Genomic DNA, 115,343 nt, shown 5'->3' with positions numbered 1-115,343 from the left:
GCCGGAGCCTTGGTCGTGGTCGCCGGAGCCTTCGTCGTGGTCGTGACCGGCGCCGTCGGCGTGGTCGTGGACGCGCGGGGCGCCGTCGTCGTCGAGGTGGCCGGACTGGTCGTCGTGGTCTCGCCCGGGTCCGCCGAAGCAACCGGGGCTAGTGCGAAGGACGTCCAGACCAGGGTGAGGGCCATGAAAAGTAACCCCAGCGCCGCCCACCGAGACACCACCCCCTCTTCGGCACGGCGAAGGAAGACACGGTTACGCATGGTTTTACCTTTCGTTACACACACAAATGTTCTTGTGGACATGGCGGAGTTCACCGACCTGGCGCGCAGGGTTCTCGAGATCAGGCCCGCACCACTCCGGTGACCCGTTCGAGGACCGGGAACGGCTCGCAACTACCCCCGGGCGGCGCCACCGGGGTGCGCGCAAGTTCGGATGTCGACGATGTGACCGGCGAGCAGTCTTCGGGCAACGCGCGACGCGGCCGCAAGGCTTGCCATTCGATCCCTTCCACTGAACGGCGCAAGTTGGACAACCATCCATATACACGCTCGGAGGGCACACGCGCTGAGACGAACCAACGTTTGATTTCGGACTTTCGGACCGCAGGCGACCTCAGACATTCTGACAAAAATGTTGCACTACAGAGTGATTGAGCCGAATCGAGCGAGATCGGAGCGAACCGCGAAGCACCCGCGACCAGGCGGAAACTTCACCCCCGAAATCACCCTAACGTACTGGTCGCCCGTCTAACTTCGTCGGCCGTTCGTTTGGACAGGCGCGCACACTTTCACGACAGCAAAGTCGCCGCAGCGGCGGTGTCGTCACTCACTTCAGCATGCCCGAGTGACGTACACCACTGCCCTGCAAGGAATTTGATGTGACGCCGGTACCAGGTCGCGACGAAATGCTCCGAGCATGTCGCCGGCACAGGCGCGGCCCGATCCCCTGCGACGTGCCGACCCTGAACGGTGAATTTTCTGGCACTACCGCAGCAAGCGAGCGATCCCGAATATCTTCCACCGCTGGACGGCGCCGCCGAACACGCGACCTGGCTCACGTCCCGCTACGAAGTGAGGATGTCCCTCAGATGGATCAGCGCGGGCTTCTCCGACAGATCCCGCCGTAGGAGTCCATAGTTGCCGTTCTGCACGGAAGCTTCGGACCCTCGATCTCGCAGGTTGTACCAGTACACGCGATCCACGCGGGGATACTCGTCCTTGACGATTCTCAGTGTCGTGGTCAGATATTCGGCCTGAGCGTCTTCGGTGACCCCTCGAGCCCACGGCTTGGAGGCCGGCGACTCGCCGTGCGTGGACCATCCGAATTCGGTGAACCAGATCGACTTGTCCGAACAACCGTTGGCATCGAGCACGGCTTCCAGAACATCGAGATGCCGCAGAGACCCGACACCGTCATCCGGCCGATCCGGCCCGGCATCCGACGGCAACTGATACGGGTTGACCGTGATCGCATCCGTGGACGAACAGGCACCGCCCCGGAGCAGTGCGTCCCACCATCGGTCGTCCACATACTGCGAGCCACCGGCAACCACAGCCATTTTGTTCCCCACGCGAGAGCCCTCGACAGCCTCGTGGGTGGCCCGCAGCATTTTCACATATTCTTCAGCCTCCCGGCCTTCCTGCTGTGCAACAAAGAAGTCGGGATTATTTGGTTCGTTCCAAACCTCGATTGCGCTCACCTTACCGGAATATCTTTCTGCCATACTCCTGGCGAACTTCGCAAAATCGTTCGGGTCCTTCGGCGAAGACTGCTTCGATCGACCATTATTCGCCCATTCCGGCGAATCCTGAATTGTGAGAAGTACATCCAATCCGACAGAATGCGCCAGATCGATGGATTTGTCGTACTTGGCCAGCGCCCACGCGGCGTATTCGCCCTGAACCGGCTCTACGGTCTTCCAGCCCATGTCGACGCGGACACTCCGCCCACCTGCAGAGCGAAGCGAATACAACGCCTGGCTCGCCGTCTGTTCGTCCTCATAGTTCCAAAAACCGTGATACTGGGCTCCCACCTCCGGAAACCCCGGATCCTTGTCCGCCATCGCGACACTCAGTGCGCCGAGAGCGAGGACCCCACCCAGAGCAAGCACAGAACGATTCCGAATACGTCGCATCTTCTTCATCCGCGCCACCTCGCACACAGCGTCAGTCATCCGGATAACGGATTTTGCAGCGGTGGATCTGTATGCCGCCTGGATTCCCATATTCCAGGGGAATATTCAGGCCGCATAGCGCGATCATACAACTCACCCAACTCCACGGAGAGTAAACGGAGCCCTGGTCGTTTCTCGGCGCGCAAACGGGCCAGTTCACCCACCCGAGCGGATTCTCCGCGATCGGCCAAGCGATGGATCACCCTCGACGCCAGTGCATCCAGGTCCGTGCCGGCCACCTCGTCCACCGGATCGAGAAATCCGGACGCACCTGCTTCCTCGGTCGCCACCACGACACGGCCTGCCGCCTCGGCCTCGAGGGCCACCATCGGTAACCCTTCCCACCTGGAAGCCATCACCACGGCATCGGCCGCCGCGTACCACCGCCTGGGCACCGCTGCACCGACGTGGACAACTCCTTCCGGCAACGGCCGAGGAAGATTCGAATCGCCTTGATCGGGTCCCACCAGGTACAACAGTGCACCCGGAACTGCGGCACGCACCCGGTCCCAGATCGCGACCAGGCGGTCCTGCCCCTTCTGTTCACACAGGCGAGCAACACACACAGCTACCGCAACATCCGTGGGCATGTCGAGCAGACGCCGCGCTTCTCCCCGATCATCGGGACCCCACTCCGCGACGTCGACCCGATTCGACACCAGATGGAACGGACCGGCGATCCCCTGAACTTCGCCGACGCGTCGCTCGTGCCCACCCACGTTCACCGTCAGCGTGGTCCAGCGGTTCGCGGCCCGCTCCCACCGGACGGCGGCGGCCGCGGTGACACCCCGGGCAGCCTGGAACGACCAGGCATGGGGTTGGTACACTGTGGGAATCCGCTCCCGCACGGCCAGCCGTCCCGCGAGTCCGGCCTTTGCGCTGTGCAGGTGGATCACGTCCGGCCTCCAGCGACGTACCGTTCTCGCCAGATCTCGTGATTCACCGAGCACTCCCACACCGGGACTACGGTTCGCAGACCACGGAAGGTGTTCGGCCCCCGCCGTCACGATGTCGGTGTGCAGGTGACCGTCCGTCGGGCAGGCCACCGCAACCGTGAATCGGCGACGAGATTCCCGGGACGAATCCATCAGCGAGGAGACGTACTGGGCGACGACCGCGGCGACGCCGGCGGTCGTGGGCTGGGCGACGTGGAGTACCCGCAGGGACCGTCCGTCCGCCGACGTCACGAGCTCGGCCGCCGTAGTTGCTCGACGCGGACGCGGGAGGTAGGCGACAGATTCAGGGCCGGGAGTTCTTCCACTCGGGACAGACCGAGCGCGCGTGCACACAGCAGATCGGCTAGCTGCGGGTTGTAGGCCAGAACCGGACCGTGGAGAAGGGTGCCGACAACGGAACCCTGCACGGCGCCCTCCCGACCGAGACACGTGTGCTCCGACGCGCGAGGGGCTCCGGGCTCGATCTCGGCGAACGGTGCCGCGTCTTTGCCGAGAATCGTACGGATCCCTGGGTTCTCGAACCCGATCACGGGGTCGGTCAGTCCGTCGACGAGGGGGCGCGCGACCACTTGCCGCAAGGCGGGGAAGTCCGCGGTGCTGGCCGACTCCGTGTGGCAGTCGAGAAGGCCGAGGCCCGTGGACGAGCTGTCGTTCGGCAATGCGAATCGACTGGCCAGGATGTGCAGTCCTCCGCCCGCCGCGAGCACCGGAGCCCCCCGCTCGACAGCAGCGGACATCCCACCGTGCCGGCGCAGAACGCCGCAAGCGAGCACCAATTCCTCTCGGAGCGGCCCCCCGACGACATAGATGTCCAAAGCAGAGGGCGCCGGATCGTCGAGAGTGGTGGGGACGATCACCGCGCTCAGGCCTCGGCGGCGGAGACGATCTCGGAGGACGACGGCGTTCCCGCTGTAGCCGCCGGCTCCGAGGACGGCCGGAAGCACCAGGCCGATTCGCACCGTGGACGCACCGTTCCCGGCGTTCCTGTCACACGGTCTGGATCGAACGACGGGGACGTCCCGGTCGGGCGGTCTGCAGCCCCCGGCGCCCGCGGTCTCGGTGACCGCTGCGGGCTCGGTGTCGAGAACCCCGATCAGCTCTTCCATCACCGTGTAATCGGCCAGAACGTCCACTCGGCCGGCTGGGCACCGCCGAATCGCCGCGGCCACATCACCTTCCAATTCGTGGTCGACCCCGGCATGGAACAGGCGCAGGGACAGATCCGCCGCGCGATCGCCGGAAACGATCACCGTCGGCGGCGGTGCGGAAGCCCCCTGTTCCCCGCTCAGGCTGGAGTAGTCGACATCCCAGAGCCACGACGGATCCCGGCCGTCGGCCGCGCGCCCGTTCACCGCCACGACCACAGCGGCACCGTCCGTCGCCGCCACAGACAGGCATTCCTCCGCACCGACCGGGTTCTTGGCCATCATCGGACGTACGAGGTGCTCACCCCATTCGGCAACTCGATACCGTCCGGCGACGCTGTCCACCGACGACACGCCGCGAACGGCCTCTAGTGGATCCACTCCCAGCGCCACTGCTGCAGCGACCGCCTGGGCGGCGTTGCCGAGATTGGCGCGGCCGGGCAACCTGCTGTCCACCCTCGCATTCACCCCGCCGGGTCCGGAGAGGGTCCGGCCTTCGATCGTCCAGTCGGGTGCGGGCCGGGTAAGCACGCAGTGGGTACACGACCACGTTGCGAGTCCGGCGGTGCCGGTCGTGGCCCACTCGATCAGACCTCCGCAGCGCGGGCAACCGACGGCCCGATCGACGCGGGGAGCACCGCAGGCCACCCAGATCACCTTGTGGGCGTCCCGGGCCGCGGACACGATGTCGACGTCGTCGCAGTTCGCTACCACAGTCGCTTCGGGGAGACGCGAAAATGATTCGCGCAGTGCCTGTTCCACCGATCGAAGCTCGTCGGCTCGATCCAGCTGTTCGTGACTGAGGTTGAGCGCGATGACGACATCGGGCTCGAGTTCCGCGATCGTGGACGGAGCATCACCTTCGGCGATCTCGATCGACGCGAACGGCGCGAGCGGCGCGTCGACGAGTGCGGCGACGATTCCGTGCCGCTTGTTGGACCCCCGCACATTGGCTGCGACCGGCGCGACCGCCGACAGCGCGGCAGTGACGAGAAGGTTCGTGGTGGTCTTGCCGTTCGTCCCGACGATGGCAACCGTCGTCCGCCATCCGCCGAGGCGGCGCAGGGCAGCGGGATCGATGGCGAGGGCGACGCGGCCTCCGACGGTCGACCCACGGCCCCGACCGGTGAGGCGGGAAACGCGTGCGGCCGTTCGCCCCGCGACTCCGGCGAGGCGAGCACGCATCGGCACCGGGTCACCGAATGAGGATCTTCGACCGGGTCGACCGGGTCGCATGACGTCCGAGTTCATTGTTCTCGATCACTTCGTTACGGCTGGAAGGGTTTTCGCACCAAGGCCGGGGGTGATCGGGTCACCGTGAGCGACTGCCCGCCAGAACTCGGCGCCTCGATCCACATCTAGGTAGACCACGCTCCGATCCCCTTCCAGTCCGGTCCCGGACACGGGGGCGGTGAAGAACTCGAAGCTCTCCCGATCGGTCCGTCGCAGTACTTGCGCCAAGCCCAGCAGACTCGAATCATCCAGCCCCGCATCCAGACTGATGTTCCGCGTTACAGCCTGTACGACGTTCTTCACCTGTTGGGGCGAACGATACGTACCGGGACTGGACAGAGTGTCCATCATCGCCCGCAGAAAGTTCTGATGACGCTGGACGCGATCGAGATCGCCGCCCGGTAGATCCATGCGTTGTCGGATGTACCAGAGCGCCCGCTCGCCATCGAGGAAGTTCTTCCCCTCGGTGAACTCGTGCCCCCAGTTCGCGGTGTCACCGGCAACTTCCACGGAGATACCGCCGACAGCATCCGTCAGTGCCGCGAACCCGCGGAAGTCGACCGTGGCGACGTGATCGATCCGCACACCGGTGATCCTTTCGACCGTCTCGACCAGCAACGACGGACCACCGTAGGCGTGCGCGGCATTCAGTTTGTCCATCCCGTGCCGCGGGATCTCGACCCAGCTGTCACGGGGTACGGATACGACCCGCACTCCCGAACCGTCGTCCTGCAGGGCCACGACCATCATTGCGTCGGCGCGACTACCACTGTTCGATTCTGCCGCATCGGATCCGGTGGTGGCGTCGTCTGCCCGGACGTCCAACCCCATGAGCAGGAACGTGGTCTGACCGCCATCGGTCACTGTCGGCGGCCGGGCCGACTCCTGGAGGTCGGCGAAAACCCCCGGAATCCGTTCGATCTCGGCGAGCCAGTGATGGATCAATGCCACCGCGCCCCCGACGAACAGCGTCAGGATCAGTGCTGTCGCGAGCAGGAGTCGCGTCACCGTCTTTCGAAGGCTGCGTCTGCGGCGGCGGTCTCGACGCGAGGACCGGTGCTCGTCCGTCACCGTCGGGGCCGTCTCCACCGACGGCATCACGAGTCCTTCCCCTCGGAGTATCGGACGGCTCGCGAGAACGGTTCGGCCCGCGTCCGGTCGTTCGCCGGGCGGTAGGTACGCGGTATCGCGTCGAAAACGTCTGTGTCACAGTTGTCCACCGAACGCAGCAACGGCGGATAAACCAACGGCGGCTCAGACGGAGGTGCCGGCGAGAAGTCCGCTGCGGAATCGATCTCCTCCGGAACCGGTGACGCAGATCGGCGCCCGCTCACGACGTACCAGAGCGCGGCCGCCAGGGTCACCGTCATGCCCACCAAGAGCAGTAGATAGGTCAGCCGTGGCGGCCCCGTCGCCGCATCGTCGAGTCCGGCGAGCGAGATGATCTGGACACGCACGTCGCTGTCGTCGAAGGACTGTCGCACACCCGACTGCGCAAGATGGTTCGCGATGCCGACCGCTTCGAGTCCGTCCTCGCTTTCGGCGACGGCACGGATCACGGTCGCGTCCGCATCCGTCTTGACCTCGATCATCGAACGTAGCTCGCGTGGATCGATCGCCAGGTCGCGCGCCGTAGCGTTCAGCGACTCCGACGAGGTGATCCGGACGGCGTACTCGTGTGCGATCAGGCGGAGCGCATCGGTGGACACCGGCGTCTCAGGCGCAGCCCGCACCGCGAGCACCGACGTCGCCCGATACGTGGTGGGCATGGCCATGATGACGGCGAGGCCCAGAAGGATCACGGCGACGGCACCCCCGAGACACGACAGGGCCAGCGGGTGGCGTCGCGCCCAGCCCAGAACCCCTTCTCTCGTTCGCTCGGTCATGCGTGCGCCCCGCCTTCGCTGTCCCGGCCGCGATACAGCGATACACCGAGTCCGGCCAACCCGAGAAGGGTCCACCACGTGTAGGCGATCATCGGGTTCGCCAACGGGTTGTCGACCAGGCCGTGGAACAGCATGACCGACAGTCCGACCAGTGGCATGAAGATCACGGCGGCCACGGCTGCTGCCGACGGCCCGCGTCTTGCCGATCTCGCGACTCTCCCCACATTCCCGAGGGCACGACCGATGAACAGCGACAAAGGAATCACTCCGAGTAGTCCGATCTCGTTCAGATACGAGAAGAAAATGTTGTGTGGATGTGGAGGCCGGATGCTCGCCAACGGTCCGTCGCCGCTCTCCGCGTTGCGTCTGAAGCCCTCCGGTCCAGTCCCCAGCACGGGGTGCTCGTCCATCTGACGCAGCGACTCCTCCCAGATCTCCGCGCGATGATCGTCCGGATTCTCGGACACTTGGCCGATGCTCCCCAAGCGCTCCACCACCAGGCCGGTGGTCGACATCTGCCCCGCCGGTCCCGGGCTCAGAGACAGTGCGGACACGTATGCAACCGCGGCGATCCCGGCCAGTACCAGCACCGCCACCGTGCGTCGGGCCGACGGCAGGACGACGATCACCGCGACGCATCCGAACACCGCGGCGACCCATCCCCCCCGGGAGAAGCTCAAGGTGAGTGCCAGTGCCAGCAACAGCATCTCGAATCCCGCGAGCAGTCGACGGTTCCGCGTGTCGGCATGGCAGAACAGCACCAGGGCCATCGGCAGACCGGCAGCGCAGGCGATACCCAGCTCGTTCGGTTGCGAGAACGGGCCGGTGGCGCGCCCGTCGATGGCACCGCCACCGAACCGCACCGCCAGGTCGGGCATGGAGACGATCGCCCACACGGCGCACACGCTGAGCGCCAGCACCAGGTCGCCGCAGAGAATGCGGATCCGGTCGATGGAGTCGACACAGAATGTCAGCGCCACTGTGAAGCCGATGCCGGCGAAGGTGACGAACACCAGCTCCAGGGCCCTGCTCAGATCGTCCGACCCGAAGACGGAGGCGAGCAGGGCCACCCCGAACAGCAGAAGCAGACCTGTTGCGGGCGCCGAGATCACGGGGCGCCCTCCCCGTAGGACGTACAAGACCGTCAACACGACAGGAATCGCGAAGACGATGACGATCGCGTTCAACGGGACGCCCGATACCGGCACACCACCCACCGGGAGAAGTAGAACGGCTGTCCGGCATGCCGCCCACATGGGCGACGGTCTTTCCGGTTCACGCGGAGCGCCCGCCTGCTGCTGTTCCTCGGTAACCTCCCCCAGTTCACTACGCCGCATGTTCGAGCTCCCGACCGTCTGTGTGCCGCCCGCCCCGCAGCACTCGAATACGCTGCGCCATAACGGGATCGAACCGGCGGGTGAGAAGTATCCACACGAGCCCGTAGGCCGCACCCGCGGAGAGCAGCGCAGGAACCAGTGGAAGACCACTCGTCAGCAGCAGCACAGACACGGCCGTGGCCCCGACCGCGACCGCGACTCCCCGAACCACGCCGTGCACGCGCGCCACGGTCACGAGCAGTGCCCACATGACGAACATCTGGACCGCGTAGGCGGTCGTCTTCGCGATCGCGGCCCAGACGAGACCCCCACTGGCCAGCAGCATCCAGTTCATCGCAATGTTGATCACCAGGGCCAACGCCGTAGCGATCGGAACCACAGGCGTCGGACTGCGCGCGAACAGGGCCTTCCTGGCGAGCTGACCGAGCCCGAACACCAACGGTGCAGGCGCCAGGCAGACCAAGAGCGCACCGGCTTGATATCCGCTGCCGAACAGAAGGTCCACCAAGTCCTGACCGCGAGTGGCAAGTACTGCTCCGTACGGCAGATAGACGACGAACATCAGCACGACACCCACACCCACGGTCCTGCCCAACGCGTCGCGGTCCTTGGCCCGGACCAGGTCGGGAGCGAGAGCGTGCCCGACCGACCACGTGATGAACAACGCGGTCTCCATCAGCCGGTAGGCCACGCCGTACACGCCGACGGCTGCATCGCCCAGGATCATCTGGATGAGGATCACATCGATACGAGTGACCGCCTCACCGACGATCTCGTTGACCCCCATCACCGGTGCTGCCCGGAGGATGGTCTTCGTCTTCCCCCAGGTGACCCGGCGGAACTCCGTTCGTGCCCCGTGCCGACGAGCCAGGAGGGTCATGGCCGTACACGCGGCGAGGCCGGCGACGTTGAATGCCACCGCGAGGCTCACGGTGCTCGGGGAAATTGTCAACAGCACCAGCGCCGCCACCAACGTGAGCGCTCGTTGGAAGACGGTCACCGCTGCCGTCGCCTGCTGTTGTTCGAGGACCACACACGCCGACCGCTGGGCGTCGGTCATGACGTCGATCACGGCCGCCGACACCATCAGGACGATCGTGAGACGAGCGCTCGTGGAATCTCTCGCCAGCACGAACGGCACTGCGGCGCCGAACGCCGCGACCGTCAGGACCAGCCGCACAACCATCAGCGGACCGAGGTACTCGTTGAGCAACCGAGGGTCACGTCCGGTCAGTTGGATGAGCCGAGCTTCCAGACCCAACGACGGAATGGTCGCGAGGAGAGTGCCGATGCCGAGGGCGTAGGTGAACAGGCCGAACTCATCGAGCCCGAGCAAGCGGGCGGACCATGCGAAGGTCACCAACGTGGCCACCTTGCCGAGGACCTCCCCGGTCGCCAACGACCCGACGGCGGTCGCCAGGTGGCGCGCGCGCCCGTGCGGGGAACTCGACGACGTGGCCGAGACCTCCACCGGATTCTTCTTCAGCGTCACAACATGTTCCGAATATCTCGCGCCCAGTGTCGAGCCAAGTGCCACCGAGCGTGCGCGGCGTCCACGCGCGAACGGCTCACTCGGCCGGTGACGAGATCGGCCAAGTGCCGCAACGCCAGCCATTCCAGCTGGTCCGCGATTGTGCCGCGGTCATCACGGGTGGCAGCGCGGAGTAGCAGTTCGAGCCCGTACTCTGCGTCGGAGGTCCTGTCGAGCGTGGTGACCAAACGCAGCGCATCGGCATGGCGAGGACCGCGTCCCGCGTGCTCGAAGTCCAGCAGGCACACGACCCCGTCGCCGAGGTTGAGAACGTTGCCGACGTGGAAGTCACCGTGCACGGTCACCTGTGAAGGGATCCGTGCCACCCGTCGCCGTGCCCGGACGAAGACCACCGGATCGACACCGGCCGCACACAGTCGAGCCGCACGGGTGAGAAGCGACGTCCGGGGAGCCCGCCATCCCGAGGCGGAGATTCCGAAGCTGGGTTCCGGTGCAGCCGAGACCATCCCCGCAAGCGCCAACGCCGCCTCGACGTAGTTCGCTCCCGAGGACGACAGCGACGGCACGTACTCGCTCACCAGCAGCGATCCGTCCCCGTCGGAGTCGACGGTCGAGGGCGTGCGGATACCGTGAGCCGTCGCCCAGTCGCGGCCACGCATCTCCAGAAGGTTTCGGCGACGGGAGTCGTCGTCATGACCTGTACGGGTGACCGTTCTCCTAGCCGGTTCCGAATGGACGGTCATGCCCGCTGCCCCACCAGTCCGGCCACAGCTCCGGCCGCTTTGGACAGGTCTCGTCCGGCAGCGACCGCCGGCACCAGCGCCAAAGTCGCGATTCCGCCTCGCTCCCGGAGCACCCGGCGCACGGGCAGGGAGAGGTAGGCTGCGGCAGCAGCCAGCGCCCCGGCCTGAGCGCCGCGATTCCCGGACAGCGCAACTGCGATTCCGGCCGGATACGCGAACGCCCTCAACAGGTCCCGGCCGAGCAGCGAGGCGCGGCGTGACGCCCCGGAACCGAGGCCGTATCTGTAGTACATCCGAAAGTTCTCTCGAAGCGTCGGTCGCTGGTCCCAGCGCACAACGGCATCGCGGACCAGCCGCGGTGTCGCGCCGGACGCCACCGCCTGCTGCCCGAACAGCACGTCCTCGCCGGTCTGCAGGTCCTCCCGGAATCCGCCGACTCTTTCCCAGACATCCCTGGTCATCGCAACCGAACGGCCGGTCGGCCTAGCCGGGTCGAAGACGCGGCCGAGGACCCTGCCGTACAGGTCGGACCACGGCGTCGGTACCGCCAGTTCGTGTGGATCGGGATAACCGACGGCCCGCAACGCACGTTGGAACGCCCCGGTTGCGGACACGTCGTAGACACCGGTCCACAGGCCGTCGCCGGGATGTTGCGCTATGGCAGACCGAAACGCCTCGAGCCAACCCGCGGCCGGCACACAGCCGGCATCGGTACAGACGATGTGCTCGTTGCGTGCGGCAGCGATCCCACGGTTTCTACCAGCGGAGATGCCAGCGCCTTCGGCACGGAGCGGGCGGATCCTCTCGTCTCGGCTCGCCTCGTCGACGAGATACTCCCAGGTGCCGTCGCGAGAACCGCCGTCGACGATGACGAACTCGTCATCCGGACGCATCTGGTTCATCACCTCGTGCAGCAGCACCGCGATGGTGGCAGCCTCGTCGCGCACCGTGACAACGACACTCAGCCGAGCCGTACCGGCAACGCCGATTCCCGGCCGATGGACGACAGACGCCAGGTATTCGACGAACAGGTCCGAGGCGCCGGCCGCGTCGAGACGGTCGGCAGCTGCACGGAAGCCCGCTCGACCGATCCGCGAACGCAATTCCGGGTCTTCGAGGGCACGCAGTGCACGATCGACATCGGACGGATCGGATGCGGCGACCACGAGTCCGCCCTCCCCCACCCAGGCGCCTACGGACTCCACACAGACGACAGGGATGCCCGCCGACATGGCCTCGAGTGCCACCATGCCGAACCATTCCGCGGTGCTGTCGGAGCCCCTGGTGGTCCGGGTGAGAACGGCGAGCGCATCGAATCCGTACACGCGCGAAGGGAAGTCGTCGACCGCGGCATGGATCGAGACACGCTCGTCCACGCCGAGCTCGCGCACCAACGCGTGCAGTCGCGCTCGTTCGTCCGGATGTGCGGGGTCGTCGATGCCGAAAATCACCAGATCCCAGAGTCGTTCGCCTGCTGCCGACAGTGCTATCGCGCGGATCGCGTCCTCGAACCCCTTCTCCGGCACCAACCGGCCACCCATACCCAGTACGAGAGTCGATCTCACCCCGTGCGCGCCGACGGCGGAACCGACGCCCGGCACCGTGTTCGCTGAACCCACCGTGGAGCGAGCGGCCGGGGACGGCCGCGGCGGTTCGACGACGACCCGACGCGCAGATCGGCCGAACACGGACACCCTCTTCGAGGTGGAGATCTCGCCGGTGAGCAGACGCCCCACCAGGCGAGCCCAGGTGTGCGCGAACGAGTCGTCGTGACGCACCCAGACGGCGGGGGTGCCCAACCACAGCCGAGCCGGCACCGCGATCAACCCGGCTTTGACGCCGTGCGCAACGATGACGTCGGGGCGCAACCGTCGGACCGCACCGACCATCCTTGCTGCCGCCCTGGATATTTCGCCGACCCCCGTGCCAGTGGGCAACACGTGGGCGCTACCGCCGGCACTGTTCCATCTGGAAGCCAACCTGCCGGGAGCGAGAATCACCGCGTCCCATTGCACTCGGTCGGTGGCTTCCGCCAACAGCAGTTGGTAGATCTCGGCTCCGCCGACCATTCCGCTCGGGTGGAGCGCCAGCACACGAAGCTGTTGCGGCGCGGGATTCGACTCCATCTCAGGCACCTCGTCCCCTGAACACACTGATGACGGTCTGGAGAATGATCTTTGCGTCGAGCCACAGGGACCAGTTCGCGATGTAGACGTTGTCGAACACAGCGCGATCATGAATCGATGTGTCGCCGCGGAGTCCGTTCACCGCGGCGTAACCCGTCAAGCCCACCGGGACACGGAGTCGGTACCGGTATCCGGGAACGGTCTGGGCGAAGTGCTCGGCGAATTCCGGGCGCTCCGGGCGAGGCCCGACGACGCTCATATCCCCTCGTATCACGTTGACCAACTGAGGGAGTTCGTCGAGCGAGGTGCGCCTGATGAATCGTCCGACCGGACCGATTCGACGATCCTCCGCAATCGACCACAAGGATTCCGAATTCTCCTCGGGGACAGGCAACATCGATGTGAACTTGTAGAGCACGAACTCCCGATTGTTTCGGCCGATACGCACCTGACGGTAGATGACCGTTCGCGTCTCGAACCACACTGCGCACGCCACCACCGCCATGACCGGCGCCAGGAGGACGAGCGCAGCCGACGCGGCCAGGAAATCGAAGAGCCGCTTGAGCACATAGGCTGCGCCATCAGTGCGCCTCGGCGTGATGTCACGAACCGGAATGCCCCACAGCTGGTCACTTCCAGCTGCTCGATGCCACTTGGCCAGCCGGAACCGGTCCGTCTGATACACCTGCACGCCGTAGTCTCCGGCCACTTGAAGTACATCGGTGAGCCTGCCTTCGTCGACCATGCCCACGACGAAGAAGTGAGAAACGCCGTAAAGCTGGACGACCCTGCCCAGTTCGTCGATCGACCCGAGAGTCGCGCTCTCGCGGAGTCGCTCGTCCTCACTGGAGCCGGGCACCGACACCCGCCCGACCGGGACCACGCCAAGAGCGGGGTGGGCGCTCATTGCAGCCGAGAGCTCGCGACCCGTCGGACTGTCACCGATGATCACAGCGCGTCCGACGCAGCGACGACCGGCGGTCCTCGCACGACGCTCGACGGTGTACAGCATCGCTCGTGCGAGGACCGCAACTGCCGCAACGAGTCCTAGAGTGTCCGACACGTCCGGAAGCTCGCCGTCCGTCACCGCCCGCCCACTCACCACCACGGCACCGGCACCGCCGGCCAGCCCGAGCAGCAGTATCGGGAAGTCGTCCAGTACCGACAGTGTGAATCGGACCCGGTACAAGCCTGTCCAGATCCACACGGCCACGCATCCGACAACCAGTGCGAGCAGGCCCGGCCATGCGATGGGTGTGCGCCACACGAGGAGAAGCGGAACCGAAATATCCACCGCCACATAGGCCACGAGCGGCACGACCGGACCGGCAAGTCGGCGCGTGTCCGGAATCCCACCCATCTCGGATTCGCTTGACGGCGTGATTGTCTGACTCACACCTATCCCCCCCTACGCAATGACGAAGAAGCTCTGAGTTGGGGGGCGAGACCCCCGGTACAGCCCCCGCTGTACCCATCGCCCCAGGGGATCGTCACCCAGGGCCGACATCGCGACAGAGTAGCTACTGTCTGCGACCAAATTTCACGAAAGCGCCTCTTCCCGGTCTGGAGCGTTCGGGCCGACCCAGCGCTGACGCACCCCGGCCGCCCGATCGGAAGACGATCAGGCCGGCACGGCAGGGCTCGCGACAGATCAAAGCCAACCTCCCCACAATTCGAGGCCCTTCTCGTGAACACTCGACCGAATCCGGCCACGGCGAAATGAATGATGAATGAACGAACACCCCGACATGGGATATACAAGCACAGACCGCAACGGCCGATATCGCCCGAATCTGCGCGCTGCACCACGACGGAACCAGCTGGTTTTCCGAAACATACTGGTCAGCACGATAGCTCCCTGGCATGCACCTCAGCGGAGTAGCAGAAACGACGACAGCACGCGAAGGGGCAAATCACCCCGAGAATCACCCGTTGAACGTTGAATCAAAGGTCCCGAGTCCGACATCGCCACCCGGATACGGCAGCGGCCGGCCCGATCCACAGATCGGGCCGGCCGCTCGAGCCTTGCAGCTACATGTCAGCGCTGACGCAACATCCGCGCCGCCAGGAGTGCGGTTGCGAACAGGATGATCGCTGTCGCGCCGGCTGCGATGTGCATGCCGTCGACGAACGCCGACTGCGCGGCATCGACGAACACCGCGCCCTGATCGGCCGGCATCGACTTCGACACCTCCACCGCGCCGCCGAGCGTGCCCTGCGCGATGTGCGCCTGATCGGGCTCCAGCGCCGAGACGTCCAGGCCACGACGGAAGATCGCGAGCACCACACTGCCGAGGACGGCGACACCCAGCGCCACACCCAGTTCGTATGCGGTCTCCGAGACCGCCGACGCCGCACCGGCCCGTTCCGGTTCGACCGCGCTGACCACCAGGTCGGAGGTGAGCGTCAACGCCACACCGACGCCGGCGCCAGCCAGGATGAATCCGACGACGAACGCTTCCGGCCCGGTGTCGGTCCCCAGCGTGATCAACGCCGCCGCACCCAGGGCCGCGACCGCGAGACCGACGCTCAGCACCCGACCAGGCGCCCAGCGCCGGACGAGCCACGCCGCCGCGACCGAGGCGACTGCGCTGACGAGCGTGCCCGGCAACATGAGCAGACCGGCATCGAGCGGACTGTAACCGAGCACCAACTGCAGGTACTGCGACCCGAAGAACAGCACGCCCGCAAGCGCGAAGATCGACAGTAGGTTCGTCACGACCGCGGTGGAGAACGCCGGTCGCGCGAACAGCGACAGGTCGATCATCGGATCGTCCAACTGGCGCTGCCGGCGAACGAAAGCCCAGCCCGCAGCGGCACCGACGACACCGATCATGGTGAGCGTCCAACTCGGCCCGTGCACCGCAGTCTCCTTGACCGCGTACACCATCGGCACCATCGCGAGCATCGACAGACCGGCACTGGCTAGATCGAAGCGCCCCGGCGACGGGTCCTTGGACTCCGGAATCACCAGCGGCCCGAGGATGAGCAGCCCGACCATGACCGGGATGTTGATCAGGAACACCGAACCCCACCAGTAGTGCTCGAGCAACCAGCCACCGACCAACGGACCGGCCGCCGCGCCGCCACCGGCCATCGCGCCCCACACACCGATCGCGGTGGTGCGCTGGCGCGGATTGACGAACATCGTCCGGATCAGACCCAGCGTCGCGGGCATCAGCGTCGCACCCGACACGCCCTGCAGGACGCGGGCCGCGATCAGCATCTCGGCGCTGCCCGACCACGCGGCGATCAGCGACGCCAACCCGAACCCGGCCGCACCGATGAGAAGCAGCTTGCGGCGTCCGATCCGGTCACCGAGCGTGCCCATCGTGACCAGCAAACCGGCGAGCACGAACGAGTAGACGTCGATGATCCACAGCAACTGCGTGCCACTCGGCGCCAGGTCCTCGCTGATGAACGGCAGCGCCAGGTCCAGGACCGTTGCGTCGACGGCGATGAGCAGGACCGCGAAGGCCAGCACGACCAGCCCGAGCCAGTCCTTCCGGCTGGCCCGAACCTCGTGCGGATCCCGCACCGCGTCCAATGACATCTCTTCTCCCCACGCGTTCTTCTCGGATGAACGGAAACCGACCAGATGGTGAACCGTCCAGCCGGTATAGCACCTCGACCAGGGTAGCAGTTGACCGTCCAGCCGGTACATTGATTTTCATGGCCTCCGACACACGCGATCGCATCCTCGACGCCCTCGAAAGCCTGCTGCACGACGTCGGCGTCGCCCACGTGACGCTCGAAGCCGTCGCCGCAGCGGCCGGCGTCTCGAAGGGCGGACTGCTGTACCACTTCCCGAGCAAGGAAGCCCTGCTCGCGTCGATGGTCCGCCGCCTGGGCGACCGGTCCGACCGGCAACTCGCCGACGCCGTCGCCGGCGGCCGGACCGTGTCCGAGATCTACCTGCAGTATCCCGGCGCCGAATCGGCGGAGGAGATGGCGCTGTACCGCTCGATGATCGCGGCGATGCGCAGCGCCGACGGGCAGCACGACGAGGTGCAGCAGGCCGTCGCCGACGTGATGCGCTCGTGGGACGACGGACTGATCGCCGAGATCGACGATCCGGTCCAGGCCGAGATCGTGCGCCTGGTCGGTGACGGCATCTACCTCGCGGCCCTGCTCGGCCTCCCCGAGACCGACCCGGAACTCCACCGCCGGGTGGTGGACCGACTGCTCGGCACCACCGCGGCGACGGAGGACGACCCCGCTACGTGAGGTAGCGGTACGCCGGGGAACCGGGCTCGAGCTGCTCCACCTGCAGACGCGACTCACGCATCCGGTCGAGCAGGTCGGTCAGCCCGTCCGCCGAACCGAGTTCGATGCCGACCAGTGCCGCACCCGTCTCCCGGTTGTTGCGCTTGACGTACTCGAACAGGGTGATGTCGTCGTCCGGCCCGAGCACCTCGTCGAGGAAACGTCGCAGCGAACCCGGCTCCTGCGGGAAGTCCACCAGGAAGTAGTGCTTGAGACCGAGGTGGACGAGCGAGCGTTCGAGGATCTCGCCGTACCTGGACACGTCGTTGTTGCCGCCGGAGATCAGGCACACCACCGTGCTCCCCGGTTCGACGTCGAGCTGACCGAGCGCGGTCACCGACAGCGCACCGGCCGGCTCGGCGATGATGCCCTCGTTCTGGTACAGCTCGAGCATCGCGGTGCAGATCGCACCCTCGTCGACCTGCGTCATCACGAACTTTCCCGACCCACTCGTGCGGGTGGTCGCGAGCAGCGGTAGTGACGCATGCGAGACGACGCTCGCGCCGAGCACCGAGACCACCGCGTACGGCAGGTCACCGACCCGCTTGACGGCCGCGCCGTCGACGAACGGGTCCACCTCCGGCAGGGTCACCGGGCACCCGGCGACGAGGGCCGCCGTCATCGACGCCGCCCCCACCGGCTCGACACCGATGATCGTGGTCTGCGGTGCCCGCTCGTGCATGTACGTCGCGATGCCGGCGATGCAGCCGCCGCCACCGACCGGGACGATCACGCTGTCCGGCGCGTGCCCCAGCTGCTCGAGGATCTCCGCCGCGATGGTGCCCTGGCCCGCCGCGGTGCGGGTGTCGTCGAACGGCGGCACCATGGTGGCGCCCGTCCGCTCCACGTCGGCGGCCGCGGCGGCCGCGGCGGCGTCGTAGGTCTCCCCCGTCGGGATCAACTCGACGAAACCGCCACCGTGGACCATGATCCGGTCGCGCTTCTGCTTGGGCGTGTTGGCCGGCACGTAGATGCGGCCGCGGATCTCCATCGACCGGCACGCGAACGCCACGCCCTGCGCGTGGTTGCCGGCACTGGCCGTGACCACGCCCGCGGCACGCTCGGCGTCGTTCAACTGCATGATCAGGTTGTAGGCGCCGCGCAGCTTGTAGGAGCGGACCACCTGGAGATCTTCACGCTTGAGGTACACCCGCGCGCCGGTCAGCGCCGACAGCCGATCACTGAGCTGCAGGGGTGTCGCGTCGATAATGTGCGCAATTCGCTCGGCAGCAGCATCGATCTCGTCCGCGGTGAGCGCGGGCGAGGTGACCTTCAGTTCTGCGAGTTCAGGCGAATTTGACACCCAACCATGTTCCCACTGCGTACCCGGTACCGCGCAACCGCCCCGCCGCCCGCGGGCGGCGTCAGTCCTTCCGCGAGAACTGGGACGGACGCGGCACGTTCCTCAGGTTGGACTTCGCCATCTGAACGGCTTGCCCAACACCACCGTTCATCACCATCCGCGACATCGCCAGCGCGAAACCGCGCACCTGCTCGCCGGTGATGGTCGGCGGCAACGACAACGCATTCGGGTCGGTGACGATGTCGACGAGCACCGGGCCGTCGTGGTCGAGCGCCGACCGCAGTCCCTCCTCGAGATCCGCCGGATCCTCGATCCGCCGTGAGTGGATCCCCAGCGCCGCAGCAACGGCCGCATAGTCGACGGACGGGACATCGACGCCGAAATCGGGCAGACCGTCGACCAGCATCTCGAGCTTGACCATGCCGAGGGTCGAGTTGTCGAACACGACGATCTTGACCGGCAACTTGTACATCGCGACGGTGACGAGATCCCCCAGCAGCATCGACAGCCCGCCGTCACCCGACATCGCCACCACCTGACGGTCCGGCTGCGCGAACTGCGCGCCGATCGCGTGCGGCAGCGCGTTCGCCATCGAACCGTGCAGCGCCGACGACAGGAATCGGCGTCGGCCGTTGGGCGTGAGGTAGCGGGCGGTCCACACATTGCACATTCCGGTGTCCGCGGTGAAGATCGCGTCGTCGGCGGCCAGGTCGTCGAGGATCGACGCCGCGTACTCGGGATGAATCGGGACCCGCTGACCGACCGGCTCGGTGTAGGCCCCGACGACGCGGGCCATGAGCTTGTCGTGCCGGTCCAGGGTTCGGTCGAGGAAGCCGCGGTCGGACTTGCGTTCCACGAGCGGTGCCAGCGCCCGCAGCACCGATCGGGTGTCGCCGTGCACCGCGAGATCGACGCCGGTGCGCCGACCGAGTTTCTCCGCCGCGATGTCGATCTGCGCGGTCCGCACGTCGTCGGGCAGGAACTGGTCGTACGGGAAGTCGGTCCCGACCAGCAGAAGCAGATCGGCCCCGTGGATGCCGTCGTGCGCCGCGCCGTAGCCGAGCAGCCCGGTCATGCCGACGTCGAACGGGTTGTCGTACTGGATCCATTCCTTGCCCCGCAGGGAATGACCGATCGGGGCGCCGATCGTGTCCGCGAGGCCGAGCAACTCGTCGCGGGCGCCGAGGACCCCGGCACCGGCGAAGATCGCGACCGCCGACGCGGCGTTGATCGCGTCGGCGAGCGCTCGGACGTCGTCGTCGGCCGGCACCACCGACGGTGTACCCGTCCGCACCAGTGGGGGCGCCGCACCCTCCGCCCGCTGATCGGCGACATCGCCCGGCAGCGTGATCACCGCGACCCCGGACTGCGCGATCGCGTGCTGCATCGCGCTCTGCACGATCCGCGGCGCCTGCGCGGGGACGCTGATCATCTCGTTGTATCGGGAGCACTCGACGAACAGTCGGTCGGGATGCGTCTCCTGGAAGTACCCGGTCCCGATCTGCGTGCTCGGGATGTGGGAGGCGATCGCGAGTACCGGTGCGCCCGAACGGTTCGCGTCGTACAGGCCGTTGATCAGGTGCAGATTCCCGGGACCGCACGAGCCCGCGCACACCGCGAGCCGCCCGGTGATCTGCGCCTCCGCGGCGGCCGCGAACGCCGCGACCTCCTCGTGCCGGACGTGCACCCAGTCGATGCCACCCGACGCCGCTCCCCCGGTGCGCCGCACCGCGTCCACGACCGGATTGAGACTGTCTCCGACGATGCCGTAGATGCGCTGCACACCCGCATCAAGCAACTGTGAAACGAGTTGATCTGCAACAGTTTTCGGCGCCATTTCAGCCTCCGCCCGAACGGTCCGGAATCGAGAGCTTGCTCCTCGCAGGCTACCCGGGTCCGGGCCGTTCGGCGCGGCGACAGCGATTGTTCCGGCGGATCAGTCCTGCGGCGCCAGCACGAAGACCGGGATCTGACGATCGGTCTTGGTCTGGTAGTCGGCGTACGCCGGCCACGCCTCGACCGCCCGCTTCCACCACTCGGCCTTCTCCTCGCCGGTGACCTCGCGCGCGATCATGTCCCGCTTGACCGGACCGTCCTGGAGTTCGACGTGCGGATCGGCGACCACGTTGTGGTACCAGACGGGATGCTGCGGCGCGCCGCCGAGCGACGCGACCACCGCGTACTGCCCGTCGTGTTCGACGCGCATGAGCGGCGTCTTGCGCAGCTTGCCGGACTTGGCGCCCTTGGTTGTCAGGATGACGACGGGCTTGCCCTCCATCGTCGTCCCCTCGGTCCCGCCGGAGCGCTCGTACAGATCGACCTGGTCCGCGGCCCAGGAACTGGGACTGGGCTCGTATTCACCGATGAGTGGCATGCAACCAGTGAACACCGCGCACATGATCTCGACCACCCGAATGCCCGGACGTCGGGAGTTTCGTCCGCCTCCGTCAATTGTTCGCTGGACCGAACTTCGAAGTATGCGTACTCTGAACTCACCGGGAGAGCCGGCCGAAACCAGGAGACGAGGTGACCACGATGACGACCGCGACACCCCCTCGGCACACCCGTCACCGGGCCGGTCTCACCGTCGACATCGCCGGCACCGCGTGGCCGCTCTACAAGATCGAGGCCGTGGCCACTGCGCTCGGCGTGTTCCTCCTCGTCCTCGCCGTCACGCAGGTCCTGCAGACGGCGGTGCTCACCGCCGCCGCCGTGGCGGTACTCGTGTGGTGGACCCGGCGCGTGATGCTGGCCGACCGCCCGCTCCCGCCGACGGACTGACCCGCCCGCACGACGCTCGCCGGTGAGTTCGACGTCGTAATTGTCCGAACCGCAGTAGCGTTCGGCCGATGACCCCCTCGACCCCCGAGACCCCCGAGGCCACCGAGACCGGCATCCGCGCCGACGGCCTGGCACGCGCGTTCGGCGCCGTCCACGCCGTCCGCTCGATGGACTTCGTCGCACATCCCGGCGAGGTGACCGCCCTCATCGGGCCGAACGGGTCCGGAAAGACCACACTGCTGCTGATGCTCGCGTCGCTGCTGCGTCCCGACGCCGGTTCGATCGACATCTGCGGGCACGATCCTCTCACCGACACCGCGGCCGTGCGCGCACTCCTCGGCTGGATGCCCGACACCCTCGGTGTGTGGGAGTCGCTGACCGCACGGGAGATCCTGACAGCGGTGGCTCGGCTGTACGGCATCAGGCCGGACGCCGCACGCGAGCGGGCCGGCGACCTCCTCGAGACCGTCAAGCTCACCGACCTCGCCGACGCCCCCGCCCGCGCCCTGTCCCGTGGACAGCAGCAGCGACTGTCCCTGGCGCGCGCCCTCGTCAACGATCCCCGCGTGCTGCTCCTGGACGAACCCGCCTCCGGCCTCGACCCGGGTGCCCGGATCGACCTGCGAATCCTGCTGCGCCGCTTGGCAGCCGACGGGCGGACGATCGTCGTGAGCTCGCACGTGCTGTCCGACCTCGACGAGACCGCCGATCGCGCCGTCTTCGTCGCGGACGGCCGGACGGTGCGCATGCAGACGATCGCGGAGGCCGGAGCGCAGGCCCGCCGGTTCGTCGTGCGCGCCCTGGACCCGGACACCCTCGACGCCTCGCTGCTGCGCGCCGGACGCCGACTCGACACGTCCGCGGACCGGCGCCCCGGAGACCGGGTGATCCTGGTGGAGAACGAAGTCGATGCGGCCGCGGCACTGCAGGCACTCGTCGCCGACGGTGTCGCCGTCACCGAGTTCGCCCCTGCAACCGGAACCTGGGAGCAGACATACCTGAGCATGCAGGAGGACGCACGGTGACCACCACACGACCGACCCTCGGATACCTCGACGGCGTCCTGACGGTGTTCGGACTCGAGTTCCGCCAGCGACTGCGCACCCGCGGCTGGTACGTGCTGCTCGTGGTGTGGTTCGCACTGATCTGCGGCGTCACTGCACTCGGGCAGGCGGCGGACAACTCGGCCGACATGGCCGGACAGTTCCTGTTCGAACTGGTCGTCGGGTTCGTCCTGCTGTTCGCGCTGCTGGTGGTGCCGGCGATGTCGGCGAACTCCGTCAGCGGCGATCGCGCGTCGGGCACGCTGGCGATCCTGCAGAGCACCCTGCTGCGTCCCGGACAGTTGCTGTGGGGCAAATGGCTGGCCGCGTGGGCCGCCTCCCTGGTATTCCTCGCGGTCGCGGTGCCGGCCCTGGTGTGGGCCGTGCTCAGCGGCGGCGTCCATGTCGCGAGCCTGCCGGTGTTCATCCTCATGGTGGCGCTCGAACTGGGCCTGATGTGCGCGATCGGAATCGGGATCTCCGCCCGCTCACACCGACCGCTTTTCGCGGTGACCGCCACCTACCTCCTGGTGGCAGCGTTCACGGTCGGAACGCCGATCGCCTTCGGCCTGGGCTCGGCGTTGACGCGCGAGGAGATCCAGGCCCCCGCCGTCGTCGGCTGGGAACCCGACGGCGAGAACGGCAACGGGCACTACAGGTGCAGCGAGACCCGGACGACGTCGTGGACGCTCCTGCACACCGAACGCACCGCCTGGATGCTCGCGGCCAATCCCTTCGTCATCGTCTCCGACGCCGTCCCCAAGGGACCCGACACCTCCCAGGACTTCGGCATCATGGGCTCGATCAGTTCGAGCGTCCGCGACGCGCAGCGCGGCGGCGACGAGGACATCCCCTGCCTGACCGACCGGAACGCGCCGACCGCACCGACCACGGCACGGCCCGGACCGATCTGGCCACTGGGCGTGGGCATCCAGGCCGCGGTAGCTGCCGCCGCACTCGTCGCCGGACACCGACGACTACGCACACCGATCGGCCGACTTCCGGCGGGCATGCGCGTGGCGTGATGCGCGGCAACTCGACAGACCGGTCCGATTGTCGGATTCGCTCGGTACTGTTTCGGCGAATTCGTCTCGACTCGTGCAGAGGATGACCCCATGACTGAGGTTTCGTCGGACCAGCTCGCTGATGACCTGCGGCTGAGCCCGGATCAGATGCTGGCCCTACGTGCCCTCCAAGTCCGGATGCTCGGCATCGATTGGAAGGAGGAGCGCAAGGACCGCACCGAACTCAGGAAGCGAATCCGATTGCGGAGTTTCGTTTCGGATGTACTCGAAGAGATGCTGTCGGCCGAGGCGCAACCGGAGTCGATGTCGGAACAACTGACTGCCCTCGTAGGCAGGCCGCTTCCCGAGCAGCTGGACGGCCTGACCGAGCTTGCACCGCTTCTCGCCAAGGCGATTCCCAGTCGGTCTGCGTGCCTGGTGATCCTCGCCGAACTCATGACGTTCAGTCCCTGGACCGACGATACGAAGTGGGGACCTGCAGCACGAACGTCCGCGCTCGCGCTGGCCGCCGGAAATCTCGCGGGGCTGCGCGAGAACGATCTCGCCACGATGACAAACGAATTCGAAGGCCTGGTCAAAGCGCTCCGGCGCAAGTCGATCAAGTGGGGACGGGTCGCCGCGGTGTCCGTCATCGGAATCGGCGCCGGCGCGCTGACCGCAGGTTGGGCGGCAGCACCCATCGGTGCCGCGATCGGCGGCACCATGGGCCTCACCGGTGCCGCGGCGACTTCCGCCGGCCTGGCCATGTTGGGCGGCGGGTCCCTTGCTGCAGGCGGATTCGGCGTCGCCGGCGGGACGCTGCTCCTGACCGGTGTAGGTGGACTCGCCGGTGGCGGCGTGGCCGCGGCTGGAGTCCGCTACAGCCCGTTGGGCTCTCAAGCCATCGCAGCAGAAGCCGTCAAACTCGACCTCGTCGCACGGATGGTTCTCGCGGACGCACCCGACCGCGACGAGAAGATCCGTCGCGTCGTCGAGAGCTTGCAGGACAGGCTCAACGAAGTCACCGACCGCGTCGGTCTGCTGGTCGAGAAGATCGAGTCGCTCAAACAGGAGAAGGCTGCGACGTCTGCCGAGAACACGGCGCTGCGCGAACGCATCAAGGATCTCGAGGCAGAACTGGAGGACACCAAGCAAGCACAGACCACACTCGAACTGGTTCGCGAGCGCCTACCCACGGAGATGACCGCGTGAGCGACCACGTCGAACGCAACCTCGACACCCAATCTCGCCGGCTCGCCGATCTCGATGCTCTGATCAGCGCAACTCTCGAGGATCGGGAAACTGACATCCAGCTTGCACAGGGCCCTCGTCACCAGAGTTATGCCGAACTGACGGCACACAACGACGAGATTCGTGCCCAGCGGGAGTGGACGGAGGTCGACCTCGATGCGTGCCTGACGGACACACAGCGTGAAGCGTGGGATCTCTGGCAGCAGAAACACCGGCTGGCGTGGTCGAAGGCCGACCTTGTCGCTGTCGGGGCTGTCGGTGTCGTCGGACTGCTGTGCACCTGGTTCGACGCATCGATCGACACCGCGGTGAGGGATCGTCTCGGGAAGCTGATGCCGTCAGACCTCGTGAAGAGCTGGGAGACTGCGGGCAAGCGACTGCCGATCGATTACATGGGCCCCGGATTCGGCGGACGCGCACACCGAGTGAAGTCGGCCGGCCATGATCTCGCGCGTCCCGTCGAGGCCATTCGGCAGATCATGAAGGGCGAGTTCCGCGGCGCGGCCTGGCTCGGCGACGACGTCACCCAGGTCGTCGTCGGCGACAGGTTCAGAGCGGTCGATTCTGCACCCGAGGCGGCCCTGCGGCTGGCCCAGCACCTACTCGCCGACGTGATCACACCCATGAGTCTGCCGATCCCCGGCATGTCGTTCCTGTACGAGAGCGACAGCAAGGCGTTGCGCGACTTCGCACTCCACGCCTACAGCGGCCTCGGTCGAGGCGGTACCGGGTGGAACGTGCGAAGCGGCATCGCGATTCCCGGGATGTGTGTCATGGCCACCGAGATTCTCATACGTACGTACGTGCACCTCGATGTCTACCAGGAGACCGGATCTGCCCGCTTGGACCTTCCTCAGCGGAGGCGGCGAAACGAACTGCTCCTGGCGGCGCACAGCCTCGTGTCCGCGGTGTCGATCGGCAAGGTATCGGCGCAGGTGATCGCCCACAGTTCGGCCGGCAACTACCTACGCGCGGCACATCCATCGCACCTGCGACATGCGAACATCCCGGCTCTTCTGCGTGCCGGCGCACTCGCCGGGACAGTGGTTGCCGATGCCCGCCGCGCGGCCAAGATCCCGTCCGCCCGCTCCTGGGACGAACTGGTGGCCGCTACCGCCGGGCCGTGGCAGTTGGATCTTGTGGACGGAGTGGAAAGCCTGAGCAGCACAGCGGTACTGACCGAACTGGATCTGCTCGCGTAGCCCGGGCCCTACCGACGCATCGGTCGCCGAGGGGTGAGTTCCGCGGCGCCGCCGCCTTCCTGTGAGTCTCCTAGGAGTCTCGAACAACCGGACAAAACCGGCAATATCATGGGTGTTGCAGCAACAGCACCGGTGCGCCCCGGACGCACACCCGTCCGGGTGCCGTACGGAAGGGAGCGTCATGGAACAACAGACACAGACCGCGGACACCGCACGCAGCGTGCGGCGGGTGGTCGTGAAGATCCTTGTCACGCTGTCACTGGCCGCCATCCCCCTGGGGCTGGCCGCGTCCCCGGCACTCGCCGAGACCGCTACACCGGCCGCCGCTCCGAGCGTGGTCGCCGCGACACCGGCGCACCACCACCATCACCACCATCACGGCGGCTGTTGGCGCTGGGAACAGAATCAACAGGGGCAGTGGAACTGGATGTGGCACGAACACCACCGATGACACGCGCCGGTGACGACTAACCCACCCCGACGTCCGGGTCCGATCGGACCCGGACGGCCGCGTACCGGGTCAGCCCGCCAGGCAGCTCGGACCGAGCAGCGCCTTGAGGTCACCCATCAGCGCCGACGACGGCTCCACCCGCAGGACCTCGTCCACCTTCCACAGCGACGTGCCGCGGCTGCCGATCAACCGCACATGCACGTCGGAGGTGCCGGGGTGCCGGGTGAGCACCTGCTTGAGGGCACCGAGCTTCTCCTTGGTGCACTGCCGCACCGGCAGGCTCACCGCGACCGGCTTCGCGACACCGATCGCCGAAAGATCCGGCACCGCAAGGTCGTTCGCGATCAGTGAGACGCGGTCGTCGCGGATCGACACACGCGCCTTGACGAGCACCACCGAGTCCTCGACCACGTCCATCCCGTACACCGAGTAGGCCTGCGGGAAGAACAGCACCTCGATGCCACCGGAGAGGTCCTCGAGTTGGGCGGACGCCCACGTCAGGCCGTTCTTGTTGATCCGACGGTTCACCGACGCGAGGATGCCACCGACGGTCACCTGGGTGCCGTCCTTGATGTCACCCTCGAGGATCGTCGGGATCGCGGTGTCCGACTGCGACGCCAGGACGTGCTCGATGCCGTTGAGCGGATGCCCGGACACGTACAGGCCCAGCATCTCCCGCTCGAGCGCGAGCTTGTGCTTGGTGTCCCACTCCTCGTCGGGGACCTTGACGTTGAACACGGACGCGATCGACTCGTCGGCGTCGTCACCGCCGAACAGGTCGAACTGGCCCATCGCCTCGGCCTTCTTGGTGCCCATCACCGCGTCGATCGCGTCGGCGTGCACCAGCATCAGGCCCTTGCGCGGATGCCCGAGGGAATCGAATCCGCCTGCCTTGATGAGAGATTCGGTGACCTTCTTCGAACACGCCAACGCATCGATCTTGTTGAGGTAGTCGGAGAAGTCGGTGAAACTCCCCTTCTCCTCGCGCCCCGCGATGATCGACGCCACGACGTTGGCGCCGACGTTGCGGACGGCACCGAGACCGAACCGGATGTCCTCGCCGACCGACGCGAAGTCGACGCGGGACGCGTTGACGTCCGGCGGCAGCACCGTGATGCCCATCTTCCGACAGTCCGACAGGTAGACCGCGGCCTTGTCCTTGTCGTCACCGACCGAGGTGAGCAGGCCCGCCATGTACTCGGACGGGTAGTTCGCCTTGAGGTACGCGGTCCAGAACGACACCAGGCCGTAGCCGGCGGCGTGCGACTTGTTGAACGCGTAGCCGGCGAACGGCAGGACCGTGTCCCACAGTGCGGTGATCGCGGCCTGCGAGAAGCCGTTGGCCTTCATGCCGTCGGCGAAGCCGTCGTAGGCCTCGTCGAGGATCTCCTTCTTCTTCTTGCCCATCGCGCGGCGCAGCAAGTCTGCCTGTCCGAGCGAGTAGCCGGCCACCTTTTGAGCGATCTGCATGATCTGCTCCTGGTAGACGATCAGACCGAAGGTGTCCTTGAGGATCTCCTTCAGCGGCTCCTCGAGTTCCGGGTGGATCGGCTTGACGTCCTGCCGCCCGTTCTTGCGGTCGGCGTAGTCGTTGTGCGCATTCATGCCCATCGGACCCGGGCGGTACAGGGCGAGGACGGCGACGATGTCCTCGAAGCCGGTGGGCTGCATGCGCCGCAGCAGATCTCGCATCGCACTGCCGTCGAGCTGGAACACGCCGAGCGTGTCGCCGCGGGCGAGCAGTTCGTACGTGGCCGGATCCTCGATCGGCAACGTGTCGAGGTCGATGTCGACGCCGCGGTTGGCCTTGATGTTCTCGATCGCGTCACCGATCACGGTGAGGTTGCGCAGACCGAGGAAGTCCATCTTCAGCAGGCCGATGGCCTCACACGACGGGTAGTCCCAACCGGTGATGATCGCGCCGTCCTGCGCGCGCTTCCACACCGGGATCGCGTCGGTGAGCGGCTCGGACGACATGATGACCGCGCAGGCGTGCACGCCGGCATTGCGGATCAGGCCCTCGAGCCCGAGCGCGGTCTGGTAGATCTTCGCGACGTCCGGGTTGGAGTCGATGAGCGCGCGGACCTCGACCGCTTCCTTGTACCGCTCGTGCTCGGGGTCGGTGATGCCCGACACCGAGATGTCCTTGGCCATGATCGGCGGCGGCAACGCCTTGGTGATCTGGTCCGCGATCGCGAAACCGGGCTGCCCGAACTGGACTCGCGCCGAGTCCTTGATGGCGGCCTTGGTCTTGATGGTGCCGAACGTGATGACCTGGGCGACCTTGTCGCTGCCCCACTTGTCGGTGGCGTAGCGGACCATCTCACCGCGGCGGCGATCATCGAAGTCGATATCGATATCGGGCATCGACACGCGCTCGGGATTGAGGAACCGCTCGAACAGCAGGCCGTGCGGGATCGGGTCGATGTTGGTGATGCCCATCGCGTATGCGACGAGCGACCCGGCCGCCGAACCACGACCCGGGCCGACGCGGATGCCGACCTCGCGGGCGTGGTTGATGAGGTCACCGACGACGAGGAAGTAGGCCGGGAAGCCCATCTCGTTGATGACCTTGATCTCGTACTCGGCGCGCTCGATGTACTCCTCCGGCACCGGATCGTGCGGGAACCGGTGCTCGCGCAGACCCCGCATCACCTCGTGGTGCAGGAACGACTGCTGGGTGTAACCCTCGGGCACCGGGAAGATCGGCATCCGGTCCCGGTGCTGCCACACGTCCTCGTACGGCTGCACCCGCTCGCCGATGAGCATCGTGTTGTTGCACGCGTCCGGGACCTCGGCGTCCCAGATGGCCCGCATCTCCTCGGCGGACTTGAGGTAGTAGCCGTCACCGTCGAACTTGAAGCGCGTCGGGTCCGACAGCGTCTTGCCGGTCTGGATGCACAGCAGCGCCTCGTGGTTCTCGGCCGCATCCTTGGTGACGTAGTGGCAGTCGTTGGTCGCGATCGGCGGGATGCCCAACTGCTTGCCGATGTCGAGCAGGCCCTCCCGGACCCGCCGCTCGATCGACAGACCGTGGTCCATCAGCTCGAGGAAGAAGTTGTCCTTGCCCCAGATCTCCTGCCACTTCGCGGCGGCTTCGAGGGCCTCCCGGTCGTGGCCGAGGCGCAGCCGGGTCTGGATCTCGCCGGACGGGCAACCGGTGGTCGCGATGATGCCCTCGGCGTGATGGGCGATGAGATCCTCGTCCATGCGCGGCCACTTGCCGAGCTGGCCCTCGATCGATGCGAGGGACGACAGCTTGAACAGGTTCCGCAGGCCCGTCGAATTCTCGGCGACCATCGTCATGTGCGTGTAGGCGCCGCTACCGGAGACGTCGTCGGACTTCTGGCTGCGATCACCCCACAGCACACGCTTGGTGTTGAACCGCGACTCCGGCGCGATGTACGCCTCGATACCGATGATCGGCTTGATGCCGTGCTTCTTGGCGACGTTGTAGAACTCACTGGCGCCGTACATGTTGCCGTGGTCGGTCATGCCGACGGCGGTCATGCCGAGGCGTTCGGCTTCCTTGAACAGCGGGCCGACCTTTGCCGCACCGTCGAGCATCGAGTACTCGGTGTGATTGTGCAGGTGAACGAACGAGTCAGCCACGCGCGCCTCTCCATCTACGGCCGGTGCACGAACACCGGCGGGTCCAGCAGCCCCTGAGTCTAGGCCCTGGTACCGACGGCCCCGAACCGTCGCCACCGGCGACACTCACGGCGCCTCGACGCGCTCCCGCACCGCCTGGGCCGATCGGCGGGTCCGGCGGGCACGGGCCAGGGCGTCGGTGGTGAACACCACCAGCGCCGCCCAGATCAGGGCGAACCCGATCCACCGCGACGGTGGCATCACCTCGTGCATGACGACCACACCCCACACCATCTGCATGACCGGCGTGAGGTACTGCAGGATGCCCAGTGTCGTCAGCGGAATGCGTTGCGCCGCCGCCCCGAACAGCAGGAGTGGCACCGCGGTGACGGGGCCGGCCACCATCAGCAGCAGACTGTGGCCGGCGCCGTTGTCGAAGAACGAACCGGTGCCCGTGACCGCGAGCACGGTCAGGTACACCACCGCGAACGGCGCCGCCACCACGCCCTCCGCAGTCAGGCTCGTGCGCGGATCGAGCGGGATGACCTTCTTGATCACGCCGTACAGCGCGAACGACAACGCCAGTGTGAGGGCGACGACGGGTGGCCGCCCGTAGTCGACGGTGATGATCACCACCGCGACCGCCGCCAGCGTCAGCGCCGCGATCTGCGCGCGGGACAGCCGCTCCCGGAAGATCAGCACGCCCAGGAGCACGCTGACCAAAGGATTGACGAAGTACCCGAGCGCCGCCTCCACGACGTGCCCCGACACGACGGCGTAGATGTAGGTACCCCAGTTGATCGCGATCGCGACGGTGGCCGCCGCCACCAGCCCCCAGGTCCGCGCACCCATCCCCCGCAGCGAACCCAACCGGCCGAGGACGAGCAGCACACCGAGCATCAGCAGCACCGTCCACACCATCCGGTGGGCCAGCACCTCGAGCGACCCGGCGGGCGCGAGGAGACCGAAGAAGATCGGGAACATGCCCCAGATCAGATAGGCCCCGACGCCCGACAGTAATCCGGTGGAATCGTCGCTGCGGGCCCGCTGTGTCACGTGGTCCGACGATAGCCTTCGCGCTACTGTGACCCGTCACGCACCGGTGCGGATCCGGGGCCACCCCAGACGCAGGAGGACGCCCCGGTGACGACGCCCACAGAGCCCGAGAACACGAATGCCGGGCGGACGGAGGATCATCCGTGGCGGCGACGCTTCGCATCGTCGCTCGGTCTGCTGCTCGCGCGCGTCCTGATCTTCGCCCTCACCTTCGCAACCACCCCGCGGCCCGGCGCGATCCTCGTACGTTTCGTCTTCGACAAGGGTGCGCAGAAGACGACGGAGGCGCTCGGGAAGCACGCCCCCGACGGCATCGCATCGATCACGGACCTGCAGTACCGGGACGGCGACGGCGACGCCTACCTCGATGTCTACTTCCCCGAGGACCTGGCGGGCACGACACGGGTGCTGCCGACGGTGATCTGGACGCACGGCGGCGCCTGGATCTCCGGGCACCGCACCAACTACGCCCCGTACTTCCAGCTGATCGCCGACGCCGGATTCACCGTCGTCTCGCTCGACTACTCTCTCGGGCCCGGCCGCAAGTACCCGACGGCCGTCGAGCAACTGCGCGACGCGCACGCATATGTTCTCGCGAATGCCGAACGCCTGCACGTCGATTCGAATCGAATCGTGCTGGCCGGGGATTCGGCCGGCGCGCAGTTGTCGAGCCAGCTCGCGACGATCGCGACCAATCCCGAGTATGCGCGGGCGATCGGGATCGAGTCGGCGCTGCAGCCCGAGCAACTGCGCGGTGTCGTACTCGACTGCGGCATCTACGACGTCCCCAACATGGTCGGTGGGCCCGGCATCATCGGATGGGGCACCGCCGAGTCCATCTGGGCGTACACCGGCACCAAGGACTTCGCGAACTCGGCGGCGGTGGCGCAGATGTCCACGCTCCACCACGTAACCGACCGGTTCCCGCCCGCGTACATCTCCGGCGGCAACGCGGACGCACTGACCGAGAAACAGTCCAAGGCCCTCGCCACGAAACTGACGGACCTCGGCGTGGACGTGACCACACTGTTCTACCCGGACGACCACGAACCGGCCCTGGCGCACGAGTACCAGTTCAACCTCGACAACGCCGACGGCATCAACGCACTGGCCCGGACCGTCGAGTTCCTCCGCAAGCACACCGCAGACGCTCCCGTGGACCGACACCCCAAGGCTCGATGATCGCGACTACCGAACGTCCGGCCGAGGATCACGCCGGCAGCGGCGGCACCGGCCCGTCGTCGGACCCCGGCACCACGGCGATCGTCTGGGACGGCAGCAGCGGGCTGACCGCGAAGGCCCCGGCGACGGCGTCCGACGGCAATGCCTCGACCGCCCGCACGGTCGGTGCCGCCGCCAGCGCCCGCAGATCCGCGAGCGAACCGCGGACCACCGCACCCACCACGCACGGGCACCCCGTCGACAATCGCGCCGCCGAATAGGCCATGACCTGCGACTGCCGGTCCGCGCCCGTTGCCGCCATCGACAGACGTGCCGACGCCACCGTCGCCGCGCGTTCGACGGACTCCCGGTTCGCCGCGACCGGGATCGTGACGATCGGAGTCTGCACCCGCTCGACCGGAACCTGGAACAACACCTGGGACACCCGCAGGGCGCCCACGGTGTCGAGCAACGCCGACGCCGTCACCGGCGCCGCCAACGACACCAGCGCCCAGTGCTCGGCATCGGCACCGACCTGCTGATCGGCGTCGGGCACCGGATCCGCGACCAGGGACGCGGTCGCGCGGTCGAGATACTCCGCGACCTGCTCCCCCGCGTCCGGGCCCAACCTGTCGGTCGACACCCGCGCGGGCGGCACCGGATTCGCCACCCCGAGCGCGACGACGGTTCCGGTGAGCACGACCGCCGCAAAGACGGTCGCCCACCTCCGCGAACTCATCTCACGTGCCCCGCAGAACTCCGAGCGCGTGCTGCAGATCCTTCGGGTAGTCGCTGGTGATCTCGATCCAGCGTCCATCCGCCGGATGCGCGAAGCCCAGCGCCCGGGCGTGCAGCCACTGCCGCTCCAGCCCCAGGCGCTCGGCCAGACGCGGATCCGCACCGTAGGTGAGGTCGCCACAGCACGGGTGCCGCAACGCCGAGAAGTGGACGCGGATCTGATGAGTCCGGCCCGTCTCCAGATGGATGTCGAGCAGACTGGCCGCCTGGAACGCCTCGACGGTGTCGTAGTGCGTGATGCTCGGCTTGCCGTCCGGGGTGACCGTGAACTTCCAGTCGTTGCTGCGATGCCGGCCGATCGGCGCGTCGATCGTGCCACTGCTCGGATCGGGATGCCCCTGCACGAGCGCGTGGTAGCGCTTGTCGATCGTGCGCTGCTTGAACGCGCGCTTGAGCACCGTGTACGCACGCTCGGACGTCGCGACCACCATGACGCCCGACGTACCGACATCGAGACGGTGCACGATGCCCTGACGCTCGTGCGCCCCCGACGTCGAGATCCGGAAGCCCGCCGCGGCGAGACCACCGATCACCGTCGGACCGGTCCAGCCGACGGACGCGTGCGCCGCGACACCGACCGGCTTGTCGACCGCGACGATGTCGTCGTCGGCGTAGAGGATCTCCATCCCCTCGACCGGTTCGGCCTCGATCGTCAGCGGCCGCGGCGGCTCGGGCAACTCCACCTCGAGCCACGTGCCGGCGGAGAGCCGATCGGACTTCCCGACGGCGGCACCGTCGATGCGGACCGCGCTTTCCTCCGTGAGCACGGCCACCGCGGTGCGCGAGAGGCCCAGCAGTCGCGCCAGTCCGGCGTCGACCCGCATGCCCTCGAGCCCGTCGGGAACCGGCATCGAACGTGTTTCTCTCATGCCACATCCCCCTTGTCCGAGGTCTCGGTCGTCGTGTCGGACTTCTTCGGGTCGTGCTTCGTGCCGTTCGGTTCGATACCGAACAGGGTGAGCGCCACCAGCAGGATCGCACCGCACACGATGGCCGAATCGGCGACGTTGAACACCGGCCACCAGCCCACCGACACGAAGTCCACGACGTGGCCCTGCAGCGGTCCCGGTGACCGGAAGAGCCGGTCGATCAGGTTTCCGAGCGCACCGCCGAGCACGAGTCCCAGACCGAGCGCCCACCACCGCGAGCCGAGGGTGCGACCGATCTTGATCACACCGATCACGACACCGACCGCCACCAGCGTCAGCAGCCACGTCATCCCGGTCGCCATCGAGAAGGCGGCACCCGGGTTGCGGATCAGCGTCAGGGTGACCGTGTCGCCGATGATCCGGACCGGGTCCTTGGGGTCGATCAGCGCGACGGCGAGAATCTTCGTCACCAGATCGAACGCGAGGATCCCGACCGCGACGCCGATCAGCAGGCGCATCAGACGCGCGCCGCGCGGCGCGGCCTCGACGGGATGGTCGGGGTCCGGTACGGGCTGATCGGGAATCGGTTTACCTTTCACGGCGTGGTCGTCGCTGTCGGTGCGGTCGTCACTCACCCCGCCATCATCCCCTACCCGGGAGACAGACCGGTCATCCCACCCGCGCCGACTAACCTGTTGGCGTGCCACTGCCGTCGAAACTCTTTCGTCCCGGGACCGCGCTGATCGCGGCCACTCTCTCCTTCACCGTCCTCGTCACCGGGTGCGGAAGCGGCGGCGATGCCGCCCCGGCCAGCCCCGATGCGGTCGGTGCCGCATCCGACGAGGTGACAGTCCCGGTGACGGCCGCCACCACGGAGATCGTCGACGCCGGAGCCGAACCGCGCGCGGTGGTGCAGATCCGGCCGGCGCAGGGGACGCGGCAGGAGGCCCGGCTCGTCACCACCGGCACCGTGCAGCAGCAGATCGACGACCAGCCCGTGCAGGACTTCTCCACGCCGGAGCTGACGATGCCGCTCACCGCGCTCGTGACGCAGGGCGTGTCCGACAGCACGCCGGCCACGACCATCGATCTCACCCTGGGCGACCTCCGCACCGCGGACGAGGGGTTGAACGAACTCCTCTCGCCCGCAACCGATTCGCACGCCGGGTTCACGATGAACCCGTCCGGCGCGATCACCGCGCTGCGGCTGCGCCCGGACCCCGACGCCCAGAACAAGGCGCGCTCGATGATCGAGCAGGCGTTCTACCAGGCCGTCTACCGCACCGTCGTGTTCCCCGAGCAGCCGATCGGCGTCGGCGCAGTGTGGACGATCCACCAGCAGGTGATGAGCGCCGTGGCGCTGAACCAGGTGACCACCGCGACCCTGACCGCCCGCGACGGCGATCGGCTCACGATCGAGATCCGCGTGGAGCAGATGCCCCAGTCGCCGGTGTTCGAACTCCCCAACGGCGCGGGAACGCTGGACGTGGACTCGTATTCGCTGCAGGGGGCGGGCCGGATCGTCGTCGACCTCGGGCTGCCGCTGCCCGTCGACGGATCGGTCAGTGTGGAGGGCACCCAGTCGTTCAGCGACCCCGCCGACGAGATGCGCCTGAAGCAGAACACCGGGGAGCGGGTCGAGTGGTCCTCGTGACGCGGCGCCGACTCTCCGGCACCGCCGCGACGATCGCGGCGGTCGCGACCGTCGGGGCCACGCTGTCCGCGTGCGGATCGGCGGACGAGCCCACCCCGCCGCCCGTCGAACTGGGTCCCGCGGTCACCGTCCCGGCCTCCGCGCCACCGTCGGGACCGATCACGGACTCCACCGTGCTGCAGGCAGCTCTGCTCACGGCCGCGGATCTGCCGCCGGGCTACGCACCGCTACCCGATCCCGTCGACGACCTCGGGCTCGCACCGGACACCGGCGACACCACCGAGCACTCGCGGACCGACCCCACCGCGTGCGCGAACGTGCTCGACACCGTGGCCCGTCAGGTTCCCGGCGCGACCGCCTCCGCCGAGCAGAACCTGGCCGGACCGGGATTCACCAGCATCGACGTCGACATGGCCGGCTACGCGGGCACCGGCGCGGCCGACGCCTTCGCGACCGTCCAGAGCACGCTCCGCGGCTGCACCGCCTACACCGGCACCGACTTCGACGGCACACCAGTGCAGTACCGGCTCGAGCCCCTGCAGCGGTCGACCGTCGGCGACGCGTCGACGGCTTTCCGGCTCACCACCACCAGTGAGGGATTCACGCTGGTGTCCGACGCGATCGTCGCGGTGGTCGGCTCCACCGTCGTCCAGGTGGCCGAGACCGGACCGGACGCCGCGGACGGCGACCTGCTCACCCGGATCGCAGCCACGACGACCGACCGCATACGGGCGGCCTCGCAGCCCGGGTAGATCGCCGCCCGGCACACGAACGCCGATGCCGGCGTCACCCGTGCGGGTGACGCCGGCATCGGCGTGAACGAGGCGACTACTACGCGGGGCAGGCCGGCGAGGTCAGGTTGGCCATCGTGACCAGCTGGCACGCGTACTGCTGCGACATCTTCCAGACACCGTTCTCGGCGACGAAATCGACGGTGGCCGGGTTGGCCTGGCCGTTGACCGTCAACGTGACACCGGCGGTGATGGTCTCGTCACCGGTGGGCGTGACGTCGACGACCTCGATGGCCGCATTGGCGTCCTTGGCGGCCTTCGCGACCTGGTTGATCAGCTCGGGATCGGCCTCGGCGCCCTGCACCAGCTCGACCTTCTGGTCCAGCGGGACGCTCTCGTCGAACGCCTTCGCCAGAGCCGCATTGAGCTCGGCCGGCGTCGGCGGAGCCAGGGCCGGCGTCGCGGGCGCGGTGGTCGTGGTGGCCTGAGCGGTGGTGCGCTCGCTGCTGCCGCCGTCGTCCGAGCACGCAGTCATGGTCAGGGCGGCCGCGATCGCCACACCCGCGATGGTCATCTTCCGAAGCTTCAAGTCTTCGTCCTTTTCTTCTCGGTCGAACATCGTTCACGGCTCAGCGCCAGGATGCGCTCCACTGTCCCAGCTATGACGCCGGTTCACAGCAAGAGTACCGGGGTGAGGCGGACCTCACCCCAGGCTGTCGAGCGGATCGGCAGCAACCAAGTCCCCCGTGGTGTCCTCGAAGGTACGCGACAGACCGGGGCCGCTGCCACGGGTCTCGAACCGGACCGTCACCACGCCGTGTCCCGCGCCCTGCACCCAGCCGTGGCCGTACTCCGGGTGCGACACGTCCAGCCCGGGATGCCAGCGCGGCCGCGCGTCGGACACCGGACGCTCCGACGAATCATCTTCGGGCGCATCGACTTCCGGCCCACCCTCCCCCTGATCCAGCTCGGGGAACAACGACCCCTGGACCACCGCGGACAGGCCACCGAACCCGACCCCCACCAGGCGCACCGGACCCAGCTCGAGCGGGTCGATCACCTGGCGCTGCGCGGTCGCGGTGAGCGTCTGGAGGTCGGTCGTCGCGTACGGCAACGTCAACGATCGCGTCACGATGCTCATGTCCGACTTCCGGAGCTTGAGGACCACGGTGCGCGCCGCACGACCGTCCCGCGCCAGCCGCCGGTGCGCCGACGCGGCACTCGACTCGACGGCCCGTCGCAGCTCGGCGAGCGTGACGATGTCCTGCGCGAATGTCGTTTCGGCACTGACCTGTTTGGCGTCGGCGCGTTCCGCGACGGGACGGTCGTCGATGCCCCGGGCCAGCCGCTGCAGACTCGGCCCGATCGTCGTCCCGAGGATCGACGCCACCTCGGCCTCCGGCAGCGCCGCGAGCGCACCGACGGTCTCGATCCCGAGCCGCTTGAGCTTCTCCTCCGCGACCGGGCCGATCCCCCACAACTTCCGGACCGGCAGCGCCCCCAGCAACGCCTGCTGGACGTCCGGGGACACCACCGTGACCCCGTCCGGCTTGGCCAGGCCGGACGCGATCTTCGCGATCTGCTTCCCCGCACCGGCGCCGATCGACGCCACCAGCCCCGTCTCGGCGAGGACCAACGCCCGAAGCTCCTCGCAGTAGCGCTCCACCTCCGCCTTACCGGCACCGGCGAGCTCGGCGGGTTCCCCGAACGCCTCGTCGAGCGAAAGCTGTTCCAGCACAGGCATCCGGACCCGCAGCGCCTCGAACACCTCCCGGCTCACGTGCCCGTACAGCCCGCCGCGCGGTGGCAGCACGACGGCCGACGCCCCCACCAGACGTCGTGCCTGGTGCATCGGCATCGCCGACCGCGCGCCGAACGCCCGCGCCTCGTAGCTCGCCCCCGCGACCACTCCCCGACCACCGAGCCCGCCGACCAGCACGGGACGACCCCGCAAAGTCGGACGAGTCAACTGCTCCACGGACGCGAAGAATGCGTCCATGTCTAGGTGCAGGACCCACCGACGGCTGCGTGTGGGGTCGGCGGAGTCCATGCCTGAAAACTACGCGGCACGGACGACATCCCCACCGGGACCTCCGGCTATGCGGTGTTCGTCGCCGGCTCCGCCCCGGCAGGCGGAACGCTGTCGTCTCCGGCAGGACCGCGCGGCACGGTGAACGTGGCGGCCACACAGGCGATCGCGACCGCGAAACACGCGATCGTGTACCAGAGGTTGCCGATGGGATCGCCGTTCGCGGTGACACCGTCGACCGCCCCGAAGAAGTCCGGCAACGCGCTCGCCCACAGCACGCCCATCACCACCAGGTACACGATCGCGTAGGCCCGGACGAAGTCGTTGGAGTAGGCGGGGGCGTCGGATGTCCCCGCACGCAGCCGCGACCACTGCTTGACCAGGAGCGGAATCGCAACGACCGTCAGCGCGACGAGTTCGGCCGCGTACAGGATGCCGCGGACGGTGTCGCTGCCCATCCCGAGGACCGTCGCCGGGAGCGGCAGGACGAACACGCCGACCGACGCGGTGAGCCCGATGACGACGGTGCGCCACACCAGCTCGAGGCCCCGGAAGTGCCGACCGGAGTCGACGTGACGACCCACGAAGAACTGGACACACAGCGCCAGCGACATCGGCCACAGCGCCGCGAACACCACGACGCTCGGCAGCGGAACCGAATCGAAGAACGGCAGGTTGACCTTGTTGTCGAGGGTCCACTCCCACCAGCGCAACTGCGGTCCGAGCTGGTCGAAGATCTCGTAGAACGCGTGGTGGACGAACCCGACACACACCGCGCCGAGGAACACCCCGTACCGCCGGAACACGCCGAGCATCCGGACGATCTCGAACGCCAACGTCGCCATCAGCGGATAGATCGCGACGATGTACAGCGGGAGCCGACCCCACAGGAAATCCACCGTGAACACGTTGTGCGCGAACATCGTGCCCAGGTATTCCTCGGTGCCGAACGTGGCCGGGAAGTAGATCGGCGGTTCGATCACGAACAGGAACGCGGTGGCACCGAACCACAGCACCAGGTTCGTGGGATCACCGTGCCGCCGCAGCCGCACGATCGCGTACACGAGGGCCAGCACCGCGCCGAGGACGATCATCCATTCGAGGACCGGCAGCGTCCAGTTCTCCAGTGCCGCGGGGTTGCGGAACTCGACCAGCCCGCCGGCCTCCTCGCACGAGAAGCCGAGGCGGATGGCCAGGTCCTCGAAGGTGGGTGAACACAGATCGGACATCAGTTCACCTCCGACGGCACCGATGCGGCGGAGTACCAGCGCGTGCAGTCGGCGCCGCCGTCGTACCGGCCGAACCACTCGTCGGCCAGCACGGGCAGATTCTCGTGCGTCGGATCGTGACCGGGCAGCTGACTGCGGACAGCGCCGCGCAGAGCGACGAGCTGCTCGCCGATCGGCAGGCCGTCGAACGCGCGCGGCATCGGCCCCTTCGTCAGATACGGCGCGAAGGCGGTGAGCACCCGCTGCTTGGCACGGTGGCGGGCGAACATCGACATCGAGTCGACCTTCCGCTCGGACAGCGGAACGTGCTGATTGAAGCCGGCACACGCGATCCGGATCGACTTCATCACGTGCGCGAAGACCGACGGCGCCATCCGCATCCGGTACAGCTCGTTGCCGACCACCGAGTTGTAGATGATCAGCGCGGAACTGCGGTGCTCGACCTCTTCGACGAAGTGCCACAGGAACAGTGACGCGACCCGGTCGTCACCGGGCGCGAACAGTGTCGCCTCGTTGTCGAGCATCAGCTTGAACACCGGGGTGAAGGTCGCCTCGAGGTCCGCGGTGTACGCGAGCCGATAGTCGATCGAGGTGCGATCAGTGAGCAGATCGAACTCGCCGATCACCGCATCGAGCGTGTTCTGCAGGCCCGGGTAGCTCCGGATCAGCCCGTTCACGTGCTGGCGGTGCGCGGTCGAGTGGTGCCCCTCCTGGCGCATGAACGCGACAGCCTCCTCCGCGACCGCGGGATCGGTGATGAGCGGCTTGGCCTGCAGGATCAGCTTCACGATCATCTTCTCGAAGCCGATGGCCAGGAACGACACCGCGTTCGACATGCTCGACCAGGCCGGGTTGTCGGGATTCCACAGGAACGGCACGTCCCCGTCGTCGAACCCGAAATCCATCTTCCGGGGCTTGAGATCCGTCATGCGCACTACCTCGTTCGTCGTCGGTGCGGGCCCGTCCGCGCAGGCCGGGGCCACGATCGCGGTCATCATACGATTGACTTCACGGATGTATGATTGGTTTCGGCGAAATCGCCGCCACCTGCGTGGGTACCCGCACGCTGCTGGTACCGTCCGCCCGTGGCACGCAGACGCGGATGGGGCGGCAGACCGCCGGCCGACGACGACGAGGCCGCGCGGCGCATCGTCGCCGCCGCGGTCGAGACCATCTCCCGCACCGGATCGGCGGTGAGCATCGCCGACGTCGCCGAATCGCTGGGCGTCATCCGGCAGACCGTGTACCGCTACTTCCCCAGTGCCGACGCCCTCATGCGGGCATCCGCGATCGCGTCCGTCGGCGGCTTCCTCGATCGCCTCACCGAACACGTCCAGGGCCGCGACGATCCCGCCGACGCACTGGTCGAGGCCGTCGTCTACACCCTCGACGCACTGCCCCGCACCCCGCACCTGGGAATCATGCTGTCCGGCACGCATTCCCACGCGGAGGGAATCACCTCCGACGAGGCACTCGCCTTCGGGATGACGATGATCAGACGGTTCGACGTCGACTGGGATCGGCACGGGTACGACGAACCGGCCCTGCGCGAACTCGTCGAGTACCTACTGCGGACGATGCAGTCGTTCTTCGTCTCCCCCGGAAACCCCCCGCGCAGCGAGGACGAACTGCGGCAGTACCTCCGCCGCTGGATGGGCGCCGCGATCAGCGCGCGGACCACCCCGGACACGACGAAGCCCTGAGAGACCGGAGGTCCCCCAGGGCTTCGCTCGCGAGTACCGCTACCCGATCACGCCTTGGCGACCGTGGCGCGCACACCCTCACCGAGATCGACGACGGCGTCGCCGGCCACCTCACCGAGCTCGAGCGTCGTCGCCAGGACCTCCCCGGCGATCAGCTCGCGGTGCCGCTGCGCCCAGTCGAGACGCTCGGCCGGAACCTGCATCGTCACCGAGATGCGGTCGGAGACATCGAGACCCGCAGCGCGACGCGCGTCCTGCAACTCACGGATCCGGTCCTTGGCCCAACCCTCGGCCTCGAGCTCCTCGGTGACCTGCGAATCGAGCACCACCAGGCCCGCGCCACCGGGCAGAGCCGCCGTGGACTCGGGCTCGGCGGCCACGAGGCGCTGGGTGTACTCCGACGGCAGCAACTCGATGCCCGCCTCGGGAGCGGAGCCGGCGGAGCGACCCGGCCAGACTGTGACCACACCGTCGACCTCGGTCCAGTCGCCGGCCTTGACCGCCTTGATGACGGTCTGCACGTTCTTACCCAGACGCGGACCCGCCGCCCGCGCGTTGACGACCAACTCGAACCGGCCGTGCACGTCGACGTCCTCGGTGATGTCGACCTTCTTGACGTTCACCTCGTCGGCGATCAGCCCCAGGAACGGGCGCAGCCGCTCGGCGTCGGGTGCCGCGACGGTCACCTCGGGCAGCGGCAGCCGCACCCGCAGGTTCTGCGCCTTACGCAGGCCCAGCACCGTCGAGCAGACGCCACGGACATCGTCCATCGCGGCGACCAGACCGGCATCGGCGGGCAGCTCGGACGCCGCCGGCCAATCCGTCAGGTGCACCGACCGGCCACCGGTCAGACCCCGCCAGATCACCTCGGTCGCCATCGGCAGCATCGGCGCCGCAAGACGACTGACGACCTCGAGCACGGTGTGCAGGGTGTCGATCGCGTCGCGGTCCTCGTCCCAGAACCGGCTGCGCGAACGACGCACGTACCAGTTGGTGAGCGCATCGCAGAACGTCCGCAACTCGTCGCACGCGCCGGCGATGTCGGTCACCTCGAGCGCATCGGTGATCGCATCCCGCGTCGCCGCGAGCTTGGCGAGGATGTAGCGGTCGAGCACGTTCGGCGAGTCGGTCCGCCACTGGCCGGGCTTCGACGCATACAACTGCAGGAAGCTCCACGCGTTCCACATCGGCAGCAGCGCCTGCCGGACACCCTCACGGATGCCCTGCTCGGTCACCACCAGGTTGCCGCCGCGCAGGATCGGCGACGACATCAAGAACCACCGCATGGCGTCGGAGCCGTCGCGGTCGAACACCTCCTTGACGTCCGGGTAGTTGCCCTTGGACTTGCTCATCTTCAGGCCGTCGTCACCGAGCACGATGCCATGCGCCGCAACGCATTTGAACGCCGGACGGTCGAACAGCGCGGTCGCCAGCACGTGCAGCGTGTAGAACCAGCCGCGGGTCTGACCGTTGTACTCGACGATGAAATCGCCCGGGTAGTGCGAGTCGAACCAGTCGCGGTTCTCGAAGGGGTAGTGCACCTGCGCGTACGGCATCGAACCGGACTCGAACCAGCAGTCCAAGACCTCGGGGACCCGGCGCATCATCGACTTGCCCGTCGGGTCGTCCGGGTTGGGACGAACCAAGTCGTCGATCATCGGCCGGTGCAGATCCGTCGGGCGCACCCCGAAGTCCGCCTCGAGCTGATCGAGCGAACCGTAGACATCGATCCGCGGGTACGACGGATCGTCCGACACCCACACCGGGATCGGGCTGCCCCAGTAGCGGTTTCGGCTGATGTTCCAGTCGCGTGCACCCTCGAGCCACTTACCGAACTGGCCGTCCTTGATGTGCTCGGGCACCCAGGTGATCTCCTGGTTGAGCTCCACCATGCGGTCGCGGAACTTGGTGACCGCGACGAACCACGACGGCACCGCCATGTAGATCAGCGGCTGACCCGAACGCCAGCTGTGCGGATACGAGTGCTCGATCGTCTCGTGCCGCAACAACTTTCCGGCGGCCTTGAGGTCTTTGATGATGACCGGGTTGGCATCGAAGACCTGCAGACCCTCGTACGGCGGCACCATCGAGGTGAACTTGCCACCCGGATCCAGCGGCTGCACGATCTCGATGCCGTTGGCGCTGGCGCACTCCATGTCCTCCTCACCGAAAGCCGGTGCGAGGTGGACGATTCCGGTACCGGAGTCGGTGGTGACGTAGTCGGCCGACAGCACGCGGTGCGCGTTCTCGTGGCCCTTGCCCGGACCGTGGAAGAAGTCGAACGGAGGCGTGTAGGACAGGCCGACGAGGTCGGCACCCTTGTACTCGCCGAGCACCTCGGGCGATTCACCGAGCTCGCGCGCGTAGTGCCCGACGCGGGCCGCGGCGAGCACGTACCGCTTGTCGTCGGCGCCGCGAACCTGCACGTAGTCGACGTCCGGGTGGACCGCGATCGCCAGGTTGGACGGCAGTGTCCACGGCGTCGTGGTCCAGATCAGCGCGTTGGCGCCGTCCAGGTCACTGCCCGGAGCCTGCAGCACCATGTCGACGGTGACCGCCGGATCCTGACGCATCTTGTAGGCGTCGTCGAGCCGGGTCTCCTGGTTCGACAGCGGCGTCTGCTCGTACCAGGAGTACGGCAGCACCCGGAAGCCCTGGTAGATCAGGCCCTTGTCGTAGAGCTCCTTGAACGCCCACATCACGGACTCCATGAAGTCCAGATCCAGGGTCTTGTAGTCGTTGTCGAAGTCGACCCAGCGGGCCTGACGGGTCACGTAGTCACGCCACTCGTCGGTGTAGCGCAGCACCGACTGCTTGCAGTACGCGTTGAACTCGGCGAGACCCATCGCGTCGATCTGCGACTTGTCCTTGATGCCCAGCTGCTTCTCGGCCTCGAGCTCCGCGGGCAGACCGTGGCAGTCCCAGCCGAAGCGGCGGTCGACCTTCCTGCCGCGCATCGTCTGGAAGCGCGGGACCAGGTCCTTGACGTAGCCGGTGAGGAGATGACCGTAGTGCGGCAGACCGTTCGCGAAGGGCGGGCCGTCGTAGAAGACGAAGTCCTCGGCGCCCTCACGGTTCTCGATGCTCGCCCGGAAGGTGTCGTCCGCGTCCCACGCGGCAAGCACCTTCTGCTCGAGCTCCGGGAAGGAGACGGCCCCGGTGGCGCGGCCGCCGACGAGATCGACGCGGGGATACCCGTCGTTCGTCTGGGGAGAGGTGGATTCGTTACTGGTCACCGCGTGGCTCCTCGTGCCCGATTTACCGGCACGGGGACGACGGCGACGCCCTGTGCGCCGCAACCGCGGTACCACCCCGCTTGCTCGCCGCCACCTACGCGCGACGAGCCACTCGATCAAGGCTGTGACGGGCCCACCCGTTCGGTTCTACTGGGCCGGATCCCCGCTACGCGACCGATGCGCAGCCGAATCTCGACCGTTCTTCCGAAGGCTCCCCGGTGATCGCCGGATCTGCGCCGTGTGTGCGCTCATTCTAACCCTGAGCCGAACTTCCGCCGGCATCACCGTGGTCGGACCCGACGTCGCCGTCCCGCGTCCCACCCGAACCGACGGCTGGTGCCGCCTTCCTGCTCGCCAGCGCACTGACGAGCAGGAGGACGGCACCCGCGACACAGACTGCGATGCATCCCCAGGCCCAGAGGACGGAACCCGTCATCAGGGCGATCACCAGCAGGGCGAAACCTACTGCGGCGAGGACCAGCGTCATGACCAGCACGATTCACCCTCTACTCGAGAGCCGGCCGGGCGTCGGCTCAGTCAGTTGTTTCCCTTGGCGAACGACTGGTTGAAGCCGGACTGGTTGAACGCATCCTGGCCACCGTCGACCGGCACGGCCGAACCACGCTGCTCCAGCTCCTCGAGCTGCGACTCCAGGTACGACTTGAGCCGCACCCGGTACTCGCGCTCGAACGTCTTCAACTGCTCGATCCGGCCCTCGAGGACCGAACGCTGCTGGTTGATCGTCGCCATGATCTCGGTGTGCTTCTTCTCGGCATCCGCCTGCAGCGCGTCGGCCTTCTCCTTGGCCTGACGCAGCTGGGTCTCCGAACGCGTCTGCGCGTCCGAGAGAAGCGACTCCGACTTCTGCTTGGCGTCGGAGAGCATGGTCTCCGACTTCCGCTTCGCGTCCGAGACCATCGTCTCCGACTTGGTGCGCGCATCGGTGACCAGGCGCTCGGAGTTGGTGCGGGCATCGCCGAGCAGCTGCTCAGCCTCGACCTTGGCGTCGCCGGTCAGACGGTCGGCCATCTCCTGCGCGAGGCCCAGGACCTTCGCCGCCTGCATGTTGGCGTCCTCGGACGGACGCGGAGCGGCAGCGGGAACCGGAGCAGGCTTGGGCTGCTCGACGACGCGAACGGGCTCCGGCGCGGGCGCCGGGACCGGGGCAGCGGCCGCACGCGGGGCCTTCTTCGCCTCGGCCAGCTCCTGGTCCAGTTCGCCTACTCGCTGACGAAGATCGGCGTTCTCCTCGATGAGCCGGGACAGTTCCTGCTCGACGAGGTCGAGGAAGGCGTCCACCTCGTCCTCGTTGTAGCCACGCTTCCCGATCGGAGGCTTGCTGAACGCAACGTTGTGAACATCAGCTGGAGTCAGCGGCATGGAAGGATCCCTTCACGCATCAATTGGCGGTCTAGCACGCATTGAGTTCTAGGGCATTGCGCGTACTCGTTAACCATTTCGTTACCCCACACTGTAACTGCGGGTCATTCTTTCACACCAAACCCGCCGGTGCCGCTAGTCCCGAGACCACCTGCATGAGGATGAACAGCAGGAACAGCAGGACCATGATCGACAGATCCAGCCGGACCCCGCCGAGTGAGATCGGCGGGATGAGCCGGCGAAGAAACTTCACCGGTGGGTCCGTGACCGTGAAGATCGTCTCGAGCACGATCACGACGAAGCCCGTCGGGCGCCAGTCACGTGCGAACACCCGGATGAACTCGACGATGATCCGCCCGATGAGCAACAACCAGAAGATGAACAGGATCACGTAGATCACCGAGAACACGGCCACACCTTCACTCTGCCTGACGACGTCCGGTCTATCAAAACGATCTCGCTCCCCGAGTCACGCATCACACTCGCGCACAATCGGCGACGCGGTCCCATCGACAGACCGTTCAGTCCGGACGACGGACTACTTCTGGTTGTAGAACCCGGTCTCCGCGATGCGGCGACGCTCCTCCGCGGAGACGTCGATGTCGGCGGGTGAGAGCAGGAACACCTTGGTCGCGACCTTGTCGAACGACCCACGCAGCGCGAAGGCGAGCCCGGCAGCGAAGTCGACGAGCCGCTTGGCGTCCGCGTTGCTCATCTCGACGAGATCCATGATCACCGGCGTTCCGTCACGGAAGCGCTCACCGATGGTGCGGGCCTCGCCGTAGTCCCGGGGTCGCAGCGTCGTGATCTTCGACAGCGGTCCACCCTCGTCGACCACCGACCGGCGGCTCTCGTGCCGCTCCATCCGCGGGTCCACGGCGAGCGCGCCGCGGGTGGCACCGCGCGGTGCGGCGCCCCGAGGAGCGATCGGCTCGACCCGCCCCGACGCGCGGGGTGCCGGCTCGTAGCGGTCGAAATCACTCTCGACCTCGTCACGGCGTGACGCCGCGTAACCGGGCTCGGCGTACTCGCGGCGACCCTGACCGGGCTCGTCGATGTAGTCGTCCTCGAAATCCTCGAGGGGAACCATGCCGAAGTAAGCCTTGAACTTGTGCAGGCTGCTCATTGATCGACCTTCCTGGGCGCGGTGGACTGGTGTGGGCGAATCCTGCGGTCGACCGCAGAGCTCTTCTTTTTGTGACTGGTGTGACTGGTGATCATTTCGAGACTATCGGTCGACGGCCGAGGAGGGCGGTTCCGACACGCACGCACGTCGACCCGTGGCGCACCGCGGCCTCGAGATCGCCCGTCATCCCGGCCGACAACGTCGACGCCTCCGGATACGTGCGCTGGAGGTTCTCGTGGACGTCCGCGAGTCGCGCGAAGGCCGTGTCGGGATCGGTCCCCAGCGGCGGCACACCCATGATGCCGCCGAGCGTGAGATTCGACGACGCCGCGACCCGCTCGGCCAACTCGGCGACGTCCGCGACCGCCACCCCGCCGCGCTCCGGGTCGTCGTCGAGACTCACCTGGAGGAGAACCTCGAGCGGAGCGGACCGGGAGCCGTCGTCGAGCGCACCTGCCGCCGCGCGGTCGAGCGCATCCGCGAGCCGGACGCTGTCGAGCGAGTGGACCGTGTCGGCCCAGCGCACCACCGACTTCACCTTGTTTCGCTGGAGCCGCCCGATCATGTGCCACCGCACCGACTCGGTCACGCCCGGCATCGATCGGAAGTCGGCCACCTTGGTGCCGGCCTCCGGCTCCCGTGACTCCCCGAACGCCCGGCAGCCCAGATCGTAGAGAATCCGCACATCCGTCACCGGATAGAACTTCGTCACCGGGAGCAACGCCACCTCGGTGAGCTCACGCCCGGCGTCCCGGCACGCCACGTCGAGGCGGGCACGGACCCCCGCCAGCGCCGATGCGATTTCATCATGCCTGCTCATCGGCCCTCGACTCGATCCCGTCACTCTTCTCCGAGTGGGTCCATCCAGATCACCGCGGCCAGGCGGCCCGTGGGCGCTCCCCGCCGGTGGCTGAACAACGTGGTGTCCTCGATCGTGCACCGCGGATCCTCGGCCACACCCGAGATCCCCGCGGCCAGCAACTGCCGCCGCAGACCGGCCCGCAGATCCAGCCCCGGCCGGCCCTTGACGGTGCGCGTGGCGCTACCGGGCAGGAACTTCTCGACGTCGGCCTGCATCGCAGCCGGCACCTCGTACTGCCGACCACTCGCCGCCGGACCGAGGAAAGCACCGATCCGCTCCGGCCGCGCACCCTGCTCGATCATCGCGCCGATCACCTTCGGCACGATGCCGATCCGGGCACCGATCCGCCCCGCGTGCACGGCAGCGATGACACCGGCCTCGTCGTCCGACAGCAGGATCGGCACGCAGTCCGCGCTCAACGTCACCAGCGCAAGCCCGGGAACCTTGGTGACCAACGCGTCCGTGGCCGGCACCGGGCCGTCGGCCAGGTCCCTCGGGCCGTCGACGACAGTCACGTTGCGGCTGTGGATCTGCTCCATCCACACCAGACGCTCGAACGGCAACCCGATGCCGTCGGCGAGCCGGCGACGGTTCGACTCCACCGCCGCCGGGTCGTCACCGACATGATCGCCGAGATTGAAGGAGTCGTAGGGGGCCGCGGACACACCGCCGGAACGGGACGTCACGACCCGCCGAACCCGGACACCCGTCACGGAAACCCCGCTCAACGGCGCATGAAGGAAGGCACGTCGACGTCGTCGTCCTCGGCTTCCTCGTTGCTGACCGGAACCGCGCGGGAGACACTGCCTCCCAGCGGCGGCAGCGTCGAACCCGTCGGCGCCGCAACGGGCTCGCGAGGAGGCACCGGCGCCGCGGGAGCGGCCGGAGCCGCGTGCGCCGCCGGAGCGGGCTCGCCGGCCACGGGGCGCTCGGACTGCCCGACCTCGCCGGCCCGTCCTGCACCGATGTTGCCGCGACCGATGGCCGACTGGACCTCGAGCGGCCGCTTGGCCGGAGCCCCGCCGTCGAAGCCCGCCGCGATCACCGTGACGCGCACCTCGTCGCCCAGCGAATCGTCGATGACCGTTCCGAAGATGATGTTCGCGTCGATGTGCGCGGCCTCCTGGACCAGCGACGCGGCCTCGTTGATCTCGAACAGGCCCAGATCCGAGCCACCCGCGATCGAGAGCAGCACGCCGCGCGCACCCTCCATCGACGCCTCGAGCAGCGGCGAGTTGATCGCCGTCTCGGCGGCCTTGATCGAGCGGCCCTCCCCGCGGGACGAGCCGATGCCCATGAGGGCGCTGCCGGCGCCGGACATGACGCTCTTGACGTCCGCGAAGTCGACGTTGATCAGGCCGGGGGTGGTGATCAGATCGGTGATGCCCTGGACACCGTTGAGGAGCACCTCGTCGGCGCTGCGGAACGCATCCATGAGGCTGACGGCCGCGTCACCGAGCTGCAGCAGGCGATCGTTGGGGATCACGATCAGGGTGTCGCAGGACTCGCGCAGCGCGGAGATCCCGGACTCTGCCTGCGCGCCACGGCGCTTGCCCTCGAAGGAGAACGGCCGGGTGACGACACCGATGGTGAGGGCGCCGAGCTTGCGGGCGATGCTCGCGACGACGGGCGCGCCGCCGGTGCCGGTACCGCCACCCTCGCCTGCGGTGACGAAGACCATGTCGGCCCCCTTGAGGACCTCCTCGATCTCGTCCTTGTGATCCTCGGCGGCCTTGCGGCCGACCTCCGGGTCGGCGCCGGCGCCGAGACCGCGGGTCAGTTCACGGCCCACGTCGAGCTTGACGTCGGCGTCGGACATCAGCAGCGCCTGCGCGTCGGTGTTGACCGCGATGAACTCGACTCCCTTGAGTCCCTGCTCGATCATGCGGTTGACCGCGTTGACGCCGCCGCCGCCGATACCGACGACCTTGATTACGGCGAGGTAGTTGTGCGGGGGCGTCATGGGCTCTCGCCTTCCGTGAGTGGATATCGCGCTGGTACTGGGGGTGAGTTCGGAAAACCCTCAACCTCAACCACAGGGTCAAGGTTATGTCAAGTAGTTCCTTGGAGCGAAACGCTATGCAGTGCCACAGCGATCCGCCAGCAGGCGCGCCGACGCGCGCCAAGTTTTTGCGGGGCACGAAGCCCCCGATCCGCTCGGGTCGTGAGCCTCGAATCACCCATCACTTTACTGTGGGCAGTTCGGGACTCGACACATCGAAGACCCGACCGGGCTGAGTCAACAGCGCGGAAACCACTGCCGACTTCCTCTCGGAATCGTCGACACCGCCCCACACCACGACACGGCCGTCCACCAGAGTAGCCGAGACACTCGAAATCGTCGGTGCGGCAACCTCGGCCACCTGGACCCGGAGCGCCTCGGGAAGCGACCCGAGCACCTCCAGCGCCGCCTGCGTGGCATGGTCGCCCTCCGCCGGCGTCGGCGTGACGAGCCGGACCACACCGAACGGCGGCGGCTCGATCGCGTAGTCCACCCCGGTCTCGTCCATCAGATGCGTTCCGTCCGGGGAATCGAAGAACACCACCGGAATCCGCTCGCGCACAGTCACCCGGACCGTCGACGGATACTCCCGCTGCACCCGCGCTTCCGCGACCCTCGGGATCCCCGCCACGCGCCGGGCCGCGGCCGCCGTGTCGACGCGCAGCAGCGGAGTCCCGTCCTCGATCCCCGCGACCGGCAGGACCTCCTCCGCCGTGAGGAATCCGTCACCGACGTACTCGACCTGACGGACCGACATCAGCGGGCTGAACCACAGCGCGGCGCCGAGGCCGCCGAACACCACCACCACCGCGGTCGCGATCAGGAAAACCTTGCGCCGCAACGAGCGGACACGGGCCCGATCCTCCGAGCCACGATCGGCGACCGTCGTCTCCGAATCCCGATCGGCGACCGCCGCACCCGTCGGCCTCCCAGCCGCGCCCGCCGACGCACGGCGCCCGGACGTCGGCTCGCGGCGCGTGGACGCCCGGCGCGCACGCTCGTCTCGCGACCGGCGCGCGTCGGGCCGGCCACCGCGGGATCGACCCCGACGATCCGCCGTCACCGAGGCTCCGAATCCGATCCCGCCGAACGGCCACCGTGGTTGGGCCGCGACCGCAGCGCGTCGAGCAACTGGCCGCCGAGCATCGTCACGTCGCCCGCACCCATGGTGATCAGGACGTCGCCGGGCTCGACGAGCGCGGCAACCTGACGCGGCACCTGCGACCGATCGGGCTGATAGTGAACAGGTTTCGTGAGCGCCTGCGCCACCAGTGCACCGCTGACACCCGGGATCGGCTCCTCACGAGCGCCGTACACGTCGAGCACGACCACCTCGTCCGCCAGGTCCAACGCCTCGCCGAACTCCTGCGCGAACGTCACGGTCCGCGAGTACAGGTGCGGCTGGAACACCACCACCACACGACCCTTCCGGCCGTCGTTGTCGACGAGCTCGCGCGCGGCGTCGAGCACCGCCCGGACCTCCGTCGGATGATGCGCGTAGTCGTCGAACACCCGCACTCCGCGCTCACGACCGGTGAGCTGGAACCGGCGGTGGACCCCACCGAAACCGGCCAGCCCCTCGAGCAGTTCGTCCACCGACGCGCCCGCGTCCATACCCGCGAGCATCGCAGCAAGCGCGTTGAGCGCCATGTGCTTTCCGGGCACACCCAACCGCAGCGTGCGGGTCACGGACTCACCGGCGAAGCGGACGTGCGCCACTCCCCCGACGTCCCGCGCCTCCCAGTCCGACAGCTCCACACCCACCGGAACCGGCCCGGCGGCAGCGGCCGCCTCCGAAGTGCCGTAGCCGACGACCCGCACCGCCCTGCCGGACTCCACCGTTCGCCGGGCGAGCGCCGCCGAACCGGGATCGTCGAGGCACGCCACGAGCAGGCCGTCCGGCGCGATCCGGGCGACGAAGTCGTCGAAGACCTGGACGTAGGCCTCGGTGGTACCGAAGAAGTCGAGATGGTCCGCCTCGATGTTGGTGACCACCACGACATCCGGGTCGTATTGGAGCAGCGACCCGTCACTCTCGTCGGCCTCGGCGACGAAGACCTCACCAGAGCCGTGATGGGCGTTGGTGCCGGACTCGTTGAGTTCACCGCCGACCGCGAAGGACGGATCGAATCCACAGTGCTGCAACGCCACCACGAGCATCGACGTCGTCGAAGTCTTGCCGTGCGTGCCCGACACCAGCAGAGTGCGATGTCCGTGCATCAGCGACGCCAGGACGGCGGGACGCAGGATCACCGGAATGCCCCGCCTCGCCGCCTCGACGAGTTCCGGGTTGTCCTTCGGGATCGCGGCGTGCGTCGTGACGACGACCGTCGGGCCACCCGGCAGCAGGTCGAGAGCGCCGGCATCGTGTCCGATCCGGACCACCGCCCCGCGGGCCCGCAACGCGAGCACCCCGCGGCTCTCCTTCGCATCCGAGCCGGACACCTGACCACCCCGGGAGAGCAGGATGCGCGCGATGCCGGACATGCCGGCACCGCCGATGCCGACCATGTGTACCCGCTCGAGACCCGCGGGCAGCTGCTCGCTCATCGGTTTCCCCTTGCTACTTCGACAACGATCTGTGCGACGGCCGCCGCCGCACTGCGGTGGCCTGCACCGGCCGCAGCACGGCCCATCTCGTCGAGCCGCGCGCGGTCGGCGAGCAACGGCACCACGGTCTCCGACACGTAGTGCGGCGTCAGTTCCGCATCCGGAACGATCATCCCACCTCCGGCGGCGACGACCGGCCGGGCATTGAGTTCCTGCTCCCCGTTTCCATGTGGCAACGGCACGTAGACGGCGGGAAGACCCACAGCCGACACCTCGGCGACGGTCATCGCGCCCGAGCGGCAGATCACCGCGTCCGCCGCCGAGTACGCCAGGTCCATCCGCGTCAGGTACGGCACGGCCACATACGGAGCGTCGGGGCCCGACTCGACGTCCACGGAGTTCTTGGGCCCGTACGCGTGCAGCACGGAGATCCCGGCCGCCGCCAACTGTGGGGCGGCGCCGACAACTGCCTCGTTGAGTGACCGGGCGCCCTGCGAGCCGCCGAACACCAACAGCACGGGGCCGTCCGCGGGCAGACCGAAATGCTCACGGGCCTGCGCGCGCAACGCCGCGCGGTCGAGTCCGGTGATCGACGACCGGACCGGGATGCCCACCACCTCGGCATCCGCGGCGCCGCGCGCGGCCACCCCCGAACCCGCGACCGCCGCCAGCACCCGGCGGGCACGTCGGGCACCGATCTTGTTCGCGATGCCCGCGCTCGCGTTGGCCTCGTGGACCACGATCGGGATCCGCCGCCGCCGTCGCAACAGGCCCGGGCCGGCCGCGAGATACGCGGGCAGCGCGACATAGCCGCCGAAACCCACGATCACGTCCGCCTCGGTCCGATCGAGCACCGCGCGCGTGGCCGCGACGGACCGCCGGATGCGGGCCGGCAGACGCAGCAGATCCATCGTGGGCTTGCGGGGCAACGGAACCGGCGGGATCAGCTCGAGTGGGTATCCGCGCTCGGGCACCAGCGTGGTCTCGAGGCCGCGTTCGGTTCCGAGTGCGGTCACCACCGCCGACGGGTCGAGCGCCCGGATCGCGTCCGCAACAGCCAACGCCGGCTCGATGTGCCCGGCCGTTCCACCACCGGCCACCACCACGGACAGGCCTGTCTTGTTGCCGCTCACCTACGCGTTCCTCGCTCTCCTGGACGGGGATCGCGCGGACTGCCCGCACGCCCCCGATTCCTCAGGGGGCTGCTGTGCCCCCGCTTCTCGTTGTTTCGTCGACTGTCCTCGGACGGCCGGCGTCGGGGTTGGTCGTGCCGCACGGCCGAGGCGCCCGAGGCGCTGCCGCGGCCGACCCGGACGGGCTGGACCTTGCGGGTCTCCGTCCGGCGCACCACCGCCGCACCACGCGGCCGCGGCGGGATGTACACCGCCGGTGTCGGAAGTCTCAGCAGACGCGACATCCGTCCGTCCCGCCCGCTGTGCAAGGCGGCGACGGCCTCCGGTTCGTGCCGCGCCGCGTTCGCGACCAGACCGAACATCAACAGCGTGGTCGCCGTCGAGGTGCCACCCGCCGACACCAGCGGCAACTGCAGACCGGTGACCGGCAGGATGCCCACCACGTAACCGATGTTGATGAACGCCTGACCGGTGATCCACGCGGTCGCGGTCGCGGTCAGCAACTGCAGGAACGGATCCGCCGAGCGTCGCGCGATACGCAGACCCGTGTACACGAACAGCGCGAACAGTCCGATGACCGCGCCGGCGCCGATGAAACCCAGCTCCTCACCGATGATCGCGAAGATGAAATCGTTGTGGGCGTTGGGCAGATAACTCCACTTGGCGCGACTCTGGCCGAGCCCCCCACCGAACAGGCCACCGTCGGCGAGCGCGTACTTCGCCTGCCGCGCCTGATAGCCCGCGCCCTGAGCGTCGTCGTCCGGGTTGAGGAAGGACTGCACACGCGCCGACCGGTATCCGGCAGTCAACGCGAGCGTCACCGCCGCCGTACCACCCGCCACGAGCAGCGCGACGAAGATCTTCAGCGGCAGACCCGCGAACCACAGCAGGGCCAGCAGGATGATCGCGAGCGAGATCGTGGTCCCGAGGTCGGGCTGCAGCACGATCAGCACAAAGACCACCAGCGCCGCCGGCACCAACGGGATCAGCATCTCCTTGAGCGAGGCGCCCTCCCGACGCCGCGTCGCGAGCAGATGCGCACCCCAGACCGCGAACGCGATCTTCGCGAGCTCGGAGGGCTGCAGCGAGATCGGACCGATCACGAACCAACCGCGGGTGCCCTGCGACAGCGTGCCGATACCCGGAATGAGCACCAGCACGAGCATCACGACGGTAGCCCCGAACGCCGGCAACGACCACGTACGCAGCACCCGGATCGGGATCAGCAGCGCGACGTAGAAGATCACCAGACCCAGCGTCGAGAAGATCAACTGCGAGACGAATTTCCCGTACGCCGAACCGTCCCGCGCCACCGACTCGACACTCGACGACGACAGCACCATCACCAACCCGAGCACCGTCAACAGGACCGCGATGGTGACGACCAGATGGAACGACGTCAGCGGACGTGCCAGCCACGCACCGATTCGGGTGCGCGGCGCGCGCTCGGGGGCTCGCGTCATCCGCAGGTCCCGGACCCCGGCTCGATCTCAGGAAGTTCCGTGACCGCTGCGGCGAAACTGCGGCCGCGGTGACCGTACGAATCGAACATGTCGAGCGATGCGGCGGCGGGCGCGAGCAGCACGGTGTCGCCGGGGGCCGCCAGAGCCGCAGCGGCACGCACGGCCTCCGCCATCACGGTGTCCGCATCGGCGGCGGGCAGATCGAGATGGAGTACGTCCGTTTCGGCGATCGGTTCGACCACCGGCCCATCGTCCCCCGCGCGCACGTGAACGACCGGGACGTCGGGGGCGTGTCGCGCGAGCGCGTCCGCGATCTGGTCGGCGTCACGGCCGATGAGCACCGCACCGGCCAGGCGGTCCGCGACGTCGGCGACCAGGTCGTCGACCCGGGCACCCTTGAGCAGGCCACCCGCGATCCACACCACCGAGTCGTGCGCAACGATCGACGACAGCGCCGCATGCGGATTGGTGGCCTTGGAATCGTCGACGAACGTGACGTCACCGACCCGGCGGACGACCTCCGCACGGTGCGGACCCACCCGATGCGCCCGCAAGCCGGCGTCCACCGCCGCCGGGGAGACCCCGATCGCACGGGCCAGCGCCGACGCCGCCAACGCGTCACACAGTCCCGCCGGTCCCGCCGGACTGATCTCGTCGGCCGGGACGAGCGGAACCGAATCCGCGAAGGCCCGGTCGATCAGCATCCCGCCGCGCACACCCAGTTCGCCGACGTCCGGCGCGGCGAGCCGGAAGCCGACGGTACGCCCGTCCCGCGGCCGCCCCACCAGCGTCGCCGCGATCGGATCGTCGAGGCCGACGACCGCGACACCGCCGGACAGTGCGTGCGCCTTGGCGTCCGTGTAGCCCGCCATGCCGCCGTGCCAGTCGAGATGGTCCTCGGCGATGTTGAGCACGACACCCGCCGTCGGACGCACCGACGGCGCCCAGTGCAGCTGGAACGACGACAACTCGACGGCGAGGACGTCGGCGCGCGGCTCCTGTGTGCGCAGCGCGTCGAGCACCGGCAGGCCGATGTTGCCGCAGGCCGCCGACGGCATGTCCGCGGCCTCGAGGATCGACTGCAGCATCGACGTCGTCGTGGTCTTGCCGTTGGTGCCGGTCACGACCAGCCACTGCCGCGGCGGGCCGTACATGCCGGCCCGGTCGACACGCCACGAGAACTCGATGTCGCCCCAGACGGGGACGCCCGCGCCCGAAGCGGCCGCCAGCACGGGTGCGTCGGGCCGGAAACCCGGGCTCGTGATCACCAGCGCGAACTCGGCCACCCGCTGCGGGTCCGCGACCAGGTCGTCGAGCGGAACCGTCGCGGCCCCGAGCTCGCCGCAGCGTGCCAGGGCGTCCGCGTTGGTGTCGGTCACCGTCACCCGGGCGCCGAGGTCGTGCAACGGCGCGATCACCGCCCGACCGGAGATGCCGGCACCGGCCACGAGAACATTCCCGCCCCGCAGTCGGTCCAGGTCACCCATGTTCACTGCCTCGCCGTGCCCCGTCCCGTCGAGCGACATCGTCAACCCCCGATCGCCGCGAGGTACTCGCTGTAGAACAAGGCCAGACCGATCGCGGACGCGATCGCGGCGAGCAACCAGAATCTGATGATCACCTGGGTTTCCGCCCAGCCACCCAACTCGAAGTGGTGGTGGAACGGCGCCATCCGGAACACCCGCCGTCGACTCGACCGGAACACCGCCACCTGAACGACCACCGACGTGGCCTCCGCGACGAACAGCGCGCCGATGACGACCATCAGCAGCTCGGTGCGGGTGGTGATCGACAGACCGGCGAGCATGCCGCCGAGCGCGAGCGAACCGGTGTCGCCCATGAAGATCTTGGCGGGGTTGGCATTCCACCAGAGAAAGCCGATACACGCCGCGGCGCCGGCCGCGCACAGCAGCGCCAGGTCCAGCGGATCGCGGACGTCGTAGCAGCCCTTCGACGGGCCGAGGCTGCCCGGGCCGCCGCTGCACGCGTTGCGGTACTGCCAGAACGTGATGATGACGTAGGCGCCGAGCACGAGGCTCATCGAGCCGGCCGCCAGCCCGTCCAGGCCGTCGGTGAGGTTCACCGCGTTCGACCACGCGCTCACCAGCAGGTAGACGAAGAAGATGAAGACGACCGAGTTCATGCCCACAGTCGCGATGTCGCGCACGTAGGAAATCTGCAGGCTCGCCGGTGTCAGGCCGTTCTCGTCGCGGAACTGCAGGGCGAGGACGCCGAACGCGACCGCCGCCACCAACTGTCCGACGAGCTTGGCGGTCTTGTTCAGACCGAGATTGCGTTGCTTGCGCAGCTTGATGAAATCGTCGAGGAATCCGACACCGCCGAGCGCCGTCGTCAACCCCAGCACCAGCAGACCCGACGCCGTCGGACCCTCCGCGTCGTAGCCGATACCGATGAGATGCGAGCCCCAGTAACCGGCCCAGATTCCCGCGAGGATCGCGACGCCACCCATCGTGGGAGTGCCGCGCTTGGCCTGATGGCTCGCCGGGCCCTCGACCCGGATCTCCTGCCCGAAACCCTGCCGAGAGAAGACCTTGATCAGGATCGGAGTCAGCAGGATCGAGACCGCGAGCGCGATACCCGCGGCGAACAGAATCTGCCTCACTGCGGCGCCCCCGAATCGGAGATCCGTGCGTCACCGGAGACCTCGCCGGCGGCGGTGACCGGGGCCGCGAGCACCGCGTCCGCCACCTCCCACAGGCCGATGGACTGCGAAGCCTTCACCAGCACGAGATCACCGGCCTGCAGTTCCCGCTCCAACAGCGCGATCGCGCTCGCACCGTCGGGCACGTGCACCGCCTCGTCACCCCAAGAACCTTCCATCACCGCTCCCTGGTACATCGCGCGGACGGGACGGCCCGGTCCGACGAGGATCAGCTTGGTCACGTCCAGGCGCACCGCGAACCGTCCGATCGCGTCGTGCTCGACCACTGATTCTGGTCCGAGTTCCGCCATTTCGCCGAGGACTGCCCAACTCCGGCGCGCCGGACCACGCCCGGACCGGGCCATCGACACCAGAGCCTTGATGGCCGCCCGCATCGAATCCGGATTCGCGTTGTACGAGTCGTTGACGACAGTGACGCCGTCGGCCCGGTCGCGGACCTCCATCCGGCGCGCCGAGACCGGTGTCGCGGAACCGAGCGCCGCGGCGACCTGGTCCAGCGTCGCACCGCACTCGAGGGCGACGGCGGCCGCCGCGAGCGCGTTGCCGACCTGGTGCTCGCCGTGCACCGCGAGCGTCACCGGGATGCTGCCGGCCGCAGCGGTCAGGGTGAAGCTGGCGCGGGCCTGATCATCGAGCCGCACGTCGGTCGCCCGGACACCGGCGGTACCGGCCTGACCCACCAGGACCACACGAGCCCGCGTCCGCTGCGCCATCGCGGCGACCAGCGGATCGTCGGCGTTGAGCACCGCGACACCACCCTCGGCAGCCGACGGCAACGACGCCGGCAGCTCACCCTTGGTATCGGCGATCGCCTCACGGGAGCCGAACTCGCCGAGATGCGCCGTGCCCACATTGAGGACCACCCCGATGCGCGGCGGGGCAGACTTCGCGAGGGCCGCGATGTGCCCACGCCCACGGGCGGACATCTCCAGAACGAGGAAGCGGGTGTCGGCGTCGGCCCGCAAGGCCGTCCACGGGTGCCCGAGCTCGTTGTTGAAGGAACCGGGCGGCGCCACGACCGAACCGAGCGGCGCCAGCACCGCCGCCAGCAGATCCTTCGTCGACGTCTTGCCCGACGACCCCGTCACCCCCACGACCGTCAGATCCGAGTCGGCGGTGAGCCGGTCGACGCTCGCGCGCGCCAGCTTCGCCAGCGCCTCGAGCACCGCGGCGCCCGATCCGTCGGTGTCGTGCTCGAGCGCCAGCGCACCGGTGTCCGACCCGCCCAGCGGCTCGACCACGATCGCCGGGACACCGACCGGACGGGCCGCCAGCACGGCCGCCGCACCGGCCGCCACCGCGGCAGCCGCATGGTCGTGACCGTCGGTCGTCGCACCCGGCAAAGCCAGGAACAACCCGCCGGGGGTGACCTTGCGGGAATCGAACTCCACCGTTCCCGAAACGGTCGCCGACGGATCGTCGACATCGTGGAGCGTCCCGCCGACCGCCTGGGCGATCTGAGCGAGCGTCATCGGGATCATGCGTTTCCTCCGTGTGCAGGGTCCTCGGAGACGATCCGATCGATCGCCTCTCCCAGAACCTCGCGGTCGTCGAATGGGTACTTCACCCCATGGATTTCCTGGCCGGTCTCGTGGCCCTTGCCGGCCACGAGGACCACGTCGCCGGAGCGGGCCCAACGGACCGCGGCGGCGATGGCCTCACCGCGGTCTCCGATCTCGAGCACCTCACCGCGCTCGGCCACCGGAACCGACAACGCACCCTCCGTCAGCGCCGCCCGGATGGTGGCCGGGTCTTCGGTGCGCGGATTGTCGTCGGTGATCACCAACAGGTCCGCGCCGCGGGCCCCGGCCTCACCCATCAGGGCTCGTTTCCCGGTGTCACGGTCGCCGCCGGCGCCGACGACGACCGCGATCCGACCGTCCGTCTGCCCCCGCAGCGTCGCGATCACAGCCTCGACCGCGGCCGGCTTGTGCGCGTAGTCGACAACGGCCAGGAAGTCCTGCCCGCGCTCGACCCGCTGCACACGGCCCGGCACGTCCACACCGCCGATTCCCTCGATCGCCGCGTCCACGTCCGCGCCCGCCGCGGCGCAGACCGCCACGGCCAGCACCGCATTCGCGACGTTGTACTGACCGGGCAGCCGCAACGACACGGCGCGCGCCGCCCCGTCCGGCCCGGTGAGCATGAATTCCTGGCTGCCCGACGGCACCGCGCGCGCCTGCCCCGCCGTCCAGTCACCCGGCCCGCGGGTCGCGACGGTGGTGACGGCGTCGGGCCGGCCGGGGTGCGCGCGACGGGCGATGTCCGCCATCCGGCCGCCCCACTGGTCGTCGGTGCAGATCACCGCGCGCTCCGCACGAACCGTCGAATCCTGTGCGAACAGCCGACTCTTCGCGGTGAAGTAGTCGTCGAAGTCGCGATGGAAGTCGAGATGGTCCTGCGACAGGTTGGTGAACGCACCGATCGAGAACCGGACGCCGTCGACCCGGCCCAGCGCCAGCGCATGACTCGACACCTCCATCACGACGGTGTCGATCCCCCGCTCGAGCATCGCCGCGAACAACGCGTGCAACTGCGGCGCCTCCGGCGTGGTGAGCGCGCTCGGCACCCGATCCCCCGCCACGCGGGTCTCGATCGTGCCGACCAACCCGATGCTGCGACCGGCGGCCGCGAGACCCGCCTCCACCAGATACGCCGTCGTCGTCTTGCCGGAGGTTCCCGTGATGCCGACAACCTGCATCCGCTCCGAGGGCCGACCGTAGATCGACGCCGAGATCTCGCCGAGCACCCGCCTCGGTTCGGGGTGCACCAGCACCGGCACCGCACGGCCAACTCCGGATTCACGCAGCCGTTCGGTGACCAGCGCCAGACCCTCGTCGTCGGTGAACACCGCCGCCGCGCCGGCGTCGACCGCCGCGCCCACGAACTCGCCGCCGTGATTGCGGGCCCCCGGGAGCGCCGCGAACAGATCGCCCGCCAGCACCGACTGCGCCCGCAACTCGACGCCGGTGACCGTGACCGACCCGCTGCGGTCCGCCCCATCGGAAACGACCCATTCGAGCCGGGCGCCGACCCTGTCGGCGAGTTCCGTCAGGTCGGTGCGGGGCGGGTTCGTCGGGCGAAGACCGCTCCCCGACGCCGCACCCGGCATGGATGGCTGCGGACTCGGATGCACAGGCAGTGGGTCCTCTCGGGATCGAGTATCGGTTCGGTGTTTCGTTCGGTCGTATCCATCCTCGTGGACGGAGACCGACGTGTCAGATTACCGGCGGCGTCACCCCGGGCACGACCCACCACGTCCGGTACACACCGGTTGCGTGGGAATCGTCACCCCGACAGGCGGGACGCGGCCCGGACGAAGTCAATCGGCCTGCAACACCAACCGCCGACCGGGGTCCGGAGACATCGGAACACTGTCCCGCTGCAGAAGCCACGACGCGATGTTGTGGAACAGCGGTGCCGCCGACTGTCCGCCGCCACCGTCGATACCGCGGACCGGGGCATCGAGCATGATCCCGATGACGTAACGCGGATCGTCCGACGGCGCGATGCCCGCGAAGGTGATCCAGTAATCGGAGTTCGAGTAGCACCCACAGGACGGATCGACCTGCTGCGCGGTGCCGGTCTTGCCACTGATCTGGTAGCCCTCGACACCCGCCTGCGGCCCGGTGCCCTGCTGGTAGCCCATCGGATCCTTCTGGGTCACCGAGCGGAACATGTCCCGCGTGGTGCGGGCGGTCTCCTCGCTCACGACCCGCACGGGTTCCGGGCGTTCGGTCTCGGTCCGGGAACCGTCCGGCGCGACGGTCGACTTGACGATCCGGGGCGCGATCCGCTCGCCGTCGTTGGCGATGGCCTGGTACATGCCGGTCATCTGCAGCAGCGTCATCGACAGACCCTGTCCGATCGGCAGGTTCGCGAACGTACCGCCCGACCAGTCCTCGAGGGCCGGGACGCTACCGGCGCTCTCGCCGGGCAACCCGACGTCGGTGCGCTGGCCCAGACCGAACCTGTGCAGCATCTCCGCGAAACGCTCCTCGCCGACCCGTTCGGCGAGCATCAGTGTGCCCACGTTCGACGACTTACCGAAGACACCGGTCGAGGTGTACGGCGCGACGCCGTGCGCCCACGCATCCTTGACCGACACACCGGCCATCTGGATCGACCCCGGGACCTGGAGCACCTCGTCCGGAGTGGTCAGCCCGTACTCGAGCGCCGCGGCCGCCGTCACGATCTTGTTGACCGATCCCGGTTCGAACGGCGAACTCACGGGCAGGTTGCCCATCTGCGCGGTCCGCGGGTTGTTCCCGACCCCGATCGCCGGGTTGAACGTGCCGTCGTTGGACATCGCGAGCACCTCACCGGTCCGCGTGTCCTGCACGACGACCGACGCGTTCTTCGCGCCCGACAGGTCCTTGGCCTGCTGCGTCTGCTGCTGCACGAAGTACTGCAGGTCGGAGTCGATGGTCAACTCGACGCTGGATCCGTCCACGGCGGGCTGCAGATCCCGACGACTACCGGGGATGACCGCGCCGTCCGACCCCCGGTCGTGAGTCTCGGAACCATCGGTGCCGGCGAGCGTCGAATCCATCGATTCCTCGAGCCCGAGCAGGCCGTGTCCGTCCCACCCGGTCGCACCGACGATGTTCGCCGCGAGCGAGCCGCCGGGATACTCGCGAATGTCCTGCCGTTCGAGTCCCACTTCCTTGAACTCGTCGACGATGTCCGCGGCCACCGCGGGATCGACACTGCGAGCCAGGTAGACGAAGGTCTCGTCGCTGCGCAGCTTCTCGAGGAGGGCACTCTCGGAAACCGTGTCGCCCAACCGCGCATGGATTCCCTTCGCGATCTCCTGCACCCGGGTGTCCGGATCGGGCGCCTCGCCGGTCTCGTCCTTGGCGCGCTCCTCCTCCATCCGCTTGCGCTCACGCACCGGCTGGAACGTCAGCGCCTTCGCATCGAGGGTGTAGGCCAGCTTGTTCCCGTTCCGGTCCAGGATCGCGCCCCGGACGGCGGGGAGGGTGACAGTCGTGGTGCGCTGATTCGCGGCCTCCGCCGACAACCTGGGTGCATCGATCCCCTGGACCCACAGCAACTGCACGGCAGCGACGCCGAGCGCGACCAGCATCGTCGCGCGACCGTACTTGAGTCGGAACCCGAACGAATCCGAGCGCCTCGCGGCGGGCTTGCGGCCCCGCGATCGCCGCGGCGGCGCGGGCCGACGCGGCCGTGAGGCAGGATCGCGTCCACCCACCGGAGTCACTGCCGCGCACCAGCCGGGGGCTGAGTGATGACCGTCACGGGAGTCAATTGTTCACCGCGGGCCTGGATCCGACCGTCATTGACCGGAGGCGGCGTGGCGGCCGGAGGGACCGTCACCGGAGCCTGGGGCGTCGCCCGAGACGGAGCCGGCTCGGCCACCGGCGGCGGCGTCCGGTCCAGCGGAGCGACAGGCTTGCCCTCGGCGGGCTTCGGGGTACCGACGACCTCGACACTGCCGTCGGTGGCCACCACCAGCCGTGCGGGATCCTTGACCGGAATCAGTCCCAGTTCGGCAGCCTTCTCCGCGAGAACCGGTGCCGAGTTACCCGCCGCGACATCGCGCTGCAGCGCAGCCGTCCGCTCGCGCAGGCTCTGGTTGTGAGCGCGCGCATCCGCGAGCTGGTACGAATCCTCCGCTGCCCGCGTCGTCAGCAGCAGCGTCGTCGCGAGACCGAGGCAGAGCAGACCGATAATGGTGGCCACGAAGGGAATCCGAGCCACGATCGCCCGCGGCGACGACGGAGTCGACGACGACGGAACAGGACGGGCTCCGCCCACGTGCGTCGCCCGCTGCTGCCGGCGCTCGTATGCCTTCTGTGCCGCACCGGACCGCCGGACACGCGCGGACCCCACACCGGTGGACGTCATCCGAACTGTCATGTCAGTCACGCTCCAGCCCTCCTGGCGATTCGTTCGGCAGCTCGCAGACGCACGGGCGCCGCTCTCGGGTTCTCTTCGATCTCCTGTTCGGACGCACGTTCGGCACCCCGCGTGAGGATCCGGAGCTCCGGCCCCATACCCGGCAGTTCCACCGGCAGGCCCTCGGGCGTCTTCGACTTCGACAGTGGTGTCAGTTCCTGCTTGACCACTCGGTCTTCGAGGGACTGGTACGACATGAACACGACCCGCCCGCCGACCGCCAATGCGTCGAGGGCAGCGGGAATCGCAGCCCGCAGCGAGTCGAGTTCACCGTTGACTTCGACCCGAAGAGCCTGGAACGTGCGCTTCGCGGGATGCCCTCCGGTGCGGCGCGTGGCCGCCGGGATGGCGTCGTAGATGAGCTCGACGAGTGCGGCGCTGGTGGTGAACGGCTGCTTCGCCCGACGGCGCACCACCTCCGAGGCGATCCGCCCCGCGAAGCGCTCCTCGCCGTAGGTACTCAGGATGCGCGCAAGGTCACCGTGGCTGTAGGTGTTGAGCACCTCGGCCGCAGTGATTCCGGTCGTCGGATTCATCCGCATGTCCAACGGTGCGTCGATCGAGTACGCGAAGCCCCGCTCGGCCTCGTCCAACTGCATCGACGACACACCCAGATCGAACAGGATGCCGTGCACGGTGCCGACCGAGTCCAGGCCGGCCTCTTCGAGCGCGTGGACGATGCCGTCGTACCGCGTGTGCACGAAGGTGGTGCGGTCGGAGTAGGCCGACAGTCGCTCGGAGGCGATGCGCAGCGCCTCAGGGTCACGGTCCAGACCGATGAGATGCAGACCGGGATAGGTCCGCAGGAAGTGCTCCGAGTGGCCACCCAGACCGAGCGTCGCGTCGATCATGACCGCGCCCTCGCCTGTGGGGTTGCCGGCGGTGAGCGCCGGGCCGAGAAGGTCGTCCGCGCGGTGCAGCAGCACCGGGACATGACCGAACTCGCCGGGGACCGACCGGGTGTCGTCCTCGCCGTCGACCATGATTCCTCCGGCTCCTGCTGGATGCTGTGGGGCTTGCACGTGCTTGGTTGTTCCGAAGAGGTGGTTCGGCGGGTTGTCGTCGACCGATCTGCGCTGCAACGAAACTCGCGAACGTCACTCTCCGGGAAGTGCGAATGCCTCGAGGTCCCTGTCCGATCGAGGAACCTGGCGCTGGGGAAGTGCGTCAGGGTCCCGGTAGTGAACCTGGCGCTGGGGAAGTGCGTCAGGGTCACACTCGGGCAGAGGCCTCGCGGCACTCGCCTGTGGCGTCGGTGGGCTAGAAGATCCCCTCGAGCGCCTCGTCTCTGGCTTGTGAGTAGCTTTCCTCGTGCTCCGCGACGTAGGACTCCCATGTCCGGGCGTCCCAAATCTCGAGGAAGTCGACCGATCCGATCACCACGCACTCCTTCGACAACCCCGCATAACGGCGATGGTCGGAGGACAACGTGATCCGTCCCTGGGCATCGGGATGCTGTTCGTCGGCTCCCGACGCAAGCGCACGCACGAAAGCGCGAGCCTGCGGATTACTTCGGGATGCCGCCGCCGCACGACGCGCAAGCGCGGTGAACTCCTCACGGGGGTACACCGCAAGGCTGTGGTCCTGCCCTTTCGTGACCATCAACCCTCCCGCCAACGCGTCCCGGAACTTCGCAGGCAACGTGAGTCGCCCTTTGTCGTCGAGCTTCGGCGTATAGGTACCGAGAAACATCTCGACACCTCCCACCGGGGCCCTGTGGCGAACGTGTGGGCTCTACCGGCCGGTACAGCCCTGCATTCTGGCGGGTCACGCACCGTGATCCGCTGTGCACCACATTACCCCACTTTCCCCCACTTCGAATCCTATCGGGGGGCGGATTTGACAAGTGGGCGCGAATAACCGCAGATCACCGGGCATGGCTGGAAGTGGGGCATTTCCGTCCACGTGACTGCAAACACGAGGCACTCCCCCAGCAGGACCACGCGCCCGCTCCACCCGGGCCACGAAAGCGCCAGTTCAACGCGTCGTCGCTGCGCGCCGACAACACCCCCGATCGCACCCCACCCGCCGCCGTCGCCGCGGTGGGGACCTGTGGGGACAACCGGTGGGGAAACGTGGGGAACAGGACGGCGGCGCGCCGACACGAAAACGGCGATGGCGCGACCATTGTGGTCGCGCCATCGCCGTTCGGAGAGCGTGAGCGTTGCGAACGCCGAGAACTACTCCTGTTCGAATCTCCTGCGGAAACGATCTTCCATCCGGGACGAGAATCCGCCGCCGGACTTCTTGCCTCCATGGGGCTTGCGTGGATGAGACCCACGCGCGCCCGACCCTTGACCGGACGGGGCGTCCCCGTCGGGTACCGCTGCCAGATGACCCTTCCCTCCACCGAAGAGGAAGAGCACGCCGGCACCGAACATTACGACGAATCCGATCACACTGACGATCGGGAATCCGCCCAACCACAACACATCCAGAGCGACGCCCGCGACGAGAAGGACGAGACCCAACGCGAAGAGGGCCACCGCCTGCAACCGACGCTTTCCGGCGGGGGCGCGCATTCGCCCGCCCCTCACCGTGGACGCGAACTTGGGATCCTCGGCGTAGAGAGCGCTCTCGATCTGATCGAGCATGCGCTGCTCGTGCTCGGAGAGTGGCACGGTACCTCCCCCGGCACTAAGAGTTGGCACCTCGCCGCGGTGCGGAGAGGTGGGTAACTGACTGACGGTTACCTGAATTCAATAATACGAGGAGAGTCCTCCCCTGACCACCTACTCCGCCGACGAGTTCCCACCGAATCGGCGACAATCCGGTACGCCCCACCAGAAGGGGCCGTGAACGTGTCCGGAATCACCGCTTCAGCGCTACGCCGACAGGCCCGGGACAGCCCCCGCGCCTCCGCGGGCGAGGTGCTCCTCGACCGCGGTGAGAAACCGTCCCACCTCGAAGTAGAACGCGTCCGCATCCCCATCCGTCACGGTCCGGGTGACACCGGCCTCGATCGAGGCGCGCAGGGCGGAATGCTCGGCGAAGTAGTCGGCCCACTCCACGAAATCCGGTGCCGCCCGAGCCAGGAGGACCCACGCGTTCCGCGACTGGGATCGCCGCGGCCGACCGGAACTTGCGCCCGCCGCAGCGGCGAGGACGGCAGCGGCGCCACGCAACGCGCCGAGGTATGCGCAGCGGAATCGCTCGGCCGGCTCGGCCGCGCCGGCCGCCTCCGACAGCAGGCCGTCCGCGCGCCGGAGCAGCGCGACCGCCGACATCGGCGACGACGACGGCCCCGACGATCCGCCCCCGGGCGCAGCGATCGGCACCCGCCCCGACCTCCGGGGCTTCGACACCTTCGGTACTGCCCCTCGCTCAATTTCCGGTACGACCTTCGACATGACTCCGAGCACCTCCCAACGCTCCGAAGTTCGGGACCGCCGATCCGGCGATGTTCGCTTCCCTCGAACATCACCGGATCGGCCATATCGAACATGCGTTCGACCTATTCAATATAACTGGCCCCACCGACATGTCGTCAAGAAAGAAGGGTGAGCCCGCGCATGGATGCGAGCACCGGCGAGTGCCCCGACCCGAATCCGGAGTCCGCTCCGGCCGTCGTGGACCTGTCGGTATCCGACATGCGGGCCCGGCTCCCCGAGGCACTGTCGATCTATGTGGCGGCGATGGGATATCCCCGCGGCACCGAGTACCACCGCGCCCCGATGTGGACCGAACACATGCAGCGAGCGGGCTGGCGCGCGGTCGGCGCGGTACGGGTCGATCCCGAATTCCCCGACCGCCCGGCGCCGCTGGTCGCGATCGCGTACGGCTACCGCGGCGCCCCCGACCAGTGGTGGCAGCAGCAGGTGCGGCACGGGATGCAGGCGACCGGCTGGAGCCGGGACCAGATCGCGTACGTCCTCGGCAGCTACTTCGAACTGACCGAATTGCACGTCCACCCGGACGCACAGGGACATCGCCTGGGCGAGCAACTGCTCCGACGCCTGCTGGCCGACCGCCCGGAGCGCGGCGTGATGCTGTCCACCCCCGAGGTGGACGGCGAGGACAACCGGGCATGGCGCCTGTACCGGCGCACCGGATTCCGGGACGTCGTCCGACACTTCACCTTCGCGGGCGATCGCCGACCGTTCGCTGTTCTGGGACGGGGGTTGCCGCTGTGATGCCAGATTCCACACGAGCCGCCGACGCTCGACTCGATGCAGTCGTGGTCGGTTCGGGCCACAACGCGTTGGTCTCGGCCTGCTACCTCGCCCGTGCGGGATGGTCGGTGGAGGTTCTCGAGCGCGACACCGTCGTCGGTGGCGCGGTCTCGACGGTCGAACGGTTCCCGGGTCACAAGGTGGACCGGGGGTCGTCGGCGCACATCATGATCCGGCACACCGGGATCATCGAAGAACTCGATCTCGCCGCGCACGGGCTGCGCTACATCGACTGCGATCCCTGGGCGTTCGCGCCCGCGCCGGCGGGATCGGACCGGCCGGGAATCGTCTTCCACCGCAGCCTCGATCGGACGTGCCGGTCGATCGAGGAGTCGTGCGGTGCGGCCGACGCGGACGCCTACCGCCGGTTCGTCGGGACATGGGGGCCACGGACGGAACGTGTGATGCGCGCGTTCTCGGCGCCCCCCACCGGCGGACACCTGGCGCGGTCGTTCTGGGGCCTCGACACGTCCGGCGGTGCCGCCGGGCTCTCCCGGGAGTTCCTGACGACGGGCGACGCCCTGCTCGACGAGTACTTCGACAGCGAACCCCTCAAGGCGGCCCTCGCGTGGTTCGGTGCGCAGTCGGGTCCGCCGATGTCGGAGCCGGGAACCGCGCCGATGGTGGGGTTCGCGGCGTTGATGCACACGCTGCCCCCCGGTCGGGCGGTCGGCGGCAGCGGCGCGCTGACGGCCGCGCTCTCGGCCCGGCTCACCGCGGACGGTGGAGCGGTCACCCTCGGCGACGGTGTCACCGAGTTGCGCAAGGATTCCGACGGCTGGACCGTCGTGACGGAGTCCGGGCGCCAGGTGCGCGCCCGCCGCGTCGTCGCCGGTTGCCACGTGCTGACGACCCTCGACCTGCTCGAGCGCGGCGGCTACGACCGCCCCACCCTGGAGGGCTGGCGGCGTCGGATCCGCGTCGGGCCCGGCATCGGCATGGTCTTGCGTCTCGGGACCGACGCGCTGCCGTCGTATCCGAGCGCGCCCCGGGACGGGACGGATGCGACGGCGACGTCGGGCCTGCAACTGCTCGTCTCCGACCGCGCCCAACTGCGGACCGCGCACGGCGCCGCCCTCGCCGGCGAGTTGCCGCCCGAACCGGCGGTGCTCGCGATGAGCTTCAGCGGTATCGACCCGACGATCGCCCCCGCCGGTGAACACCAGGTGACACTGTGGTCGCAGTGGCATCCGTACGCGCTGTCCGGCGGCCGCAACTGGGCTGATCTCGGGGCGCGCGAAGCCGATCGCATCGTCGCGAGCGTCGACGCCCTCGCCCCGGGCTTCGCGGACAGTGTGCTTCACCGGCACATCCAGACGCCCGCCGACATCGAACGCGAGATGGGCCTGATCGGTGGCAACGTGATGCACGTGGAGATGTCGCTGGACCAGATGTTCATGTGGCGGCCCATCCCGGAACTGTCCGCGCATCGGGTGCCGGGCGCCGACGACCTGTACCTCACCGGCGCGTCGACCCATCCGGGTGGTGGCGTGTCCGGGTCGAGTGGGCGCAGCGCGGCGCGGGTCGCACTGTCCGACGCGCGCGGCGGTCCGATGCGGCGAGTCCTGCGCAAGCCCTTCCGATGACCGCGCCGACGCCGCCGAGAACGGTCCTGCTGCGCGCCTCGGCGGCACTCGCGGTGGCCGCGGTCGCCGCGCAGATCGTCTATCCGCTGGTACACGGCGAATCCCGGGACACGGTGACGGTCGCGGTGGTCGCGCTGCTGGCCGCCGCCTCCATCACGCACGCCGGGGCCGTGCGGGGTGGCCGGTGGGCTGCCGGGATGGTCGCGGTGACGGCCGGGATCGGCCTGGCGTCCGAGGTGGTCGGCACCGCGACGGGCATCCCGTACGGCTGCTACGAGTACGCAGTCGGGCGGCTCGGCTGGGCCGTCGCCGACGTGCCGCTGGTGGTGCCGTTCGCGTGGACTGCGGGCTTCTACCCGGTGTGGTGCGTCGCGTCGCGGCTGACCCGGTCCCGGCCGTTCCGCGTCGTCCTCACGACGATCGGCGTCGTCGGCTGGGACCTGTACCTCGATCCGCAGATGGTCGCCGACGGCCAATGGCGCTGGTGCGTCACCGATGCCGGACTTCCCGGCGTCGAACACATTCCGCTCACCAACTACGCGGGCTGGGTCGTCGTCGCCCTCACGATGGCGGTGCTCGTCACCCTCATGGACAGACTCATGGACCGTCGTGGTCCGCGATCGCCGTCGCCCCGCGACGACGCGGTCCCCACCGCGCTCTTCCTGTGGACGTGGCTCGGATCGGCGCTGGCCCACGCGGTGTTCCTCGACGCGCCCGAATTGCGGTATTCGGCTGTCTACGGTGCCGTCGCGATGGGGGTACTGGGTGTGCCGCTGCTCGCCCGCCTGGTACGCACACGCCGGGCCGAACTGCACAACACCCCTACCGCCTGACACGACTACCCGTGCCTGGCACGATGTCCCCTGTGCATTCGCCCACACCCTTACCGTCACGTACCCGGTTCCGTCGTCTGTTCTCGACCGTGGCGCTGGCGCTGATCACCGTGCCGCTGCTGGCGGGATGCCTGCGCGTGCAGGTCTCGATGGGCGTGTCCGCCGACGACAAGGTGTCGGGGCAGATCGTGGCGGCCACCGTCCCCCGGGACGAGAACGACAAGGGCCCCCAGCTGACCCCGCCCCCGTCGCTCACCAACCGGGTCCGGGTGCAGGAGTACCAGAAGGACGGATACGTCGGGACCGAGGCGTTCTTCAGCGGGCTCTCGTTCGGCGACGTCCAGGATCTCGGCGGGATGTCGGGGCAGACCGGCGGGGCACTGCAGTTGTCCCTGCAGCGGGCCGGTGACCTGGTGAGCCTCAGCGGCCGGATCGATCTCGAGAACGTTCCCGCCCAGGGCACCGACGTACAGTTCACGATCGCGTTCCCGGCCCGCGTCGGCACCACCAACGGCACGCGTGAGGGCGATTCGACCATCACCTGGAAACTCCCGGCCGGCGAGGTCAGCACGCTGCGCGCCGAGGTCCGCTACGCCGACCCCAAGACCCGCAGTTTCGCCGGATGGGCCGGCATGGCGGCGGGTGTCACGATCGCCGTCGCGGCGATCGTGGGCGGGATGGCGTGGGCCACCCGCAACCGCAACACCCCGTCCGGGCCGCGCCGTGAGGACCAGCTCGAGACGACGAGCCGGTGAACCCTCGCTAGTGGGAACACCCGCCGTCGCGACCCGTGTGGGCGCCGGACTCGCGCTCGCCGCGGCCGCGGTCAGCGCCGCGAATGTGGCCGGGCTGCCCCGCATGCACGCCGAACCGGTGGACGAATCGGTGACGGTCGTGGTGCCGGCCCGCAACGAGGCGGACCGGATCGCCGGACTCGTCACGGATCTGCGCGGCCAGATCCTCCTCGGCACCCTGCGGGTGATCGTCCTCGACGACGACTCCACCGATGCGACGGCCCGGATCGCCGAACACGCGTTCGACGGGGACAGCCGATTCGCGCTGATCCGCTCCACGACGCCACCGGCCGCCGGGTGGCTGGGCAAGACCGCCGCCTGCCGGACGGCCGCCGAACACGCGGCCCGACTGGTCGATCCCACCCGACCGGGTGTGCTGGTCTTTCTCGACGCCGACGTGCGACTGGCCCCGGACGCCGTCGCGGCCGCCGTGACCGCGTTGCGCCGCACCGGCACCGATCTCGTCTGCCCGTGGCCCCGGCAGGACGCCGTGACCGCGACCGAACGCCTCATCCAGCCGCTGCTGTGCTGGTCGTGGTTCTCGATGCTGCCGGTCCGGCTCGCCAACGGCAGCCGCCGGCCGTCGACGGCGGTGGCGTGCGGGCAGTTCCTCGTGTTCGACGCCGCCGCCTACTTCCGGATGGGCGGGCACGCCGTCGTCGCCGACAGCCTCACCGAGGATCTCGACATCGCCCGGGCGGTGCGACGCCACGGCGGACGGACCGCGGTGGTCGCCGCGCAGGACAGGGCCAGTTGCCGGATGTACACCGATTCCGGCGCGCTGCGCGCCGGACACACCCGCTGGCTGTGGACGGCATACGGTTCCGCCGCCGGATCGACGGCCGTCGCCGCCGCGGCCGCACTGACCTATCTGGTGCCGCCGGCGGCAATGCTGTTCGGTCGAGGCAGCACTCGCCGGTGGGGGGCTGCGGGCTATCTCGCAGCGGCCGCCTCACGGCTGGCCGCGCGAGCAGTCGAGACGGGTCGTCGACCCGACCGGGGCGACCTGCTGGACGCGGCCGCCCACCCGGTGTCGATCGTCGGACTGATCGGCCTCACCGCGGCCTCCCACCGCGGCCTCCGCCGCGGCGGGCTGCGGTGGAAGGACCGGCCGATCGGCTGATGCCGGGGGACGTCAGAGGACGTCAGAGGACGTCGTCACACCGTGGTCGACGCCGACATTCCCAGGTTCGCCAGCACCTCGCCGGTGGCCCGCGCGAAGTTGAGGGTGATGAAGTGCAGGCACGGCGCTCCCTCGGCGATCAGCCGCTCGCTCATCTCGGTCGCGACCTCGATGCCGATCTCGCGCACCGCCGCACGGTTCTCCTCCGGACCGTCGCCCGCTGCTCGGGTGAGCCGCTCCTCCAGTGCCGGAGGCAGACTCGAGCCGGACAGTTCCAGACTGCGCCGGGCCGAGCGCAACGACGTGATCGGCATGATCTCGGGGATGATCGGCTTCTCACCCTGCTCGCGGTCGAAGGCCACTACGCGGTCGCGCAGTCGCAGATAGTCGTCGACGTCGAAGAACATCTGGGTGATCGAGTACTCGGCGCCGGCCCGCAGCTTGGACACGAGGTACTTCGTGTCGTGCTCGAGGTCGGGCGCCCGGTAGTGGCCCTCCGGGAACGAGGCCACACCCACGTGGAAGTCGCCCATGTCCCGAACGAGACGGACCAGGTCCTCGGCGTACTCGACGCCGTCGGGATGCTTGACCCATTCGCCCAGCGGATCGCCGGGCGGGTCCCCTCGGAGCACGAGGATGTTGCTGATGCCGCGATCGGCGTATGCACCGCACATCGCCCGCAGTTCGTCGATGCTGTGCCCCACGGCGGTCAGGTGCGCCACCGGGAGCAGCGTGGTGTCCTCCGCGAGCTGGCCGGTGACCCGGACCGTGCGGTCCCGCGTCGAGCCGCCCGCGCCGTAGGTCATGGACACGAACGCCGGACCGAGCCGCTCGAACTCGCGGACCGCGCGCCACAGACGCGCCTCGGCGGCCTCGTCACGAGGCGGCGAGAACTCGACGGAGAAGGGTATCCGGCCACGCTGGGAAGATTCCGACGAGCTGATCCGGTCCACGATCGATGGGGTCTGGGTCTCCCAACCCGCGCTGTTGCGCCCCCGAACGGCATCGAATGTCACCGATCCAGCATAGGTTGGCCACCCGGTTTCCCCCGCATCGCGCTGCGTCCGCACCGGCGGCCCCCACTTCCGTGCGACCACTATGGTGGTGTCGAGCCGTACCCGCGTCGGTCATCGCCGCGCGCCGGTTCCGTACTCAACTTGGAGGCTGCCCTGTCCGCTGGAGCCGGCGAGTCCGCTCGCCCTTCCCGGTCCATCCCACCGCTCACCGACCTCGTCGAAGGTGCCCTCCGCGAGTTCTTCGCGTCGCGGTCCGACACGATCCGGGCGGTCGGCGGCGGCTACGAGACCGCCGTCGCGACCCTCGAGAGCTTCGTCCTGCGTGGCGGCAAGCGGGTGCGTCCGGCCTTCGCGTGGATGGGCTGGCTCGGTGCCGGTGGGGACCCCGACGGCCCGCAGGCGGACGCGGCGCTGCGGAGCGCGTCCGCGCTCGAACTGGTGCAGGCGTGCGCCCTGGTGCACGACGACATCATCGACGCGTCGACCACGCGCCGGGGATTCCCCACCGTGCACATCGAGTTCGCCGACAAGCACAGCGCGCAGCAGTGGAGCGGCGGCAGCGCGGAGTACGGCCGGGCCGTCGCGATCCTGCTCGGCGACCTCGCCCTGGCTTGGGCCGACGACATGGTCCGTGAGTCGGGGCTCGCGCCGGAGGCCCTCGCGCGGGTCTCCCCCGTGTGGTCGGCGATGCGGACCGAGGTCCTCGGCGGCCAGTTCCTGGACATCAGCGGCGAGGTGAGCGCCGACGAGTCCATCGAGGCCGCGCTGCGCGTCAATCGGTTCAAGACGGCCGCGTACACGATCGAACGCCCGCTCCACCTGGGTGCGGCGCTGGCCGGGGCCGACGACGCCCTGATCGAGGCCTACCGCCGGTTCGGCACCGACATCGGCATCGCGTTCCAGCTCCGCGACGATCTGCTCGGGGTCTTCGGTGACCCCGAGGTCACCGGCAAGCCGTCCGGCGACGACCTGCGCGCGGGCAAGCGCACCGTGTTGTTCGCGGAGGCGTTGCAGCGCGCCGATCGGTCCGACCCGTCGATCGCGGCGCTGCTGCGGGAGTCGATCGGCACCGACCTGTCGGACGCGCAGGTCGCGCGTCTGCGCACCGTGATCACCGATCTCGGCGCCGTCGACGACGCTGAACGCCGCATCTCCGAACTGACGGCCAGCGCATTCGCGGCGCTCGACGGCAGCACCGCGACCGACGAGGGCAAGCGGCAGCTGCGGGAGATGGCGATCGCCGTCACCCGCCGGGACGCCTGACCGTCGTGGCTGTACGCACCGTTCCGGGCCGCACCGACCGGGTCGTGGTCGTCGGCGCCGGGCTCGCGGGACTGTCGGCGGCGTTGCATCTGCGGGGGCGCGGCCGGGACGTGACGCTCCTCGAACGCGCCGACCACCCCGGTGGGCGCGTCGGGGTGTACCGCGGTCCCGGGTACGTGATCGACAACGGCGCGACGGTGTTGACGATGCCCGAACTGGTGCGCGATGCGCTGGCCGCGGTCGGCGCGGACTTCGACACGACGACGCCGCCACTGCGGTTGCGCCGGTTGACGCCCGCCTACCACGCGCGGTTCGCGGACGGCTCGGCGATCGACGTGCACTCCGATCCGGAGCGGATGGTCGCCGAGGTCACCCGGGCGTGCGGGCCGGAGGAGGCCCGGCGCTACCTGGACCTGCGGCGGTGGCTGGCACGGGTGTTCGACGCGGAGTTCGACACGTTCATCGACGCGAACTTCGACTCGCCGCTGGATCTGTTCTCGACCCGGAAGTCGGCGACCGACCTGGCGCGGCTGGTCGCGGCGGGCGGCTTCGGCCGGCTCGGCGGTCAGGTCGCCCGGCGGGTCACCGACCCGCGGCTGCGGCGGATCTTCACGTTCCAGGCCCTGTACGCGGGGGTGGCGCCCGCGAAGGCGCTCGCGGTGTACGGCGCCATCGCGCACATGGACACCTCGCTCGGGGTGTCGTTCCCCGAGGGTGGGATGCGCACGATCTCCGAATCGATGGCCGACGCGTTCACCTCGGCCGGCGGCACCCTGCATCTGGGCGCCGATGTGACCGGTGTCGAGCGGACCGGCGACCGGGTGCGGGCCGTGCGCACCGCCGACGGCCGGTCGTTCCCGTGCGATGCCCTGGTCCTGACCCCGGACCTGCCGATCGTCGACGACCTGCTCGCGACCCGCCGCGTCCGGCGTCAGCGGATCTCGCCGTCGGCGGTCGTGCTGCACGGCACCGTCCCCCGCGCCGTCGCCGCCGGGTGGGGCGCCGCGCACCACCACACGATCGACTTCGGCGCGCAGTGGGAGCGCACGTTCGCCGAGATCGCGGCCCGGCCCGGCCGCGGCCGCCTGATGAGCGACCCGTCGCTGCTGATCACCCGACCGGCGGTGACCGATCCAGGGTTGGTCGTCACCCGCGACGGCGTCGAACACGAACCGCTGTCGGTGCTGGCGCCGTGTCCCAACCTCGACAGCGCCCCACTCGACTGGTCAGCGCTGGCCGGGCCGTACACCCGCGAACTGTTGCAGGTGCTCGAGGCGCGCGGATACGACGGCGTCTCGACGGCCTATGTCATTGATCACACGGACACGCCGGTGACGTGGGCCGCACAGGGCATGGCCGCGGGCAGCCCGTTCGCGCCGGCCCACGTCTTCCGTCAGACCGGGCCCTTTCGGCGGCGTAACCTGCTGCGACGCCCGGCCAACGTCGTTCTGGCGGGATCCGGCACGACGCCCGGCGTCGGCGTCCCGACGGTTCTGATCTCCGGAAAACTCGCCGCCGACCGAATCTGTGGGCCGTCGAATCCTGAGCTTGCCGGATAATCGCCGGCGACACACTAAACTGACTACCCGTCCCATGCTGTCCGACCGTCACGACGCGGCCGGATGCCACCGAACGATCCTTCCGGGGGAGGAACCTGCACCGATGTCGGCCTCTTCCGGAATCCACACCACTGCCGTATCCGAGACCGCCGTATCCGAGCGGTCCTGGCTGCGTTCGAGCGCCGACTATCTGCGCACCCCCGAGGGACATGCGACCGTTCTCGGGTTCGCCGGCGCCGTGATGATCACGTTCGGCGGCTTCGGCGCCGGAAGCGTGCGTCGCCACGATCCGCTCCTCGAGGACATGAGCCTGTCGTGGCTGCGGTTCGGCCACGGCTACGCCCTGTCGACAATGGTCATCTGGGGCGGCGTCCTGGCGATGATCGCCGCGTGGGTGCGCCTCGGCCGAGCCACGATCAAGGGGCGTGTCGGCCTCCGCGCGCTGCTCTGGACGGTCCCGATGTGGACCGCCCCGATGCTGCTCGCGGTCCCGATGTTCAGCCGCGACGCATACTCCTACCTCGCGCAGGGGGCGCTGCTGCGCGACGGCTTCGATCCGTACGCGGTCGGTCCGGTGGTCAATCCGGGTCTGTTGCTCGACAACGTCAGCAACGTCTGGACCACCACCACCGCGCCGTACGGCCCGGTGTCGTTGCTGATCGGCCAGGGCATCACGTCCATCACCGGCGACAACGTCGTCGCGGGCACGATGATGCTGCGACTGGCGTTCCTGCCGGGGCTCGCGATGCTGATGTGGGCGCTGCCGCGACTGGCGCGCCAGCTCGGCGGCAACCCGGCGATCGCCCTGTGGCTGGCCGTGCTCAATCCCCTGGTCCTGATCCACCTCATCGGTGGTGTGCACAACGAACTGCTGATGGTCGGCCTCATGGTCGTCGGCATCACGCTGGCCCTCGACCGCCGGCACGTCGCGGCGGTCGCGATCATCGCTGTCGGTGTCGCGGTGAAGGCGATGGCGGGCATCGCGTTGCCGTTCATCGTGTGGATCTGGATGATCCACGAACGCGACAAAGCGCTCGCCGAGGGCCGCGAACCCGCCACCCCGCTGTCGTCGTTCTTCAAGACCGCGGGTACCGGTGTCGCGGTGTTCTTGGCGGTCTTCGCCGCGGCGTCCGCGGCCGCCGGTGTCGGGCTCGGCTGGCTCACCGCGCTGTCGGGCTCCGCGAAGATCATCAACTGGTTGTCGCTGCCGACGATCATGGCCCACATCGTCACCGTCGGCACCGGATGGTTCACGGGTGCACGCCTGGGCCCGGTCCTCGACGTCACCCGCATGATCTGCATGGTCGCTCTCGTGGCGATCCTCGTCTGGGTTTGGTGGCGGTTCCGGAAGACCGAGCGCGACGCGGTGATGGGCATGCTCGTCGCCCTGGTCGCGATCGTCGTCCTCTCCCCCGCCGCCCTGCCCTGGTACTACTCGTGGCCGCTGTCGATCGGTGCCGGCTTCGCGATGTCGACCCGGACCCTGCAGATTCTCGTGGGCCTGTCGACGTGGCTGATGCTGGTGTTCCAGCCGGACGGCGGCCTCGGCATGTACTCCTTCTTCCACGTCGTGCTCGCCACGTTCGTCGCGGTCGTGGCCGCGGTCGCGCTGAAAACGGTGGATCCGCTGCGGTTGCGGTCGGTGTCGGAGAAGGTGATGCCCGAGGCGACCGCGCACGTCGTGGATCAGCTGGCGCAGACGACGCCCAAGCGGCATTCGTCGCCGCTGTGATATCCCCAGCGCCCCTTCCACTGCCGTGACCCCCACCGTTCCAGTCCACGACCTGCCTTCGGCGTACCGCCGTTGCCGACGACTGGCGGCCGAGCACGGCCGCACGTACTACCTGGCCACCCGACTCCTGCCGGTCGAGCGACGCCCGGCCGTGTACGCCGTCGTCGATGTGGACTGTGCCGGGCGGGCACCGGCGGAGCGGGCGGCCGCGGTCGACCTCGTCGAGTCGCACCTCGACGACGCACTCGCCGGACGCCCGGTGACCGATCCGCGCACCGGCGCGGTCGTCGCCGCCCTCGCCGACACGATCCGCCGCTACGACATCCCGGTCGCCCACTTCCGGGCGTTCCTCGACTCGATGCGCATGGACATCCCGGGCACGCCGACCTTCTGTGCGAGCTACCCCGACATGGACGCGCTGCGCCGGTACATGCACGGGTCGGCCGCGGTGATCGGCCTGCAGATGCTGCCCGTCCTGGGCACCACGACGTCCCTCGCGGAGGCCTCACCTCCGGCGGCGGCGCTCGGCGAGGCCTTCCAGATGACCAATTTCATCCGCGATGTCGGCGAGGACCTCGACCGTGGCCGGGTGTATCTGCCGGCCGACACGTGGACCGCGTTCGGGGTGGACGAGGACCTGCTGCGCCACTGTCGGCGCACCGGGACGGTCGACCCGCGGCTGCGGCGGGCGCTCGCCCACTTCGCGGCCGTCACGCGGGCGCTCTACCGGCGGGCGGAGCCGGGACTGGACATGCTCGAACCCCACGTCCGTCCGGGGATGCGCGCCGCGTTCGTGCTGTATGCCGAGATCCTCGACGAGGTCGAGACCAGCGGATTCCGGGTCCTCGACCGGCGCGCGACAGTTCCTCGGCACCGACGACTGGCGGTGGCGTTGCCGCTGCTCGCGCGAACCCTGACGGTGCGGGACCGCTGACGGCACACACCACACCGTCAGGTCGCGTCGCGAGTCGGCCCCGCGACGCGACCAGCGAAGCTCAGAAGGCCATCGACTGTGCCCGGCGGACAACCTCGCGGGCCAGGTCGCCGTGCAGCGCGTCGACGGGGGTACCGGGCAACGAATCGTCCTCGGTGAACAGCCACTGCAGGATTTCCTCGTCCTCGTAGCCGCCGTCCTTCAGCACCCGGATCAGCCCGGCCAGGAAACGGACGGGCTGTCCGTCGTCGCCGAAGAACGCCTCCGGAACGCCGAGGACGCTGTCCCGTCGAACGGCGATCATCTCCCGGTCACGCAGCAACTGATGCACCTGGGTGACGACCAGACCCATCTGCTTCGACACGTCTGCCAACTGCAGCAGAGAGATCGATCGGTCCAACACGTCATCGCAGTAAGGGATAGCACTCACTCCCGTAACGTTATCGGGTCCGCACCGCCGCTTCGACCACGGTCCCGTCGTGGGAGCGGGACGGCGGCGCGGGCTGACTACGATCGAACTGAATCTGTGGAAGGAACGAGGGGGCGCAAGCTTGAATCCCGGAGGTCGACGACTGATCGGCGTGGTGCTCGATCGGCGCTACCGCATCGATGCACCCATCGCGCGCGGCGGCATGTCCACCGTGTATCGCGGCATGGACCTGCGTCTGGACCGACCGGTCGCGATCAAGGTGATGGATCCGCAGTTCGCGGCCGATCCTCAGTTCCTCGCCCGCTTCGAGTTCGAGGCCCGCGCGGTAGCCCGGCTCAACCATCCCGGACTGGTCGGCGTCCACGACCAGGGCAGCGACGGCGAGCACGCCTTCCTGGTCATGGAGCTCGTCGAGGGCGGCACGCTGCGGGAGCTCCTGCGCGAACGCGGCCCGATGCCCCCGCACGCCGCCGCGGCCGTCGCCCGGCCCGTGCTCGAGGCACTCGCCGTCGCGCATCGCGCCGGCCTGGTCCACCGGGACGTCAAGCCCGAGAACGTGCTCATCTCGCACGCGGGGGACGTCAAGATCGCCGACTTCGGTCTGGTCCGGGCGATCGCCGCGTCGAACACGACGTCGCGCAGCGTCATCCTCGGCACCGCCGCCTACCTGTCTCCCGAGCAGGTCACCACCGGGACCGCGGACGCCCGCAGCGACGTCTACGCGGCCGGGATCCTGCTGTTCGAGATGCTGACCGGTACCACGCCCTTCGCCGGCGACACGTCGCTGTCGATCGCCTACCAGCGCATCGACAACGACGTCCCCGAGCCCAGCAGCGTCATCGACGGTGTCCCGGCGGAGTTCGACGAACTCGTTGTCCGCGCCACCGAACGCAACCCGGACGAGCGTTTCGCGGATGCCGCCGCGATGGCGGCCGAGTTGCGTTCGGTGAGCGCGCAGTTGCAGTTGCCGTCGTACCGGGTTCCGGCCCCACGTCGGGCGCCGCAACAGGTCGGCGTCGCCTCCGCCGCGACCACCCGCACGCCGCACGAGAACCCGGAGAACCCGGCGAACCCCGCTGCCGGGGCGGTCGGGCCGCCCGAGAACGCGACGACGGTGATGCCGGCGGCACCGGCGGACGGACGGCCGTCGGGTGTCCAGCACACCAAGGTCGTCACCACCGCGACGCCGCGCCTGCCCGAGACCCCGTCCGGCCACGAACCACCCGCCGAGCCCGGCCACGGGAGCCTCGACGCTCAGCGCCTCCGATCCCGGCGCACCGTCCTGGTGTGGCTGCTGGTAATCCTGCTGGTCGCCGCCGGACTCGGATTCGGCGGCTGGTGGCTGGGCTCGGGGCGGTACGCGGCGATCCCGGCGATCGACGGCCTCGACACCGCCGGCGCCACCACCGCGATCGAGGCGGCGGGACTCTCCGCGCAGACCCGGGGCGAGTACTCGAACGTCGTGGCCGTCGACGCCCTGGTCGGCACCGATCCGGCCGCGGGTGCGAAGGTGCCGCGCGGATCGGACGTGACACTGCTGGTGTCGCTGGGCCGTCCCACCGTCCCCGAGGTCAGCGGCCGCGGCGACGTCGCCGCGGTCGAGGCCTCGCTGCGCGAGCGCACGTTCACCCCCGTCGACGGTGGCGAGGCATTCAGTGCGCGGGTCCCGGTCGGCGGCATCGCCGCACTCGAACCGGCCCCCGGCACGATGCTCGACGTCGGAGCCGAGGTGCGGATGATCCGCAGCAAGGGCGCACCGCCGGTGGACGTCCCGAACGTCTCCGGGATGTCGGAGGACGCCGCCCGTCAGGCACTGGACTCGGTCGGCATCACCGTCCGCGACGCCCGGCAGGTGTTCGACGCGAACGTCGACGCCGGCGACGCCGTCGGCACCGACCCCGCGGTGGGGACCAGCGTCAAGGCCGGGTCGAGCGTCACCCTGATGGTCTCCAACGCGGTGAAGGTTCCGTCGATGCTCGGACGCACCGTCGGCTCCGCGAAATCGGAGTTGGACCGACTGGGCCTGCAGTACGAGGTCCGTCAGGTGGCCGGATCGGACCGGTCCCTGGTGATCTCGCAGAATCCGGGTACCGGTGACCGGGTGGCCCCCGGCGGCACCGTCACGCTGATCTCCTTCCCCTGACCGCGGCGCCCGCGCATCGCCCCCTGGTAACAGCTGAAGGGTCCCTTCGTGCGCTGTGCGCGTACGAAGGGACCCTTCAGCTGTTACGGGGTGGAGGTCAGCCGCGCAGCATCTCCGCCACGAGGAAGGCCAGTTCCAGCGACTGCTGGGTGTTCAGGCGGGGGTCGCAGGCGGTCTCGTAGCGACCGGACAGGTCCAGGTCGGAGATGTCCTGCGCACCGCCGAGGCACTCGGTGACGTTCTCGCCGGTGAGTTCGACGTGGATGCCGCCGGGGTGGGTGCCGAGTCCGTTGTGGACCTCGAAGAAGCCCTGTACTTCGTCGACGATGCGGTCGAAGTGGCGGGTCTTGTAGCCGGTGGACGCCTCGTGGGTGTTGCCGTGCATGGGATCGCACTGCCAGATCACCTGGTGGCCGGTGGCCTGCACCTTCTCGATGATCGCCGGCAGCAGATCGCGCACCTTGCCGTTGCCCATCCGGGAGATCAGGGTGAGCCGGCCGGGCTTGTTCGTCGGGTCGAGTCGCTCGACGTATTCGACGGCCATCTCGGGGGTGGTGCTCGGGCCGATCTTGAGGCCGATCGGGTTGGCGAGCAGTTCGGCGAACGCGATGTGCGCGCCGTCGAGCTGACGGGTCCGGTCGCCGATCCACAGGAAGTGCGCCGACAGGTCGTACAGCTTGGGGTGGTCGTCGTCGTTGTCGAGGCGCAGCATCGCACGCTCGTAGTCGAGGACGAGTGCCTCGTGGCTGGCGAAGATCTGGGCGTGGTGCAGGCTCGGGTCGGTGACGCCGCACGCGTTCATGAACTGCAGGCCGCGGTCGATCTCGGCGGCGAGGGCCTCGTAGCGGGCACCGGCCGGCGACGACGTCACGAACTCGCGGTTCCAGTCGTGCACCTTGTGCAGGTCGGCCATGCCGGCGCCGGTGAGCGCGCGGACGAGGTTCATCGCGGCGCTGGCATTCGCGTAGGCGCGGACCAGGCGGGACGGGTCGTGGACCCGGACGGCCTCGTCGGCGACGATCGAGTTGACCATGTCACCGCGGTACGACTGCAGTCCCAGCGCGTCGGTGTTCGACGAGCGCGGCTTGGCGTACTGGCCGGCGATGCGCGCGACCTTGACGACGGGCAGGCTCGCGCCGTAGGTGAGCACGACGGCCATCTGCAGCAGCGTGCGGATGTTGCCCTTGATGTGCGGTTCGGTGTTGTCCGCGAAGGTCTCCGCGCAGTCACCGCCCTGCAGCAGGAAGGCCTCGCCGCGTGCCACCTCGGCGAGCTTCGCCGACAGTGCCTCGACCTCGCTGGCCACCGTGATCGGCGGCACGCTCTCGAGGACGGTGCGCATGGCCGCCGCCTGGTCGGCGGGCCACTGCGGCTGCTGCGCGGCCGGCTTGGCGAGCGCGGCGTCGAGTTGCTCGCGCATACCCGCGGGCAGCGGCGGCAGTTCGGGCAAGCGGTCGATCGGAACGTCCACAGTCCAGTTCACCACTACAGGATATTCGCCTCGCCCGGTGCGAGTCAGCCAAGGCCCCATTCACGGGGATTCGCCGCAGCGGACCGGCGAGCGATTCGCATCACCTGACGGCGCGGAATGCCTCGATCGCGTCGAACTTCGCGAGGTTGTGCCGGGCGTCGGCGAGCGCGTCGTGCGCGTCGTCGGGGACCGGCGGCAGCGGCGGGCAGCCGTGGAACTCCCAGTGCTGGCGCAGTTCACGGGTGTAGCGCGGCATGTTCGACGGCAGCTCGGTCATCGCACCCCACAGCTGGCAGAGCGCGACGTGGTCGTACGCCGCGACCCACGCCCACAGTTCCGGTTCGATACCCGGACGCGGGACGAGGAACTTCATCAGGTCGTCGCGGATCCGGGACCGGCTCTTCCACAGCGGCGACGACGGCGGCGGCAGCTTGGGCAGCACGTTCCGGCGGACCCATTTGCCGGCCCGGTCGGGATCGAACTCGGTGGACACCGCGTAGAACTCGCGGCCGTCCTCGCAAACCACACCGATCGAGACGAGCTCGATTGTGCGACCATCCTCGATGAACTCGCAGTCGTAGAAGTAGCGCACCGGGAGAGCTTATGCCCCACGCGCCGGGTCACTCGACACCACGTCCCCTGTTCGTAGCAGGATAGCGAGGTGCGCACCCCCACCCCCGATTCCGCCGACCGGTCCTCCCCTGCCGCGGCGGACTCGCCACCGGCGACGCCGCGACCGCGCTCGACGGGCATCGTCGCCGCCCGGATCGCGATCGTGATCGCGTGTGTGGCCGGCGCGGCATACCACCTGGTCGGGATCCCCGGCCTGCGCGACATCGGCTCCTACTATCGGATTGACCTCGACGTGTACCGGCTCGGCGGTTCGGTGTTCGCCGACGGTGGTCCGCTGTACGGCGCGATGCCGCCGACGCAGTCGGGGATCGGGCTGCCGTTCACCTATCCGCCGCTCGCGGCGGTGGTGTTCAGTCCGATGTCGGCGATCTCGCTGGAAGCGGCGGGTGGGGTGCTGACGGTCCTGTCGTTGGTGGCGTTGTTCGCGACGCTGGTGCTGACGCTCGCGTCGATCGGGATCTCGCCGCGCTCCACGCTGGTCTGGACGGCGCTGGCCGCCGCGGCCGCCGCCCTGACGCTCGAGCCGGTGTACTCGACGCTGGACTACGGCCAGGTGAACATCCTGCTGATGGCGTGCGTCGCCGCCGACACTCTGATGAAGAAGACGCCGTGGCCGCGGGGCATGCTGATCGGGTTCGTGGCAGCCGTCAAGCTGACTCCCGCCGTCTTCGTCCTGTTCTTCCTGCTCCGCAAGGACTTCCGGGCGACGGTGACGACGGGGCTGAGTTTCGTCGGGTTCGGCGCGATCGGGTTCGTGCTGGCGCGCGCCGACTCGTGGACGTACTGGACCGACACCCTGCGCGATTCGGGCCGGATCGGTACGCCCGCGTATCCCGCGAACCAGAGCATCACCGGTGTCCTCGCCCGGCTCGGTCTCGACCCGTCCGTCCGCAGCGTGCTGTGGCTGCTGCTAAGTGCCGCCGCGCTGGTGCTCGCCGGGTTCGCGATGTGGCGGGCGTTCGCGGCGGGTGCGACGGCGCTGGCGTTGTGCGTCAACGCACTGCTCGGGCTGCTGGTCTCGCCGGTGTCGTGGTCACACCACTGGGTCTGGGTGGCTCCGCTGCTCCTGCTCGTCGGCGTCGAGGCCTACCGACGCCGCAGCCTCGTCCTCGGTGCCGGCGTGCTCGCCAGCTGGGCGATGTTCGTGATCGCCCCGCACTGGCGCCTCGGTCACGGACGTTGGGAGGGAACCGACTGGCCCCCGGTCGATCAGGTCCTCGCGTCGGCGTACGTGTGGTGGGCGGTCGCCGTCATCGCCGCTGTCGTCGTGTACTTCGGACGCCGCCGGGTCGACGACGCCGCGGTGGCCGGCACTCCGCAACTGGCCGCTGCCCCCTGACGGCCCGTCCGAGCACTCCCCGGCGGTGTCACGCCACCAGCACAGGACGTACACCGTGAGGGACCCGACGAGCGTCACCACCACCCACATGGTCAGCGCGATGTCGACCCACGAGCCGATCGGTGGATTGCCCGGCAGGATGCCGCGCAACGGGACGACCGCGAACAGCATCGCGGCCATCCAACTCAGCATGTCGGTGTGCACCTTGCGGCGCCGTCGGGCCGTCTGCACGGCCACGAACGCGGCCAGCGCCGCGAGCGTTGCCATCATCAGCAGCAGGATCGCCGAGTACACCAGGGTGCCTACGCCCCTGGCGAGATACACCGCCGCCCCGATACCGCTGGACGCGTACTCCTCGTCGACGGACACCGACTCCGCCCGGACCGTCCACCCTTCGACGTTGTCCGCGAGGAGGACGCGGCTGCGATGGATCTCGACGGCACCCCCGGCCACCGTGTACGCGTCGGCCACCATGGGGGTCACGTCGAACCGGTCGAGCGGCCACCGCCCGGCCCGGCCCCGCGCCATCAGCTGAGCGTCGAACGTCGTCGGCACCGAGCCGACCGGGAACAGCAACTCGGTGCGCGACGCGCTGGGCGCCAGATGCAGGTTGATCGGTACGGCGAGCGTGTCCCCGTCCGGTCCGGTGAAGTCGGTCCCGGGCACGATGGTGACCTCGACGTCGAGTCGACCGGAGGCGGGGTGCAGCCCCGTCGGGGTGACGATCACGGCCACCTCGTCGGCGTCGGCCTGAACGACGACGACCTCGTCCTCGTCTTCGGTGCTCGACGCGTACACGGCGAGGGAACCGGCGTACAGGCCGGCTGTCACGACGGCGACGAGGATCCAGAACAGCCGGGGCCGGGTTCGCCGGAACGATGCGAGGGGCACGACTGGGAAGATACCGCGATCGGAACCCGGAACCGGCCTACCGCGCGAGCGCCGCGGCCACCGAATCCGTGGGCGGAGAGCATACTTTCGGCGCACGGCCGCTGAGGACGTCTCGTGCGGCCTTCGGGTAGGCGAGGAACTCCCGGACGGTGTTCTTCAGCAGCGTCGATCGGCGGCCCCCGGCCCGGCCCGCCCGGACACCGTCGACATCGACGCCGGCGGCGCGTCCCAGCGCGACTGTGCGCGGCAGGTGGAAACGCTGGGTGACGACGAGGGCACGGCGGACGCCGAACGTGCGGGCGGCGCGGACGCAGGTGTCGTAGGTGTCCAGCCCGTACGGGTCCTCGACGATCCGTGCGGGGTCGACGCCCGCCGCCACGAGATAGCCGGTCATCGCGGCGATCTCGTCACCGGACTTCCCGTGGGCGTCACCGGAGACCAGCACGACGGACGCCCTGCCGTCCGCGAGCAGTCCCGCCGCCGCGTCCAACCGGCCCTGGAGGAACTTCATCGGCCGCCCGGCCCGCACCCGCGCGCCGAGGACGATCGCGACCGGCGCGTGCGGCGCATCGGACGGATCGTGCATCCGGCCGGCCGCGGCGATGCGGATCCACATCACGGGCAGACTCATGACGGCCGTGGCAGCGGCCACGGCGCACGTGGCCGCGCGCATCCGCACTCGGCTGGTCGGAATCGTGGAGGCTTCGGGTTCGCCTATCCGGCGCGGGTGTCGGGCACGCGGGCGGCGTCGGCCGCGGACTCGACCGCGGCCGGACCGGGGTCCTTCAGGGTGGCCGCGTAGATGTCGACGTACTCCTGCCCCGACAGGCGCATCAGCTTGTACATGACCTCGTCGGTGACGGCCCGCTCGACGAAGCGGTTGCCGCCCATGCCCTCGAAGCGGGAGAAGTCGATCGGCTCCCCGATGCGGACGGTGACCTTCGCCGGCTTCCACATGCGCGAGCCGATCGGGTTGACCTTCGCGGTGTCGATCATCGCGACCGGGATGACTTTGACCCCGGATTCGAGCGCGAGGCGGGCCATACCGGTCTTGCCCTTGTAGAGGCGGCCGTCGGGCGAGCGGGTGCCTTCGGGGTAGATCCCGAGCAGCTTGCCCTCACCGAGCACCCGCAGGCCCGCGTTGAGCGCGTCCTGTGCGGCGGAGGCGCCGGTCCGGTCGATCGGCACCTGACCGACGGCCGAGAAGAACCACCGCTGGAAGCGGCCCTTTAGTCCGGTGCCGGTGAAGTACTCGCTCTTCGCGAGGAACGTGATGCGGCGGTTGACCCGCAGCGGAAGGAAGAAGGAGTCGAGCACCGCCTGGTGGTTGCTGGCGAGGATAGCCGGGCCGTCGGTCGGGATGTTCTCGGCGCCTTCGAGTTTCGGACGCCCGAGGAGCAACAGCATCGGACCCAACAACACGTACTTAAACAGCCAGTACCACATGGCGTCCTTCCGTCCGAGCTCGATTTCCCCAGGTCTACCCAGGCCTCCACCTTGGGAATGACTGTACTCAGCAGTCCGGACCGCTGCCACACGCCGCCCGGGCCAGGTCCGCCGCTCCGATCATCCCGGCCGCCTCACCGAGCAGGGTGTGCCGGATCCGCGCCAGCGGCCGGTGCCCCGCACCGGTCGTCAGGCGCGCGTAGTGCTCGCGGGCCTCGTCCAGGTACAACGGAGCCGACATCCCGACCCCGCCGCAGATCACGATGAGGTCGGGGTCGAAGACGTCCGAGACCGTCGCCAGCCCCACCCCGAGCCACCGCGCGAACTCCGCGAACGTCGCGAGCGCCAGCGGATCCCCCTCCGCGGCCGCCGCCGCGATGCGACGCCCGGTGAGCGACCCCGGATCGACCGCGACGGCGCGGGCCAGCACCGTCGACGACGACGGATCCGCAGCGAGCAGTTCGAGCGCGGTGTCGACCAGCGCGGTGCCGCTGCAGTAGCGCTCCCAGCATCCTCGCTTGCCGCACGCGCACGCGCGCCCCTCGGGGACGACCTGCATGTGCCCCAGTTCGGGGGCGACGCCGAAGCTGCCCCGGTAGAGCCGGCCGTCGATCAGCAGCGCGGCGCCGATGCCGGTGCCGATCGCCACGATGACGACGTTCCGTCCACCGGCGGCGGCACCGAACCGGCATTCCGCCCACGCGGCCGCGTTCGCGTCGTGTTCGAGCACGACGGGCAGACCCAGCCGGCCTCCCAGCGTCCGGGCCACCGGGGCGTCGACCCACGGCAGGTGTGGGGCGAACCGGACCGTGGTGCGGTCGGAATCGACGAAACCGGCGACGGCGAGCCCCACCGCCGCGATGCGGTGCCGATCGGCCAGCTCGCGGACGGCCCGCTCGATCCCCCGCTCGAGCGCGTCCGCCGCCTGCGGTGTCGGTGCGTGGGCGGTGTCGAGCACGTCACCGCTCGCATCGACGACCGACGCCCGGATGCTGGTACCCCCGACGTCGACTCCGACGGTGAGAAGTTGGGTGCTGTGCACCCTGCTGATTGTGCCGACCGCGCACCGCGACCGGAACGGCGGGCCTAGTCCTTGATCGTGACGTCGATCGGCACGAAGGACGACGTCGGCGCCGGCGGCGACGATTCGGCCGGGGGCGCGGTCCCCGCCGCGGCGGACCCGGCGGCGGCATCGGTGGCCGCTCGGTCGTGGTCGTCCAGGATCTGGCGGAGGATGGCGAGTACCACGGACCCCTGACCGGCCAGTCGGGTGACGAGGTCGTGTTGTTCACCGCGGATCAGCGCGGCCAGCGCGCAGAGCGGACACCACGAGCACGTGCTGCAGGCCGGCTGGAGACCGGTGTCCGCGCCGTCGGTCCCGGCTCCGCGTTCCCCGGTGCGGTCCGCCGCGATCTCGAGCAGGATCGGCTCGAGCCGGTCGAGAACGGTCTCGGCGAGCGCCCTGAGTTCGGCCGCCAACTCGGCGTGCTCGCCGGTCACCGGGGCCACACCGCGGGGTCGGGTACGAACCGCACGACCAGGTCGGAGCCGTCGAAGTCGGCGTCCCGCACGATGCAGCGACGCAGCACCGACGCCAGGCGCACGCGACGACGTCGGCCGTCAGCCCCCACCAGCAAGTCGTCCTCCACTCGTCCCAGCGTCAACGTCCCGGGATCGGCGAGCGGCAGGTACATGCGCATCGCGTACACCGATTCGACGTCGCCCGAACCCGATTCGAGGGCGACGCGTATCGGGGCACGGTCGGTCCCGGGTGCCTCTGACACCTCGGACGGATCGGTCACGTCCGCGTAGACCGCGCGTGCCACACCTCCGAGGGCATCCCACCCTATCGGTTCGTTCGCGACGTGGGCGGCGGACAGCACGGTCGCCCCGTCCGCCGCCGACGTCAACGCGGCCAGCGCATTCCGCTCCGCCGCGCGGCGCGCGGCCCACCAGCTGTCGAGCTCCTCCGCCTGCTCGTCCGAACCCGACCGGGGTGCAGTCTTGTTCACGACGATCGCATCGACGCGCAGGCCCGCGAGCGCCAACGCCGACAGGATCCGGCGGGTCTCCGCGACCACGACCCGCTCGGCGGTGGTCACCACCCGCACCGACGTCCGGTCGCGGTCTTCCAGCAGGGCCCCCACGGCGGCGGTCGCGTCGAGCATCCGGTCGAGCATCGCGACGACGAAGGCCAGCCTGACGTCCGTCGACGTCGCAGCGGCGACCCGCCGATGCTGCGGCCACACCCGCTCGACGTATCCCGCGAGCGAACCGGGAATCGCCAACGTGCGCAACGCGTCCGCGGTCGGTGGACAGTCCACGACGATCACGTCCCACCGGGCCTGTTCGGCCAGGCGCACCACCTCGTCGAGCCCGAGCGCCTCCTCGACGCCGGGCAGTCCCGTCAGTTCCTCGGGTGCCAGATCGGCGAACTGGGCCCCGTGGTCGTGGGAGCCGCCCAGGGCCAGCAGCGCGACCAGTCCGCGGTAGCGGTCTTCGAGCAACGCCCGGGTGTCGATCTCGCGGGCATGCAGACCGGGCCCGACGAGCACCTCGTCGCTCCGCCCCACCGGCCGGTCGAGGACGTCGGACAGCGAGTGCGCCTGGTCGAGGGACAGCAGCAGGACCCGTCGTCCCGCCTCGGCGAGCGCGACGGCCGTGGCCGCCGCCAGCGTCGTCCTGCCGACACCGCCCTTGCCGACGAACAGTCGGATCCGGGTGGTCCGGGTGGCACCGGCGGCGCTCAGCCCTCCACCCGCTTCTTCAGTTCCTTGAGCGCGGTGTCGGTGATGACCTTCTCCGCCTTGCGCTTGAACAGGCCGATCATCGGGATCGTCAGGTCCACCGTCAGTTCGTAGGTGACCCGGGTGGCGCCGTCGGCGTCGTGTTCGAGCGTGTACGAGCCGAACTGCGCCTTCTGAATCTCACCGGAGACCAACTCCCAGCTCACCGACATCCCGTCGGGAGCCCAGCGGTACCGGAGCACGTAGGTGTCCTTGACCATCCCGGCGTCCAGCACGAATCGGACCTGCTCGGCGCGACCGTCGGGGCCCGTCGAGAGCACCTCGACGGACTTCGCGGCCTCCACCCATGCCGGATACGCACCGAAGTCGGCGATCACCCCCATCACCCGCTCGGCGGGCGCGTCGACGGTGATCGACCTCTTGGTCTTCTCAGCCATGCCTCGGACGCTTCCTTTCAGGACGGCGCGACGTACGCGTCACCGCACGTCCATCACACACGATTTCCGGCGGGACTCACAATCCCATGCGGCCGCTCACGGCTGCGGGGGTTCCCCCGCGGCGCGTCCCGCCTCGAGCTGCTGCTTGAGCTCGAAGGTCATCGCCTTGCCCGCGAGTCGCCGGGCGTGGTTCATTCCGGCCAGATCGAGCGATCCCAGCGCCGGCGCGGCCACGCCGGTGGGCTCCGCATGCAGGAAGTAGTGGACGATGGTGCCGTCCATCACGGGCTCGAGCCAGACCTCCATCGTGCCGGTCAGCGGACCCGCCACCGTCCAGCGAATCCCCTTCTCCGCGCGATCCTCACGGACGTCGAGAACGAGGTCGGGCCACCACGCACGCCAGCGCGCGGGCACGGATACGCGGACAGCCACCTTCTCCGGGGCTGCGGCGACGAAAGTCTGGTCGGCGACCTGAATGCTGCTCACTCCCACAGCTTCACACACCGCCCCCGCGGCCCGTGATCTGGACTACACCTGGGTGGGAGCGGACCCGGCAAGCCGCAGGTAGGTAGCCTTGCCGCGTGCTGGCCTCGGCGGTCTATCGTGAGGACCAGCAAACCTACTCGCCAGTATCTGCAGTGTCGGAGGTCGTCGTGCCCGAGTTCAGTGTCCCAGCCACGTTCACGATCCCGGAGGACGCCTCTGCGGTCGACTCCGTCTTCGAGTACTCGACGACCAGGCCCGAGCACGTGGTCTACCGGCGTCTGGTCGGCGGGTCCTGGGTGGACGTCACCGCGCGTGAGTTCGCCGACCAGGTGACGGCCACCGCGAAGGGCCTGATCGCCCGCGGTGTGCAGCCCGGCGACCGGGTGGCGCTGATGTCCGCGACCCGCTACGAGTGGTCGCTGTTCGACTACGCGATCTGGAGCGCAGGCGGCGTCACGGTGCCGATCTACGAGACGTCCTCCGCGGAGCAGGTCAAGTGGATCCTCGAGGACTCCGGTGCGATCGGCCTCATCGTCGAGACCGCCGAGCACTCCGCCGACGTCGCCGAGGTCGCCGCCGCCGCACCCGACCTGCGGGCGGTCCTCCAGATCGAGCCGTCCGGCACCGACAAGGGCGCGGTCGCGGTCCTCGCGGAGCAGGGCGCCGGCATCCCCGACGCCGACGTGCACGCCCGCGCGAAGGCACTGAAGGCGAGCGATCCGGCGACCCTCATCTACACCTCCGGCACCACCGGACGCCCCAAGGGCTGCCAGCTCACCCACTCGAACCTCATCGCCGAGTCCAAGGGCATCGTCGATTCGAGCCTCGGCAAGCTGCTGACGTCGCCCGGCGTGAGCACCCTGATGTTCCTGCCGCTGGCGCACGTCCTGGCCCGCGCGGTCAGCATCGCAGCCTTCGACGCCGGCGCCGCCCTCGGCCACACCAGCGACATCCCGAACCTGGTCCCGACGTTCGCGACCTTCAAGCCCGACTTCATCCTGTCGGTTCCGCGGGTGTTCGAGAAGGTCTACAACACCGCCCGGCAGAAGGCGCATTCGGAGGGCAAGGGCAAGATCTTCGACGCGGCGGCCACCACCGCGGTCGAGTGGAGCCAGGCCCAGGACAACGGCGGCCCGGGCCTGCTCCTGCGCATCAAGCACACGGTGTTCGACAAGCTGGTCTACTCCAAGCTGCGGGCCGCGCTCGGCGGCAAGTGCCAGCTCGCGATCTCCGGAGGCGCCCCCCTGGGTGCGCGCCTCGGCCACTTCTTCCGCGGCATCGGCGTGACGATCTACGAGGGCTACGGCCTCACCGAGACCACCGCCGCGTTCGCCGTCAACACGATCGGCCACCAGAAGGTCGGCTCGGTCGGAAAGCCGTTGTCCGGCAATGCCGTCCGGATCGCCGAGGACGGCGAGATCCTGCTGTCGGGCCCGGTGGTGTTCTCCGGCTACTGGCGCAACGAGGAGGCGACGAAGGAGGCCATCGAGGACGGCTGGTTCCACACCGGCGACCTGGGCACCGTCGACTCGGACGGCTACATCACCATCACCGGCCGCAAGAAGGAGATCATCGTCACCGCCGGCGGCAAGAACGTCGCCCCCGCGCAGCTCGAGGATCACCTGCGGGCCCACCCGCTGATCAGCCAGGCGATCGTCGTCGGTGACCAGAAGCCGTTCATCGGCGCACTGATCACGATCGACGCCGAGGCGCTGCCAGGCTGGAACGAGCGCAACGGGAAGACCGCCGGAACCACGGTCGCCGAGCTACTCGGCGACCCCGATCTGACCGCCGAGATCGACGAGGCCATAGCGGAGGCCAACAAGCTCGTCTCGCATGCCGAGGCCATCAAGAAGTACCGCATCCTGCCCGTCGACTTCACCGAGGAGAGCGGCGAGCTCACCCCGACGATGAAGCTCAAGCGCAACGTCGTGCACGAGAGCTTCGCGGACGACATCGAGGGGATCTACAAGTAGTTCCACCACGACGAGAAGACCGGCGCCCACCGTCCACCAGGACGGTGGGCGCCGGTCTCGTCGGGCCCCGATCTCCCGGCGGTTCAGGCCAGCAGACGACGCAGCTTGTCCCCCAGCACATCCCAACGCCAGTTCGCCTTCACCCAGTCACGCCCTGCCGCACCCATCGCGGCGGCCCGATCCCGGTCCTCGAGCACCGAGATCACCGACTGCGCGACGTCGTCCACGGAGGTGCCGTCGACGACCAGTCCGGTCTCGTGTTCGACGACCGTCTCGGGCGCGCCGCCGGACCGGCCTGCGATCACCGGGACACCCGTCGCCGACGCCTCGAGGTAGACGATGCCCAGTCCCTCGACGTCCAGTCCGCCGCCGCGAGTCCGACACGGCATCGCGAATACGTCCGCGATCGTGTGGTGCGCGGCCAGTTCCGCCGCCGGCACGCCACCGGTGAGCACGACGTGCTCGGCGACCCCGCACTCGTGCGCCAGCGCCTGCAACCGCTCGGCGTAGGGCCCGCCGCCGACGATCACCAGCACGGCACCGTCGATCCGCCGCCGGATCGCGGGCAACGCCCGGATCAGCTGGTCCTGGCCCTTGCGCGGGACCAGCCGCGACAGGCACAGGATCGTCGGCCGATCTCCCAGTCCGTAGCGTTCACGCAGTTCGGCCCGCGCCGCCGGATCCGGGCGGAACACGTCGGTGTCGACGCCGGACGGCAGGTGCTCGAGCGCGGCGTGCGCCCCGAACGCCGCCGCGAACCGGCCCCGCGTGTACTTGCTGACGTAGGTGACGGCGTCGGTGTGATCACCGATGCGACGCAGGGACTGTCGGGCACCGGGCAGCATCGACCAGCCCACCTCGTGACCGTGGGTGGACGCGATCACCCGCTGTGCACCGGCACGCCGGACCGTCGGCGCCAGCAGGGCCAGCGGGGCCGCGGCCCCGAACCACACGCTCGTGCACTCGTACTTCTCGACGAGATCGGCGGCACGACGGGCGACGAACGGTGTGGGCACCATCAGCGTCGTCGGATGCCGCACCACCTCGTAGGGCTGCGCGGCATCGAAACGGAGGTGGCTGTCCCCACGCCACCTCGGGGCGTAGACGACGAGTTCGTCTGCGGGCAGTTGGGCCGCAAAGGCGTGCAGGTACGACTGGATCCCACCCGGACGCGGCGGAAAGTCATTCGTCACCAACAGGGTTCGACGCATGTGTCCACCGTAGGTGCCGACGGGCGGGGGTCCGGCGTCAGGGTCGGGCCATCTGGGCCTTGATCCACGCGGACCACGCGTCGACCAACCCGTCGGTCCCGGTACCCAGCACCGCACGGATCCGGCCGTCGAGTTCGGCCTCGGTGAGGGGCCCCTTCGCCAACTGCCGATACAGCTCGTCCAGGCGCGGCTCGCCGTACTCGGCTGCGATGAACGTCGCAAGGGCCCACGACGACTCGTACGCCGCCCGAGCGGTGTCACCGCCGGCACGGAAGTCCTCGTTCGCCGGCAGCGCCGTCGGCGGGCCGGTCCGCGCGATCTCCGCCACCATGGTGGGGGCGAGTTCGACGAAGCGTGCCTCGATCCCGCGGTAGCCCACGTAGTCCGCGTACCCCTCGAGCATCCACATCGGGGATCCGTCCTCGGTGGCGGCGCGGGCCGCGACGTGGGTGAGCTCGTGCCGCAGGACCGAGACCCGGGTCAGGTCGGTCAGCCGTCCCGCCGATTCCGGGCTGAACACGATCCGCTGCCCGGACGCCGTCCCCGATCGTCGATCCACCGCGTCGGACACCGCCACTGCCGCGATGTCGGCGCCACTGTGGTCCGAGCCGACGAGCGAGGCGAACTCCTCCTGGGAGCCGGCCACCACGACCACCGCCCGCCGCGACCAGTCGTCACCCCACACCTCGGTCACGTGGGCGACGGCCTCGCCCAGGTCCCGCGCGATCAAGTCGATCATCTCCGACTGCTCGGGGTGCCCGAGCACGATCGACGGACGCCCCTCCTCGCCTGCCACCGTCCGCGTCAGAACGGGGCCGAAATCCCAAGGTCCTCGCCACGTTTCACGATCCGAGCCGGGAAGCGGAGCATCGTCGACGAGCTTCCACTCGTCGCCGCGCCGAGCCAGCAGCAACGACACCGGCTTGCGGGTCGACTGGGCGTCGGCGCCCTCGATGCCGTAGCGCAGGTACACCGCGGGAGCCCACACGTCGGAGGCACCGAGTGCTTCCGCCAATCCCGCCGGCACCGGGGTCTCCGGATCCAGGCCGATGTCGTAGGCGAATTCGCCGAAGGGCACCTGCGCGGCGTTGTTCGCCCGGCGGACCTCCGAGTCCAGAAACCCCGGAGTCGCCTGCGGATCGAACAGTGCCGGCAGCGCCGCGGTGTCGCCGGCCCGCACCGCACGCGCCCACTCGTCGAGCACGGTCTGGGCGCCCGCGCGGCGTCCCTCGTCATACGGGTTCCCGATCGGTACCGCGGCGTCGCGCACCGCGGGTTCGCCACCATCGTCGTCGAGGGTCGTCAGCGACAGAACCAGTGCCACCGCGACTCCCAGCCCGGCGAGCCCCACCCACTCCCACCGACGCACCCGACGCCGCGGCGTGGGACTCGGCGAGTGATCATCAGCGGGCACGTCCGAGAGTCTAGGAGCCGCAGAGACGGATGGACCCGATACCCCCTGGGTATCGGGTCCATCCAGGGTCGGTGTATCTGCCGCCCGGCCGCGTCCGTCAGTAGCGGCGGGCCCCGTAGAACGGCATCGTCGCCATGGAGTCGACCTTCACCGGGGTGCCGTAGGTGGAGGCGTGCAGGACGTTTCCGTCACCGGCGTAGAGGCCCACGTGCGAGATGTCGTCGTAGAACAGCACCACGTCGCCCGGCTGCAGCTGACTCTTGTCGATCGGTGTGCCGCCTCCGGCCTGCGCCTGGCTCGACCGCGGCAGCGTCTTGCCGGCCTGCTGGTATGCCCAGACGACGAGCCCCGAGCAGTCGTACGAGTCGGGACCGGTCGCACCCCAGCTGTACGGCTTCCCGATCTGCGTCAGGCCGGCCTGCAACGCGGCCGATCCGGAGCCGGGCCCGAGGTTCGCCAGGATGCTCCCGGCGTCGACGCCGGCCGGGAACGGCGTGCCGGCCAACTGTGCACGCTCGGTGCCGGTGAGCCGGCCGAACGCCGCGGTGACCGAGTCGATCTGCTTCTGCAGTTCGCTCTGCTTGTTCTGGAGGTCGTCACTGACCAGCTTGGCCTGCTCGGTCGCGGCGCGGGCCGCGACGGCCGACGCCTGCGAGGACTCCGCCGCGGCCTTCGCGTCGGCGGACGCCTGCTTGAATCCGGCGACGGCCCTCGAGGTCTCGTTCGAGATCGCGTCGAGCGCCGACATCTGGTCGAGCAACTGCTGCGGCGAATCGCTGACCATCACCGCGAACAGGCGGTTGGTGCGGGCGCCCTGGTAGCTGGCGGCGGCAAGCTTGCCGACCGTGGGACGGAACTGGTCGATCCGGGACTCGGCCGCGGCCAGCAATTCGCGGTCCGCGGCCAGTCGTGCTTCCGCGTCCCCCTGGGCTGCCCGCTTGCCGTCGAGGTCGATCTGAGCGTTGTGCAACGCCTCGGTGGTCTGCTCGGACTCGCGGGACAGGTCCGCGAGCCGCTCGAGCGCCTCGGTCGGATTGTTCATCACCGGATCCGCACCGGCCGGGCCGGCGGGAAGTCCCACGAGCGTCAGCGAGAGCACTCCCGCCGCGAGCGCGGCACGCATCGAACGATTCTTCTTCTGGGAGGGCACAGCGGCGCGACTCTCCGTTTCTGGATTCGTCTCCACCGCACGGCGGTGGGGCCTGCAAGGAGTCCGTTAAGTCTCGAACAGGTTACGGAATGGTATATGTCCGTGTCTACCCGAGAGTAGGACAATTCGCACATGGCCGGAGGCCACGAGCGCCGACGACGGGATCGGAAACGAATACAGGGTGGGCCCGACCGGAGTCGAACCCACCCTGCACGCGTCTTGCGTCCTACATCGAGTGCGTCACGCGTAGCGGCGCGCACCGTCGAACGGCATCGACGACACGGGCGCCAGCTTGACCGGCTGGCCCGCAGTCGAGGCGTGGATGACGTTGCCGTCGCCGGCGTAGATGCCGGAGTGGCTTCCGCCGTAGAACGAGATCACGTCACCGACCCGCAGATCCGACTGCGCCACTGCGAAGCCCGCGGCGGCCTGGTCGTAGCTGGTGCGGGGAAGGTTCAGTCCGGCCTGCTTGTAGGCCCACTGGACCAGACCCGAGCAATCGAAGGCGTCCGGGCCCGCGGCGCCATACACGTACGGGGCTCCGAGCTTGGCCCGGGCGGCCTCGACGGCCTTCTCACCTGCGGTGACGACGGGCGCGAGGGGGGCGGGAACCGCGGCGGCACTACCCGTCGCCACGCCGGGCAGAACGCCCGCGGGGATGCTCGGGGTGATGTGCGCGATCACATCGTCGACCTGCTGCTGCGTCACACCGGGCACCTCGACGGTGCCGAGACCGGGGATCTCCACCGGGGCAGCGAGCGCGGGGGCGGCGGAAACCGTGACGGCTCCGACTGCGAGTGCGCCGGCAACGGCGGCGCGACGCGCGGAACGCGTGAAAGTAGATGACGCCACGAGAAAGGGAACTCCGTTTCTTCCGTTCATCCGCCGACCGAGTTAGCTGACGGGTTCGGGCTGGGAAGATCAGCCCTACCCGTCGACACCGCAACGCGGCTTCGACGGGATTCACCCCATAAGAAACTTGGGTTCCCGGCTCGTCCCCTCCGGAGAGGTTCCGATTAGGCGGTCCCAGCGATGCCGTCCCGGGTGGGGCGGCAAGACTCCGCTAGGTCTCGAGAAGATTACGAAAGCGCATCCCCCGTGTCGACTTGGACGCGCGGAAATCGCCGCGATTCGCCGATTTGCCGCGTTTGGACACGCTTCGGTCGACGCGCGGTCACAGCCAGATAACGAGCGGTCCATTTCGGGGTCGCCGATGTTCGGCTTCCGGCGACACGCCCGGGAGGGGCGACACCCAGACCGAACACGCGGATCCGGCGTCGCCACTGGTCAACGCCGATCCGCACGACGCGCCGCGGCACGACGCGGCGCGGGAGGCGGCGCCACCGCACGAACCGAGGACCACCACCGAATCCGCAGTCCCGCAACGGAGATCACGCCCCGCCCTCGCGACGGCACCGCGCGGGCGGTGTGATCCTCGTCTCGCCGGGCCGAAATGCCCGCCGATCCACCGCCTTCCGGCCCACCCCGAGCACGCTCCCGGCTCTGTCGGTGGCGGTCTCTACTGTCCGAAGCGTGAGTGCGCCGCGATCCGCCCGTTCGACCGACGGAACCCAACTGACGTTCGACGAACTGGACACGCCGCTGCGCGAGACGACCTTCGTCGTCGTCGACCTCGAAACCACCGGCGGCAGCGCGGATAAGGACGCCATCACCGAGATCGGCGCCGTGAAGGTGCGGGGCGGCGAGATCGTCGGCGAACTCGGGACACTGATCGACCCGGGGCGCGCCATTCCGCCGTACATCGTCGAGATCACCGGCATCACCAGCGCAATGGTGCGCGGCGCACCCCGCATCGACGCGGTCCTGCCCGGCTTCCTCGAGTTCGCACGCGGGTCGGTCCTAGTCGCCCACAACGCGGGCTTCGACGTCGGGTTCCTCAAGGCCGCAGCGGCCCGCCAGGACATTCCCTGGCCCAAGTTCCAGGTGCTGTGCACCGTCAAACTCGCCCGGCGGGTCCTCAGCCGCGACGAGGCACCGTCGGTGAAGCTGTCGGCACTCGCGCTGCTGTTCGGGGCCGAGACCACCCCGACGCACCGCGCGCTCGACGACGCGAAGGCCACCGTCGACGTCCTGCACGCCCTCATCGGCAGAGTCGGCAACCAGGGGGTGCACAGTCTCCCCGAACTTCTCGACTACCTGCCGCGAGTCTCGTCCGAACAGCGCGCCAAGCGCACCCTCGCCAACCACCTCCCTCGCTCCCCCGGCGTCTACCTGTTCCGCGGGCCGTCCGACGAGGTCCTCTACGTCGGCACCGCGACCGACCTCCTCCGGCGCGTCCGCACTTACTTCACCGCGTCGGAGAGCCGGGGGCGGATGAAGGAGATGGTCGCGCTCGCCACGCGGATCGACCACGTCGAGTGCGCGCACCCACTCGAGGCCGGGGTTCGCGAGCTGCGACTGCTCAGCGCCCACGTACCGCCGTACAACCGCCGATCCAAGTTCCCGATGCGCGGCTGGTGGGTCACCGTCACCGACGAGGCCTTCCCGCGCCTCTCGGTGGTCCGTACACCGACGATCGACGCGTTGGGGCCGTTCCGGTCCCGAACCGATGCCGCGGACGCCGCACAGACCGTCGCCGAGTTCTGCGGCCTGCGGACGTGCACGACGCGCATCCGCCGGGGACAGGCGCACGGACCCAAGTGCCCGCCGCGCGACATCGGCGGATGTCCCGCGGTCTCCGACGACGAGGACGGCTACGCCGTCGCACCGGCGCTCGCGCGGGCACTGTTCCGCGGCACCGACGACGCGCCACTGCGCCGCATGCGCGACCGCATCGAGGAACTGGCGACCGCCGAGTTGTTCGAGAGCGCCGCACGGCTGCGTGACCGCACCGCGGCCCTGGCCCTGGCCCTGCGGCGCATGCAGCGGCTCGGGTCGCTCACCGCCGTCGACGAACTCGTCGCAGCCCGGCGCGCAACCGACGGCGGATGGGAGTTCGCGGTGGTGCGTTCGGGGCGCCTCGCGGCCGCCGGCACCTCGGGACGCGGGGTACCGCCGATGCCGGTGGTCGAGGCGCTGGTCGCGTCCGCGGAAACCGTCCTGCCCGATCCGACTCCGCTTCGCGGCGCCTCACCCGAGGAGGTGGGGCTCGTCGCACGGTGGCTGCACGCCGACGGCACCCGCATCGTCCGGACCAGCGCGGGATACGGCGAACCCGTCCGGGGCGCGGGTTCGTGGGAGGACTGGTGCGCGCTGGCGCGGAGCGCGGCACCGCCTACTGTGTTGGACGAACCACAGCACCGTGCCGCACCGGAGCACTGAAGGAGCACCATGATCAACGCCATCGTCATGATCCACGCCGAGGCCGACCGGATCCCCGAGACGGCGCAGGCGGTGGCCGATCTCCCCGGAGTGTCGGAGGTCTATTCGTGTGCGGGCGACATCGACCTGATCGCGATCGTGAAGGTCCGCGACCACGCGCAGATCGCCGAGGTCGTGACCGAACGGATCAACAAGGTGCCGGGCGTGCTCAAGACCGCCACCCACATCGCGTTCCAGTCGTACTCGAGCGCCGACGTCGAGGCCGCCTTCTCGATCGGCGAGTAGCGCACCCGCGTCCCGGGGCCGTCGAGCCCCGGGACCATCGGGCACGCCCGACTCTGCCGCTCAGCCCCGAGCGGCCAGCTCCACGGTCAACGCCGCCCACCGGTCCAACAGCGTCGCCGCCGCACCGGAATCGATCGCCGCAGCCGCCTTCTGCATGCCCGCCGCCAGGGACTCCTCGAGGCTGCCGGACAGCCCTTCGTACGCGGCGATCGCGCCCGCGGCGTTCACCAGCACCGCGTCCCGTACGGCCCCCTCGTCGCCGGCGAAGATTCCCCGCGCCACCCGCGCATTGTCGTCGGCGTCCCCACCGCGCAGCGCCTCGAGCGGAACGCGGGCGATGCCGAGGTCCCTCGGATCCAGTTTCTGCGTCCGCACGGTGCCGCCGGACACGACGTGGACCTCCGACGTCGTCGACGTCGTGATCTCGTCGAGGCCGTCGTCGCCGCGGACCACCAGCGCCGAGTTCCCGCGTTCGGCGAGCACACCCGCCACCACCGGGATGAGGTCACCGAACGCGCACCCGATCAGGCCGGCCCGTGGCCGCGCCGGATTGGTGAGCGGACCGAGGACGTTGAAGACGGTGGGAATTCCGATCTCCTTGCGCGGCGCGCCGGCGAATCGCAGCGCCGGGTGGAACACCGGAGCGAAGCAGAACCCGATGCCGACCTCCTCGACACACCGAGCCACCTCCTGGGCGCCGAGATTGATGTGCACGCCCAGCGCCTCGAGAACGTCCGCGCCGCCGCTCTTCGACGACGCCGCCCGGTTGCCGTGCTTGACCACGCGGACACCGGCCGCGGCGACGACGACCGACGCCATCGTCGAGATGTTGACAGTGTGGGAACGGTCCCCGCCGGTACCGACGATGTCGACGACGTCCGGCGACACCGGCACCATGCGGGCGTGGCCCAGCATCGCGTCGGCCAGCCCCCGGAGCTCGTCGGGGGTCGCCCCCTTCATCTTCAGCGCGACGCCGAAGGCCGCGATCTGCGCCGAGGTGGCCGCGTCCGACATGATCTCGTCCATCGCCCAGGCCGTGTCGTCCGCCGTGAGGTCGCGGCCGTCGGTGAGTGCTCCCAGAACGGCGGGCCAGTTCCGGTCAGTCGCGCCTGCCACTCGTTCCGTGCCTTGCGCTACTGCCTGCCGCACCATCACGACCCTTTCTGCCGGGCGCCCACCAACCACCGGGTGGGCATGTCGATCCGCAGCTTAGTGCGCGTGCCGTGGGTCACGACGCGGACGGCGGCTGCAGACCCTCCCAGCCGAGCGCGACGCCGCCCCTCCGCTGCGCCAGCCCCGCCATCCGGGACCGTTCCTGCGAGCAGTGCAGGGCATCGAGAATCTGGACCCGTTCGAGAACGACCGTCGTGGTTCCGTCGTCCGCCGGCTCCGGATCGCGTGCCGGCGCGTAGCCGTCCTGCGCCGCGACGGCGATGGCATCCTGGACCTCGGCGTCGGGCAGCCGCAGATGGTGGCGCAGCACCGCCTCCGCCTCCGGGATCCACGCGGGGTCGCCGCCGGCGCCGCGTTCGAGGACCGCCGAGGACGCCTCCGCGTCGTCGAACCCCGACACCACCACGACGAGATCCGGGCGGGTTCGATCCAGGGGTGCCGGCGAGCGCCGAGACAGAAGACCGCTCATCCAACGTGCGACGCCGCGCCTGAGTTCCATGCGCCTACCTTGCCACGTTCGCCGGAACCCACCGACACCCACCGACACCCACGGAGAACATGCCCTGACGTGGGACGACGCGCCGAGACCGGACCCGGGTACCCGTCTGTTACGACAAGGCGTCATACTTCTCAGCGTGACGAGCGCAGTAGGGACTTCAGGATCGGCAATCACCCAGCGCGTGCACTCGCTGAACCGGCCAAACATGGTCAGCGTCGGCACCATCGTGTGGTTGTCAAGCGAGCTCATGTTTTTCGCAGGGCTCTTTGCTATGTATTTCGTTGCGCGGGCGCAGGCGGGCGACAACTGGCCGCCGGAACCCGTGCATCTCAACCTGGCATTGGCCGTGCCGATCACCACGGTGCTGATCGCTTCGTCCTTCACGTGTCAGATGGGCGTTTTCGCCGCTGAGAAGGGTGACGTCTTCGGACTGCGGCGGTGGTACCTGTTGACCCTCGCCATGGGCACCGTCTTCGTGCTCGGCCAGGGCTACGAGTACTTCGTGCTCGTCAATGACGGCGTGACGATCTCGAGCAGCGTGTACGGCTCGGTCTTCTTCATGACCACCGGCTTCCACGGTCTGCACGTCATCGGCGGCCTCATCGCCTTCGTCTTCTTGATCGTCCGCACCAAGGTCAGCAAGTTCACGCCTGCACAGGCCACTGCGGCGATCGTCGTCTCCTATTACTGGCACTTCGTCGACATTGTGTGGATCGGCCTGTTCGCCACGATTTATTTCATCCGTTAGCCAGCTGGACGCCCAGGCAGCCCCCTGACGCTTCAGTCGTCCCGACATACCAAAGGGATACAGATGAGTTCATCCCCCCCTCCCGCAATCGAGGGTGACATGCCCCACCGCCCCGCAGCAGCTTCTGCCGCCAAGACGCGACGCCAGCGCAAGATGCGCCGTCGCGTCACCGGCGCGCTGATCCTCATGATGGGCCTGGTCAGCGCCGGCTTCCTCGCCTCCGCCTTGACGCCTGCACCGCAGGTCGCCACCGCGAGCGACGATTCCGCAGCGCTGATCCGAGAAGGCAAGCAGCTCTACGACACCTCCTGCATCACGTGCCACGGCGCGAACCTGCAGGGTGTCCAGGACCGCGGCCCCAGCCTGATCGGTGTCGGTGAGGCAGCCGTGTACTTCCAGGTGTCGTCCGGTCGTATGCCGGCCGCCCGCAACGAGGCTCAGGCAGCTCGCAAGACGCCCAAGTTCGACGCGCGGCAGACCGACGCCATCGGCGCCTACGTCCAGTCGCAGGGTGGCGGCCCCACCCTCATCCGCGACTCGAACGGCGAGATCGCGCAGTCGTCGCTGCGCGGCGGCGACGTCGCACGTGGTAGCGAGCTGTTCCGCATGAACTGCGCCTCGTGCCACAACTTCACCGGACGTGGCGGCGCGCTGTCCTCCGGCAAGTACGCCCCCGTTCTGGATCCGGCCAACGAGCAGCAGATCTACACCGCGATGCTCACCGGCCCCCAGAACATGCCCAAGTTCTCCGACCGTCAGCTGACGCTGGAGGAGAAGAAGGACATCATCGCCTACGTCAAGCAGTCCGCGGAGGTCGCGAACCCCGGTGGCTACGGTCTCGGTGGTCTCGGGCCGGCATCCGAGGGTCCCGCGATGTGGGTCGTCGGCATTGTCGCTGTCGTCGGTGCAGCACTGTGGATCGGAGCAAGGTCATGAGCGACGCCGGCAGCGGCGATACGCCGAAGAAGTACACGGACGACGAACTCGACCGTATGAGCAGGGACGAGCTCGTCGAGCTCGGTACCAAGCTCGACGGTGTCGATGTCGCGTTCCGTCGGGATCGCTGGACCGTCGAGGGCACCAAGGCGGAGAAGCGCGCCGAGCGCTCGGTCGCCTTCTGGTTCATCCTCGCGGGCCTGTCCGCGATCGCCTTCATCGGCATCTTCCTGTTCTGGCCGTGGGAGTACGCGGGCCCCGGCGAGGACACCTACTGGGCGTACAACCTCTACACGCCGCTGATCGGCTTCACCATGGGTCTCGCGATCCTCGGTGTCGGCGTCGGCGCGGTGAAGTTCACCAAGAAGTTCGTCCCCGAAGAGATCTCGATCCAGGATCGCCACGACGGCGGTTCGTCGGAGGTCGACAAGCGCACCCTCGTCGCTCAGCTGAGCGACACCCTTGACACGTCGACGATCGGGCGCCGCAAGATCATCAAGCGCAGCCTGATCTTCGGTGGTGGCGCGATCGGCATCATGTCGGTCATGCCCCTCGGCGGCATGATCAAGAACCCGTGGGCCAAGGGCGACAACTCCCCGCTGTGGGTGTCGGGCTGGACCCCGCGCTACCAGGGCGAGACCATCTACCTGCGTCGCGACACCGGTCGTCCCTATGACGTCGTGCTGGTGCGTCCCGAGGACCTCGATGCCGGCGGCATGGAGACCGTGTTCCCGTTCCGCGAGTCCGATCGCGGCAACGAGCACGCTCTGCTCGACAGCCTGCGTGGCATCCGCAACTCGGTCATGCTGATCCGTCTGCGCACCGAGGACACCGAGAAGGCCGTCAAGCGTAAGGGCCAGGAGAGCTTCAACTACGGCGACTACTTCGCCTACTCGAAGATCTGCACCCACCTCGGCTGCCCCACCTCGCTGTACGAGCAGCAGACCAACCGAATCCTGTGCCCCTGCCACCAGTCGCAGTTCGACGCCCTGCAGTACGGCAAGCCGATTTTCGGTCCCGCCGCTCGTGCTCTTCCGCAGCTGCCTATTACTGTGAACGAAGAGGGCTACCTCGTCGCCAACGGTGACTTCATCGAAGCCCTCGGCCCGGCATTTTGGGAGCGTCGACCGTGACCACTACCACTCCATCCAGAGTTGCCGCCCAAGCCGAGGCGGTCGACTCCCGGTACCACCTCGCTGCCGGAATGAAGCGACAGATCAACAAGGTCTTCCCGACCCATTGGTCTTTCATGCTCGGCGAGATCGCGCTGTACAGCTTCATCATCCTGCTGATCTCGGGTGTCTACCTGACGCTGTTCTTCGACCCGTCGCTGGCGCACGTCACCTACGACGGTGCGTACGAGCCGCTCCGCGGCGTCACGATGTCCCGCGCCTACGAGACGGCACTGGAAATCTCGTTCGAGGTCCGCGGCGGTCTGTTCGTCCGACAGATCCACCACTGGGCCGCGCTGATGTTCGCCGCGTCGATCATCGTGCACCTGATGCGCATCTTCTTCACCGGCGCGTTCCGTCGCCCGCGTGAGGCGAACTGGGTCATCGGCTCGCTGCTGCTGATCCTGGCCATGTTCGAGGGCTTCTTCGGTTACTCGCTGCCCGACGACCTGCTGTCCGGCACGGGCCTGCGCGCCGCACTGTCCGGCATCACGCTCAGCGTCCCGGTCGCCGGCACCTGGCTGCACTGGCTGATCTTCGGTGGCGACTTCCCCGGCATGCTGATCATCCCGCGTCTGTACGTCGCGCACGTGCTCCTGCTGCCGGGCATCATCCTGGCCCTCATCGCCGCGCACCTCGCGCTGGTGTGGTATCAGAAGCACACGCAGTTCCCCGGCCCCGGCCGTACGGAGCAGAACGTCGTCGGTGTCCGCATCCTCCCGGTGTTCGCTCTGAAGGGTGGCGCGTTCTTCGCGTTCACGTTCGGCATCCTCGCCCTCATGGGTGGTCTGCTGCAGATCAACCCGATCTGGAACATCGGCCCGTACAACCCGTCTCAGGTGTCGGCTGGTTCGCAGCCCGACTTCTACATGATGTGGACCGACGGCATGGCGCGTCTGTGGCCGGCGTGGGAGATCTACCTGTTCGATCGCTACACGATCCCCGCGGTGTTCGCTGTCGCGCTGATCATGGGTCTCGTGTTCGCGCTGATCATCGCGTACCCGTGGATCGAGCGACGCTTCACCAAGGACGACGCACACCACAACCTGCTGCAGCGTCCGCGCGACGTTCCGGTCCGTACCGGTATCGGTGCGATGTCCATCGCGTTCTACCTGGTGCTGACGATCTCGTGCATCAACGACGTCATCGCCTACCACCTGGACATCTCGCTCAACGCGATGACCTGGATCGGTCGTATCGGCATGGTTGTCCTGCCTCCGATCGCCTACTACGTCACGTACCGGTTCTGCCTGGGTCTGCAGCGCAGCGACCGCGCAGTGCTCGAGCACGGCATCGAGACGGGCATCATCAAGCGCCTGCCGCACGGTGAGTACGTCGAGATCCACCAGCCGCTCGGCCCGGTCGACGATCACGGCCACCCGATTCCGCTGGAGTACCAGGGTGCTGCGATCCCGAAGAAGATGAACAAGCTCGGATCCGCCGGCAAGCCCGGTTCGGGAAGCTGGACCACCCCGGACCCGGTCGAGCAGAGCCAGGCTCTCGAGGCCGCCGAGCACGCCGGCGAGCACGAGCAGCTCACGATGCTCACGGAGTACCAGGACCGCGTCCGCGGAAACGGCTCCGGCGACGGCGAAGCGCACTAGTTCGCCGAGACTGACGAGGAAGGCCCCGAACCGATATCGGTTCGGGGCCTTCCTCGTTGGCGTCCGGGCACGCGGTCGGGTCGGCCGCCTGGCTGGACTGCCGGGTCGAGGATGACGGAAAGTGCCCGAAGCTGCCCGGCGGACCTCTACTGTCCTGGACAACGACGAGGTTCCGGGGGTCCGATGGTGGCGAGCTATGTCGACGAACGGTATGCCCCGGTGCGTGCCGAGGTCACCGAGTTCGACCTGCCGGTGCAGGGCGCGATTCCGGAATGGCTCGACGGCCGCTATCTGCGCAACGGCCCCAACCCGATCGCGGACGTGCGTCCGGACGAGTACAACTGGTTCACCGGCGACGGCATGGTGCACGGAATCCGGCTGAGCGGTGGACGCGCGCTGTGGTACCGCAACAGGTGGGTCGACTCGGAGGTCACGTCGAAGGCACTGCACCGATCCGCTCCCCCGGAGCAGGGCCGCTCACCGCTGCACGGACCGTCCGCGAACACCAACGTCATCGGCTTCGCGGGCCGCACACTCGCGCTGGTCGAAGCCGGCGTCGCATGCGCCGAACTCTCCTACGATCTGGACACGGTCGACGTGTGCGATTTCGACGGCACGGTGCGTGGCGGCTACACCGCGCATCCGATCGAGGAACCGGAAACCGGCGAGCTCCACGCAGTCTCGTACCACTTCGGCCGAGGCGACACCGTTCTCTACACCGTCGTCGGACCGGACGGCCGACTTCGCAGGAAGGTCCCGATCCGGGTCGGCGGCAGCCCGATGATGCACGCGTTCTCACTGACCCGCGACTACGTGGTGATCTACGATCTGCCGGTCACGTTCGACGTCCGCAGCGCCGTCACCGCGAACGTCGCGCGACCGCTCCGCCCCTTCGCCGCGCTCGCGCTCAGTGCCACGATCGGACGCGTCCGCGTGCCGGGCCCCGTCCTGAACCGTCTGCCTCCCACCCGCGCCGGGAGCTTTCCGTACCGCTGGGACAGCCGTTATCCGCCCCGCGTCGGGCTTGTCCCCCGCCGCGGTGATCCGACACCGCTGTGGCTGGAAGTCGAGCCGTGCTACGTCTTTCATCCGGTCAACGCCACCAGTGACGACGGAAAGGTGGTCGTGGATCTCGTCGTGCACGAGCGGGTGTTCGACGCCGACCGCACCGGACCATCCGAGGGGCATCCACGACTGGAGCGCTGGCATCTCGAGCCGCGGGTCAGCAACCGGGTCCGTCGGACCCGGCTCGGCGACGAGCACGTGGAGTTTCCGCGGTTCGACGAGCGCTTCACGACCTCACTCCATCACGATTGCTGGCTCGTCGTCGGCTCCGACGACCTGTCCGGCGAACACCGGCTCATCCGGTCCGATCGCACCCGTGGTGTCCAGGCCATGCGCGACTTCGGTCCCCGATCCGCGGTGGGCGAGTTCGTGTTCCACCCGGAGGCTCCGGACGCCCCGGAGGGCCACGGCGTAGTGATGGGACTGGTGTCGGATCTCGGGTTGAAGTCGACGGAGCTGCGAATCCTCGACGCCCGGACGCTCGAGGATCAGGCGTCGATCGCGCTGCCGCAACGGGTGCCCGCCGGCTTCCACGGGAACTGGATACCGGACACCGCATCGGCCCTCTGACAGCCCGCCCCGCCACCGGTGGGAGTCAGGCTCGGTCGACACAGTGGTGCACAGCTCCCCGATCGCGCAGATCACTCGGTCGCGGTGCGGGTCCATCCAGACAGGTGCGCCGTCGGAGTCGCCACCGGGCGTGCTCAGGGAACCGGGAAGGCCCCGAACCCCGCCTGAATCGGCACCTGCGGCCAGAGGCTGGACTCGCCCGGGAGGACGGAGCGGGAGACGTCGGCGACCGCGACGACGGTGCCGCTGCCGGTGACCGCGGTGGCCGGCGCGTACCGGCACCACTCGTCGGGCGCGGGACGTCGTCGACTGAAGTCGCTGTACGGCAGCGCATCGAGCACTGCCTCGCCGACCGCGCCGGTGGTCAGGTTCCGCCAGGAGATCGCCACGTCGATGCAGTCGAGGAGGGTGGCGGTCGCGACCGTTGCGGACGGCACGGCCGAAAAGGTCACCACACCCGGCTCTCCCGTCGCCGCCGACGGCGTGACGGCGGCTATCTGGTTCGGCACCCAGCACCGGAACCCGACCGTGCTGCATGCCGACACGAACGTCGCCGGAACCTGGAACAACGTCGTCTGCGGGGGCGGCGAGTTCGGCTGCGCCCCGGCGGCCGAGCCGAGGGACAGCGCCAGGGACACCACGGCCAGTGCGGCGGGAACGATCGAACGAACAAGTGTTATGCGGCGCATGGCATGACCTCCAGCGCGTGGGACTCCCGACCCTGTGGCATGTCAGCGTACGCGCCGGCGTCGGGCCGGTGCGCCGCAACGACCCGACGCCGTACGCTTCGCCCGGAAACGACTGAAGGCGCCGAAACCCTTTCGGGTTCGGCGCCTTCAGCGTCGTTCTGAGGTGAGAGCTAGTGCTTCTCGGGTCCGAGGTGGTACTCGAAGACCAGGCCGGCCGAAGCGGTGATCACGAGGACCACGGCGATGACGATCATCCAAGCCTGGAAGAAGGCCAGGGAGAGCGCGGCGATGGCTGCGGCACCGGCCAGCAGGATGGGCCAGAAGCTACCGGGGCTGAAGAAGCCCAGATCGCCGGAGCCGTCGGAGATCTCCGCCTCCTCGTAGTCCTCGGGACGGGTGTCCAAACGACGGGCGACGAACCGGAAGTACGTGCCGACGATCAGGCTCAGTCCGGCCGAGAGAACGATTGCGGTCAGGCCGGCCCACTCGATTCCGGTCCGCGACATCGCGGTGAAGACACCGTAGACGATCGCGACGAGAATGAAGAACACCGTCAGGATCTCGAAGAGCTTGGCTTCGATCTTCATATCAGTTCTTGTCCTTGGTCAGAGATTCTCGGGATTCGCGGGTCAGTTGCCGGTCGATGCTTCACGCACCGTGCGGTCGGTGTCGAACGGTGCCGTCGACGTCGCGGTGGGCGACTCGCCGATCGAGGCCAGCGCCTCGGCGGTGCTCAGACCCTTGCCGCCTTCCTCCACAGACTTCCGAGCCTCGATGTAGTCCTCGAACTTGTCCGGCGATACCGCGCGGACCTCGAAGTTCATCATCGCGTGGAAGGTGCCGCACATCTCGGCGCAGCGGCCCACGAACGCGCCTTCCTTCTCGATCTCACTGATCTGGAAGACGTTGTCCGAGTTGTTCTCCTTCGGGTTCGGGTTCACGTCACGCTTGAACAGGAACTCCGGAACCCAGAACGAGTGGATGACGTCAGACGATGCGAGCACGAACTCGATGCGCTTGCCGGTCGGCAGGACGAGGATCGGAACCTCGTTGCTGGTGCCGACGGTCTCGATCTTGTCGTAGGCCAGGTAAGAGAGGTCCTGAGTGTTCTTACCGTGGATCGGGCCGGTCTTCTCGCGGCCCTCCTCGTCGAGGCCCTCGGGCTTCGAGGCGGCCAGCGCAGCAGCGGTGGCTTCCTCGTCGATGCCCTCGTACTTCGCCGTGCCGTCACCGAGATCGATCGTGCGGTAACCGAACTTCCAGTTCCACTGGTACGCGGTCACATCGACCACGACGTTCGGGTTGTCCTTCTTCTCCGTGACGTAGTTCTGCACGACCACGGTGAAGTAGAAGAGCACAGCGATGATCACGAACGGAACTGCCGTGTAGAACAGCTCCAACGGCACGTTGTATGCCGTCTGACGGGGGAACTCGGGAGAGTCCTTCTTCTTACGGTGGAAGATGACCACCCAGAAGGTGAGACCCCACACGATGACACCCATGACGAGGGCGGCGACGACCGACCACGTCCACAATTCGCGCATACGCTCGGCCTGCGGGGTAATTCCCGATGGCCACCCGAAGCGGAGCACCGGATTGTCGATTGAACAACCCGACAGCAGCATGGCAGCTATGCCCAAAGATGCTGCCAGCCCGGCTCGCCGAAGGATCCGACCTTGCGCCACGTTCACGCCTTCCTGATCGCCGCAATTCCACTAGGGCACTTCCCGATGGGAAGGCCCAATTACTACGCAGCGTAGACCAAAGGCGCCGATCCTCCACTGTCGGGTCGGCACCCGTGTTGCAGTCAGGACCAATGGCACTCCACCTTACGCGCCCGACCTGGGATTCAGCTGAGTCTCGAGGACCCACGAACAGTCCGGGCACGATCCGGGCACGGGAACTGCGGCATACTTCCCTGGGGAATTCGGACCGTCCCCGGAAGGCCGACTCCTCACCGACAATCGACTCTGAAGCGAGGTACTGGACGCCGTGTGCGGACTGCTCGGACTACTCACCACCGACGGCACCAGCGACGACGCCGTCGCGCGCGTCGATGCGGCCATGCACTGTCTACGTCATCGCGGGCCCGACGAACACGGCACCTGGCACGACGACGACCTGGTCTTCGGCTTCAACCGGCTGTCGATCATCGACATCGAGCACTCGCACCAGCCGCTGCGGTGGGGGCCTCCGGAAAGTCCGGAACGCTACGCGTTGACGTTCAACGGCGAGATCTACAACTACCTGGAGATTCGGGCGGAGCTCGCGAAGGACCACGACGCCCGGTTCCTCACCGAGGGCGACAGTGAAGCCATCGCCGCGGCTTTCCACTACTGGGGCGCCGACGCCGTCCGCCGGCTGCGGGGCATGTTCGCGTTCGCGGTGTGGGACACCGAGACCCGCGAGCTGTTCGTCGCCCGCGACCCGTTCGGCATCAAGCCGCTGTTCATCGCCACCGGGACGGGCGGCACCGCATTCGGCAGCGAGAAGAAGAGCCTGCTCGAACTGGCGGACGTCATCGGTATCGACACCGACCTGGATCCGCGGGCGATCGAGCACTACACGGTGCTGCAGTACGTTCCCGAGCCGGAGACGCTGCACGCGCAGATCCGTCGGCTCGAATCCGGCTGCTATGCCCGGCTGACCCCGGGCGAGGCACCCGAGGTGACCCGCTACTTCACCCCGAAGTTCCCGGCCGTGCCGTTCGCGGCCGGCAGCGAAGCGTCCCGCTACCGCGAGATCGCGGAGGCGCTCGAGGATTCGGTCGCCAAGCACATGCGCGCCGACGTCACCGTCGGCTCGTTCCTGTCCGGCGGCATCGACTCCACGGCCATCGCCGCGCTCGCGATGCGGCACAACCCGAACCTGATCACCTTCACCACCGGCTTCGAGCGGGAGGGCTACTCCGAGGTCGACGTCGCGGCGGAGTCCGCGGCCGCGATCGGCGCCCGGCACGTGGTCAAGGTGGTCTCCCCCGCCGAGTTCGCGGCGGCGATCCCCGAGATCATCTGGTATCTGGACGATCCGGTCGCCGACCCGGCCCTGGTGCCGCTGTGGTTCGTCGCGAAGGAGGCCCGCAAGCACGTCAAGGTGGTGCTCTCCGGTGAGGGCGCGGACGAGCTGTTCGGCGGCTACACCATCTACCGCGAGCCGCTGTCGCTCAAGCCGTTCGAGATGCTCCCCGGGGCGTTGCGGCGGGCGGCGGGCAAGCTGTCCGAGCGGATTCCGGAGGGCACCCGCGGCAAGAGCCTGCTGCACCGGGGCTCGATGACGCTGGAGGAGCGCTACTACGGCAACGCCCGCAGCTTCAGCGACGCCCAGCTGCGGGCTGTGCTGCGCGACTTCCGCCCGGAGTGGACGCACCAGGACGTGACGGCGCCCATCTACGCGCAGTCCCGCGACTGGGATCCGGTGGCGCGCATGCAGCATCTCGACCTGTTCACGTGGCTGCGCGGCGACATCCTGGTCAAGGCCGACAAGATGACGATGGCGAACTCGCTCGAACTGCGCGTGCCGTTCCTCGACCCCGAGGTGTTCGACGTCGCGTCGCGGGTCCCGCTGGATCAGAAGATCACGAAGACGACGACGAAGTACGCGCTGCGCCAGGCGCTCGAGGGCATCGTCCCGCCGCACGTGCTGCACCGCGCGAAGCTGGGCTTCCCGGTGCCGCTGCGGCACTGGCTCGCCGGCACCGAACTGTTCGACTGGGCACACCAGCAGATCGCCGAGTCGGGCACCGACCACATCTTCGACAAGGCCGCGGTCACCCGGATGCTGAACGAGCACCGCGCGGGAGCGTCCGACCACAGCCGCCGGCTGTGGACGGTCCTGTGCTTCATGGTGTGGCACGGCATCTTCGTCGAGAAGCGCATCGTGCCGCAGATCCAGGAGCCGGTGTACCCGGTCAACCTGTAGCGGCTCGCCACCCGGAACGCACTCCGCCCGGGTTCCTCTCTCGAGGAACCCGGGCGGATTCGTGTCCGGCGCCTTACGGCAGCAGCGTGGCGATCTCGTCGGCGGCGTCCTTGCCGTACGCCTCGGTGAGCCGCTTGATCGCGTCGTCGCGCTGGAACGTCCATTCCTGGGTGCCGACGGTCTCGAGGACGTAGACGGCGACCAGGGAGCCCAGCTGAGCGGAACGCTCCAGGCTCAGTCCGGCGGAGTGCGCGAGCAGGAATCCGGCGCGGAACGCGTCGCCGACGCCGGTGGGGTCGACCTTGCTGCGCTCGGGCACGACGCCGACGCGGATCCAGTTGCCCTCACCGTCGACGATCTCGACACCCTTGGAGCCGAGGGTGGTGACCCGCAGTCCGACCTGGGCGCGGATCTCCTCCTCCGACAGCCCGGTCTTCTGCTGCAGCAGGCCCCACTCGTACTCGTTGGTGAACAGGTACTTGGCGCCGGCGATGAGCTTCTTGGCCTCGTCGCCGGACAGGCGCGCGAGCTGCTGCGACGGGTCGGCCGCGAACGGGATGTCGAGCAGTCGGCACTCGTCGGTGTGGCGGACCATGGCTTCGGGGTCGTTGGCACCGATCAGCACCAAGTCCAGGCCCCCGCGTGCCGCCACGAGTGCCGCCAACTCGATGTCGCGGGCCTCGCTCATCGCGCCCGGGTAGAACGACGCGATCTGCGCCATGTCCTCGTCGGTGGTGCACACGAAGCGCGCGGTGTACGCCGTCTCGGACACGCGGACGCCGCCGCAGTCGACGCCGTTGGACTCGAGCCAGGTGCGGTACTCGGCGAAGTCGGCACCGGCCGCACCGACCAGCAGCGGCGATCCCCCGAGCACGCCCATCGCGTAGGCGATGTTGCCGCCGACGCCGCCCCGACGGATCACGAGGTCGTCGACGAGGAAGCTCAGCGAGATGTGCGCGAGCTGGTCGGCGAGCAACTGCTCGGCGAACCGGCCCGGGAACCGCATCAGGTGGTCGGTGGCGATGGAACCGGTAACCGCAATAGTCACGCGCGGATGCCTTTCAGCTCGGGTGGCCTCGAACGGCCGAGTTGGGGCGGTAACGCAGTCTGACGCGGAGCCCGCCGATGAAAGGCAGGCTCCGCGTCAGAATGCGTCGTGAAGGTTGTACGGGACTCAGTTGAAGGAGTCGCCGCAGGCGCACGACCCCGTGGCCTGGGGGTTGTCGATCGTGAAGCCCTGCTTCTCGATGGTGTCGACGAAGTCGATCGAAGCGCCCTCGACGTACGGTGCGCTCATCCGGTCGACAGCGAGGTTGACGCCGCCGAAATCGACGATCAGGTCACCGTCGAGGTTCCGATCGTCGAAGAACAGCTGGTAGCGCAGTCCCGCACAGCCACCCGGCTGCACGGCGATGCGCAGCGCGAGGTCGTCGCGCCCCTCCTGATCGAGCAGTGCCTTCGCCTTGGCGGATGCAGCCTCGGTCATCTTGACGCCGTGGGTGGCGGTCTCGTTCTGCACAGTCATGGGCTCTCCCTGTCGCTCGTGCCAAACCCGTGATCGCTTCAACGGTACTCTGCGGCCCTCTATTCCTCATGTATCGGGCCGATATGAGTGAAGCCCGACGCCTCCCGCCACCCGCCCGCAACGGACGACGTCAGCGACTCGATCAGGGGACCGGCCTCACGCATGGCGCGTTCGACGGATCCCGCGAACTCGGTGACCGAGAACGCAGCGGCGATCCCGGCGCCCCGGACGGTGTCCCGGTCCACCGTCACCTGGCCGGCGATCACGACGGTCGGCACCCCGGCCCGGTTGGCGGCGTCGGCGAGCGCGGTGACGAGCTTGCCGCGCAGCGACTGGTGGTCGAATCTGCCTTCCCCGGTGAGCACCAGGTCCGCCGACGCCAGTTGCCGCGCCTGCCCGGTGCACTGAGCGACGATCGACGCGCCCGGTTCGCGGCGCGCCCCGAGTGCGAGCAGCGCGGCGCCCAGGCCGCCGGCCGCACCCGCGCCCGTCAGGTCGGCGACGGGACCGTCGACGAACGCCGCCAACTCCGCCGCCCAGGCGGTGTTGCGGCGCTCGAGTTCCTCGATCGCATCCGCGTCGGCACCCTTCTGCGGACCGAAGATCCGCGCGGCTCCGTGCTCACCGAGCAGCGGGTTCTCGACGTCGGTGGCCGCGACCAGGTCGATCGCCGTGAGCCGCCGGCGCGCCCGGTCCAGGCCACCGAGGGCGGCGATCATCCCGCGGCCGCCGTCGGTGCAGCAGGATCCGCCGAGGCCCACGACGATCCTCGCGGCACCCGCGTCGAGCGCGGCCCCGATCAGCTGCCCGACGCCCCGGCTGTGTGCGTCGAGGGCGCTGCGCGGAGAGGGCGGGCCGTCGAGCAGTCCCAGGCCGACGGCCTGCGCCGACTCGACGTACGCGGTGACTCCCGGTGCCTCCGGGGCCGCCGGGGTCTCCGGGGTCTCTGCAAGGACCCAACGCGCCTCGACCGGTCGACCCAGCGGCCCCTCGACCCGCACGGACCTGACTTCGCCGACGGTGGTGGAGATCACGTCCACGAATCCGGGGCCGCCGTCCGACTGCGGTGCGAGGACGACGACGTCGTCGGGCCGCGCGGTCGACCATCGGCGGCCCGTACCGCAGTGAGGGTTTCGCCGAACGAGTCGGGGGCGATCAGCACACGCATCAGCGGAGTGTATGGCGCTCCCCCGACCTCGGCATTTCAGGCCTGGTCCTGGCGGTTCACGGGTGGTCGGTTTCGCCAGCGCGGCAGTTATCCCATAGCCTGGATGTGTGAAGCTGCTACGCCGAGGCGACTCTGACAATTCCGACAAACGCGATGGTGCGGCCGCCGGAGAGATCACCGAGGCGACCGCAACGACCGCGGAGGCGATCGACACCACCGGGTCCGCGACCCCCGGCAAGGGCCGCCCGACGCCCAAGCGCCGCGAGGCCGAGGCCCGCCGTCGCGGGCCCGTCGCACCCGCACCGCTCACCGCGAAGGAGGCCCGCGCCCGCCGCAAGGCCACCCGCGGTTCC

The 115,343-nt window shown here is 68.7% G+C and carries 100 protein-coding genes, 2 pseudogenes and 1 riboswitch (1 of these 103 running past the window's edge); of the genes and pseudogenes, 32 read left to right on the top strand and 70 right to left on the bottom strand.

Annotated features, from left to right (window positions below; all coding sequences use genetic code 11):
* From IJ15_RS0104375 to IJ15_RS0104320, 12 genes are all read right to left on the bottom strand, one after another.
* Positions 1 to 185, bottom strand: partial view of a DUF5979 domain-containing protein gene (locus IJ15_RS0104375; RefSeq protein ID WP_031937130.1) — the 5' end (the start) only. The gene continues 4,477 nt to the left of window position 1, outside the view; 185 of the gene's 4,662 nt are visible here — the first part of the coding sequence; it begins with the start codon at positions 183 to 185; its stop codon lies off the left edge, out of view.
* Between the two features lie 878 nt (positions 186 to 1,063).
* Positions 1,064 to 2,173: a cellulase family glycosylhydrolase gene (locus IJ15_RS25475; protein ID WP_197059741.1), complete on the bottom strand. Its 1,110-nt coding sequence runs from the start codon at positions 2,171 to 2,173 to the stop codon at positions 1,064 to 1,066.
* The gene (locus IJ15_RS25470) at positions 2,170 to 3,360 is read right to left on the bottom strand and encodes a glycosyltransferase (RefSeq protein WP_081880574.1); all 1,191 of its coding nucleotides are present in this window, start codon (positions 3,358 to 3,360) and stop codon (positions 2,170 to 2,172) included. Before IJ15_RS25470 ends, IJ15_RS25475 begins: the two co-directional genes overlap by 4 nt.
* Positions 3,357 to 5,459 (bottom strand): MurT ligase domain-containing protein, encoded by a 2,103-nt coding sequence (locus tag IJ15_RS25220; RefSeq protein ID WP_197059740.1) that lies wholly within the window; start codon positions 5,457 to 5,459, stop codon positions 3,357 to 3,359. Before IJ15_RS25220 ends, IJ15_RS25470 begins: the two co-directional genes overlap by 4 nt.
* Before the next feature lie 75 nt (positions 5,460 to 5,534).
* On the bottom strand, positions 5,535 to 6,515 hold the full coding sequence (locus tag IJ15_RS0104355) for an LCP family protein (protein WP_051918496.1): 981 nt from the start codon (positions 6,513 to 6,515) through the stop codon (positions 5,535 to 5,537).
* 89 nt (positions 6,516 to 6,604) lie between these two features.
* A complete protein-coding gene (locus IJ15_RS0104350) occupies positions 6,605 to 7,393 on the bottom strand; it encodes a YveK family protein (RefSeq protein ID WP_156112015.1) in 789 nt (262 codons plus the stop codon).
* The gene (locus IJ15_RS0104345; RefSeq protein ID WP_031937125.1) at positions 7,390 to 8,610 is read right to left on the bottom strand and encodes an O-antigen ligase family protein; all 1,221 of its coding nucleotides are present in this window, start codon (positions 8,608 to 8,610) and stop codon (positions 7,390 to 7,392) included. The genes IJ15_RS0104350 and IJ15_RS0104345 overlap by 4 nt, the downstream gene beginning before the upstream one ends.
* 109 nt (positions 8,611 to 8,719) lie before the next feature.
* Entirely contained in the window at positions 8,720 to 10,222 is a 1,503-nt protein-coding gene (locus IJ15_RS0104340) for an oligosaccharide flippase family protein (RefSeq protein WP_031937124.1), read from the bottom strand.
* Positions 10,219 to 10,965, bottom strand: a complete 747-nt coding sequence (locus IJ15_RS0104335; protein ID WP_081880582.1) for a phosphotransferase — start codon at positions 10,963 to 10,965, stop codon at positions 10,219 to 10,221. Before IJ15_RS0104335 ends, IJ15_RS0104340 begins: the two co-directional genes overlap by 4 nt.
* Complete coding sequence (locus IJ15_RS0104330; RefSeq protein WP_197059739.1) at positions 10,962 to 13,091, bottom strand: glycosyltransferase; 2,130 nt, start codon at positions 13,089 to 13,091, stop codon at positions 10,962 to 10,964. The genes IJ15_RS0104335 and IJ15_RS0104330 overlap by 4 nt, the downstream gene beginning before the upstream one ends.
* 1 nt (position 13,092) lies before the next feature.
* The gene (locus tag IJ15_RS0104325) at positions 13,093 to 14,451 is read right to left on the bottom strand and encodes an exopolysaccharide biosynthesis polyprenyl glycosylphosphotransferase (RefSeq protein WP_051918495.1); all 1,359 of its coding nucleotides are present in this window, start codon (positions 14,449 to 14,451) and stop codon (positions 13,093 to 13,095) included.
* A gap of 678 nt (positions 14,452 to 15,129) precedes the next feature.
* On the bottom strand, positions 15,130 to 16,644 hold the full coding sequence (locus IJ15_RS0104320) for an MFS transporter (protein WP_031937120.1): 1,515 nt from the start codon (positions 16,642 to 16,644) through the stop codon (positions 15,130 to 15,132).
* 119 nt (positions 16,645 to 16,763) lie between these two features.
* On the opposite strand from IJ15_RS0104320, the gene IJ15_RS0104315 reads away from it, so the two are divergent.
* Positions 16,764 to 17,318 (top strand): TetR/AcrR family transcriptional regulator, encoded by a 555-nt coding sequence (locus IJ15_RS0104315; protein ID WP_031937119.1) that lies wholly within the window; start codon positions 16,764 to 16,766, stop codon positions 17,316 to 17,318.
* Here IJ15_RS0104315 and ilvA read toward each other — a convergent pair.
* The 3 genes from ilvA to IJ15_RS0104300 form a co-directional block, all read right to left on the bottom strand.
* Positions 17,311 to 18,660, bottom strand: coding sequence for a threonine ammonia-lyase IlvA (gene ilvA, locus IJ15_RS0104310; protein WP_031937118.1), 1,350 nt, complete (start codon positions 18,658 to 18,660; stop codon positions 17,311 to 17,313). The two genes, IJ15_RS0104315 and ilvA, sit on opposite strands and share 8 nt — an antisense overlap.
* Positions 18,661 to 18,721: 61 nt before the next feature.
* Complete coding sequence (locus IJ15_RS0104305; protein ID WP_031937117.1) at positions 18,722 to 20,497, bottom strand: pyruvate dehydrogenase; 1,776 nt, start codon at positions 20,495 to 20,497, stop codon at positions 18,722 to 18,724.
* Between the two features lie 99 nt (positions 20,498 to 20,596).
* Positions 20,597 to 21,034, bottom strand: coding sequence for a nitroreductase family deazaflavin-dependent oxidoreductase (locus IJ15_RS0104300; RefSeq protein ID WP_031937116.1), 438 nt, complete (start codon positions 21,032 to 21,034; stop codon positions 20,597 to 20,599).
* 161 nt (positions 21,035 to 21,195) lie between these two features.
* On the opposite strand from IJ15_RS0104300, the gene IJ15_RS0104295 reads away from it, so the two are divergent.
* From IJ15_RS0104295 to IJ15_RS0104270, 6 genes are all read left to right on the top strand, one after another.
* Entirely contained in the window at positions 21,196 to 21,441 is a 246-nt protein-coding gene (locus tag IJ15_RS0104295; protein ID WP_031937115.1) for a hypothetical protein, read from the top strand.
* Between the two features lie 68 nt (positions 21,442 to 21,509).
* Positions 21,510 to 22,466 (top strand): ABC transporter ATP-binding protein, encoded by a 957-nt coding sequence (locus tag IJ15_RS0104290; RefSeq protein ID WP_051918494.1) that lies wholly within the window; start codon positions 21,510 to 21,512, stop codon positions 22,464 to 22,466.
* The gene (locus IJ15_RS0104285) at positions 22,463 to 23,509 is read left to right on the top strand and encodes an ABC transporter permease (RefSeq protein ID WP_031937113.1); all 1,047 of its coding nucleotides are present in this window, start codon (positions 22,463 to 22,465) and stop codon (positions 23,507 to 23,509) included. The genes IJ15_RS0104290 and IJ15_RS0104285 overlap by 4 nt, the downstream gene beginning before the upstream one ends.
* A 90-nt stretch (positions 23,510 to 23,599) precedes the next feature.
* On the top strand, positions 23,600 to 24,700 hold the full coding sequence (locus IJ15_RS0104280; protein WP_031937112.1) for a hypothetical protein: 1,101 nt from the start codon (positions 23,600 to 23,602) through the stop codon (positions 24,698 to 24,700).
* A complete protein-coding gene (locus IJ15_RS0104275) occupies positions 24,697 to 25,941 on the top strand; it encodes a hypothetical protein (protein ID WP_031937111.1) in 1,245 nt (414 codons plus the stop codon). The genes IJ15_RS0104280 and IJ15_RS0104275 overlap by 4 nt, the downstream gene beginning before the upstream one ends.
* A 181-nt stretch (positions 25,942 to 26,122) precedes the next feature.
* Positions 26,123 to 26,392 carry a hypothetical protein gene (locus tag IJ15_RS0104270; RefSeq protein ID WP_031937110.1) on the top strand — a complete coding sequence of 90 codons (270 nt, stop codon included), beginning with the start codon at positions 26,123 to 26,125 and terminating at the stop codon, positions 26,390 to 26,392.
* A gap of 69 nt (positions 26,393 to 26,461) precedes the next feature.
* On the opposite strand, the gene dnaE is transcribed toward IJ15_RS0104270, so the two are convergent.
* Together dnaE and rarD are read right to left on the bottom strand one after the other, a co-directional pair.
* Positions 26,462 to 30,004, bottom strand: a complete 3,543-nt coding sequence (gene dnaE / locus IJ15_RS0104265) for a DNA polymerase III subunit alpha (RefSeq protein ID WP_031937109.1) — start codon at positions 30,002 to 30,004, stop codon at positions 26,462 to 26,464.
* Positions 30,005 to 30,109: 105 nt separating this feature from the next.
* A complete protein-coding gene (gene rarD, locus IJ15_RS0104260) occupies positions 30,110 to 31,039 on the bottom strand; it encodes an EamA family transporter RarD (protein WP_031937108.1) in 930 nt (309 codons plus the stop codon).
* 87 nt (positions 31,040 to 31,126) lie between these two features.
* Between rarD and IJ15_RS0104255 the strand changes: the two genes are divergently transcribed.
* On the top strand, positions 31,127 to 32,221 hold the full coding sequence (locus IJ15_RS0104255) for an alpha/beta hydrolase (protein ID WP_051918493.1): 1,095 nt from the start codon (positions 31,127 to 31,129) through the stop codon (positions 32,219 to 32,221).
* 28 nt (positions 32,222 to 32,249) lie between these two features.
* Here the strand turns inward: IJ15_RS0104255 and IJ15_RS0104250 are convergent, their stop codons facing one another.
* The 3 genes from IJ15_RS0104250 to lspA are packed head-to-tail and all read right to left on the bottom strand — an operon-like array spanning position 32,250 to position 34,502.
* Positions 32,250 to 32,939 (bottom strand): hypothetical protein, encoded by a 690-nt coding sequence (locus IJ15_RS0104250; protein WP_031937106.1) that lies wholly within the window; start codon positions 32,937 to 32,939, stop codon positions 32,250 to 32,252.
* Position 32,940: 1 nt separating this feature from the next.
* Positions 32,941 to 33,867 (bottom strand): RluA family pseudouridine synthase, encoded by a 927-nt coding sequence (locus tag IJ15_RS0104245; protein ID WP_031937105.1) that lies wholly within the window; start codon positions 33,865 to 33,867, stop codon positions 32,941 to 32,943.
* Positions 33,864 to 34,502 (bottom strand): signal peptidase II, encoded by a 639-nt coding sequence (gene lspA / locus IJ15_RS0104240; RefSeq protein WP_051918492.1) that lies wholly within the window; start codon positions 34,500 to 34,502, stop codon positions 33,864 to 33,866. The genes IJ15_RS0104245 and lspA overlap by 4 nt, the downstream gene beginning before the upstream one ends.
* 65 nt (positions 34,503 to 34,567) lie before the next feature.
* On the opposite strand from lspA, the gene IJ15_RS0104235 reads away from it, so the two are divergent.
* Together IJ15_RS0104235 and IJ15_RS0104230 are read left to right on the top strand one after the other, a co-directional pair.
* Entirely contained in the window at positions 34,568 to 35,521 is a 954-nt protein-coding gene (locus IJ15_RS0104235; protein ID WP_031937103.1) for a hypothetical protein, read from the top strand.
* The gene (locus IJ15_RS0104230; protein ID WP_051918504.1) at positions 35,518 to 36,273 is read left to right on the top strand and encodes a sensor domain-containing protein; all 756 of its coding nucleotides are present in this window, start codon (positions 35,518 to 35,520) and stop codon (positions 36,271 to 36,273) included. Before IJ15_RS0104235 ends, IJ15_RS0104230 begins: the two co-directional genes overlap by 4 nt.
* A gap of 79 nt (positions 36,274 to 36,352) precedes the next feature.
* Here IJ15_RS0104230 and IJ15_RS0104225 read toward each other — a convergent pair whose 3' ends face one another.
* From IJ15_RS0104225 to IJ15_RS0104210, 4 genes are all read right to left on the bottom strand, one after another.
* Positions 36,353 to 36,871: a hypothetical protein gene (locus IJ15_RS0104225; protein WP_197059738.1), complete on the bottom strand. Its 519-nt coding sequence runs from the start codon at positions 36,869 to 36,871 to the stop codon at positions 36,353 to 36,355.
* A gap of 84 nt (positions 36,872 to 36,955) precedes the next feature.
* Entirely contained in the window at positions 36,956 to 38,302 is a 1,347-nt protein-coding gene (locus IJ15_RS0104220; protein WP_051918491.1) for a DNA polymerase IV, read from the bottom strand.
* Between the two features lie 47 nt (positions 38,303 to 38,349).
* A complete protein-coding gene (locus tag IJ15_RS0104215; RefSeq protein WP_031937099.1) occupies positions 38,350 to 39,510 on the bottom strand; it encodes a hypothetical protein in 1,161 nt (386 codons plus the stop codon).
* Positions 39,510 to 40,439: a metal-dependent hydrolase gene (locus IJ15_RS0104210; protein ID WP_031937098.1), complete on the bottom strand. Its 930-nt coding sequence runs from the start codon at positions 40,437 to 40,439 to the stop codon at positions 39,510 to 39,512. The genes IJ15_RS0104215 and IJ15_RS0104210 overlap by 1 nt, the downstream gene beginning before the upstream one ends.
* A gap of 156 nt (positions 40,440 to 40,595) precedes the next feature.
* Here IJ15_RS0104210 and IJ15_RS0104205 point away from each other — a divergent pair, with 156 nt between their 5' ends.
* Entirely contained in the window at positions 40,596 to 41,213 is a 618-nt protein-coding gene (locus IJ15_RS0104205; RefSeq protein WP_031937097.1) for a TetR family transcriptional regulator, read from the top strand.
* A 47-nt stretch (positions 41,214 to 41,260) separates the two neighbouring features.
* On the opposite strand, the gene ileS is transcribed toward IJ15_RS0104205, so the two are convergent.
* The 22 genes from ileS to IJ15_RS0104095 all read right to left on the bottom strand — a co-directional run bounded on the left by ileS (position 41,261) and on the right by IJ15_RS0104095 (position 66,848).
* A complete protein-coding gene (ileS, locus tag IJ15_RS0104200) occupies positions 41,261 to 44,449 on the bottom strand; it encodes an isoleucine--tRNA ligase (RefSeq protein ID WP_031937096.1) in 3,189 nt (1,062 codons plus the stop codon).
* A gap of 253 nt (positions 44,450 to 44,702) precedes the next feature.
* Positions 44,703 to 44,945 carry a hypothetical protein gene (locus IJ15_RS0104195; RefSeq protein WP_031937095.1) on the bottom strand — a complete coding sequence of 81 codons (243 nt, stop codon included), beginning with the start codon at positions 44,943 to 44,945 and terminating at the stop codon, positions 44,703 to 44,705.
* Between the two features lie 41 nt (positions 44,946 to 44,986).
* Positions 44,987 to 45,829 (bottom strand): DivIVA-like cell division protein Wag31, encoded by an 843-nt coding sequence (wag31, locus tag IJ15_RS0104190; RefSeq protein ID WP_031937094.1) that lies wholly within the window; start codon positions 45,827 to 45,829, stop codon positions 44,987 to 44,989.
* Between the two features lie 112 nt (positions 45,830 to 45,941).
* Complete coding sequence (locus IJ15_RS0104185) at positions 45,942 to 46,244, bottom strand: YggT family protein (RefSeq protein ID WP_031937093.1); 303 nt, start codon at positions 46,242 to 46,244, stop codon at positions 45,942 to 45,944.
* 123 nt (positions 46,245 to 46,367) lie between these two features.
* Entirely contained in the window at positions 46,368 to 46,955 is a 588-nt protein-coding gene (locus tag IJ15_RS0104180) for a cell division protein SepF (protein WP_031937092.1), read from the bottom strand.
* Positions 46,956 to 47,046: 91 nt separating this feature from the next.
* Positions 47,047 to 47,775, bottom strand: a complete 729-nt coding sequence (locus IJ15_RS0104175; RefSeq protein ID WP_031937091.1) for a YggS family pyridoxal phosphate-dependent enzyme — start codon at positions 47,773 to 47,775, stop codon at positions 47,047 to 47,049.
* 20 nt (positions 47,776 to 47,795) lie between these two features.
* Entirely contained in the window at positions 47,796 to 48,530 is a 735-nt protein-coding gene (gene pgeF / locus IJ15_RS0104170) for a peptidoglycan editing factor PgeF (RefSeq protein ID WP_031937090.1), read from the bottom strand.
* Positions 48,531 to 48,541: 11 nt separating this feature from the next.
* Entirely contained in the window at positions 48,542 to 49,780 is a 1,239-nt protein-coding gene (gene ftsZ, locus IJ15_RS0104165) for a cell division protein FtsZ (RefSeq protein ID WP_031937089.1), read from the bottom strand.
* 220 nt (positions 49,781 to 50,000) lie between these two features.
* On the bottom strand, positions 50,001 to 50,882 hold the full coding sequence (locus IJ15_RS0104160; RefSeq protein WP_156112013.1) for a cell division protein FtsQ/DivIB: 882 nt from the start codon (positions 50,880 to 50,882) through the stop codon (positions 50,001 to 50,003).
* Positions 50,879 to 52,369: a UDP-N-acetylmuramate--L-alanine ligase gene (murC, locus tag IJ15_RS0104155; RefSeq protein WP_031937087.1), complete on the bottom strand. Its 1,491-nt coding sequence runs from the start codon at positions 52,367 to 52,369 to the stop codon at positions 50,879 to 50,881. The genes IJ15_RS0104160 and murC overlap by 4 nt, the downstream gene beginning before the upstream one ends.
* Positions 52,366 to 53,502, bottom strand: a complete 1,137-nt coding sequence (murG, locus tag IJ15_RS0104150; protein ID WP_031937086.1) for an undecaprenyldiphospho-muramoylpentapeptide beta-N-acetylglucosaminyltransferase — start codon at positions 53,500 to 53,502, stop codon at positions 52,366 to 52,368. Before murG ends, murC begins: the two co-directional genes overlap by 4 nt.
* Positions 53,499 to 54,965 (bottom strand): putative lipid II flippase FtsW, encoded by a 1,467-nt coding sequence (gene ftsW, locus IJ15_RS0104145; RefSeq protein WP_031937085.1) that lies wholly within the window; start codon positions 54,963 to 54,965, stop codon positions 53,499 to 53,501. Before ftsW ends, murG begins: the two co-directional genes overlap by 4 nt.
* The gene (gene murD, locus IJ15_RS0104140; RefSeq protein WP_081880568.1) at positions 54,962 to 56,491 is read right to left on the bottom strand and encodes a UDP-N-acetylmuramoyl-L-alanine--D-glutamate ligase; all 1,530 of its coding nucleotides are present in this window, start codon (positions 56,489 to 56,491) and stop codon (positions 54,962 to 54,964) included. Before murD ends, ftsW begins: the two co-directional genes overlap by 4 nt.
* Positions 56,492 to 56,493: 2 nt before the next feature.
* Positions 56,494 to 57,588, bottom strand: a complete 1,095-nt coding sequence (gene mraY / locus IJ15_RS0104135) for a phospho-N-acetylmuramoyl-pentapeptide-transferase (protein ID WP_031937083.1) — start codon at positions 57,586 to 57,588, stop codon at positions 56,494 to 56,496.
* On the bottom strand, positions 57,585 to 59,129 hold the full coding sequence (locus IJ15_RS0104130) for a UDP-N-acetylmuramoyl-tripeptide--D-alanyl-D-alanine ligase (protein ID WP_031937082.1): 1,545 nt from the start codon (positions 59,127 to 59,129) through the stop codon (positions 57,585 to 57,587). Before IJ15_RS0104130 ends, mraY begins: the two co-directional genes overlap by 4 nt.
* A complete protein-coding gene (locus tag IJ15_RS0104125) occupies positions 59,126 to 60,760 on the bottom strand; it encodes a UDP-N-acetylmuramoyl-L-alanyl-D-glutamate--2,6-diaminopimelate ligase (protein ID WP_081880567.1) in 1,635 nt (544 codons plus the stop codon). Before IJ15_RS0104125 ends, IJ15_RS0104130 begins: the two co-directional genes overlap by 4 nt.
* A gap of 210 nt (positions 60,761 to 60,970) precedes the next feature.
* Complete coding sequence (locus IJ15_RS0104120) at positions 60,971 to 62,863, bottom strand: peptidoglycan D,D-transpeptidase FtsI family protein (protein WP_231569421.1); 1,893 nt, start codon at positions 62,861 to 62,863, stop codon at positions 60,971 to 60,973.
* A gap of 5 nt (positions 62,864 to 62,868) precedes the next feature.
* Positions 62,869 to 63,531: a hypothetical protein gene (locus IJ15_RS0104115; protein WP_031937079.1), complete on the bottom strand. Its 663-nt coding sequence runs from the start codon at positions 63,529 to 63,531 to the stop codon at positions 62,869 to 62,871.
* A gap of 5 nt (positions 63,532 to 63,536) precedes the next feature.
* On the bottom strand, positions 63,537 to 64,553 hold the full coding sequence (gene rsmH, locus IJ15_RS0104110; protein WP_031937078.1) for a 16S rRNA (cytosine(1402)-N(4))-methyltransferase RsmH: 1,017 nt from the start codon (positions 64,551 to 64,553) through the stop codon (positions 63,537 to 63,539).
* A gap of 277 nt (positions 64,554 to 64,830) precedes the next feature.
* A complete protein-coding gene (mraZ, locus tag IJ15_RS0104105; RefSeq protein WP_031937077.1) occupies positions 64,831 to 65,262 on the bottom strand; it encodes a division/cell wall cluster transcriptional repressor MraZ in 432 nt (143 codons plus the stop codon).
* Positions 65,263 to 65,750: 488 nt separating this feature from the next.
* On the bottom strand, positions 65,751 to 66,191 hold the full coding sequence (locus IJ15_RS0104100; RefSeq protein WP_031937076.1) for a DUF3040 domain-containing protein: 441 nt from the start codon (positions 66,189 to 66,191) through the stop codon (positions 65,751 to 65,753).
* 204 nt (positions 66,192 to 66,395) lie between these two features.
* The gene (locus IJ15_RS0104095) at positions 66,396 to 66,848 is read right to left on the bottom strand and encodes an SAV_6107 family HEPN domain-containing protein (RefSeq protein ID WP_407984005.1); all 453 of its coding nucleotides are present in this window, start codon (positions 66,846 to 66,848) and stop codon (positions 66,396 to 66,398) included.
* 234 nt (positions 66,849 to 67,082) lie between these two features.
* On the opposite strand from IJ15_RS0104095, the gene IJ15_RS0104090 reads away from it, so the two are divergent.
* From IJ15_RS0104090 to IJ15_RS0104070, 5 genes are read left to right on the top strand one after another with little or no spacing between them, the layout of a single operon-like run.
* Complete coding sequence (locus tag IJ15_RS0104090) at positions 67,083 to 67,703, top strand: GNAT family N-acetyltransferase (protein ID WP_031937074.1); 621 nt, start codon at positions 67,083 to 67,085, stop codon at positions 67,701 to 67,703.
* Entirely contained in the window at positions 67,703 to 69,328 is a 1,626-nt protein-coding gene (locus IJ15_RS0104085) for a phytoene desaturase family protein (RefSeq protein ID WP_031937073.1), read from the top strand. The genes IJ15_RS0104090 and IJ15_RS0104085 overlap by 1 nt, the downstream gene beginning before the upstream one ends.
* Positions 69,325 to 70,161 (top strand): carotenoid biosynthesis protein, encoded by an 837-nt coding sequence (locus IJ15_RS0104080; RefSeq protein WP_031937072.1) that lies wholly within the window; start codon positions 69,325 to 69,327, stop codon positions 70,159 to 70,161. Before IJ15_RS0104085 ends, IJ15_RS0104080 begins: the two co-directional genes overlap by 4 nt.
* A gap of 23 nt (positions 70,162 to 70,184) precedes the next feature.
* Entirely contained in the window at positions 70,185 to 70,916 is a 732-nt protein-coding gene (locus IJ15_RS0104075) for an LppM family (lipo)protein (protein WP_031937071.1), read from the top strand.
* Positions 70,917 to 70,926: 10 nt separating this feature from the next.
* A complete protein-coding gene (locus IJ15_RS0104070) occupies positions 70,927 to 72,078 on the top strand; it encodes a glycosyltransferase (protein WP_031937070.1) in 1,152 nt (383 codons plus the stop codon).
* A 35-nt stretch (positions 72,079 to 72,113) separates the two neighbouring features.
* On the opposite strand, the gene metF is transcribed toward IJ15_RS0104070, so the two are convergent.
* Positions 72,114 to 73,094 carry a methylenetetrahydrofolate reductase [NAD(P)H] gene (metF, locus tag IJ15_RS0104065; protein WP_081880566.1) on the bottom strand — a complete coding sequence of 327 codons (981 nt, stop codon included), beginning with the start codon at positions 73,092 to 73,094 and terminating at the stop codon, positions 72,114 to 72,116.
* 141 nt (positions 73,095 to 73,235) lie between these two features.
* Between metF and IJ15_RS0104060 the strand changes: the two genes are divergently transcribed.
* The 4 genes from IJ15_RS0104060 to IJ15_RS0104045 all read left to right on the top strand — a co-directional run bounded on the left by IJ15_RS0104060 (position 73,236) and on the right by IJ15_RS0104045 (position 78,582).
* A complete protein-coding gene (locus IJ15_RS0104060; RefSeq protein WP_031937068.1) occupies positions 73,236 to 74,357 on the top strand; it encodes a polyprenyl synthetase family protein in 1,122 nt (373 codons plus the stop codon).
* A gap of 5 nt (positions 74,358 to 74,362) precedes the next feature.
* Positions 74,363 to 75,916 carry a phytoene desaturase family protein gene (gene crtI, locus IJ15_RS0104055; protein ID WP_231569416.1) on the top strand — a complete coding sequence of 518 codons (1,554 nt, stop codon included), beginning with the start codon at positions 74,363 to 74,365 and terminating at the stop codon, positions 75,914 to 75,916.
* A 103-nt stretch (positions 75,917 to 76,019) separates the two neighbouring features.
* Positions 76,020 to 77,648 (top strand): alpha-(1->6)-mannopyranosyltransferase A, encoded by a 1,629-nt coding sequence (locus tag IJ15_RS0104050; protein WP_031937066.1) that lies wholly within the window; start codon positions 76,020 to 76,022, stop codon positions 77,646 to 77,648.
* Between the two features lie 25 nt (positions 77,649 to 77,673).
* A complete protein-coding gene (locus IJ15_RS0104045; RefSeq protein ID WP_031937065.1) occupies positions 77,674 to 78,582 on the top strand; it encodes a phytoene/squalene synthase family protein in 909 nt (302 codons plus the stop codon).
* A gap of 61 nt (positions 78,583 to 78,643) precedes the next feature.
* Here IJ15_RS0104045 and IJ15_RS0104040 read toward each other — a convergent pair whose 3' ends face one another.
* Entirely contained in the window at positions 78,644 to 79,012 is a 369-nt protein-coding gene (locus tag IJ15_RS0104040) for an Rv2175c family DNA-binding protein (protein ID WP_031937064.1), read from the bottom strand.
* A 121-nt stretch (positions 79,013 to 79,133) separates the two neighbouring features.
* On the opposite strand from IJ15_RS0104040, the gene pknB reads away from it, so the two are divergent.
* Entirely contained in the window at positions 79,134 to 81,155 is a 2,022-nt protein-coding gene (gene pknB / locus IJ15_RS0104035) for a Stk1 family PASTA domain-containing Ser/Thr kinase (RefSeq protein ID WP_031937063.1), read from the top strand.
* A 97-nt stretch (positions 81,156 to 81,252) separates the two neighbouring features.
* Here the strand turns inward: pknB and IJ15_RS0104030 are convergent, their stop codons facing one another.
* Both IJ15_RS0104030 and IJ15_RS0104025 read right to left on the bottom strand, forming a co-directional pair.
* Positions 81,253 to 82,638 carry a class II 3-deoxy-7-phosphoheptulonate synthase gene (locus IJ15_RS0104030; protein WP_031937062.1) on the bottom strand — a complete coding sequence of 462 codons (1,386 nt, stop codon included), beginning with the start codon at positions 82,636 to 82,638 and terminating at the stop codon, positions 81,253 to 81,255.
* Between the two features lie 88 nt (positions 82,639 to 82,726).
* Positions 82,727 to 83,218, bottom strand: a complete 492-nt coding sequence (locus IJ15_RS0104025) for a polyadenylate-specific 3'-exoribonuclease AS (protein ID WP_031937061.1) — start codon at positions 83,216 to 83,218, stop codon at positions 82,727 to 82,729.
* A 69-nt stretch (positions 83,219 to 83,287) separates the two neighbouring features.
* On the opposite strand from IJ15_RS0104025, the gene IJ15_RS0104020 reads away from it, so the two are divergent.
* Positions 83,288 to 84,598 (top strand): glycosyltransferase 87 family protein, encoded by a 1,311-nt coding sequence (locus IJ15_RS0104020; protein WP_031937060.1) that lies wholly within the window; start codon positions 83,288 to 83,290, stop codon positions 84,596 to 84,598.
* Between the two features lie 42 nt (positions 84,599 to 84,640).
* On the opposite strand, the pseudogene IJ15_RS25465 reads toward IJ15_RS0104020, so the two are convergent.
* The 8 genes and pseudogenes from IJ15_RS25465 to IJ15_RS0103980 all read right to left on the bottom strand — a co-directional run.
* Positions 84,641 to 85,396 (bottom strand): annotated as a pseudogene (locus tag IJ15_RS25465) (DUF4436 family protein); the annotation flags it as partial.
* 130 nt (positions 85,397 to 85,526) lie between these two features.
* Entirely contained in the window at positions 85,527 to 86,120 is a 594-nt protein-coding gene (locus IJ15_RS0104010) for a SanA/YdcF family protein (RefSeq protein ID WP_231569415.1), read from the bottom strand.
* An 83-nt stretch (positions 86,121 to 86,203) separates the two neighbouring features.
* Complete coding sequence (locus IJ15_RS0104005) at positions 86,204 to 86,935, bottom strand: lysophospholipid acyltransferase family protein (RefSeq protein WP_031937057.1); 732 nt, start codon at positions 86,933 to 86,935, stop codon at positions 86,204 to 86,206.
* A 67-nt stretch (positions 86,936 to 87,002) separates the two neighbouring features.
* Positions 87,003 to 87,977 carry an ROK family protein gene (locus IJ15_RS0104000; protein WP_051918490.1) on the bottom strand — a complete coding sequence of 325 codons (975 nt, stop codon included), beginning with the start codon at positions 87,975 to 87,977 and terminating at the stop codon, positions 87,003 to 87,005.
* Between the two features lie 44 nt (positions 87,978 to 88,021).
* Positions 88,022 to 88,435, bottom strand: a complete 414-nt coding sequence (locus tag IJ15_RS0103995) for a hypothetical protein (RefSeq protein WP_031937055.1) — start codon at positions 88,433 to 88,435, stop codon at positions 88,022 to 88,024.
* Positions 88,432 to 89,646 carry an ArsA family ATPase gene (locus IJ15_RS0103990; RefSeq protein WP_331281006.1) on the bottom strand — a complete coding sequence of 405 codons (1,215 nt, stop codon included), beginning with the start codon at positions 89,644 to 89,646 and terminating at the stop codon, positions 88,432 to 88,434. Before IJ15_RS0103990 ends, IJ15_RS0103995 begins: the two co-directional genes overlap by 4 nt.
* Positions 89,647 to 89,681: 35 nt before the next feature.
* The gene (locus IJ15_RS0103985; RefSeq protein WP_031937053.1) at positions 89,682 to 90,119 is read right to left on the bottom strand and encodes an SRPBCC family protein; all 438 of its coding nucleotides are present in this window, start codon (positions 90,117 to 90,119) and stop codon (positions 89,682 to 89,684) included.
* Positions 90,120 to 90,215: 96 nt separating this feature from the next.
* On the bottom strand, positions 90,216 to 90,605 hold the full coding sequence (locus IJ15_RS0103980) for a hypothetical protein (protein WP_031937052.1): 390 nt from the start codon (positions 90,603 to 90,605) through the stop codon (positions 90,216 to 90,218).
* 167 nt (positions 90,606 to 90,772) lie between these two features.
* On the opposite strand from IJ15_RS0103980, the gene IJ15_RS0103975 reads away from it, so the two are divergent.
* Positions 90,773 to 92,581 (top strand): AMP-dependent synthetase/ligase, encoded by a 1,809-nt coding sequence (locus IJ15_RS0103975; protein WP_031937051.1) that lies wholly within the window; start codon positions 90,773 to 90,775, stop codon positions 92,579 to 92,581.
* Between the two features lie 83 nt (positions 92,582 to 92,664).
* Here IJ15_RS0103975 and IJ15_RS0103970 read toward each other — a convergent pair whose 3' ends face one another.
* The 4 genes from IJ15_RS0103970 to IJ15_RS0103955 form a co-directional block, all read right to left on the bottom strand.
* Positions 92,665 to 93,792 (bottom strand): glycosyltransferase family 4 protein, encoded by a 1,128-nt coding sequence (locus IJ15_RS0103970; RefSeq protein ID WP_031937050.1) that lies wholly within the window; start codon positions 93,790 to 93,792, stop codon positions 92,665 to 92,667.
* 37 nt (positions 93,793 to 93,829) lie between these two features.
* Positions 93,830 to 95,206: a peptidase MA family metallohydrolase gene (locus IJ15_RS0103965; RefSeq protein ID WP_031937049.1), complete on the bottom strand. Its 1,377-nt coding sequence runs from the start codon at positions 95,204 to 95,206 to the stop codon at positions 93,830 to 93,832.
* A gap of 97 nt (positions 95,207 to 95,303) precedes the next feature.
* The gene (locus IJ15_RS0103960; RefSeq protein WP_031937048.1) at positions 95,304 to 96,356 is read right to left on the bottom strand and encodes an NlpC/P60 family protein; all 1,053 of its coding nucleotides are present in this window, start codon (positions 96,354 to 96,356) and stop codon (positions 95,304 to 95,306) included.
* A gap of 240 nt (positions 96,357 to 96,596) precedes the next feature.
* Positions 96,597 to 97,208 carry a C40 family peptidase gene (locus IJ15_RS0103955; RefSeq protein ID WP_031937047.1) on the bottom strand — a complete coding sequence of 204 codons (612 nt, stop codon included), beginning with the start codon at positions 97,206 to 97,208 and terminating at the stop codon, positions 96,597 to 96,599.
* A 15-nt stretch (positions 97,209 to 97,223) separates the two neighbouring features.
* Positions 97,224 to 97,389: riboswitch (cyclic di-AMP (ydaO/yuaA leader) on the bottom strand.
* Positions 97,390 to 97,889: 500 nt separating this feature from the next.
* Here IJ15_RS0103955 and IJ15_RS0103950 point away from each other — a divergent pair.
* Together IJ15_RS0103950 and IJ15_RS0103945 are read left to right on the top strand one after the other, a co-directional pair.
* On the top strand, positions 97,890 to 99,638 hold the full coding sequence (locus tag IJ15_RS0103950) for a DEDD exonuclease domain-containing protein (RefSeq protein WP_051918486.1): 1,749 nt from the start codon (positions 97,890 to 97,892) through the stop codon (positions 99,636 to 99,638).
* Positions 99,639 to 99,647: 9 nt separating this feature from the next.
* The gene (locus IJ15_RS0103945) at positions 99,648 to 99,923 is read left to right on the top strand and encodes an Lrp/AsnC family transcriptional regulator (protein WP_031937045.1); all 276 of its coding nucleotides are present in this window, start codon (positions 99,648 to 99,650) and stop codon (positions 99,921 to 99,923) included.
* A gap of 60 nt (positions 99,924 to 99,983) precedes the next feature.
* On the opposite strand, the gene trpD is transcribed toward IJ15_RS0103945, so the two are convergent.
* Together trpD and IJ15_RS0103935 are read right to left on the bottom strand one after the other, a co-directional pair.
* Positions 99,984 to 101,075, bottom strand: a complete 1,092-nt coding sequence (trpD, locus tag IJ15_RS0103940) for an anthranilate phosphoribosyltransferase (RefSeq protein ID WP_031937044.1) — start codon at positions 101,073 to 101,075, stop codon at positions 99,984 to 99,986.
* A gap of 76 nt (positions 101,076 to 101,151) precedes the next feature.
* Complete coding sequence (locus IJ15_RS0103935) at positions 101,152 to 101,595, bottom strand: hypothetical protein (RefSeq protein ID WP_051918485.1); 444 nt, start codon at positions 101,593 to 101,595, stop codon at positions 101,152 to 101,154.
* A 136-nt stretch (positions 101,596 to 101,731) separates the two neighbouring features.
* Between IJ15_RS0103935 and ctaE the strand changes: the two genes are divergently transcribed.
* From ctaE to IJ15_RS0103910, 5 genes are all read left to right on the top strand, one after another.
* Positions 101,732 to 102,343, top strand: a complete 612-nt coding sequence (gene ctaE / locus IJ15_RS0103930; RefSeq protein WP_031937042.1) for an aa3-type cytochrome oxidase subunit III — start codon at positions 101,732 to 101,734, stop codon at positions 102,341 to 102,343.
* 63 nt (positions 102,344 to 102,406) lie between these two features.
* Positions 102,407 to 103,279: a cytochrome bc1 complex diheme cytochrome c subunit gene (gene qcrC, locus IJ15_RS0103925; protein ID WP_197059737.1), complete on the top strand. Its 873-nt coding sequence runs from the start codon at positions 102,407 to 102,409 to the stop codon at positions 103,277 to 103,279.
* On the top strand, positions 103,276 to 104,412 hold the full coding sequence (qcrA, locus tag IJ15_RS0103920; protein ID WP_031937040.1) for a cytochrome bc1 complex Rieske iron-sulfur subunit: 1,137 nt from the start codon (positions 103,276 to 103,278) through the stop codon (positions 104,410 to 104,412). Before qcrC ends, qcrA begins: the two co-directional genes overlap by 4 nt.
* Complete coding sequence (gene qcrB / locus IJ15_RS0103915; RefSeq protein WP_031937039.1) at positions 104,409 to 106,055, top strand: cytochrome bc1 complex cytochrome b subunit; 1,647 nt, start codon at positions 104,409 to 104,411, stop codon at positions 106,053 to 106,055. Before qcrA ends, qcrB begins: the two co-directional genes overlap by 4 nt.
* Before the next feature lie 183 nt (positions 106,056 to 106,238).
* Entirely contained in the window at positions 106,239 to 107,690 is a 1,452-nt protein-coding gene (locus tag IJ15_RS0103910; RefSeq protein WP_031937038.1) for a carotenoid oxygenase family protein, read from the top strand.
* A 134-nt stretch (positions 107,691 to 107,824) separates the two neighbouring features.
* Here the strand turns inward: IJ15_RS0103910 and IJ15_RS26630 are convergent, their stop codons facing one another.
* The 3 genes from IJ15_RS26630 to ctaC form a co-directional block, all read right to left on the bottom strand.
* A complete protein-coding gene (locus IJ15_RS26630; protein ID WP_031937037.1) occupies positions 107,825 to 108,379 on the bottom strand; it encodes a hypothetical protein in 555 nt (184 codons plus the stop codon).
* A 170-nt stretch (positions 108,380 to 108,549) separates the two neighbouring features.
* Complete coding sequence (locus IJ15_RS0103900) at positions 108,550 to 108,966, bottom strand: cytochrome c oxidase subunit 4 (protein ID WP_031937036.1); 417 nt, start codon at positions 108,964 to 108,966, stop codon at positions 108,550 to 108,552.
* A gap of 42 nt (positions 108,967 to 109,008) precedes the next feature.
* Entirely contained in the window at positions 109,009 to 110,070 is a 1,062-nt protein-coding gene (gene ctaC / locus IJ15_RS0103895; RefSeq protein ID WP_081880564.1) for an aa3-type cytochrome oxidase subunit II, read from the bottom strand.
* Between the two features lie 301 nt (positions 110,071 to 110,371).
* Between ctaC and asnB the strand changes: the two genes are divergently transcribed.
* Complete coding sequence (asnB, locus tag IJ15_RS0103890) at positions 110,372 to 112,297, top strand: asparagine synthase (glutamine-hydrolyzing) (RefSeq protein WP_031937034.1); 1,926 nt, start codon at positions 110,372 to 110,374, stop codon at positions 112,295 to 112,297.
* A 73-nt stretch (positions 112,298 to 112,370) separates the two neighbouring features.
* On the opposite strand, the gene IJ15_RS0103885 is transcribed toward asnB, so the two are convergent.
* The 3 genes and pseudogenes from IJ15_RS0103885 to IJ15_RS24825 form a co-directional block, all read right to left on the bottom strand.
* Positions 112,371 to 113,345: a carbohydrate kinase family protein gene (locus IJ15_RS0103885; protein WP_031937033.1), complete on the bottom strand. Its 975-nt coding sequence runs from the start codon at positions 113,343 to 113,345 to the stop codon at positions 112,371 to 112,373.
* A gap of 126 nt (positions 113,346 to 113,471) precedes the next feature.
* Positions 113,472 to 113,822, bottom strand: a complete 351-nt coding sequence (locus tag IJ15_RS0103880; RefSeq protein ID WP_031937032.1) for a HesB/IscA family protein — start codon at positions 113,820 to 113,822, stop codon at positions 113,472 to 113,474.
* Positions 113,823 to 113,881: 59 nt separating this feature from the next.
* A pseudogene (locus IJ15_RS24825) lies at positions 113,882 to 114,990 on the bottom strand (glycerate kinase family protein).
* A 107-nt stretch (positions 114,991 to 115,097) separates the two neighbouring features.
* On the opposite strand from IJ15_RS24825, the gene IJ15_RS0103870 reads away from it, so the two are divergent.
* Positions 115,098 to 115,343: DUF3043 domain-containing protein (locus tag IJ15_RS0103870; protein WP_031937031.1), on the top strand; the 246-nt coding region annotated here is incomplete at its 3' end.

Source organism: Prescottella defluvii (genome assembly GCF_000738775.1).
Classification (GTDB): Bacteria; Actinomycetota; Actinomycetes; order Mycobacteriales; family Mycobacteriaceae; genus Prescottella; species Prescottella defluvii.
The sequence above is the reverse complement of the archived record's forward strand: the minus strand, read 5'-3'. Positions and strand labels throughout refer to the sequence as shown.

Excerpts from the sequence above, each read along its gene's own strand:
- IJ15_RS0104220 (WP_051918491.1), bottom strand. The coding sequence starts at position 38,302 with ATGGACTCCGCCGACCCCACACGCAGCCGTCGGTGGGTCCTGCACCTA.
- wag31 (WP_031937094.1), bottom strand. The coding sequence starts at position 45,829 with ATGCCGCTGACTCCAGCTGATGTTCACAACGTTGCGTTCAGCAAGCCT.
- IJ15_RS0104325 (WP_051918495.1), bottom strand. The coding sequence starts at position 14,451 with ATGGGTGGGATTCCGGACACGCGCCGACTTGCCGGTCCGGTCGTGCCG.
- IJ15_RS0103900 (WP_031937036.1), bottom strand. The coding sequence starts at position 108,966 with ATGAAGATCGAAGCCAAGCTCTTCGAGATCCTGACGGTGTTCTTCATT.
- murD (WP_081880568.1), bottom strand. The coding sequence starts at position 56,491 with ATGTCGCTCGACGGGACGGGGCACGGCGAGGCAGTGAACATGGGTGAC.
- IJ15_RS0104250 (WP_031937106.1), bottom strand. The coding sequence starts at position 32,939 with ATGAGTTCGCGGAGGTGGGCGACCGTCTTTGCGGCGGTCGTGCTCACC.
- IJ15_RS0103970 (WP_031937050.1), bottom strand. The coding sequence starts at position 93,792 with ATGCGTCGAACCCTGTTGGTGACGAATGACTTTCCGCCGCGTCCGGGT.
- IJ15_RS0104125 (WP_081880567.1), bottom strand. The coding sequence starts at position 60,760 with ATGCCGGGTGCGGCGTCGGGGAGCGGTCTTCGCCCGACGAACCCGCCC.
- IJ15_RS0103985 (WP_031937053.1), bottom strand. The coding sequence starts at position 90,119 with ATGGCTGAGAAGACCAAGAGGTCGATCACCGTCGACGCGCCCGCCGAG.
- IJ15_RS0103945 (WP_031937045.1), top strand. The coding sequence starts at position 99,648 with ATGATCAACGCCATCGTCATGATCCACGCCGAGGCCGACCGGATCCCC.
- IJ15_RS0104305 (WP_031937117.1), bottom strand. The coding sequence starts at position 20,497 with ATGGCGCCGAAAACTGTTGCAGATCAACTCGTTTCACAGTTGCTTGAT.
- IJ15_RS0104245 (WP_031937105.1), bottom strand. The coding sequence starts at position 33,867 with ATGAGAGAAACACGTTCGATGCCGGTTCCCGACGGGCTCGAGGGCATG.
- rsmH (WP_031937078.1), bottom strand. The coding sequence starts at position 64,553 with ATGGTCGACGGCGAGGACGACACCCGGTCGGTCCCCGGCGAGTTCGGT.
- ftsZ (WP_031937089.1), bottom strand. The coding sequence starts at position 49,780 with ATGACGCCCCCGCACAACTACCTCGCCGTAATCAAGGTCGTCGGTATC.
- IJ15_RS0104085 (WP_031937073.1), top strand. The coding sequence starts at position 67,703 with ATGCCAGATTCCACACGAGCCGCCGACGCTCGACTCGATGCAGTCGTG.
- IJ15_RS0104175 (WP_031937091.1), bottom strand. The coding sequence starts at position 47,775 with ATGAGCAGGCATGATGAAATCGCATCGGCGCTGGCGGGGGTCCGTGCC.
- IJ15_RS0104050 (WP_031937066.1), top strand. The coding sequence starts at position 76,020 with ATGTCGGCCTCTTCCGGAATCCACACCACTGCCGTATCCGAGACCGCC.
- ftsW (WP_031937085.1), bottom strand. The coding sequence starts at position 54,965 with ATGACGCGAGCCCCCGAGCGCGCGCCGCGCACCCGAATCGGTGCGTGG.
- IJ15_RS0104315 (WP_031937119.1), top strand. The coding sequence starts at position 16,764 with ATGGCCTCCGACACACGCGATCGCATCCTCGACGCCCTCGAAAGCCTG.
- IJ15_RS0104010 (WP_231569415.1), bottom strand. The coding sequence starts at position 86,120 with ATGAGTCTGCCCGTGATGTGGATCCGCATCGCCGCGGCCGGCCGGATG.
- IJ15_RS0104330 (WP_197059739.1), bottom strand. The coding sequence starts at position 13,091 with ATGGAGTCGAATCCCGCGCCGCAACAGCTTCGTGTGCTGGCGCTCCAC.
- IJ15_RS0104225 (WP_197059738.1), bottom strand. The coding sequence starts at position 36,871 with ATGTTCGACCGAGAAGAAAAGGACGAAGACTTGAAGCTTCGGAAGATG.
- IJ15_RS0104075 (WP_031937071.1), top strand. The coding sequence starts at position 70,185 with ATGTCCCCTGTGCATTCGCCCACACCCTTACCGTCACGTACCCGGTTC.
- IJ15_RS25475 (WP_197059741.1), bottom strand. The coding sequence starts at position 2,173 with ATGACTGACGCTGTGTGCGAGGTGGCGCGGATGAAGAAGATGCGACGT.
- IJ15_RS0104210 (WP_031937098.1), bottom strand. The coding sequence starts at position 40,439 with ATGACGGATCTCAAGCCCCGGAAGATGGATTTCGGGTTCGACGACGGG.
- IJ15_RS0104005 (WP_031937057.1), bottom strand. The coding sequence starts at position 86,935 with ATGTGGTACTGGCTGTTTAAGTACGTGTTGTTGGGTCCGATGCTGTTG.
- IJ15_RS0104215 (WP_031937099.1), bottom strand. The coding sequence starts at position 39,510 with ATGTCCGATCTGTGTTCACCCACCTTCGAGGACCTGGCCATCCGCCTC.
- IJ15_RS0104115 (WP_031937079.1), bottom strand. The coding sequence starts at position 63,531 with ATGACAGTTCGGATGACGTCCACCGGTGTGGGGTCCGCGCGTGTCCGG.
- IJ15_RS0104080 (WP_031937072.1), top strand. The coding sequence starts at position 69,325 with ATGACCGCGCCGACGCCGCCGAGAACGGTCCTGCTGCGCGCCTCGGCG.
- IJ15_RS0104180 (WP_031937092.1), bottom strand. The coding sequence starts at position 46,955 with ATGAGCAGCCTGCACAAGTTCAAGGCTTACTTCGGCATGGTTCCCCTC.
- IJ15_RS0104280 (WP_031937112.1), top strand. The coding sequence starts at position 23,600 with ATGACTGAGGTTTCGTCGGACCAGCTCGCTGATGACCTGCGGCTGAGC.
- IJ15_RS0104130 (WP_031937082.1), bottom strand. The coding sequence starts at position 59,129 with ATGATCCCGATGACGCTCGCTCAGATCGCCCAGGCGGTCGGCGGGACG.
- IJ15_RS0104295 (WP_031937115.1), top strand. The coding sequence starts at position 21,196 with ATGACGACCGCGACACCCCCTCGGCACACCCGTCACCGGGCCGGTCTC.
- IJ15_RS26630 (WP_031937037.1), bottom strand. The coding sequence starts at position 108,379 with ATGCGCCGCATAACACTTGTTCGTTCGATCGTTCCCGCCGCACTGGCC.
- mraZ (WP_031937077.1), bottom strand. The coding sequence starts at position 65,262 with ATGTTTCTCGGTACCTATACGCCGAAGCTCGACGACAAAGGGCGACTC.
- murC (WP_031937087.1), bottom strand. The coding sequence starts at position 52,369 with ATGAGCGAGCAGCTGCCCGCGGGTCTCGAGCGGGTACACATGGTCGGC.
- IJ15_RS0104320 (WP_031937120.1), bottom strand. The coding sequence starts at position 16,644 with ATGTCATTGGACGCGGTGCGGGATCCGCACGAGGTTCGGGCCAGCCGG.
- IJ15_RS0103935 (WP_051918485.1), bottom strand. The coding sequence starts at position 101,595 with ATGGAACTCAGGCGCGGCGTCGCACGTTGGATGAGCGGTCTTCTGTCT.
- IJ15_RS25220 (WP_197059740.1), bottom strand. The coding sequence starts at position 5,459 with ATGCGTGCTCGCCTCGCCGGAGTCGCGGGGCGAACGGCCGCACGCGTT.
- IJ15_RS0103910 (WP_031937038.1), top strand. The coding sequence starts at position 106,239 with ATGGTGGCGAGCTATGTCGACGAACGGTATGCCCCGGTGCGTGCCGAG.
- qcrC (WP_197059737.1), top strand. The coding sequence starts at position 102,407 with ATGAGTTCATCCCCCCCTCCCGCAATCGAGGGTGACATGCCCCACCGC.
- qcrA (WP_031937040.1), top strand. The coding sequence starts at position 103,276 with ATGAGCGACGCCGGCAGCGGCGATACGCCGAAGAAGTACACGGACGAC.
- IJ15_RS0104350 (WP_156112015.1), bottom strand. The coding sequence starts at position 7,393 with ATGACCGAGCGAACGAGAGAAGGGGTTCTGGGCTGGGCGCGACGCCAC.
- trpD (WP_031937044.1), bottom strand. The coding sequence starts at position 101,075 with ATGGTGCGGCAGGCAGTAGCGCAAGGCACGGAACGAGTGGCAGGCGCG.
- IJ15_RS0104090 (WP_031937074.1), top strand. The coding sequence starts at position 67,083 with ATGGATGCGAGCACCGGCGAGTGCCCCGACCCGAATCCGGAGTCCGCT.
- IJ15_RS0104300 (WP_031937116.1), bottom strand. The coding sequence starts at position 21,034 with ATGCCACTCATCGGTGAATACGAGCCCAGTCCCAGTTCCTGGGCCGCG.
- IJ15_RS0103880 (WP_031937032.1), bottom strand. The coding sequence starts at position 113,822 with ATGACTGTGCAGAACGAGACCGCCACCCACGGCGTCAAGATGACCGAG.
- IJ15_RS0104290 (WP_051918494.1), top strand. The coding sequence starts at position 21,510 with ATGACCCCCTCGACCCCCGAGACCCCCGAGGCCACCGAGACCGGCATC.
- IJ15_RS0104270 (WP_031937110.1), top strand. The coding sequence starts at position 26,123 with ATGGAACAACAGACACAGACCGCGGACACCGCACGCAGCGTGCGGCGG.
- IJ15_RS0104335 (WP_081880582.1), bottom strand. The coding sequence starts at position 10,965 with ATGACCGTCCATTCGGAACCGGCTAGGAGAACGGTCACCCGTACAGGT.